This window comes from Alterinioella nitratireducens (assembly GCF_013155465.1).
Lineage (GTDB): Bacteria > Pseudomonadota > Alphaproteobacteria > Rhodobacterales > Rhodobacteraceae > Alterinioella > Alterinioella nitratireducens.
The window spans coordinates 112,655-225,163 of sequence record NZ_JABJVX010000005.1; the positions used below are offsets into that span (position 1 = coordinate 112,655).

Genomic DNA, 112,509 nt, shown 5'->3' on the forward strand with positions numbered 1-112,509 from the left:
GGCAGCCGGACCGGCCCCGCCGCGATGCGCTACGATTTCGACCTGCTCCATGCCCGCCTGCCCGATCAGCTATCGGAAGCGCGCCTGCGCCAGCTCGATTTCGTGATCTTCGACACCGAGACCACCGGCCTCAACCCGCAGGTGGACGAGATCTGCCAGATCGCCGCCGTGCGCGTCGTCAATGGCAAGCTGCAACCGGGCGAGCGTTTCGACCTGCTCGTCAATCCGGGCCGCAAGATCCCGCCCGCCTCGACCGCCGTGCATCATGTCACCAACGAGATGGTGGCCGACGCGCCGGACGTCTCGCAGGCCCTCACCCGGTTCCACCGCTTCGCGGGCGGCTGTCCGCTGGTGGCCCATAACGCGCCTTTCGACATGGCCTTCCTGCAACGCCGCGAATCCGAGATCGGCCTGCGCTTTGATCAGCCGATCCTCGATACAGTGCTTTTGTCGGCCATCCTCTTCGGCGGGTCGGCGGAACATACCCTCGATGCGCTCTGCGACCGTCTGGCCATTGGCATTCCCGAACAGGACCGCCATACAGCCATCGGGGACGCAATCGCCACGGCGACGGCCTTTGCCAAGATGATCCCGATGATGGAGGCGGCAAGCCTGCCGACATTGGGCCAGGCCATCGCGGCCTTCGACCGGCACGCCAGGTTGATCCGTCACCTGAACTGACCGCCCCTTGAGGACGAGGATACCCGATATGGCCCGTGAGCCGCTCTACAAAAAGGCCGAAGCCGAGATGCTGCGCCGGATCAGGTCCGGCACATGGCCCGAGGGGATGCGCCTCGGCAATGAATTCGAGCTGGCCGAGGAGTTTGGCGTCAGCCAGGGCACCATGCGCCGCGCGCTGATGACGCTGGAGGGCATGGGGCACCTGCACCGCAAGCCCGGTCGCGGCACCATCGTCGCGCGCCCCGCCGCCCCCGTAACCGACGCCCCGGACATCGACCGTCTGCGCGGCCCGGATGGCGCGGCCCTGGATTTGGAGGTCTTCCGCAGCCGCCATGCCACCCGCGGTCCGGACGCAGGCGAACACGCGCTTTTCGGCCCCGGTCGGCTGCATGACTATGCCCGCACGCTGAAATCCGGCGGTGCCCGCTTCGCGCTGGAGGAGTTGCACATCCCCGTTTCGATTGCGCCCGAGGCGTCGGAAGACCTGCCCGCCGATCTGGCCGACATCCTTGACGCGCTTGGGCTGACGGCCTCCCGCGTCGAGGACAGGCTGCACGCCGAGGAAACCAGCATGTCCGACGCCGTGGCCCTCTCGGTCGACCGCCACACCGCGCTTTTGTGCCTGACCCGCGTGGCCTACGACAGCTACGGCGCTGCGATCATCCGGCAGGTGCTGCGCATGGCAGGGCCTGCCGGCTACGGCGTGACGCTTGGCGGTTAGCGCGCCTGACCCATCAAGGCGTTCATGACCTCCGGCTCATCCATCAGCGCCAGGAATTCCGGCGTCACCATCTTCGATGTCGAATAGGACAGCGACCCGCATTCGGAGGATGCGGCAAAGACCACATCCGACATCATCACCTCCGGCACATTCGCGCCCAGGTCCAGCAGCGTGGTGATTTCTGTCGCGCTGATCTCCTCCAGCGCGGTGATATAGTCCTCCAGCATGTCCGGCCCGCCACCCTCTTCCAGCCGGGCCATGAAACAGCGCCGGTTGTCGCTGAAATCGGGCGCGTCCTCGGGCGGTGTCAGGATCGGCACGAAGCGGGGGTCGATCGAGGCATAGAAGGCGAGGCTCTGCGCCTCCATCGCCGCGACGGCATCGGCCAGCCGCGCCTCCTGGTCGGCGGTCTGCGCCAGCGCGGGCGCGGTCATCAGCGCGAGGGCAAGGAACGGGCGGAACATGGCGGTCTCCTGACGATGCGGACGGGTCTGCATCCTCCCTCCGCGCCGCGCGCCGATCAAGACGTCGCGCAGGTCATCCGGCGATCGAGGCGGCGCCCCGCCGACACTGGCGTAGGGTGGGCAGTTCTGCCCACCAACCGCCGCCAAAAAACGGACAAACCTGTCAGAAATACCCGACTACCCCGGTCAAATCCCGTCGATGCAGACGTATTTCGTATCGAGGTAATCCTCCAGCCCCTGGCTGCCGCCCTCCTTGCCCATCCCGCTTTCCTTGACGCCCCCGAACGGGGCCTCAACCGTGGTGATCAGGCCCGAGTTGATGCCGATCATGCCATAATCCAGCCCCTCGTTCAGACGGAAGGCGCGCCCCAGATCTTGTGAATAGGCATAGCAGGCCAAACCAAACTCGGTGTCGTTGGCCAGCTTGATGACCTCCTCCTCGCTGTCGAAGCGGAAGACCGGGGCAAGGGGGCCGAAGATCTCTTCCCTGGCGAACATCATGGCCTGCGTCGCGGCGGTGATGATCGTCGGCTTGAAGAAGCTGCCGCCCTTGTCATGCCGCGCGCCGCCGGTGACGACCTCGCCGCCCTTCTGCCTGGCGTCCGAGATGAATTCTTCAACCTTTTCAACGGCATTCATGTCGACCATCGGCCCCTGATCGACGCCCTCCTCCAGCCCGTTGCCGACCTTCAGCGCTTCGGTCTTCTCCACCAGCCTGGCCACGAAGGCATCGTGAATCCCCGCCTGGACATAGAGCCGGTTGGCACAGACACAGGTCTGCCCCGCATTGCGGAATTTCGACGCCATCGCGCCCTCGACGGCCTTGTCCAGATCGGCGTCGTCGAACACGATAAAGGGCGCGTTGCCACCAAGCTCCATCGAAACTTTCTTAACAGTATCAGCGCTTTGGCGGATCAGCTCCTTGCCCACCTCGGTCGAGCCGGTGAAGGTGATCTTGCGCACGGCGGGGCTGTCCATCATCGCGCCCGCGATCTTGCGGGCGGACCCCGTGACCACGTTCAAGACGCCCTTCGGGAAGCCGACCTCCTCGGCCAGCGCGGCCCAGGCCAGCCCCGAATAGGGCGTCGCGGTCGCGGGTTTGGCCACCACGGTGCAGCCCACGGACAGCGCCGGTCCGATCTTGCGCGCCAGCATCGAGGAGGGAAAATTCCACGGCGTGATCATGCCGACGACGCCCACGGGATGGCGCGTCACCAGGATGCGGCGGCCATTGACGCCTGCCGGAACGATCTCGCCCTTGGCGCGGCGGGCTTCCTCGGCGAACCATCTAATGTATTGCGCACCAATGGTAATTTCGCCCTTCGCCTCGGCCAGCGGCTTGCCCATCTCGACCGTCAGAAGCTCGGCCAGGTCATCGGCATTGTCCATCAGGGCATCGTGCAGCTTCCACAGCAGACCGACGCGGGACATCAGGTCCATCGCGGCGAAATCGGGAAAGGCGGCCTGCGCCGCGTCAATCGCGCGCGCGGTCTCGGCCCCGCCCGCGTTCGGAACCGTGCCGATCACGTCGCCGGTGGCCGGGTTGGTCACGTCGATGGTTTCGCCGCTATCGGCACCCACCCACTGACCATTGATGAAATTGCCCTCACGCAACCAGGTGTTGTATCCGCTCATGTCATCTCTCCCATGATCTTGGCCACATCCAGCATCCTGCAGGAAAAGCCCCATTCATTGTCATACCAGCCGAAGACGCGCAGCATGCCGCCCTTTGACCGCTTGATCTCAGGCCCCGCCACGATCAGCGATTCCGGCCTTTGCCGCAGGTCCGACGACACCAGCGGCTTGTCGGTATAGCCGATCACGCCGCCCGCGCGGGCCAGATGCGCGCGCACATCCTCTGCCTGCGGCCTGTCGCGCAGGATCACCGCCAGATCGACGCAGGACACGGAGGCCGAGGGCACCCGCACGGCGGACCCGGTGATGCGCCCGGCCAGATGCGGCAGCACGACATCGACCAGTTGCTCGGCGCTGGTGGTCGTCGGCACCATCGACAGCGCGGCGGCGCGGCTGCGGGCGGGGTTGGCCATCGGCATGTCAACGGTCGGCTGGCTGCCTGTGTAGCAATGCACCGTCGTCATCAGCGCGGTTTCCAGGCCCCAGGCATCATCCAGCACGCGGGCCAGCGGGGCCAGCGCGTTGGTGGTGCAGGAGGCGTTCGAGACGATGCGATGTGCAGGTGTCAGCTTCTCGTCATTCGCGCCAAGCACGACGGTCAGGTCGGCATCCGTTTCAGGCCCCGAGACCAGCACCCGCGCCGCGCCCGCCGCCAGCCCCTGCTCCGCAATCGCACGATCCGTGGCGCGTCCGGTGCATTCCATCAGGATATCGACGCCGGTGAGGTTCAGTTGCGCCAGGTCGGGCTGTTGCGTGAAGGGGATGCGGTGGCCCGCGGCGATCATGGCACCGGGCTCGACCTCGACGCCACCGGGGAAGGGCCCGAAAACGCTATCATATTCAAAGAGGTAGGCGCAGGTCTCCAAGGGCGCGATATCGTTCACGCCGACAATCTCGACCTCGGGCCAGGCGTCAGAGATCAGCCAGGCGCGCAGCACCGACCGGCCGATCCGCCCGAACCCGTTGATGACAACCCTGATCTTCGCCACGTGACTGCCCCCGAGGATGACCGCAGCGCAGTGATGCCTGCCGCCCGAGGAAGGTGCAACCCGCGATCGTCGCGGACCGCGCGGGAGCCTTCAGTTGCCCTGCCGCGCGCCTGCGCCCGACCAGTGAACGCCCGCGGCGGGCAGCAGGTGGCCCTGGAACTCCACCGGATCGGGGCCGTGGTTGAACAGGAACACGCGCCCGCCCGCCTGCCTGCGCCGCACGCCCTCGGGCATCTCCAGCGCGGTAAGGCCCGCATCGGTCAGCAGGCGGGTCAGGATGCAGCCGAGGAAACCCGCGTCGGGCCAGCCACCGAGGTAATAGCGGCCGTTTTCGCCCATGATGACGGCCTCTCCATCGGCGGTGGTCATCTGCACCGGGGCGGAGCCTTCCAGGATTTCGCGCCAGCCGGTGATGTGGCCCAGATGCGCCGAGGGGATGGGCATGTCGGGCCGCAGGCTTTCCACCCGCGCGACGGTCACGTCGAGGCCGGGAATGGCGGGCGGCAGCGGGACGGGGATGGACATCTCTGCCGTCTTGCAATTGGTGCGGGGGCCGAACATCGCCTGCGCGCCGCTGGCCGTGATGGCGTCGAACAGGCGCGGCGGCACGCATTCCAGCCCCGGCACCAGGACGAGGTTGTAGCCGCCCAGATCCGCGCAATCCGGCGGCACGATGTCGATGGATTGGCCCAGTTTGCGCAGTCCGCGATAGATCTCGAAGACCAGCCGGAAGTAGTCCAAGCCCTTGCCCTGCGGCTGCACCGCCCACGACCAGGCGGAGGCATAGTTGAAGACCAGCGCGACGGGGGCCTGGCCGGCCTCGACCTCAGGCAGATCGGCCAGTTCCGACGCGACCTCTGCCGCCTCGTGGAAGGCGGGGGCCGGGGCGCTGTCGGGGCGCAGCATCCCGGCGTGCATCTGCTCCTGCGCGAAGGGGGCCTGCCGCCAGCGGAACCAGGCGACGCATTCGGCACCGTGGGCAAAGGCCTCCCACGCCCAGAACCGGGCCATGCCGGGCAGTGGCGCGGGGTTGTGCGGGGCCCAGTTCACCGGGCCGGGCTGTTGTTCCATCACCCACCAACGCCCGTGTCCGACCGTCCGATAGAGATCGTGATGAAACGCCTGGAAATCCGGGTCGCCCTGGCGGGCGTAGCGGCGTTTGTGCGCCGCGTCGTCCTCCAGCCGGTCCTCAAGGAAGCCAAGCGGATAGCTGTCCCAGGTGGCGATCTCCATCTGGCGGCCAAGCGCGTAATGGTCGAATTCGGTGATCCGGCCCATGTAGTTATGGCTGATCGGCGCATCGGAATGGGCGCGGATGGCAGCGACCTGGGGGGCGTTGAACCGCGCCACCTGGTCCGAGCAGAAGCGGCGGAAGGCCAGCGCATGGGCGGGGTTGGGTTCGGTCACGGTCAGGTTGGGCAGGTCTATGTCGTCGAAACTGTCATAGTCCATCGACCAGAACACATTGCCCCAGGCCCGGTTCAGCGCGTCCGGCGACTGGTAACGTTGCGCGCACCAGTCGCGGAAGGCGCGGGTGGCGGCATCGGAATAGGAGATCACCGTGTCATGGCAGCCATATTCGTTATCGGTCTGCCACGCCGCGACATGGGGGTTGCGCCCATATCGCTCGGCCAGCAGGCGGGCGATGCGCACGGCCTCCTCGCGGTAGCCATCATGGCTGAAGCAGTAATGTCGCCGCGATCCGAACTTGCGCGGGTGGCCCATCGCGTCGATGGCCAGCATGTCGGGGTGACGCGCCAGCATCCAGCGCGGCGGCGTCGCGGTCGGCGTGCCGAGCACGACCTTCAACCCTGCCGCGCCGAGCGTGTCGATCGCCCGGTCCAGCCAGTCGAAGCGCAGATCGCCGGGGGCGGGTTCCAGCCGCGACCAGGCGAACTCGCCGATGCGCACCCAGGTCAGGCCGATCCCGGCCATGCGCGCGGCATCTTCGGCCCATTGCGCCTCGGGCCAATGTTCGGGGTAGTAGCAAGTCCCAAGCGTGCGTTTCACAAGATCACCCGGTGTTCTTTCTGCCCCTCGGCCACGTCGCGCGCGACGAAGACCTGTCCTGCCAGCGGCTCCCGCGCCATGCGGTCCGCGCCCATCCCCTGCCGCGCCGTGGTGATGTAGAGGTCACACCCGCCGAAGGCCGGACAGGAGGGTTGGCTGGTGGGCAGGGTCACGTCGCGCAGTCGGGTGCCATCGGGGCCGTAGCAACGGACGCGGGCGCTGCCCCATTCGGCGCACCAGAAATTGCCCCCCGCGTCGATCACCGCGCCGTCGGGGTTGGGGCCATCGGGGCCGTGCTCCAGGTAGATCTCAGGGTCGCCCTCGGGCCAGCCCTGTTCGCCCAAGCGCTGCCGCCAGACGGTGCCGCGCCCGGTGTCGGCGAAATGGGCGTGGGTGCCATCGGGGCTGAAACAGATCGCGTTGGTGATGGTGATCTTGTCGAAAAGCCTGCGGGTCTCGCCGCGATGATAGCGGTAAATCGCACCGGCCTCGGGTTCCGCATGTTTGCCCATGGTGCCAATCCAGAACCCGCCCCAGGGGTCGGCGCGGCCATCGTTGGAGCGCGTTACCGGGTTGTCGGCCTCCAGCGGCGCGATCTGTTCCTGCCTGCCGGTTTCAAGGTCGAAGCGGATCAGGTCGCGTTCGGTGGCGATCAGAAGCATCGTGTCATCAATCCACCCGGCGGCGGAAACGTGGCGGTCGAATTGCCATTCGCGGCCCTGCGTCAGCAGCCGTTTGCCGGTGATGTCAAACCAGTAGAGCCGGTTGAGAGACGGATGCCAGAGCGGCCCCTCGCCGAGGTCGCATGTGCGGGGGTCGAAGACGTTTACCTTCATCCGGCGGCCTCATCGAAGGCGGCGACGATCGTGTTGGCGCGCGCCGTGACCTCATCCACTGACAGGCCGGGCGTGTAGAGCGCGGTGCCGATGCCGAAGCCGCTGACGCCCGCGCGCCACCAGTCGGCGAAGTTCTCGGCCCCCGCGCCACCGACCGCGAAAACCTCGCAATCGGGCGGCAGCACCGCGCGCATCGCCTTGACGCCAGCGGGCCCGATCAGGCTGGCAGGGAAGATCTTGAGGCCGTCGGCCCCGGCCTGAAGGGCGGCGAAACACTCGGTCGGGGTCATCACACCGGGCCAGCTTTGCAGGCCCCGCCGCCTGGTCTCGGCGATTACGTCACGGTCCATGTTGGGCGAGACGATGAGCTTGCCGCCCGCCTCCGCAACGCGGGCCACATCCTCCACGCTCAACACCGTGCCAGCCCCGATCAGCGCCTCCTCCCCATGCGCGTTGGCCATTGCGGCGATGCTCTCGAACGGGTCGGGCGAGTTCAGCGGCACCTCGATCCGGGTGATGCCAGCGGCGATCAGCGCGGCGCAGGTGGGTTTGGCCTCGGCGGGTGTGATCCCGCGCAGGATGGCGATCAGGGGGCGGCTCATGCTTGTCCCTCCTTCAGGATGCGATAGGCGCGGCGCAGGCCGTTCAGCGTCAGGGCGTCGCCCTCGACCGTTTTGGCCATCGCGCCTTGCGAGGTGAGGGCGCGGGCGTAGAGCGCCGACAGCGCGGGCGCGCCGCAGATCAGGATGTCGCGGCCCAACCAATAGGGGCGCGTCGCGGCAAGCTCGGCCCCGATGAGAAGCCCGGAGAGGCGCCCGCGCGCCTGCGCCGCGTCCTGGTCGGTCAACAGGTCGCCCGCGCGGATACCAAAGAGCGCATGGGCCAGTTTCTCGGGCCGCGACAGGGTTTCCGAAAGCGCGGCGTCGAAAGCATCGGCATCGGGCGCATCGGCCTTGACCGAATGGCGCAGGACGGATTGGTCCGAGAGCAGCGCGAAAAGCTCGCCGGTCATCACGGTCTGGAAACTGACGACCTCCCCGGCGCTGATATGGGCCCATTTGGTGTGGGTGCCGGGCAGGCAGATGACACCGTCGAAATCGGGCGCCTCCGTCAGCGCGCCGAGGATCTGGGTCTCCTCGCCGCGCATCACATCGGGTGGGGCGGCTTGGGAAAGTCCCGGCAAGATCAACACATTGAGGCGGGGATCGGTGGTGGGCGCGGCTGTCAGGCCGGTCTCGGCGGGCTTGCAGGGGACCGGTTGATAGGCGGCCTCACACCAGCCCTGACGGGCACCGACCATACCGCAGGCCAGAACCGTGACGGGGCTATCGCCAAGCCAGGGCCCGATCAGCCGCAGCAGCGCGGGCTCGAACCCGTCACGATCCAGCCCGCCCATGCCGTCACCGGATTGCGCGCGGTCCAGCACCTCGCCGCCCGGCCCCATCGCCCATGCGCGCAGCTGCGAGGTGCCCCAATCCACCGCGATCCAGTCGAGAGAGTCCATGTCGTTCACCCCGTCGTGACCACGCCGCCATCTATGACAAGCATTTGACCTGTCATCATTTTCGACGTGTTCGAGGCCAGGAACAAGACGCCGCCGACGATATCCGCAGGCTCCAGCGTGTCCTTGAGGCATTGCCGCGCGACATGGGCCTCCAGCGCGTCGGGCGTGACCCAGAGGTCCTTTTGCTTCTGCGTCAGAACCCACCCCGGCGCCAGCGCGTTGACGCGGATGCGGTCGGGGCCGAATTCGCGGGCGAGGCTGCGGGTCATCGCGGTGATCGCCCCGTTCGCCGTGGTGTAGGCGGGATAGCCGGCGTTGCCCATCATGTAGGAGATCGAGGAAAAGTTGATGATCGCGCCGCCGCCCGCCGCTTTCATGCCCGGCATGACGGCCTGGCAGGCGAAGAAATATGCCTTGAGATTAATGGCTTGCATCCAATCCCAGAACTCCTCGGTGACGTCCTGCGCAGAATGGCGCTTGTCATTCGCCGCGTTGTTCACCAGCGCGGTGATGGGGCCATGGGCCTTGGCGGCCTGGTCCATGCAGGATTTCAAGAGGTCGATATTGGTGATGTCGCATTGCAGGAAGAGCGGCCGGTTGCCGGTCTTCTTCTCCATTTCCTCAACGAATTCAGAGGCATCCGAGCGCTGCACGAAGGCCACTTTCGCCCCTTGGCGCAGGAAGCCTTCGGTCAGGTCGGCCCCGATGCCGGAGCCGCCGCCGGTGATGAAGACGGAGGCCCCGTCAAGGTCTGGATAGGTCGGGTCGGTCATCTCATTCCTCCTCGAAAGTCGCCATGCACCATGCGTACACCCCCCGATGCACCCCCTGTGCAGACATGAGCCTGTTTCGCCGCGCCTTCGGCGCGTCGACCGGTTGGGGGGCCAGCCCCCCAAACCCCCCGGGATATTTTCGGAACAAAGAAGAGGGGCGGGGCGGGGCGGGGTCAATGGCTTTCGCGTGTCACGGGGCGTGTGTCCTTGCCAACGAGGAAGTCCAGATCGGCCCCCCTGTCTGCCTGCAAGACGGTATCGACATAGAGCCTGGCATAGCCCCGGTCATAGCGCGGCGGGTCGGGGGCCCATGCGGCGCGGCGGGTCGCTAGCTCCTCGTCGCTGACCAGCAGATCGAGCGTGCCGGTCTTGGCCGAGATGCGGATGCGGTCGCCGGTCTGCACCAGCGCCAGGGGTCCGCCCGCGTTGGCCTCGGGCGCGACATGCAAGATGACGGTGCCATAGGCGGTGCCGGACATGCGGGCATCCGACACGCGCACCATGTCGCGCACGCCCTGTTTCACCAGCCGCGCCGGGATCGGCATGTTGCCGACCTCGGGCATGCCGGGATAGCCCTTGGGGCCGCAGCCTTTCAGGACCAGGATCGTGTCCGGCGTCACGGGCAGGTCATCGCGGTCGATATTGGCCTTGAGATCCTCGATACTCTCGAAGACATAGGCTTCGGCCTCGTGCTCCAGCAGCGCCTCGGTGGCGGCGGAGGGCTTCACGATGGCCCCGTCGGGGGCGAGGTTGCCGCGCAGCACGCGCAACCCGGCGGCAGGTTTCAGGGGGTCGTCGAAGGGGCGGATCACGTCGCGGTTCCAGCATTCGGCACCGTCGGCATAGGCCGCGATGTCACCGCCGAGGACGGTCCGGGAGGCGCGGAGGAGGTCGCCCAGTTCCTTGAGCACCACGGGCATGCCGCCCGCGTAGCAGAAATCCTCCATCAGGTATCTGCCCGAGGGCATGCAGTTGACCAGGAGGGGAATGTCGCCGCCGATCTCGAAATCCTTGAGGGTCAGATCGACCCCGACCCGGCCCGCCAGCGCCAGAAGATGCACCACGGCATTGGTCGAGCCACCGACGGCGGCATTGGCGAGGATCGCGTTTTCAAATGCGGCGCGGGTCAGGATGTCGGAGGGTTTGAGGTCTTCATCCACCATTTCCACGATACGCTTGCCGGTCAGATGGGCCAGCGCCATGCGGCGGGCATCGACGGCGGGCAGGGCGGCGTTGGTGGGCAGGCACAGGCCCATCGCCTCGACGATTGAGGCCATGGTGGAGGCGGTGCCCATGGTCATGCAGACACCCTTGGAGCGGCTCATGCCGGATTCGGCGGCCATGAAATCCTTGAGCGTCATGTCGCCCGCGCGCACGGCCTCGGAAAACTTCCACACATCCGTGCCCGAGCCGATATCGTTGCCCTGCCACTTGCCGTTCAGCATCGGGCCGGAGCTGACCACGATGGCGGGCAGATCGACGGAGGCCGCCCCCATCAACTGACCCGGCGTGGTCTTGTCGCAGCCGCCAAGCAGCACGACGCCGTCGATGCCATAGGCGCGGATCGATTCCTCGACATCCATCGCCAGCAGGTTGCGAAACAGCATCGCGGTGGGTTTCATCTGGGTCTCGCCCAGGCTCATCACCGGGAATTCGACGGGGAAACCACCGGCCTCCCAGACGCCGCGCTTGACGCCCTCGGCAAGCTCGCGCAGGCCGGAATTGCACGGCGTCAGTTCCGACCAGGTATTGCAGATGCCGATGACGGGCCGCCCGTCGAAGGCGTGATCGGGAAAGCCCTGGTTCTTCATCCAGGAGCGGTGGATGAAGCCGTCCTTGTCGGATTTGCCGTACCAGGCCTGGCTTCTGCGGGGTTTTTTGGTCACTGTTGGAACGCCTCCGGCGGGAGTATTTTTTACCAAGAAGATGATGTCAGGCGGCCTGTCTGAGCTGCGCCCAATCGGGCAGCCAATGCCCATGGGCCGCGCGCAGATCGTCAATGAGGGCGCGGATCTGGCGCAGGTCAAGCTCGGCCGCCGTATGCGGGTCCATCATCGCGGCATGGGTTATGTGGTCGGGGTTCTGGTCGATCAGCGCGCGGACGGTCAATTCCTGTACGTTGATCTGGCTGCGCATCAGCGCGACAAGCTGCGGCGGGATGTCCGTCACGACGCTTGGCTGCACGCCACCCGCATCGACCAGGCAGGGGGTTTCGACCGCAGCGCCCAGGGGCAGTTGCGGGATCTGGCCGGTATTGGGCAGGTTGCCATAGGCGACATAGGCCGTGTCGGTGGTGATCGCGTTCATGATCTCGGCGGCAAACTCATGGCTTTTGGGCACCGCGATCTCGCTGGCCGATTGCAGGGCTTTCGCCTGTTCCTTCCACGCGGCCTGCTGCTCGACGCAGCGCTTGGGGTATTCATCAAGCGGGATGCCGAACTGGTCGATCAGGTCGTCGCGGCCTTCCTTGATGAACCACGGCACGTATTCGGCGAGATGCTCGGAGCTTTCGGTGCAGAAATAGCCCAGGTGTTCCATCACCTCGTAGCGCAGCGTGTTGGGGCAGCGCGGCATCAGGAGGGGCGGTTTGGGCAGGCGGCCCGCGCGGTAGCCGTCGGAAAGGCGCGGGTAGAGGCTGTTGCCGCGCACATCCTCAAGCTTGAGGAAGAAGGCGACATGGTTCACGCCCGCGACCATGTAGCGGAAATCGGCCTGATCCATGTCGAGGTCATGGGCCAGTTCCTGCACGGTGTTCTGCACCGAATGGCAGAGGCCGACCTGTTTGATCTGCGGGTAGCGTTCGGCCAACGCCCAGGTGTTGATCGCCATCGGGTTGACGTATTGCATGAGCAGCGCGTCGGGGCAGAGGGCGGCCATATCCTCGGCCACGCGCCACAGATGCGGCACCGTGCGCAGGCCGCGCATGATGCCCCCCACCCCGAGCGTGTCGGCGATGGTCTGGCGCAGGCCGTAGCGCTTCGGCAGGTCGAAATCGGTGATCGTGCAGGGGTCATAGCCGCCGATCTGGAAGGCGGTGACGACGAAATCGGCGCAGTCCAGTGCGCGCCGTTGGTCGGTGGTGGTCTCGACCGTCGCGCCGGTGCCCATGGTGGCGATCATCTTCTTCGCCACGGCCTCGGATTCGGCCAGCCGGGTTTCGTCGATATCCATCAGGGCGATGGTCGCGTCTTTCAGGGCATCGAAGTGGAGCATGTCGCCGACGATGTTCTTCATGAAAATCGTCGATCCTGCGCCGATGAAGGCAAGTTTGGTCATTTTACGGCCCCCAGTGTCAGACCTGCGATGAAGTGTTTCTGCATGGCGAAGAACATCGCCACGGGCGGGATGGCGGCGACGATGGAGCCGGCGCTCATCAGGTGGTATTGCGCCACGAACTGGCTGTTGAAGCTGGTGATGCCGGCGGTGACGGGCTGCGCCTCGGGGCCTTGGGTCAGGACGATGGCCCAGAAATAGTCGTTCCAGATGAAGGTGAAGATCAGCACGGCAAGCGCCGCGATGGCCGGGCGCATGAGCGGCAGGACGACAAACCAGAAGATGCGCCATTCGGCGACGCCCTCGACCCGCGCGGCCTCGATCAGCTCGACCGGCAGGGCCTTGATGAAGTTGCGCATGAAGAGGGTGCAGAACCCGGTCTGGAACGCGATGTGAAAGAGGACGAGACCCAGCTTGGTGTCGTAGAGGTTGAGGCTGACGGTCAGGTCGCGCACCGGCACCATCAGGATCTGGAAGGGCACGAAATTGCCCGCGATGAACATGAAGAAGATCAGCAGGTTGCCCTTGAACCGGTAGATGCCGAGCGCGAAGCCCGTCATGCACGAGAGCGCCACCGCGCCGACCACCGTGGGGATGGTGATCATCAGCGAGTTCAGCATGTAGCGCGGCATGTCGCTTTCAAAGAACACGCGGCCATAATTGGTGAACAGGTTGAACGAGGACGGCCAGCCCCAGAAATTGCCTTGCGTGAAATCGGTCAGGGGCCGGATGGAGAAGGACGCCACGGCGATCAGCGGCAGGAGCCACAGGATCAGTGCGATGGGCAGGAAGACCTGGTAGGTGACGCGCACCGCCTCGCTGCGTTTCTGGATCGGGGTGGGGAACATGTCTTTGGCCCTCTCAGGTGCGCGCGGGGCGTTCGTCACGCCACATGGAGTAGAGGAAATAGGCGATGAAGATCAGCATGATCAGGAACAGCACCACCGCGATGGCCGAGCCGTACCCCATGCGGAACCCGTATTCGCTGAGCGCCTGTTCGAACATGTAGAAGCTGAGCACGCGGGTCGAGCCGAAGGGGCCGCCATTGGTCATCACGGAAATCAGGTCGAAGCTGCGCAGCGCGCCGATGATGGTGACGACAAAGGCGATGAAGGTCGCCGGGCGCAGTTGCGGCAGCACCACATGCCACAGCATCCGCCAGCCCTTGGCGCCGTCCAGCCGCGCCGCCTCGACCTGTTCGGGGTCCACGGCGTTGAGGCCCGTGAGGTAAAGGATCATGCAATAGGCCGTCTGCGGCCAGAGACCGGCGGCGATGATGCCGTAGGTGGCCAGCGTCGGATCGCCCAGGATGTTCAGTGTGTCGAACCCCAGGCCGCCCAGGATCGTGTTCAGCAGGCCCCCGCGCGGCAGGTAGAACCAGGTGAAGACCAGGCCCACGACGACCTGGCTGATCACGAAGGGGAAGAAGAAGAGCGACTTGTAGAGGCGGATGCCGGTGACGGTCTGGTTGAGGAAAAGCGCGATGAAGAGGCCGCCGGGAATGGCCAGCAGGTAGAGCGCCAGCCACTTGACGTTGTTCCACAGCGAGACCTCGAAGGCGCGGTCGCTCATCAGCTCGCGGTAATTCTGCAGGCCCACGAACTCGCCCCGTTCGCTGAGATCGCCCAACCCGTTCCATTCATAGGCCGAGATCTGGAAGCTCTGGAAAATCGGAATGATGACGTAGACGGAAAAGAACAGCAGCCCCGGCAACAGGAAGAGGATCGGCGTGACGATCATCTTGTTGCGCTGCATCCATGTCTGCTGTGACGCGGCGGTGGCCATGTCGGTATCCCCTCCCCTGGGCAACGCATTCGGAAAGCCCCTGGGCAGGGCCTTGCGGATAGGTTGTGAGATACGCGCGCCCCTGGGTGGCGGGGCGCGCGCGAAATGTGATTATTCGTAGATCCGCTGCCGCGCGGCTTCCAGACGACCCAGGATGTCGTCGAGGTTGTCCGGGAAGACCATGAACTCCTGCAGACCTTCCATGCCGATCGCGGCCATCTCGGCCGGGAAGTCGCGGTCGAAGAACTGCGCGATGCCGCCTTCCGCGTTCTGGCTGAGCATGGTGAAGCCCTGTTGCAGGAACTCGTCATCGGCAACTTCCGAGTTGGCGTTGACGGGCAGCTGCCCAAGCGCGTCGGGGCCGTTGATCTCGGTCTGCACTTCGGGCGAGGCGACATAGGCCAGGAAGGCGCGCGCCGCTTCCACGTTCTGCGCGCCGGCGGCGACATGGAACGTGTCGGTGGGGGCGTCTTCGCCCATCGGCAGCCCTTCGGTGATCACCGGGAACTGGTAGAAGTCGATCTGGTCATCACCAAGCCCGGCCTCACGCAGGTGCGGCACGGCGAAGTTGCCGATCAGGTAGGCCGTCGCCTCGCCGTTCACGACGAAGGGCAGCGCCTCCTGCCAGGAGTAGTTCTGGTGATCCTCGACATAGGCGCCCATGTCGATCAGGCGGCGCCAGTTGGCGAAGGTCTCGCGCACGCGCTCATCCGTCCATTCGACCTCGCCACGGGCCAGGGCCATGTGGAAATCGAACCCGTTGGTGCGCATGTTGAGGTAGTCGAACCAGCCGCCTGCGGTCCACAGGAAGCGCGAGCCGATGGCATAGCAGGCGCGCCCGCTGTCTACGATGACCTGGCAATTGGCGATCTCTTCCTCGAAGGTCGCGGGCTCTTCCAGGCCAAGCTCGTTGAAGATGTCTTCGCGGTAGTAGATGCCCCACTGGTAGTAGGTATAGGGGATGCCCCATTGCGCATCGTTGAGCGTCATCGCGCCGCGCACAGATTCCAGCCCCTCGTAGTCACCGGCCTCCCACCAGTCGGAGATGTCCATGAACAGGCCCGCCTCGACGTAAGGAGTCATGCGGTTGGCGGCATACCAGTTGATCACATCGGGGGGATCGGCGCTGAGCGAGTTGCGGATCTGGGTTTTCCAGGCCTCGCGGTCCACCACGGTCAGCTCGATCTCGAGATCGGGGTGCATTTCCCCGAAATCGGCGACCAGACCCTCGATCACGGCGCGCGGGGCCGGGTTCGACATGTCCGACGCGATGCGCAGGGTGCCCGACAATTCCTGCGCGGCGGCGGCACCGCCAAGCATTGTCGTTGCCGCCAGCACAGCCAGCGGGGTTTTCAAAATGGATCGCATGGTTTCCTCCCTATGTGGTTCCATTATTTGAAACTTAGTTTCTATAGTTGAAATCATAACCCGGATGTGCGTAGTCTTGTCAACAGATTCTTTGACGGTCGCCGGGGAGGGCGCGATGAACAAGCAGGCCGATGGCACTGTGGGCAAGGCGCTGAGCGTGCTGGACGAGGTGGCGAATTTCGGCCGCCCCGTGCGCTTCGCCGAGCTGCTGGCGCGCAGCACCCATCCCAAGGCCTCGCTCTACCGATTCGTGCAGACGCTGACCAACCAAGGCATGCTCTCCCACGACCCCGAGACCGGCACCTACACGCTTGGCCTGCGGCTGGTAAAGCTGGCACATTCGGCGTGGAAACAGGCGTCACTGGCCACCGTCGCGCGGCCCTTCGTCGAGGCGCTGTCGCTGAAGGTGGGCGAGAACATCCACCTGGCGCAGATGGATGCGGGGCAGGTGATCTTCGTCGACAAGCTGAAGGCCGCCGACCGGTTCGAGACCATGGCGCAAACCGGTGTCGTCGCGCCCGCCTTCTGCACCGGCGTCGGCAAGGCGATCCTGGCCAACATGACGCCAGAACGCCGCGACCGGGCGCTGGAGCAGCAGGCCTTTCTTGCCTACACGCCGAACACGCATACCGAAACCGGCACCCTGCTGGAGGAGCTTGAGGCGATCCGGGCCGAGGGCGTTGCCTTCGACCGCGAGGAGCATGAGGCCGGGATTATCTCGATCGCCGCGCCGATCGTGACGCAGGGCGGGCGCACCATCGGCGCGCTCTCCATCGCGGCCTCGACCAACCGCCAAACCCTGGACAGCATCCGCGCCTTCCGCGCCGACCTGCTGGCCACCGCAAGACAGATCGGGAACGAGGCCACGAATTGGCAATTCCCCACCGTAACCTGACGATATTTCCTTGGGAGGAAACTGAATGACCGGCGTGACCCTTTCCAACGTCATCAAGAAATACGGCGAGACTCAGGTGATCCACGGCATCGACCTGGAAATCGAGGATGGCGAGTTCTGCGTTTTCGTCGGGCCGTCGGGCTGCGGCAAGTCCACGCTGCTGCGCATGGTGGCAGGGCTGGAGGAAACCACGGGCGGCACAATCGAGATCGGTCCGCGCGACGTGACCCATATGGACCCGGCGGAACGTGGCGTAGCGATGGTGTTCCAGACCTACGCGCTCTACCCCCATATGACGGTGGCCGAGAACATGGGTTTTGGCCTGAAGATGAACCGCCACCCCAAGGACGAGATCGCGGCCAAGGTGGCCGAAGCGTCCCGCGTGCTGAAGCTGGACGACTACCTGACCCGCAAGCCCAAGGCGCTGTCGGGCGGGCAGCGGCAGCGGGTGGCCATCGGGCGGGCCATCGTGCGCGGGCCGGACGTGTTCCTGTTCGACGAGCCGCTGTCCAATCTCGATGCCGAGCTGCGCGTCGAGATGCGGGTCGAGATCGCGCGGCTGCACAACGAGATCGGCGCGACGATGATCTATGTCACGCATGACCAGGTCGAGGCGATGACGCTGGCCGACAAGATCGTGGTGCTGCGCGCGGGGCGAATCGAGCAGGTGGGCCGCCCGCTCGACCTCTATAACGACCCCGACAACCAGTTCGTCGCGGGCTTCATCGGCAGCCCGGCGATGAATTTCTTTCCCGCCGTGGCGGGCGGCGGTGGCGTGCAGGTGCCGGGGCTAGGCGACATGACCCTGCCGCCGCCCCTCTCGGCCCCCGCGACCGGGCCGGTCACCGTCGGCGTGCGCCCGCAGCAATTGCGCCTGGCCGAGGGCGACACGCATAAGGTGGATATATCGGAGCAGTTGGGCGGCGTGGCCTATCACTACCTGATCGCAGGCGATGGCAGCCGGGTGACGGTCGAGGCGCATGACCAGAGCGCGCCGAAATCAGGCGCGATGGTCGGGCTGACGGTGGACCCTGAAAACGCCCTCTTCTTCGACGCGGAAACGGGCGCGCGGCTGCGATAGGCCGCGCCCCCTGCCCCCATCTTCCTGGCAAGAATACTCGCCCCCCGAGCCCCGCCTCACGCGGCTTGCTTGGGGTTCTTGCCCAGGATGATCATGCTGAGCAGGTCATCATCGGTCACGTCGGCGGTGTTGACCGTTCCCACCAATTCACCGTTCTTCATCACGCTGGCCCGGTCGCAGAGGTCCAGCACCTGGTGCACGTCATGGTCGATGAGGAAAATGCCGATCCCGTCGGCCTTCAACTGCTGGATCAGCTCGGCCACCATCTGCGTCTCATGCGGCCCGAGCGCCGCCGTCGGCTCGTCCATGATCAGGATACGCGCGTTGAAATAGACCGCGCGGGCGATGGCGACCGATTGGCGCTGCCCCCCCGAAAGCGCCGAGACCGGCGCGTTGAACTTCTGGAAGTTGGGATTGAGGCGGGCCATGATCTTGCGCGTTTCGGATTCCATCGCGGCATCGTTGACGAGGCCGAGCGGCGTCACCAGTTCGCGCCCCAGGAAGAGGTTCGAGGCCGCGTCGAGATTGTCGGCCAGCGCCAGCGTCTGGTAGATCGTCTCGATATTGTAGCGGCGCGCGTCGCGCGGATTGGTGATCGTGGCTTTCTCGCCATTGATGAAGATCTCGCCCGCATCGGGGGCATAGGCCCCCGACAGCATCTTGATCAGGGTCGATTTCCCGGCGCCATTGTGGCCCAGGAGGCCCACGACCTCACCGGGATAGAGATCGACGGTGACGTTATCGACCGCCTTGATGCCGCCGAACGAGATCGACATGTTGCGCATTTCGACAAGAGGCGTGGTCATCTCAGGTATCCCCCGTGCGTTTGCGATAGACGATGTCGATCCACACGGCCAGGACCAGCACCGAGCCCACCACGATGTTCTGATAGGGCGCATCGACGCCGACCATGGCCATGCCCGATTGCAAGGATTGCATGATCAGCGCGCCCAGGATCGCGCCGTGGATGGTGCCGATGCCACCCGCCAAGGCGGTGCCGCCGATCACCGCTGCCGCGATCACGCGCAATTCGTCCAGCGTGCCGATATCGTTGGTGTGGTTGCCCAGGCGGGCCGAGGCCACGACCGCCGAGATAGCGGTAAGCGCGCCCATCATGGCGAAGATCTTGACCGTCAGCATCCGCGTGTTGATGCCCGACAGTTCCGCCGCATCGGGGTTGCCGCCAGTGGCGAAGATGTAGCGGCCAAGCCGGGTGCGGCGCGCGATGATGGTCATGCCGATGGCGATGACGATCAGCAGCAGGACCGAGACCGGCAGGCCGTAGCCGGTGGTAAAGCCTTCGGGCATTTCCTCGCCGCGCGCCTCGAAGATGCGGCGCAACCGGCCGATGGGCACCTGGTAGGAGTTCAGCACCCAGATGAAGCCCAGAATGGCCCCGGCGGAAATCGCCGACAGCGTCACCTCGGCCCAGACCGGTTTGACGGGGAAGTCATGCGCGGCCTTGTTGCGCCGTGCGCTCCAGATCCCCCAGATGGCACCGGCGGCGGCGATGCCGCCCAGAACCCAAGACCAGGTCGGACCGAGCGTGCCGTTGATGCCGCCGAAGACCAGGAAATTGTCGTCAAGCGGGCCGATGGTCTGGCCCCGCGTCAGGAACCAGCCGACATTGCGCCAGACCAGCAGGCCGCCAAGCGTGACGATGAAGGCCGGAATGGCCAGGTAGCCAATGAGCCAGCCGTGAAACGCCCCGATCAGGGTGCCCGCCACGATGCCCACCACGATGGTGACGGGCGCGGTCAGGGGATGGTTCAGGCCAAGGCCCGACAGATCGGGCAGGATCTCGGTCTGGGTCATCGCCATGATGGCCGAGCTTGTGGCCAGCAATGCGCCGACGGACAGGTCGATATGGCGGGTGACGATCACGAAGACCATGCCGCAGGCCATGATGGCCACCGAAACCGTCTGGATCGTCAGGTTGAAGATGTTGCGCGAGGTCAGGAACCTGCCATCGGTCATGATATTGAACCCGATGGACAGAAGGATGAAGGCGCCGACCATGCCAAGCAGACGGGTATCCAGTTCCAGTTGCTGGAACAGGGATCTGCGGGCGTGTGAGGGAAGCGGCTGAGACGGGGCGTCGGTCATGTCCGGACTCCTGGCTGTCAGCATGTGGGTGATGCGCCCCCGCGAAGGGACCGGGGGCGCATCGGTGTCAGGTTACATGTCGCAGGGCGCGGGGCCGTCGGTGACGCCCTGGCAAAGCGCCTCGAGCTCGATCCAGCCGGCATCGACCACGACGGCGAGGTTGTCGCGGGTAATCGGGACCGGGGCCAGGAACATCGCGTTCATGGTGGTGCCACTGGGGCTGGTCCATTCCTGCGCGCCCTCGATGTCTTCCATCGCGGTGCCGCCTGCCAGCGCGACGGCGATCTCGGCGGCGTTGCGGCCAAGGTCACGGGCGTCTTTCCAGACCGATACGGTCTGGGTACCCAGAGCGACACGGTTCAGCGCGGCATGGTCGCCGTCCTGGCCCGAGACCGGGATGCCGTCCATGCCCTGCGCGGTCAGCGCCGCGACAACGCCACCGGCGGTGCCGTCATTGGAAGCGACAACCGCATCGACGCCATTGTCGGTCGCGGTCAGGATCTGCTCCATGTTGCGCTGCGCGTTGGCGGGCAGCCAGCCATCGGTATAGGATTCGCCCACGATCTCGATCTCGCCGGCGTCAATCGCCTCCTGCAGCACTTCCTGCTGACCACCGCGCAGGAAATCCGCGTTCGGGTCGGTGGGCGAGCCCTTGATCATGACGTAGCGACCGGTGGGCGCTGCTTCCAGCACCGCGCGGGCCTGCATCCGGCCCACTTCCACGTTGTCGAAGGTCAGGTAGAAGGCGCGGGGGTCTTCGATCAGGCGGTCATAGGCGATGACCGGAATGCCCTCATCGGCGGCGGCCTGAACGGCGGGGCCGATGGCCTGCGCGTCCTGCGCCAGGATGATCAGCGCATCGACACCCTGGGCGATCAGGCTTTCAATGTCCGACAGTTGCTTGGCGGACGAGGATTGCGCATCGGCCGAGATATAGGTGGCCCCGGCCTCTTCCAGTGCGGCGACGATGGCGGCCTCGTCGGTGGCCCAACGCTCCTCCTGGAAATTGGACCAGCTGACGCCGACCGTGATGCCCTGTGCGAACGCCGTGGTGGCGAACATGACCGCGATCAGAGTCGCGGCGAATCTTTGCAGAAATTTCATCTATTCCTCCCTGGTACAGTGCGGGAATCCCCTCCCCGGGGTTCCTCGACGTGATGTTACGCTAGCAGCAATTTTTTTGAAGATCAAATTAAATAACGCCAGCAGGCTTGCCGATTTATTTTTTTTGGTGAATTATCTTCCGAGGGAGGGCGCCATGGCCGGAGCCGCACGCGCAACGCACGGGATGGAACAACGCGAGGTCGGGCGCCAGCAGGTCTTTGACACGATCCGGGCGGCGGGCCGCATCGCACGCATCGACATCGCGCGGCAAACCAGCGTCAGCCCCGCGACGGTCACCGCGATCACCTCGGAATTGCTGGCCGCGGGCCTGATCGAGGAGATCGTGCCGGAAGACCGCGAGGGCGCGAAACGGGGCCGTCCGCGCGTGGCGCTGAAGATCAGGGGCGCGGCGCATCTGCTGGCCGGCCTCAAGATCGCCGATCGCGCGGTCACGGTGATCCTGGTGGATTTCGAGGGGCAGACGGTCGCCGAATACGATCAGCCCCTGCCGCATCCCGTGATGTCGCCCGCGGAGATGGTGGGCCTGGTCGAGGCGGCGCTGGACGGGGCCTGCAAACTTGCCGGGCGCAGCCGGACGGAAATATCGGGCGCGGGCGTGGGCCTTTCGGGCCTGATCGACGCGCGCAACAATTTCGTGCATTGGTCACCCAACCTGGACGCGCGCAACGTCCATCTGGGCCGGATGCTGTCCGAGGCCCTGCCCTGCCCCTTCTTCATCGACAATGACGCCAACCTTGTCGCCAAGGCCGAGCAGCTGTTCGGCGAGGGGCGCAACACCTCGGATTTCATCGTCATCACCATCGAGATGGGCGTCGGCATGGGCATCGTGATCGACAACCGCATCTATCGCGGCGAACGCGGCTGCGGGGCGGAGTTCGGCCACACCAAGGTGCAGCTTGACGGCGCGCTCTGCCGCTGCGGCCAGCGTGGCTGCCTGGAGGCCTATGTCGGCGATTACGCCCTGCTGCGCGAGGCCAATATCCGGTCGGGTGCCGCGCCCGAGGAAGACCTCTCGCGGCTCTATGCCCGCGCGCGGCGCGGCGATGCGATGGCGCAGAGCATCCTGGACCGGGCGGGCCGCATGTTCGCCATGGGGCTGGCCAATGTAATCAACATCTTCGACCCCAAGCTGGTGATCCTGTCGGGCGAACAGATGGCCTATGACTTCCTCTATTCCGAGGCGGTGCTGGCCCGCGTGCGCGCCTCGGTGGTGCAGGTCGATGCCCCCCTGCCCGAGATCCGCATCCATGAATGGGGCGATCTGATGTGGGCCAAGGGGGCGGCGGCCTACGCGATGGAGGGGGTCTCGGCGCTGACCATAAAGGGGCTTGCCACGAATGAAGCTTAGCATGGTCCTGATCCTTCTGCCCGGGGCGGCCCTGGCCGATCCGGTCTTCGAGCCGCGCACGCTGCCGGAACACATCTATGGCGGCGGGTGGGAGCATTTTGTCGGCGGCGGTGTCGCTGCCTTCGATTGTTCCGGCGACGGGCTGCCCGATCTGTACGCGGCGGGCGGCGAGAACCCGGCGCAACTGATGCTGAACCAGGGCGGGATGCAATTCACCGCTGAGACGCCCGAGGCGCTGGCCCTGACCGGCGTGATCGGGGCCTATCCGCTGGATATCGACAGTGATGGCGTGCTGGACCTGGCGGTGCTGCGCGTGGGCGAGAACCGCCTGATGCGCGGGCTTGGCGGCTGTGACTTCGCGCCGTTCGATCTGGGTTTCACCAGCGACGCGCGCTGGACCACCGCCTTTTCCGCGACATGGGAGGCGGGCGAGACCCTTCCGACGCTGGCCTTCGGCAATTACGTGGATCGCAGCGACCCGGAAGGGCCGTTCGAGGCCTGCGATGCGAATTATCTCTACCGGCCCGAAGGGGACCGCTACGGGCCGCCCATTCGGCTGGAGCCGGGGTTCTGCGCCCTCTCGATGCTGTTCACCGATTGGGGGCGGCAGGGCCGCGCCGATCTGCGGGTGTCGAATGACCGGCATTACTACGTGCGCGGCGGGCAGGAGCAGATGTGGGCGATGACGGCCCACCCGCGCCTCTACGGGGCCGAGGATGGCTGGAACACCCACCAGCTTTGGGGGATGGGAATAGCGAGCCGCGACCTGGATGGCGACGGGCTGGCTGAGGTCTACCTGACCTCGATGGGGGACCAGCGCTTGCAGCTGCGGGCAGGCGAGGGGCCGGCTTACGTCGATGCGCCCTATGCGCGGGGCGCGACGGCGCATCGGCCCTATACGGGCGGCGACGGGCGGCCTTCGACCGGTTGGCACGCGCAGTTCGGCGATGTGGATAATGACGGCTGGGACGATCTGTTCGTCGCCAAGGGCAATGTCGAGCAGATGCCGGGCAGCGCCATGGATGACCCCAACAACCTGCTGATGGGCAGCGCGGATGGCGTGTTCCGCGAGGTCGGCTTGCAGGCCGGGGTGGCCAGCATGGCGCGCAGCCGGGGGGCGGCGCTGGCCGATCTGGATGGCGACGGACGGCTGGACCTCGTCGTCGTCAACCGGCGCGCGGAGATGGAGCTTTATCGCAATGTCAGCAACGATACAGGCGCATGGTTGCAGATCGACCTGGCGCAGGGCACGGCCAATCGACTGGCCGTGGGCGCCTTTGTCGAGTTTCGGGCCGGGGATCGGGTCTGGACGCAGGAGGTGACAGTGGGCGGCGGCCATGCCGGCGGTGTCGCGGGGCCGCTGCATTTCGGGCTTGGCGCTGCGGAAGCCGTCGAGGTCCGGGTGATCTGGCCGGATGGCGTGGCGGGCGCGTGGCAGAGCGTTGAAACGGATCAGAGGATGACAATCACGCGCGGCGGCTGAGGGCGGGGGACGGCCAGTCGACTGGCCGTGTCCACGCGATTTCGAAATCGCGTGCACGTCGCTTCGAAGCGACGTTCATCGCGCAACCGGCAGACCGCTCGGCACCGCATCCGGCACGCCAAGGCGGTCCTCGCGCGGGTCGGTCAGGGCGTCGAGGAAGGCGATGAGGTCGGCAATCTCGGGATCGCTCAGCACCATCGGAGCCAATTCGTTCGCCGCCGCAATGGCCGCCATCTCGGCCTCATCCTCCAGCACCCGCCAGTCGGCGACATCCAGCGCTGGCAGCACCGCCTGGCTCTGGTCATACCCCATCAGCGCCGCGACCGGGTCGAGGTGGTGGCGGATCACGCCCTCCAGCGTCGCATACGCCCCGGCATGGCCATAGGGTGCGGTTTGCGTCACGTTGCGCAGGCTCGGCGTGCGGAAGGCATAGGCGTCGGCGGGATCGCCCGTCACCCGCATCCGGCCCTCGTCGCGGGCATGGCTTTCGAACCGTGCCGCCTTGCCGGGGCCGATCTGCACCATGGCGATGGCGTGGAAATCCTGATCGGTCTGGAACCGGCCCGCATGGCAGGTGCTGCACCCCGCGTCCCCGTAGAAGAGCGCCCGTCCCCGTTCGGCGGCGGCGGGCAGCGGCTCGCCTTCCAGGTAGCGGTCGAAGGGGCTGTCATCGGCGCGCCATTCATCGGCGATGAACTCGGCGATGACATTGCCGATATCGGTGAAGCGGATCTCTGCCCCCTGCCCCAGAACCGCATCGAACCGCGCGCGGTATTCCGGGATTGCCGCGACGCGGGCCGCGATCCGCTCCCAGGCGCCGCCGGGTTGCGAAAGGAACCCCATGCGGACGGCTTGAGCGATCTCGTTCTCCGAATAATGCCCGGCCATCTCGTCGCCCGAGAGCACCGGGAACATCGCCTGCGCGGCAAGGACCGAGGTGAAGCCCGACACCATATCCTCGCCCAGGGGTGTGCGGATGCCGCCGGGGCGGGTGGGATCCGCCTCCAGCCTACCGTCATGGAACATGACGCTGAATTCCGCCGCACCAAGGTTGAAAAGCGCGGGCGCGTTGCGCGGGATGCGCTGTTCGGGAAGGTTGGCGGGGTCTGCCCGACGCTCCGGCCCGAGGCCGATGCCGCCATCGCCAAGCCCGAGCGAGAGGCCATCGGACGTGCCCTGCGCGGGGTTGTGACAGGTGGCGCAGGAGACCTCCCTGTTGCCGGAGAGGATCGGGTCGTAGAAGAGAAGCTGGCCCAGTTCGACGCGGGCCGGGTCGGTCGTCATCCAGTCGACCGGCGGAAACTGCTGCGCGAACGCGAGCGCGGGCAGTGGCAGAAGGGCGAGGATCAGCCAGCGCATGACGCCTCCGCGATGTCCACCCGCAGGCATTGGCGATAGGGGCGGTCGGGGTCGATCAGGATCGAGGGGAAACCGGGCTGATTCAGCGCATCGGGTGGGGCCTGCGGTTCGATACAAAGCCCGTGGAAGGGCCAAAGGCTCTTGTCGGTCCAGCCGCCCGCGCGCGCGGTCAGGTGCTTGGCGGTGTAGAGCTGCGCGCCGGGCTGGTCGGACCACATCTTCAGGCGCAATCCGTTCGGCGCGCCGAGTTGCGCCACGGGGGCATCCGGGTCGCGCGCCTCGGGGAAGATCACATTCACATCCATCCCCTCTCGGGCCGGGTCCATTGCGCCAAGCGCGGTGGTGTCGCGGAAATCGTAGCGGCTGCCGTCGACCGGCAGGATTTCCCCGGTCGGCAGGCCGCGCCCGTCGACGGGCGTGCGGCGATCGGCGATGCAGGTCAGGTGATGCGACCAGACCTCGCCGCCGCCCATCAGGTTGTAATAATTGTGCTGCGCCAGGTTGACGGGGGTCAGACGATCCGCCGTGGCCGCCATGTCATAACGCACGCAAGTGCCGCGCAGGGTGACGGTGACGGCGAAATCGACCAGGCCGGGATAGCCTTCCTCACCATCGGGGGATCGGTAGGTGAAGCGGATCGCGTTCGCGGCGCTGTCGCCCTCGACCTGCCAGTGCCGCCTGCTGAGGCCGCGCAGCCCGCCATGCACATGGGTCTGGCCTTCGTTCTGCGACAGTTGGTGGCTGGTATCGTCGATCTGCAACCGCCCGCCCGAAGTGCGGTTGGCGACCCGTCCGACGATAGCCCCGAGGTAGCAATCATCGGTCAGGTAGGCGCGCGGCGAGGCATAGCCCAGGATCACGGGCACCGAGGCACCGCCGCAAGGCACCCACCAGCCGCGCGTCACCACCCCGAGATTGAGCAGCGACAGGCGCACATCGCCATCCTGCAACTCCGCCTCGATCAGCGGGGCATCGTCCGGGCCGCCAATGCGCCTGATCTGCATAAGCGGCCCCCCTTGCCGTCACGTGAAGCGGTTCACGACATTTTCCAGGTATTCCTGCCGACCCGAGCGGGGTTCGGGGTTGATCCCCTCGGCCTCCACCCGCGCGGCGATATGGTCAAGGTCGCGCTTGCCGTCCAGCATGGCACGCGCCTCGTCGCCTTGCCAACCTGCATAACGGTCCGACACGAAATCGGCGAGCGTGCCATCCTCGATCATCGCCTGCGCCGCCTTCAGCCCCCGCGCGCAGACATCCATGCCGCCGATATGGGCCATCAGCAAATCCTCCGGATCCAGCGATTGCCGCCGCAGCTTGGCGTCGAAATTGGTGCCGCCGGTCGAGAAGCCGCCGCCTTGCAGGATGTGGTAATAGGCCAGCGCCACCTCGGGCACGTTGTTGGGAAACTGGTCGGTGTCCCAGCCCGATTGGTAGTCGTTGCGGTTCATGTCGATGGAGCCGAAGATGCCGAGCGCCTGCGCCAGCGCAATCTCATGCTCGAAGCTGTGGCCCGCCAGGATCGCGTGGCCCTGTTCGAGGTTCATCTTGACCTCGCCCTCCAGCCCATGGCGCTTGAGGAAGCCGTAGACGGTGGCGACATCGTAATCATACTGGTGCTTGGTGGGTTCCTGCGGCTTCGGCTCGACCAGGATCGCGCCCTTGAAGCCGATCTTGTGCTTGTAATCCACGACCATGTTCAGCATCCGGCCAAGCTGCGCATCCTCCTGTTTCAGGTCGGTGTTGAGCAGCGTCTCATAGCCTTCGCGCCCACCCCACAGGACGTAGTTTTCACCCCCCAGACGTTGCGTGGCATCCATGCAGGTCTTGATCGTGGCCGCCGAGAAGGCGAACACATCGGGGTCGGGATTGGTCGCCGCGCCCGACATGAAACGGCGGTGCGAGAAGAGGTTGGCGGTGCCCCAGAGGAGCCGCACCCCGGTCGCCTCCATCTTGGCCGCGAAGTAATCGGTGATTTCCTCAAGGTTGCGCGTGTTCTCGGCAAAGCCTGCGCCTTCGGGCCGCACATCGGCGTCGTGGAAGCAGAAATAGGGCGATTTCAGCAAGGTGAACATCTCGAAGGCGACGTCTGCCTTCAGCTTCGCGGCCTCCATGCCGTCCTTGAACCAGGGGCGCTGAAACGTCTGGCCGCCAAAGGGGTCATTCCCCGGCCAGGTGAAGTTGTGCCAGTAGCAGGTGGCGAAACGCAGGTGATCCTCCATGCGCTTGCCGGCCAGCATCTCGTCGGGGTTGTAATGGCGGAAGGCCAGTGGATTGCGGCTGTCCGCGCCTTCAAAGGGGATGTCGGTGATGTCGCCGAAGAAACCTGTGGTCATGTCAGAACTGCCTTCAAACTGGGATAGAGCGCGCGGTATTTTGCGTAAGCCTCGGCATAGGCCGGGGTCAGGTCGGCGCGCGGGTCGATGGTGGTGGCCACTTGCGGGGCCCCCATGATGTCGGTGACGGAATGGCCGGTTGCCGCCATTGCCAGCCGCGCCGCGCCGAGGGCTGCGCCGAACTCGCCCTGTGCGGGCAGTTTCAGCGGCAGGTCGAGGATGGTGGCCAGGCTTTCCAGCCAGAAGCGCGAGCCGGTGCCGCCGCCGATCGCAAGCACGGCGCCGAGGTCGGTGCCGGTCGATTTCAGCGCCTCAAGATTGTCGCGCAGGGCAAAGCCGACGCCTTCCATCACCGCCTGGGTCAGGGTCCGGCGATCATGGCCGATGTCGAGGCCGAGGAACGCGCCGCGCATGGCGGCGTCGTTATGCGGCGTACGCTCGCCCGAGAGGTAGGGCAGGAACAGGACCGGGGCGGGGCCGGTGGGGGTGTCGGGCATGGTACCCGCCAGCGCCTTGGGGGTATCGCCGAGCGTGCCCGCCAGCCAGTTCAGGCAATCGGTCGCGGCCAGGATCACGCCCATCTGGTACCAGGTGCCGGGGATGGCGTGGCAAAAGCTGTGAACGGCGGTTTCCGGCGCGGGGGCAAAGCTGTCCTTCGCCGCCAGCAGCACGCCCGAGGTGCCGAGCGAGACAAAGCCGTCGCCTTCCTTCAGGCACCCGACACCGCAGGCCGCCGCCGCGTTGTCGCCGCCGCCGCCCGCGACCTCGACCGGGCCGGTGACGCCCCAATCGGAGGCAAGCTCTGCCCGCAGCCTGCCGCTGGTTTCGCTGCCCTCGACCAGCCGGGGCATCTGATCGCGGCGCATATGCGAGGCCGAGAGCAGCCTGTCGGACCAATCCCGCGCGCCCACATCCAGCCACGAGGTTCCGGCGGCATCCGACATGTCCGAGACATGCGCGCCGGTCAGCCACAGGCGCAGGTAGTCCTTGGGCAGCAGAACCTTGGCGATCTGTGCGAAGATCTCGGGCTCATGGGCCTCGACCCAGAGCAGCTTGGGCGCGGTGAAGCCGGGAAAGACGATATTGCCGGACAGCGCGCGGACATCCGGTGCGCCGTCCAGCGCCGCCGCCTCCGCCGCCGCGCGGGTGTCGTTCCACAAGATACAGGGGCGCAACACACGATCAGACTTGTCCAGCAGCGTCGCGCCGTGCATCTGACCGGAGAGGCCGATCCCCTTGAGCGCGGCCAGCGCCTCCGGCACCTCGGCGCGCAGGCGGGCCATCGCGCTTTTGCAGGCGGTGATCCACTCGGTCGGATCCTGCTCGCTCCAGCCCGGATGGGGATGCTGCACGGTGCACGGGGCCTCGACCGAGGCGACGGGCGCGCCGCCCTCATCGACCAGGAGGGCGCGCAGGCCGGACGTGCCGAGATCAAGACCCAGATACATGCGTTCCTCCCCCCGAGATGAATTATTTTACTGTCGAAAATATATTCACGACCGAGGGGAGGTGTCAATGGGATCTACATCTGGCTCGGCAGCCAGAGCACGATCATCGGGAAGGCCACCAGCAGCGCGATGGTGATGGCGTCGGCGATGAAGAACGGCATGACGCCCTTGAACACGTCCTGCACCGTGATGTCGGGGCGCACGCCCGCGACGACGAAGCAATTGAGGCCGATGGGCGGCGTGATCAGGCAGAACTCGGCCATTTTCACCACCAGAATCCCGAACCAGATCGCGCACATCGGCCCCGACATGCCGAAGGCGCTGGCCTCGGCACTGACGTTCATGCCGCCATTCAGCGCCATGATGGCGGGGAAGACCACAGGCAGGGTCAAGAGAAGCATCCCGATCGCGTCCATGAACATGCCAAGGACGGCATAGGCCAGCAGGATCATGATCAGGATCAGCAGCGGCGCCATGTCCAGCGAGGTCAGCCAGTCCGAGAACGCGCCAGGCAGGTCGGCGAAGCCCAGGAAACGGACATAGATCAGCACGCCCCAGATGATTGTGAAAATCATGACCGAGAGCTTGGCGGTCTCCATAAGCGCGTCGCGCAGTTCCGGCCAGCGCATCCCCCGGTAGAGCGCCATCAGGAACACGATGAACGCGCCGATGGCCCCGCCCTCGGTCGGTGTGCCCCAGGCGTCGCCGCCAAAGGGGTTGTAGACGAAGAAGATGATGATCACGACCACCGCCACGATGGGCAGCGCGGGCGGCAGGGAGGCGAAACGCTGTTTCCAGGTGAAGCCGGTCACGCGCGGGCCGAAATCCTTGATGGTCAACGCCATGCCGATGATCAGCGCCGTATAGACGAAGGCCGAGAACACGCCGGGAATGAACCCCGCCAGCAGCAACGCGCCGACATCCTGTTCGACGATGATCGCGTAAATCACCAGGATCGCCGAGGGCGGGATGAGGCTGGCCAGCGTGCCCGCCGCCGCCACCACGCCGGCGGCGAATTTCTTGTCATAGCCGATGGCGAGCATTTCCGGAATGGCGATGCGGGCGAAGACGGCGGAGGTGGCCACGGACGCGCCCGACACGGCGGCGAAACCGGCGGTGGCGAAGACGGTGGACACGGCCAGCCCCCCCGGCACCCAGGCCATCCACCTTTTCGCGGCCTCGAAGAGCGCCTTGGTCAGCCCCGCGTGATAGGCGAGATAGCCGATCAGGATGAAGGTGGGGATGAGGCTGAGCGCCTGGCTGGAAATCTTGGAATGCGGCACCTGTCCGGCGGTCTGCACCGCGACGCCAAGCGCCCAGGTGAAGGCCTCGGGGTCATAGCCACGGCGGCTCCAGAAGATCCAGATCAGCCCGACGAGGCCCGAGATCCCGGCGGCGAAGGCCACGCGCATCCCGAGGATGACCGAGACCAGCATGAAGCCGGTCACGATGAGGCCGATGGTGATCGAATCCATGATCAGTGCCCCTTGTCGTCGTTATCGTCGCCGGTGACCGTCGCGGCCTCGAGTGCCGCCTGTGTCGCGGCATCGGCGATCAGGGGCACGCCGACGGGCCGCTCGGTGCCCTGCACGACGGCGCGGGCGTAGACGAAGACCTGCAACATCAGCCGCAGGCAGATGACCCCGAAGGCCACCGGCACGATCAGCTTGGCGGGCCAGATCGGCAGGCCGATATCCATCGAGCTGTCGCGGCTCCAGAGCGGTTGGGACATGTCGAAACTGCGCAGGAAATGCGCGAAGGTGCCCCAGACCAGAAGCATCATGAGGATGAGGATCAGAAGCGTCGTGGCAAGCTCGGCCAACCACAGCGCGCGGCCCTTGAGGTTGCCGACCAGCAGGTCCATGCGGATATGGCCGCCCTCGCGCTGCGTGTATGAAATGCCCATGAAGGCAATCAGCGGCATCGCCTGTTCGATCCAGTCGACATAGCCGGGGATGGGCTGGTTCAGCGCGTTGCGCCCGCCGACCGAGATCACGGCCAGAATCATCAACGCGAAGACCGCCAGACCGCTGATCAGGGCAAAGAGCTTTTCGACCTCCAGCAGGCCGCGATCCAGCCGGCTGACGGTGCTGTCATCGGTCATCACAAGGGATGCTGCGGCCATGACCGTCCCCCCTCCTTCATGTCACGTAAAAAAGATGCGCCCGCCCCGGTTTCGCACCGGGGCGGGCGCGGGCGGGCTTTACATGCCGCCCTCGGCGATCATGCCGGTGACGAAATCGTAGAGCTCCTGCGCGGGCAGGCCGCGGGCGGTGTTCTCTTCGATCCAGGCCTGCGCGGCGGGCTCGGCGGCGGCTTCGCGGAAGGCTTGCAGCTCCTCCTCCGAGAAGGTCACGCGCTCGATTCCGCGCTCGTCCAGTGCCGGGCCCCATGCGGCCATCGTCTGCTCGTTGTAATAGTCGATATAGTAGTCCAGCGCGTCATCGACCGAAGACATCAGCACCTCGCGATGCTCATCGGAGAGGGCGGCCAGCGCGTCGGAATTGACCACAACGGGGCAGTTGACCGTTCCGGGGTTGAGGTTGGTCGTCCACCATTCGCCGGTTTCGATGGTGCCGAAGGACATATGCGCATGCGGGGCAAAGCTGACGCCCTGCACCAGCCCGCCATCGAGCGCCTGGCGCACTTCGGTGGCCGACATGGAGTTGGGCACCGCGCCGATGGTTTCCATCGCGGCACCGATGCCACCCGTGGCGCGCACAGCCATGCCGTCGAAATCCTCCAGCGTCTGCGGCGCATCGCCGACACCGACGATATTGTATTGCGGCAGCGGCGAAGGCATCAGCAGCACCGCGTTCCAGCGCGCAAGATCGGCCACGACCGCCGGATGTTCATAGAGCGCCTGGCTGATCTCACGCTCCTGTTGCAGGTCGCTGACGCCCAGGAAGGGCAGTTCCAGCACCGTGATCGAGGGGTTCTTGTCGGCGTGATACCCGGCACAGAATTGCGCCATCTCGAAGGCCCCGATCGAGATCCCGTCCAGGTTCTCGCGGTTGCCGGAGAGGCCGCCATAGGAAATGTTCAGCGTGAATTCGCCATCGGTGCGCTCGTCCAGCAACTCGGCCAGGCGTTCGATATGCTCGGTGAAGGCGCGGCGCGAGCCCCAGACCGAGACATTCCATTCCGTGGCCAGCGCCTCGGCGGCAAAGCTGACGCTGATGGCCGTGACGGCGGTGGCGGTAAGCAGGTTTTTCATCGGATCCTCCCAAAATCCTGATTGTTGGATGGGGCGGAGTTTTCCATACCCGGTCGCGTTTGGCCATGAAGGATATCGCAAGGGCGCGTGGCGCGGGGCCTGCGGATTTCCGCGCGCGGCAGCGCGTCAGCCGACGATCAGGCCAAGCTGGCCGAGAAGGTCGGCGGCCTGGGATCTAGAGATCATGGCCCCGCGAAACCGCGCCGCGTCCCCCATCTTGACGCCGCCAAGATCGGCCCCGCGCAGGTCGGCCCCTTCGAACCGGGCCTCCGAGACCTCGACATCGCGCAGGCTGCAATCCTGAAACACCGCATCGCGGAAATCGCATTGCGTCAGGTCGGAGCCCGCGAAATTCACGCCCTGGATCATGCGGCCGCGCAAGGACAGACCGGACAGGCGCGCGACGGCCAGATTGCTGCCCGCCAGCGTCAGATCGGTTGCCTGGGTGCCGCTCATGTTCACGCCGAGCAGCTTGCAATCGGCAAATTCCACATCCGCGGCAATCATGTCCGACAGGTTGCCATTGCTCATGTCGCAGCCAATGACGCGGCATTGCATCAGCCGCGCGCCGCGCAGGATCAGTCCGGGGGCGTGGCAGGCGGTGAAGCGCACCTCCTCAAGGATAGCGTCGCTGGCCCGCGCGTTGTCGAGATGGCAGGCGTCGAAATGCCAATCGACCAGTTCCAGGTCGCAAAGGTCGATGTCGATCATTTGGCAGCCGGCCAGCGTGACGGGGCCGCCAGAGGCCGCGAGGGTCTCGATATCGTCGCGGCTGAGGCTCTGGTCGGTGATCTCGGGCATTGGCTATGCCCCTTCCGGCAGACGCGCGCGGGCAATGGCGGTGTGAACCAGCGCCCCGTGCAAGAGCGCCGCGTCGTTGAAATCATATGTCGGGCTGTGCAGCGGGGCTGACCCTTCGCCATTGCCGATGAAGGCAAAGCAGCCGGGAACGTGATCCAGAAACCGCGCGAAATCCTCCGATCCCGTCATCGGGGTGGGGCGCGTGGTAACCTGATCCGAGACCCCGGCGGCGGCCTGCATTACCGCGTCCGCAAGCTCCGCATCATTGATCAGCGGCACGAATTCGCGGGTGTAGTCCACCTGCGCCGCGATGCCGTGCTGCGTGGCGATGCCCTCCGCGATCCGCCGCATCTCGGCCTCGACGCGGGCCGACACCTCCGCGCTGAAGCTGCGCGCATCGCCCAGGATCCGCGCATGGCCCGGCAGCGCGTTGCGGGTGCCGTCGGTCAGCAGTTCCGTTACCGACAGAACCGCGATCTGGCCTGGGTCCAGCCGCCGCGACACGATGGTTTGCAAGGCCGTCACCAACGCGCAGGCGGGCACCATGACCTCGCGCACCGCATGCGGCATCGACGCGTGGCCGCCTTGCCCGGTCAGCGTGATCTCGAAGAGATCTTCGGCCGACATGATGGCTCCGGCGCGGGTTTCCAGATGGCCCAACGGCAGGCCCGGCATGTTGTGCAGGCCATAGACTTCCTGAAACGGAAACCGCGTCATCAGCCCGTCGGCCAGCATCGCCAACGCGCCCTGGCCCCATTCCTCGGCGGGTTGGAAGATCAGCCGCACGGTGCCGTCAAAGCCGCCCTCACGCGCCAGCAACCGGGCCGCGCCAAGCAGCATCGCGGTATGGCCGTCATGGCCGCAGGCGTGCATCAGCCCGTCGCGCGTCGATGCCCACGCTGCCCCCGTCGCCTCGGTGATCCTGAGCGCGTCCATATCGGCGCGCAAGGCAATCGCGCGGTTCGACCGCCCTCGGACAAGGGTCGCGACGACGCCGGTGCCGCCTACGCCCGTCGTCACCTTCCATCCCAAGTCGCGCAAGGTCTCGGCGACGACAGAGGCGGTGCGGCTTTCCTCGAAGCCAAATTCGGGCTGGCGGTGGAAATCGCGGCGCAAGGCGCGCATCCATCCCGTCAATTCATCGCGATCCGTCATAACAGCGCGTCCTTGTCCAACCCCAGCTTGACGATCTTCTCGTTCAGCGTCCGACGCCCGATGCCAAGCGCCTCGGCCACCGCGTCCATCCGGCCCTCATGCGCGCGCAGGGCCTTGCCGATCAGCTCCCGCTCGAACACGGCGACAGCTTCGCGCAGCGTGTCGGGCACATCCTCGGGCGCGTCCCTGGCCCGGATCGCATCGGCGACCGAGCCGCCCCCGCGCCGCGCCGCCAGCACCCGGCGTTCGGCCACGTTGCGCAACTCGCGCACGTTGCCGGGCCAGTCATGCGCCAGCAGCGCGGTCATGTCGTCATGGTCCAGCTCGGGCGGGGCAACCTCGTAGACGCGGGCGGAATGGTCCAGGAAATGGGTGAAGAGCAGCACCAGGTCATCGCGGCGCTGGCGCAGGGGCGGCAGCGTCAGCACGACGGTGTTGAGGCGAAAGAGAAGGTCCTGGCGCAGGTGCCCTGCCTCGACCGCCGCCCCGGTATCCTCGTTCGAGGCGGAAACAACGCGCAGGTCGATGCGCACCGGTCCGGGCGCGCCCGAGGGTGTGACCTCCTGTTCCTCGATCACGCGCAAAAGCTTGGCCTGAACCGGGGCGGGGCAGGCGCAGACCTCGTCCAGGAACAGCGTGCCGCCACTGGCCGCGACCAGCCTGCCGGTCGCTTCGCCCGCGGTGCCGAACATCTCGGCCTCGAAACGGTCGGCGGCAATGGCGGCGCAGTTCAGCGCCAGGAACGGCGCGTCCGCGCGCGGGCTGAGATCATGCAAGGCGCGCGCGACCAGTTCCTTTCCGGTGCCGGTTTCGCCTTGCAGCAGGACCGGCGCGGCGGTCGTCGCCATGTCCAGCACGTCGCGGCGCAGCGCGGCGATCTCGGGCGTGGTGCCAAGCAGGATCCGGTCCAGCCCCGACAGTTCCGCCAGCCGCGCGCGCAACCGGTCGGTGCCGCGCGCCATGCGGTGTTGCTCGGCGGCGTGGCGCAGGATGCTGAGCAGGCGGCGCGGATCATAGGGTTTCTCGACGAAGCTGTAGGCGCCTTCCTGCATTGCCTGCACCGCCATCGGGATGTCGCCATGGGCCGAGATCAGGACCACGGGCGGCGCGGTCGCGTCCAGCTTGGCCAGCAACTCCAGCCCCGACATGTCGGGCATCCGCACGTCGGAGAGGATCACGTCGGGGGCCAGTCCGGCCAGTCGGTCGATGACCTGGCTGGCGCGCGGCAGCGCCTCGACCCGCCAGCCCGCCGCCTCCAGCAGATCGACCAGCGAGGCGCGCATGGCGCGGTCGTCATCGACGATGAGGATACTGAACGGCGCGCTCATTCCGCCGCCGCCTGTGCCGGTTCCGCCAACGGGATTTCAACCCGGAAGACGGCCCCGCCGCCCGACCGGTTCCAGGCCCGCATCACCCCGTGATGTTCCTTGACGATCCCTGCCGAGATGGCCAGGCCAAGCCCCATCCCCTGCCCCGAGGCGCGGCTGGTCACGAAAGGTTCAGTGAGGTCCGAAAGGCTGGCCTCGCCCAATCCGTGCCCGCGATCGGCGGTCTCGACCCAGGCCGTGCCGCCGTCCGAGCCGAGCGTGACGGAAAGCGCGGGGTCACGGGCGCCCTCCATCGCGTCCAGCGCGTTGCGCAGGATATTGGTCAGCACCTGTTCGATGCGCAGCTTGTTGCCCTGCACCATGACGGGCCTGTCCGGCATATCGGTATCCAGCGCGACACCGTCCATGTTGGGCGCGACCAGGTTCAGCGCCTCCTGCACCGCGTCGCGCAGATCGACGGGGCCAAGCCGGTCCTGACCGGGGCTGGAGAAGAACTTGAGCTGCCGGGTGATCCCCTCCATCCGCTCGACAAGCCCGGTGAGGTTGGGCAGCACCCCTGCGCCACCGCCCAGTTCCGCCGCCGCCAGATGGTTGCGCATCGCGGTGATCGGCTGGCCAAGCTCATGCGTGACCGAGGCCGCGATCTCGCCCAGGGCCGCCAACCGGCTGGCGCGGGCCAGTTCGTCACGGGTGCGTTCCAGCCGACGTTCGGCGGTGCGGCGGTCCTCGATCTCGACGGCGAGGCGGTCATTGGCGAGGCGCAGCGCGGCCTCCTCGGCCTCGGAGCGGTTGAGCGCGGCGCGGATCAACCGGTTGCGGCGCAAGAGCACCAGCACGCCGATGCCGCCCGCGATGACCAGCGCCAGCACCGTGGCCAGCCAGCTTCGCGTCGTGACCGGCCCCAGCGAGGCGAAATAGTGCAATTCCCAGCCATGCGGCAGGTCGTGGCCGGTCAGGTGGATCACCTCGTCGCCGCCGATCCGCGCCCGCCCCGTGCCGTCGCTCTGCCAGTCCAGCAGGTCCAGCGTCTGCCCGCTGAACTGCCGCGCGTCCCGGATCGCGGCGCGTTGACCGGCCTGCAACGGGGCCAGCGTGCGGTAGCGCCATTCGGGGTCCGAGGCCAGCAGTACCACGCCGTCGGCATTGGCCAGCAGCACCTGTTCGCCGCCCTCGCGCCAGGATTGTTCCAGGTCCGACAGGTCCAGCTTGATCGCGATGACACCCTGCACCGTGCCATCCGCGCCGATCACCGGGTCGGCGATGAAATACCCCGGCAGGCCGGTGGTGGCCCCGATGCCGTAGAACCGCCCCTGCCCGCCCGCCAGCGCCTCGCGGAAATAGGGGCGGAAGCCGTAATTCTGGCCGACGAAGGAGCCTTCGGCCCCGGCGTTCGAGGCCGAGATCGTCAGCCCCTCTGGCGTCATCAGATAGATCGCGTCCAGCCCCGCCTCGGCGGCAAATTCAGCCAGCCGCGCGTCGAGCGTGTCGGTATCGGCCCCCTGCGCCGTGGCGAGCACGATCGGATCCTGCGACAGAACGAAGGTCAGGTGCGAGAACCGGTTCAGCTCCGCCACCACGGTGGAGCGGTAGAGCGACAGGCGGCCCTCGGCGCGGGTCACCTCCTCGGAGCGGAAATAGCGGCTCGACAGCAGGTAGGCCCCGGTGGCGATGGCCAGCAGCAGCAGGATCGACAGGAGGGTCCGGGTCGGTTTCAACGAGCGGCTCCGCGCAAGGGTGGCCAAGGTGATATCGGGTTTCGACCGCGATGCAAGGGTGGCGCCGGTCGCCTCATGCCGCCGCAAAGCGGATCACGAAGCGCGCGCCGGCGGCCTGGGACAGGGCCTCGATCCGCGCGCCATGGGCGGCCAGAAGGCTGGAGACGATGGCCAACCCCATGCCGGTGCCGCCCGCATCGCGGCGGGTGGTGTAGAACGGCTCGAATATATGCGGCAGGTTGCCGGACGAGATGCCGGGGCCGTTATCGGTGACGGTCAGGGTGCCATCGCGCGCCGCAAGGGTCACCGCATCCGCGCCCATTTCACGGGCATTGGCCAGCAGGTGCTGAAGCACGATCCCCAACCCCTTGCAAGCCAGCGGCAGAGGGGTCGTTTCGCCCGCGATGGTCAGCGTCAGGCGGCGGTGATCGCGCCGCAGGTCATCCGCCAGATCGGCCAGCGTGCAGGTTCCCCGGTAGCTTGCCTCGCGCGCCCGCATGACGTGGCGCAGCGCCTCCAACTGGCCCTCGATCTGCGCGCCGGCGCTGCGGATCTGGGTCACGAGGCGGCGGTCCTCGGCGCTCAGATCCTCGCTGTCCTCCAGCAGCTCGGTCGCCGCCGTGATCGCCGTTACGGGTGTCTTCAACTCATGCGTGACATGGTCGTTATAGCTGCGGATCGTCGCCTCGCGGTCTTGCAGGGTCGCGGCCATGTCGATGACGCTGACCCCCATCCGCGACAGCTCGCGCGTGCCGAAATGGGCGGGCGGCGCGGCAGGCTCATCCGGCGTGGCGCGTACCGATGCGGCATAGCCCGCCAGCGCCGTGATCGGGCGCAGCAACAGGCGCAGCAGCAGCCACCACAGCACCGCCGTCAGCCCCGCGATGATCAGCGCCAGCAAGGTGGCCGCGTTGCGAAACCCGATCTCAGGCCCGAGGAAGCGCAGCGCCACCAACCCAAGGAAGGACAGCGCCAATGTGCCCGCCAGCGCGCCGCCCAGAACCAGCCAGAGCGACGGGCGCCATTTGCCTACCTGCCCCGGCATGGCCCCATCCGCATCCCCACGCCATGCGCGGTCTCGATCCCGTCGGCGCAGCCCGCATCCGCCAGTTTCCGGCGCAGGTTGCGCAGGTGGCTGTCCAGCGTCCGGCCCGAAATGTCGCTGCCCGCGCCCCAGATCGCATCGACCGCCTGCGCGCGCGACAGGACGCGGGCCGGGTCGCGCAGGAGCAGCGCCAGAAGACTGCACTCGGTCGCGGTCAGGACCACGTCGCGCCCGTCGAAATCGCAGCTATGCGCCGCGACATCGAGGCTGAGGGCCCCGTGCCGCAGCACCCGCGCCGCGCCACCCGTGGCCCGTTTCAGGATCGCGTTCACGCGGGCCACCAGTTCGCGCGGGGAAAACGGCTTGGTCACGTAATCGTCAGCCCCCAGTTCCAGCCCCAGGACGCGGTCGATCTCGTCGTCGCGGGCAGTCAGGAACAGGATCGGCACGTCCGAGGTGGCGCGGATGCGGCGGCAGACCTCGAACCCGTCGCGTTCCGGCAGGCCGACATCCAGCACAATGAGGTCAGGCGCCTCGCGCGCGGCATGGGTGAGGGCGCGCTGTCCGTCGCCCGCCGTCACCACGGCGAAGCCTGCACGCTCCAGCGCGATGCTCACGAGCTCGCGCAGGCGGGCATCGTCATCGACCACGAGTATCTTCATACGCTCCCTCCCCCGCCGCCAGTAAACGCGCCACGCGCCAACTGCGAAAGCCCCAATCGCGCCAGCCGTCGATATGGGGCGCACGCGCGCAGGTCTGCCCCTGCAACGCCACGGCGGCCATCGGCGCGAGGGTACAGGCATAGGACAGGTCGACGCCGCGATCCTGCGACGGATGGGTCAGGTTATAGGCCGCGATGATCTGCGCGAAATTGATGAAGGCGCAGATGTAGAGCGTGACCAGCGCCAGCCCGCCACCGCGCAGCACCAGCCAGGCAGCGGGACGGCGCGCGTGGATGAACCAGCCGATCAGCACCAGCCCCACGGCCACCAGCCCCATCCAGATCGCCGCGTGAAGGCGCAGGTAGGTCAGGCCATAGACCTCGACATAGACCCAGAGCCGGTAGGCCGCCGAGGCCGTCAGCAGGACATTCTGCGCCAGCCAGATCATCATCAGCGCCGACAGGCTCTTCCGACCCCCCAGATGGGGCCGCGCGGCCAGCGCAAAGCCCCCCGCCAGCAGCGCCGTGACCAGCAGCGGATAGGCGCCGCGGCGGGCATAGGTGGCATGGCTCATCCCCTCGGGCAGCGGGCCGCCGCCCCAGAGCAGCGCGATATCCATCAAGGTTTGCAGCCCGAGCAGCAGGTTGAACACAATGAGCGCATTGGCGACCGAGGCGGTGTTGAAACCGAGCGTTGCGCGGGCGCGGGGGCGGTGGGGGCCGATGAACGGGGCGGGCGGCGTGAAGCTGAGGAACGGCCAGACGATCAGCGCCAGACCGGTCCAGAACATCAGGCGCAGCAGGGTTTCCTCGACATCCCAATCCTCGAACAGCGACAGGTCCAGCCAGCCCTCAAGCACCGGGTTGGCCTGCACCAGCAGCGACAGGAGCACCATCCCCCCGCCAAGCGGCACCGCCCAATTGAGCGCCAAGATGCGCCATTGGCCGGGGGCCGCGCGCGGGGATTTCCGATCCATCGCCCAGGCAATCCCGTCCAGCACCCCCGCAACCGGCAGCGCCGCCCAAAGCCGCAGCGCGCTGCACGCAAGACCACTGCGCCCGGCCCGCAGCCAGGCGATCGAGGTGATCAGCCCGCCCGCCAGCAGGAAAACGGAAAGGGCTTGCAGATGCTCGATGACGGGCAACCCGGCGACAAACATCAGCGCCGCGGGCCCGACCACGCCGCCCCGGTTTGGCAGCACGGCAACGCCGGCGGCAAAGATCGCGTAGGCGTAGAGGGCAAGGGACAGCCCGACATCATGCCCGTAGAACAGCAGGTCGCCAAGCGCCAGCAGCACGGCCAGCGCAATCGCGGCGCGGGTCAAGGGCGGGCGGCGGTCGGCGGCAACCGGGGCCGGTGGCGCGGGCGGTTTGACGGCGTCGGCCACTTCCTCGCTCAACCACCACGCATCGCGCAAAAGCCCGCGCGGCACGCCGCGCACTGTCATTGTCCCGATCATCCGTGCATCTCCTTGACGGTTTCTTTGCCCGTCAAGATGGCAGGCCGCCCGTGCAGAGCAGGCGCAGGAGATGTGCAGGTTTCGTGCAGAGGCTAAGGGGTCAGCGAAGGGGCGATGAGGAGGCGCCTAATAATCATGGACATGTTCCAGCCGCAGCCCCTGGTCGGCCAGCCCGCGCAGGGTCTCGTCAAGCTCCGTCACCGGCACCAACAGCAGGTGGCGGTAGTCGCCATAGCCCTGCCGCGCGAAACTGTGGATCGCATCCGGGTGGGTCGGCGCATCGGACAGTGCCGTCAGCATGATGTCGTCATTGCCCGCGATCTCGACAAAGCCCGCGCCCGCTTCGGCCATCTGCGCCAGCAACCCGGTGAGTTCGCGATAGCGCGGTGTCTCGATCTCCCATCCCTGCGCGCGCTCGGCGATGACGGTGACGCCCGGAAGTGCCTGCAGATCGGCGCGACCCATCCCCGTCACGATCATGCGCAGGGTCAGTTCGTCAAAGCCCACGCCCGCCACGGCGTCGGCGATCACCCCCGCATAGGCGGCTTTCACATTGTTCTCGATCCCCAGGGCAAAGGCCCGTTCCCGGTCGCGCAGCTGATCCGTCGCCGCCGCCTGCAACGCGTCGGCATCGCCCGCGAAGTCCCACCGATACCACGGCACCTGTTGCAGGAACGTGGCATAGCCCCGCGCCTGAGCCGCTGCCATCTCATCCAGCGGCGCGCGGGTCTAGCCCCTGATCCAGGTGAAGACGCGGCCCACGGTTTCCTCATAGGCGGCCTTCAGCGCGAGTTCGGCGGTGAAGCTGACGCCGATGACATAGACCATCTGGCGGGTTTCCCAATCGGTCCCGCCGTGATCCGCCGAGGCGCGCGTCAGCGAGCAGAGCGAGGACCAATAGCCGGTGATCGAGCGGAAGAACCCGTAGTCATGCGGATCGCCCTCCGAGATCACCTCGGCGTAATCGTCATAGGCATGGACGATGTGCCATTCCGGGTAGGTCATGAGGGTGCGCGATTCCAGCCGACGATGCTCGGGCGGCAGCAGCGCGGCATAGTCGGTCTCGGCAGTCTCGCCCTGGCAGGCCAGTTCAACATAGCCGACAGGGGTCAGCAAAGCGGCGAGGAGCACAGCGAGGAGCAGCACCAGCCGCTTGAGCCATCTCCAGAGAAAGCGCATCACGCCCGGTCCAGCTTCAGGCCCGCGAAGAGGGCGAAGCCGCCAAGCGCCAGATGCGGCAGGTTGGCCAGCACACGCACCAGCGTAAAGGACATCCCCGCCGAGGGGTTGGTGAAGATGCCGAGGTCGAGATAGCCGTAGCCCGTGAATAAGCCGAAGACGCCATCGCCGAGGTAGAGCGCGCCGAAGAGCAGCAGGAAGATGCGTGACGCGCGATGCGAGATCAGCCCCGCCGCCAGCGCCCAAAGCGCCGAGGCGACATGCAGCGCGTCGTCGAATATATCCAGCGCGAAGATGCCGAAGGCGAGGCCGTCCTCATCGGTCAGGCCGGGGATGTAGTTCAGCGACGCGGCGATCATGAGCGCCACGAAATAGCCGAACGCGATAATGCGGAGCGTGGTCATAGCGCCTCCAGGTAGCTGTCCCACAGGGTGTTGCGGAAGATCAATTGCGGGTCCAGCTCCCGCTTGGCCGCCGCGAACGCTTCCGCGCGGGGATAGCTTCGGGTCAGTTGGTCGATCGTGGCATGGGGCCGGTAGGGCAGGTAATAGCTGCCGCCGATCTCGACGATCCGGTCAATCAGGTTGCGCGTCATCCGGGCCATGTCGGCCTCGCCGCGCTGCGTCATCTCCTGGGAAAACGACATCACGGCGGCGATGCGGGGGGTGCGGGCATAGCTCAACACGGCTTCATCATCCTGCGCGACATGGCGCAGGGTGACGTTCAGAAACTCCTGGTAGCTGGCCGGGATCACCTCGCGGCAGGCGGTCAGGAAATCGCCGAAGCGCTCAGGCGCCACGAAATATTCATGCAGAATGTCGGTGCGGTTGTCGTCGCGGTCATCCAGCGTCACCACCGGTTCGTTGATCAGGCTGTTGCGCGTCGCGGGGCCGTCGCCCAGAGCGGGCCCGAGCGTGGTTTCCGTCCACCAGCGCAGGCGCTTCATCGGCTCATTGCCCAATTGCCAGCGGTAGATGCGGCTGGCCAGCCGCGCCATCAGGCCCGAGCCCTCGGCGGGCGGCAGGTCGGCCTGATCCTCGGTGGCGCGATAGGTGATCATCAGCGCGTCTTCGAAAAACCGGGCGCGACCGACGTTGAGGCGGCCATAGGCCATGCTCACGGCGGGCGTGGCGACGGCGTTGGTGAAGGCGGTCGAGAAGGCTTCGGCAGGCATCGTCTCGAAGGACGGCTGCAGGCGCCGGTTCGGGATCATGTCGACCTCCATGTCGATGATCGCGCCGGTCAACCCGTAGCCGCCCATCGTCAGGTTGAAGATCTCGGCGTTCTCTCTCCGCGAGCAGGTCACCAGATCCCCCGTCGGCAACACCATGCGGAAGCTGCGCACCGTCGCCCCCATCGGGCCGAAGGGAACCGGCCAGCCATGCGCGTTGACGCAGAAGGTGGCGGCAACGCCGAAATCGTTGTTCGACTGCATGACGGCGGGCGAAAACCCGATCGGGTCCAGCGCGGCGATGACCTGGGACCAGCGTGCGCCGGCATGGGCGCGATAGGTCTGCGCGGCGGTGTCGGGTTCCACCATGCCGTTATCAAACGTGATCGCATGGCCCGCGCGCGGGATCGCCTGACCGCCCATGGAATGGCGCGCGGCACCGATATTGACCGGGCGGCGATTGCTGGCAGCCTCGGTAATTTCCGCGCGTATCGCGGCGATGAGTGCCTCGCCGGGGTCCTCAGACAGGGTGATGTGGCGGTGGATCGGCGTGCGCGACAAGCCGCTGGCATCGTTGAGGAACCCGGCCTCTGCCGGCATATCCAGCCGGGCCGTGCCCTCATAGACAGGCAGGTGATGTCCGAACTGCCGCGCGCCGATCCAGCCCGCCGCACCACCCGCCCCCACCAGCAACCCGCGTCGTGTCACTTTGCCCATATGGCCCTCGCTTTGCCGGGATAAGACAGCAAGGGTGCCGTCCATACAATCCATGATTGCACGATAGGCACAGGTCCAAGGGGCCCGCGATGGCAGAATACTGGAGCCTGCCGTCGCGTCACGAGTTGACCAACGACCCCTCTATCCGCGCAGGCGGGTGCCGTCCGGGTCGAATGGCGCACCGTTCAGAATGCGCGCGCCGTGTGGCTGGCCAAGGACGGCGACATGCAGCTCCGTCCCCGGCGCGGCGTGCGCGGCCTTGACGTACCCAAGCGCCAGCGACTTGCCGACATGGTAGCCATAAGCGCCCGAACTGACCTGCCCCACCGGCGTGCCGTCGGGCAGAAAGACAGGCTCTCCGCCGCTGGCATCGGCGGTTTCGGCATCGACCTCCATCAGCACCATGATTTCACGCGGCGGGTTGTCAGCCACAGCCTCAAATGCGGCTTTGTTCAGAAACTCCTTGTCCATCTTGATGAGCCGCGCCAGCCCCGATTCCTGCGGCCAGTATTCCGGCGAATATTCCCGCCCCCACGATCCATAGCCCTTCTCGATGCGCAGCGACATCAGGGCGCGGCTGCCCACCGGACCCGCGCCGAACTCACGCCCTGCCTCGATCAGGGCCGAATAGAGCGCCACCTGATCGGCCTCGGCGCAATGCAATTCCCACCCCAGATCGCCGGTAAAGCTGACACGAATGGCAAGAACGTCGATCCCCGCCACCGCGATCCGGGCCGAGCGCATGAAGGGGAAATCCAGGTTCGCCAGCGGCGCATTGGTCAGCCGTTGCAAGAGCGCGCGAGATTGCGGCCCGGCGACGTTGAAGCCGCAAACACCTTCCGTCCGGCTTTCGAATGTCGCGCCCTCGGGCAGTGGCACCGCCTTGAAGAAGCGCTGGTGAAACCGCTCGGCCATGCCCGAGCCGATGATCCAGAATTCCTCCTCCGCCAGCTTCGTCACGGTGAAATCGCCTGCCACGCCACCGCGCTTGCCGATGAGAGGCGTCAGGCAAGAGCGGCCCACAAGGCGCGGCATCCGATTGGCGAAGACCGCGTTCAGCCAGCCTTCCGCCCCCGCCCCCCGCGCCACGTATTTGGCGAAATTGGAGATGTCGATGATCCCCGCCCCGTCGCGCAGCATCCGCGCCTCGCGGCCCACGGGCTCCCACCAGTTCTGGCGGTCGAAGCCATAGGTCTCGTGATCCGGCTCGCCCTCGGCTGCGAACCATAGCGGATGCTCCCACCCGTAATTCAGGCCGAATTGCGCGCCCATGTCCTTTTGCATCGCGTAGCCGGGCCGTGTCCGCACCGGTCGCCCCGCCGCGCGTTCCTCGTTCGGGAAATGGATCTTGAAGCGGTGCGCATATTGATCGCCCACCCGCGCCTTGGTGAAATCCTTGCCCGCCCAGGTCCCGAACCGCGCCATGTCCCAGGCGAACATGTCCAGGCTCGGCTCGCCCTCGACCATCCATTCGGCGGCCAGCTTACCCATGCCGCCGTTCTGGCTGAACCCCGGAATGATCCCGTTGCAGCAGAAATAGCCCGTCAGTTCCGGCGCGGGACCAAAGAGGACATTGCTGTCGGGCGACCAGATCATCGGGCCGTTGATCACCCGCTTGATCCCGGCCTCGCCCACGGCGGGCACCCGGTCGATGGCACGCATCATGTTCTCCTCGATCCGCTCCAGATCGTCGGCGAAAAGCTCATGCCCGAAGCCCTGCGGCGTGCCATCCTCGGCCCAGAAGCGCACATCTTTCTCGTAGGCCCCGACCAGCAGGCCCTTGCCCTCCTGCCGCAGGTAGTATTCCCCATCGCGGTCGGCGACCGAGGGCAAACGCCGGTCCATCGCGGCGATCTGCGGGATGGTTTCGGTTACGAAATATTGGTGTTCCGTGGGCAGAAGCGGCAGTTCCAGCCCCGCCATCCGCGCCACCTCGCGGCCCCAGAGACCGGCGGCATTCACCACCCAGGGCGTGCGGATGTCGCCCTTTTCCGTGCGCACGATCCAGCTGCCATCGGGCTGCTGCTCCGTGCCTGTGACCGGCGTGAAGCGGTGGATCTCGGCCCCCCGCTGCCGTGCGCCGACGGCATAGGCATTGGTCACGCCCGAGGGGTCGACATTGCCGCCATCGGGCTCATACATGATGCAGCGGATGCCATCGTAATCGACCAGCGGATGCAGCCGCTCGGCCTCATCCCGGCTGACCTCGTGAAAGTTCATGCCGTACCGGCGCGCCTTGGCCTCCTGCAACCGCAGCTGATGCTCACGCGCCTCAGTCTGCGCCAGGTAGAGCGATCCGGGCTGGAACACCCCGCAGCTTTGGCCGGTCTCCTCCTCAAGCTCCTTGTAGAGGGTCATCGTGTAATGCTGCAGACGACTGATATTGGTGCTGTCATGCAGCCCGTGGATATTCGCCGCCGCGTGCCAGGTGGAGCCTGAAGTCAGCTCATCGCGTTCCAGCAGGATCACGTCGGACCAGCCCAGTTTGGCAAGGTGATAGAGGATCGAGCAGCCGATGACGCCGCCGCCGATCACGACGGCCTGGGCATGGGTTTTGATCTCGGGCACGGGGGACGTCTCCGGGGTTTCATACATGTCAGGGTCATCATGCGTGGGTGACCGGCCCGGACTTGCCGGAAACCGACGCGGGCATGCCGGTTTTGTCACGCATCAGGGGCCGACAGCACCAGATCCATCAGCCGCGCGAACCCGACCGCATCGAGCCTGTCGAACCGGCCGCACAGATCCTCGACCTCGGCGGCGCGGGGTGCGAGGATATCGCCCGCCAGAAGGTGAAACTTGGCGCTGATCTCACCGTCGCTGAGCGGATCGTCCACGTCGCCACGCGGGGTGCGGGGCGGGGCCTCCAGCCTCTGGCCATCGGTCAGGACCAATGCCACCGCGGCCCATCTCTGCGCCACGGATCGCGCCGTCAGGTCCGGGTCGTCGATGAGCCGGGTCGCGCGGCTGAGGCGCAGGATCTCGGGGTCGCGCAGCGCCTCGGGCGTCAGTTCCTGCGGGCCGAGGCGTCCACGCGCGATGATTGCGGCAACCGGCCAGGCGATGGAATAGGCCAGGTCGTCCATGGTCTGCGGCTCATGCCCCGCCAGCCGGGTCGCATAGTGAAACGTCCGGATCTCGACCGAAGCAACCCGGTCCGCGGTCAACCCGTGCGCCGCCATCAGATCCTGCGCCGCATCCATCGCCGGATGCGCCCACCGGCAACAGGGATAGCGCTTGTAATGGGTGTGGGCGATGGTCAGCCAGTCCTCGCCCAACCCTTGCCAGAACGGCGCGGCCTCGCCCCCCTCGCAGGTCAGGGCCGGGGCGCCGGTGAACCCCTCACGCGCCAGGTAGGCCGCCGTGACGCCCGAGGGCGCGCCCCAGCCGACCCCGTCGCGCAGCATGGAGGGATGGTCAATGCAGCGCATCATCTGGCTGCGCGGCCCGTGATATTCCCCGATCCCCGCCGCGTGCCGGATCTGTCCCGCGTCACAGCCCAACATCCGCGCCACCGCAACCGCCACGCCCACGGCGGTCCAGGAGCCGGAGGTGTGGTAATCGGGGCAGGTCGCGTGCTGCACCTGGCCCGCGCGGTAGGACACCTCGTAGGCCAGGGCCAGCCAGACCGCGAAATCCGCGCCCGTGACGGGCGTGTCCATCGCATCGGCCACGGCCAGCACAGCGGGAAACACCGCCGATCCGGCATGGCCCTTGTTCGGCGTGGTGCCGTCATGCGCGTCGATACTGTCGATGGTGAAGGCCCCGGCCATTGCCGCGCCCGCAACGCCGAGGGCGCTGCCCTCCATCAAGACCCGTGCCGCGCCGCCGCTGCCCGGCCCGAACACCGCCCGCGCGCCCGCCCGCGCCGCCGCCGCCATCTGCGTGCGCGACCCGATCGCGGCCACCCCCATCGTATCCAGGAAACTGCGCCTCAGCGTCACGACAAGCGCATCGGGCAAGTCGCCATGGAGAAGGCCAGTGGCAAACTCGGGCATGGTCGATGACATCTGCAATCCCCTCTGGTTGGCGTAACCCAAGAGAAGCCCGCATCGCTGACCTGCCGCAATCCCGGAACCGACATTTCCCGGTCCATGCGTGAAGGTCGGACAAGAAGGGGGATGGTGGCGGTGCAGGGACTTGAACCCCGGACACGCGGATTATGATTCCGCTGCTCTAACCAACTGAGCTACACCGCCGAACGACGCGCTAGGTAGGACAGCGGGCACCGCGCGTCAAGGGACAAATCGCGGGCTCTTCGCGGCTCACAGGTCGAAGAACCCCTCGCCCGCCTGCGCGCGCATCTTGCGGGCCATCTCGGCCCCCGCCTCGGCCCCGTCGGCAACCGGCACGCTGACATCGTCGGTAATCACCTCGGAGCCGTCGGACCGCAGGATCTCGCCCCGCAGCCGCAGGTCTCCGCCCGCCAGCTCGGCCAGCCCCGCAATCGGCGTCTGGCACGACCCGTCCAACCCGGCCAGAAACGCCCGTTCGGCGGCCAGCCGCTGGCCGGTCTCGGCGTCGTGAATGGCCTCCAGCATCGCCGCCACGCGCGTGTCGCCTGCCCGCCGCTCGATCCCGATCGCGCCTTGCGCCACGGCAGGCAGCATGTCCTCGGGTTCCAGTGCGGCCCGCGCCACATGCACCATGTCCAGCCGCCTGAGCCCTGCCATCGCAAGGAAGGTCGCATCGGCCACGCCTTCCCCCAGCTTCCGCATCCGTGTCTGCACATTGCCGCGAAACTCGACCAGCTCCAGGTCGGGCCGCCGCGCCATCATCTGCGCCCGCCGACGCAGCGAGGAGGAGCCGACGCGCGCCCCCGCAGGCAGGGCGTCCAGCCCGCCATGGGCCAGCGAGACGAAGCCGTCGCGCACATCCTCGCGTGGCAGATAGGTGTCCAGCGCAAGCCCCCCCGGTTGCGCCACCGGCATGTCCTTCATCGAATGCACCGCGATGTCGATGCCCCCCGCCAGCAGCGCCTCCTCGATCTCCCTGGTGAAGAGGCCCTTGCCGCCGATCGTCTTCAGCGGCTGGTCGGCGTCGATCATGGCGCGGTTGTCGCCGGTGGTCTTGATCACGACGATCTCGAACGCCTCGGCGGCCAGGTCGAACGCATCGGCCAATCGACGCCGCGTCTCATGCGCCTGCGCCAGGGCCAGCGGCGATCCGCGGGTGCCGATCCTGAGCGGCGCGGAGGGGGAGGGCAAATCCTGTGTCATACCCTTCCCCTAATCCACCCATCCGCCAATCTGAAGCCCCCTCCCATCTTCTTGGCCCAAATACTCGAACCCGCGGCGGCGTCAGCCGCCGCCCCCGGTCGGCGCGCGCGCCCCGCGCGTCGAAACCGCCCATCCCCGCGCACCTCGCCTTGACTCCGGACCCCGCCCGCGAAACATCTGCCACCAGCCCACCGGAGAAGGACGATCCCGATGACCAAGACCCTTTTGCGCGCCCTTGCCGGTGAGACCCTGCCGACACCCCCCGTCTGGATGATGCGGCAAGCGGGACGTTACCTTCCCGAATACCGCGCCACGCGGGCCAAGGCGGGCGATTTCCTGTCGCTATGCTACACCCCGGACCTCGCCGCCGAGGTCACGCTGCAGCCCATTCGCCGCTACGGCTTCGACGCCTCGATCCTCTTCGCCGATATCCTGCTGATCCCGCAGGCGCTTGGCGCCGATCTGTGGTTCGTCACTGGCGAAGGCCCGCGCCTTTCTACGATCACCAGCGCAGGCGACATGGCCCATTTCAAGGGCAAGGACGACATCCACGAAACCCTCGCGCCCATTTACGAGACGATCCGCATCCTGACCCGCGAACTCCCCGCGGAAACCACGCTGATCGGCTTCGCCGGGGCCCCCTGGACGGTCGCCACCTACATGATCGCCGGGCGCGGCACGTCGGATCAGGCCCCGGCCCATGCGCTGCGCGAGGGCGACCCCGAGACCTTCGACGCCCTCATCGACCTCATCACCGGGGCCACCATAGAATACCTCTCACAGCAGGTGCAGGCCGGGGCCGAGGTGATCAAGCTCTTCGATTCCTGGGCAGGCAGCCTCAAGGGCGACGCCTTCGAGCGCTATTCCCTTCAACCGATCAAGCGCATCGTCACGGCGCTGAAATCGCGTCACCCCGGCCTGCCGGTCATCGTCTTCCCGCGCGAGGCGGGGGACAGTTACCCCGGTTTCGCCAAGGCCGTCGGGGCCGATTGCCTGGCGCTCGACACAAGCGTCGATGCCACCTGGGCCGCCGAAACGCTGCAACCCGAGACCTGCGTGCAGGGCAACCTTGACCCCAAGCTCCTGGTCACCGGGGGCCAGCCCCTGATCGACGAGGCGCAGCGCATCACCCGCGCCTTCCGGGGCGGCCCGCATGTCTTCAACCTCGGCCACGGCATCACGCCCGATGCCGACCCCGAGAATGTCCATGTCATGCTGGACGCCATCCGCAGCGCCTGACGCCGTCATCTTCTTCGTGCAAGTACCTTCGGGGGAGCGCGAGGGGGCAGACAGCCCCCTCGCATCGGTCGACGCGCGGCACGCGCGGCGATGTTCCTGTCAGACCCATTTCGCCAATGGCGGCAGGCTCATCAGCACCGCATTCGCGTCATGCCCGGTGGCCAGCCCGAACTTGGTGCCGCGATCATAGACCAGGTTGTATTCGGCATAGAGGCCGCGATGGATCAGCTGCGTGTCGCGCTCCGAGTCTCCCCAGTCCATTCCCCGCCGCGTCTCGATGATCGGCAGATAGGCCGGCAGGAAGGCACGGCCGATATCCTGGGTCAGGGCAAAATCGGCCTCCCAGTCGCCGCTGTTGCGGTCATCCATGAAGACCCCGCCGACGCCGCGCGCGCGCCCGCGATGGGGAATGAAGAAATACTCGTCTGCCCAGGCCTTCAACTCGGGATAAAGCGCCTCGCCATGCGGGGCCAGGTAGCGCGCCTGCACGGCGTGGAAATGCTCGGTATCCTCGGCATATTCGATGCAGGGGTTCAGGTCGGAGCCGCCGCCGAACCACCAGGCATGCGGGGTCCAGAACATCCGCGTATTCATGTGGACGGCGGGGCAATGCGGGTTCTGCATATGCGCCACCAGGCTGATCCCCGAGGCCCAGAAGCGCGGATCGTCTTCCATCCCCGGCACGCCGCGCGCGGCCATCGCCTTTTGCGCCGCCGCGCCCAGGTTACCATAGACGGTGGAGATATTGACGCCGACCTTCTCGAACACCCGGCCCCCGCGCATCACGCTCATCACGCCGCCACCCGCGTCCGATCCGTCCTCGGTGGCGCGGCGTGTCTCCGTCACCTCGAATCGCCCGGCGGGGGCTTCGTCCGGCTGGCTTTCCTCAAGGGCTTCAAAGGCGGTGACGATCTCGTCGCGCAATTCGGCGAACCAGGCGGCGGCGCGCGCCTTTCGGGCGTCAAACGGGTTACTCATGAGCCGGACCTCCTTCATACCAGGGCACAGAGTGCCGCAGCGCCCCGGCCCCGTCCAGTGCCGCAAGGCACAGATGTAGCGGCCACGCCGCGCGCCGGGGCCAAAATCTGCGCCTTTTCGAAATTGCCTTGAAATCGCCACATTTGGACGCCGCTTTATGATGGATTTGGCTGCGGAAATCGCCTAGGGTTTTCTCAATCGCCGCAACAGACGGCATCCCGAGGTAGACAGAGCAATTTCGTGATCCGAAGACCGCTCCTTTTCACCCTTGTTGGGGTATGTGTGCTGTTCAGCGCGCTGGTACTCGCACCGCGTGCGTCCCATGCCGCGCCCTATGCGGCGATGGTGATCGACGCGCGCACCGGCGAGGTGCTGCACAGCCGCAACGCCGACGCCCGCCTGCACCCCGCATCGCTGACCAAGATGATGACGCTCTATATCGCTTTCGAGGCGATCCGCCTGGGCGAAATCACGCTGGATACCGAGGTGACAATTTCGCGCAATGCCGCCTCCGAACCGCCCTCGCGGCTTGGCCTTCAGGCGGGCACGCGCATTCGCCTGCGCTACCTGATCCGGGCCGCCGCCGTGCGCTCGGGCAATGACGCCGCCACCGCCATCGGCGAGGCGATCTCGGGCTCCGAGGCCGCCTTTGCCCGCCGCATGAACCGCACCGCCATCGCGCTTGGCATGAACCGCACGACCTTCCGCAATGCCCATGGCCTGACCGAGAACGGGCACCTCAGCACGGCGCGCGACATGACCACGATGGGGCGGCGCCTCTTCTACGACTATCCGCAATACTATAACCTCTTTTCGCGCCGCTCGGCGGATGCGGGCATTGCCACCGTGCGCAACACCAACCGCCGCTTCCTGGATGCCTATCGTGGGGCCGACGGGATCAAGACCGGCTACACCCGCGCGGCGGGCTACAACCTTGTCGCCTCGGCCGAGCGCGGCCAGGAACGGATCATCGCCACCGTCTTCGGCGGGCGGTCGACTGCGACCCGCAATGAACGGATCATGGAACTCCTGGACATGGGCTTTGCCCGCGCGCCCTCGACGGCCACGGTGCGCCGCCCGGAACTGCCGGTCTATGATGATGATGACCGCGTCGGCAGCAGCATCCGCGCGACCGGGGCCGTCACCAGCAGCCTGCGCCCCCTGCCCCGCCCCGGCACCCAGGACGAACTGCCCGAGGTCGCGCCGGAATTGCTGGCCGCCGTCGAACATGCCGTCGAAGACGCGCTGACCGACCCGCCGACCGAGGAGGTCGCCGAGGAGATCGCCGAAAACCTGCCGACGCCCCGGCCCGACGACTTGCCCGAGGAGCCTGACATCGTGCTGGCCCGCGCCGAGGAGGCCGAGGCCCCCATCCCGACCGCGGAGGGCGCGACAGCGCCGGCCGCGCCCGAAGAACTGCTGGAGGTCGCGGAAACCCGGACCGCAGCAGAAACGCCATCGGTCATCCCGGTCCCGCGTCCCGAGATCCCTTCGGTGGACTCCGCCGAGATCGAACTGGCCGTCATCGACCCCGATCCCGAACCGCCACAACAGGAAATCGTGACCCGCGCCTCATCCACCGGCACCCGGCTCTACGGCGTCTCGCTTGGCCGCCACCCTTCCCGCAACGCCGCCGAACGCCTGCTCCTGCAGACCGCGCTGACCGAGCTGTCGACCTTTGGCGAGGCACTGCGCAACGTGGTCAACCGGCCCGGCGGCTTCGAGGCGCAGTTTGCCGGCATGAGCGAGGAGGCCGCCGAACGCGCCTGTGCCCGGCTGATGTCGCGCAACGTGACCTGCACGACCTACGGCCCGTAATCGCCATTCGCGATTGCCAAACCCAGCGCCGCGTGTAGCCTGCGCCGCAGAATGGCCGATGCCGACCCGCGCATTGGCCAGACCCGTGGGGAACGCCTGCCATGACACGCCAGCAAGACACCGCGCGCCTGAACGCCGCCATTTTCGCGGGCTGCATGGTCGCCTTCCTGGGTTTCGGCTTCGCCGCCACCTTCGGCGTCTTCCTCGCGCCGATGTCCGCCGAGCTTGGATGGGGGCGCGAGGTGTTCTCGCTCTCGGTCGCTGTGCAGGCGCTGGCCTGGGGCTTTGCGCAACCCGTCGCGGGCGCGGTGGCCGACCGCTACGGCACGGCGCGGGTGCTGGCCTTCGGGGCCGTTTGCGCAGGCGCGGGCTTTGCCCTGCGCGGGATGATCACCGATCCGACCGGTTTCGTGCTGACCGGCGTGCTGGTCGGCGCAGGCACCGGCGCGGCCTCCTTTCCCATCGTCATCGGCGCGCTTGGCAAGATCGTGACGCCCGACAGGCGCAGCTTCATCCTGGGGCTCGGCACGGCGGCGGCATCGCTTGGCATGTTCGTCTCGGCCCCCACTGCCACCTTCATGATCGGCGGCGTCGGCTGGCAACCCGCCCTCTTGCTGATCGGGGCGAGCTTTGCCCTGATCCTGCCCTTCCTCGTCTTCATCGCGCGGGTCTCTGCCCCCACGGCCTCCGGGTCTGGCGCGGGCGCCTTCGGCACCGCCATTGCCACGGCGTTCAGCGACCGCAGTTACCTGTGCCTCTTCTTCGGCTTCTTCGTCTGCGGCTTTCACGTCGCCTTCATCCAGACCCACCTGCCCGCCTATGTGATCGACGCCAATCTCGCCGCCTGGGTCGGCGGCCTGTCGCTGGCCCTGATCGGGCTGTTCAACATCGCGGGCTCGTTCCTGTCGGGCTGGTCGGGGCAGGTCTATTCCAAGAAAAAGGTGTTGAGCGGCATCTACCTGGCCCGCGCCTTGGTCATCACCGCCTTCATCCTGCTGCCACTGACCGAGGCCGGCGTCCTGATCTTCTCGGCCATCATGGGGCTTCTGTGGCTCTCGACCGTGCCGCTGACGATGGGGCTGGTCGCGCAGACGCAAGGGCTGCGGTTCCTGTCGACGCTGGCCGGGCTGGTCTTTCTCAGCCACCAGTCGGGCAGTTTCATCGGCGCATGGATGGGCGGGCGCATCTATGACCTGACGCAGGATTACACGCCGATGTGGTGGGCCGCCGTGGCGCTTGGCCTGCTGGCCGCGCTCATCCACCTGCCCATCCGCGAGGAACCGGGGCCGCTGGCCTTGGCCGAGCAGATCTGAGCCTCACTGTTTCGGATGATCGTCGTAATCGTCGCGCAGGATGCGGTTGGCATCGCCGTCAGGGTCGTCGAACTGGCCCTTTCTGAGCAGCCAGAAGAACCCCACCAGCCCAAGCGCCCCCAGGAACAGCGAGACCGGGATCAGGATGACCAGAATATCCATGACAGCCCCTATTTCAGCCGCAGCGCGTTCAGCGACACGGTAATCGAACTGGCCGACATCGCCAAGGCGGCGGCGAGCGGCGTGGCGAAGCCCGCCACCGCGAAGGGCACCGCGACGATGTTGTAGACCGTGGCAATCGAGAAGTTTTCCCGGATCCGCTTGCGCGCTTTCACGGCGGTATCAAACGCATCGGCAATCGGTGACAGGTCTTTCCCCAACAGCACCATGTCCGAGGCCACCCGCGCCGCATCCAGCGCCGAGGCGGGCGAGATCGAGACATGCGCCGCCGCCAGCGCCGCCGTATCGTTGAGCCCGTCACCGACCATCAGAACCTTCGCGCCGTCCTCGGACAGCGCCGCGATGCGCGCGGCCTTCTCGGCGGGCAGCGCCTCGGCCAAGACCTCCTCGATCCCGATCTCGTCGGCAAAGCGCCGCACGGCCCCGCGCGTATCGCCCGAGATCAGCATCACCCGCAGCCCTGCCCGTTTGAGCCCGTCCAGTGCCTCCCGTGCGCCGGGGCGGAGGCTGTCGGTGAAGGTGAGCGCGACAGGCTCCGCATCGCCGATCTGCAGGAAGGTCGCGGTGACATCGGGCGCCTCTGCCCCAACCCACGCCGCGCGCCCGAGACGAACGGGCGTCGCGTTCCACATCGCCTCGACCCCGTAGCCCGGAACCTCGCGCAACCCGTCCAGCGCCTCGGCCTCCCGCCCTGCAAGACCGGCGGCCAGGGCCTGCGCCAGCGGATGCGACGAGCCTTGCGCCAGCGCCAGTGCCACCCGTGCCTGCGCGTCCGAAAGCCCCTCCAACCCCACCGGCTGCGGAATACCGAGCGTCAGGGTGCCGGTCTTGTCGAACACCACCGTATCGACCTCGGCCAGCCGCTCCATCGCGGTGCCGTCCTTGATCAGCATGCCCTTGCGGAACAGCCTGCCCGATGCCGCCGTCGTCACCGCGGGCACGGCAAGGCCAAGCGCGCAGGGGCAGGTGATGATCAGCACGGCGGCGGCGATATTCAGCGAAATGCGCAGGTCGAACGTGTAGAGATACCAGCCGACAGCCGCCAGCGCGGCCATGATATGCACCCCCGGCGCGTAAAGCTTGGCGGCCTGATCGGCCAGCGAGGTGTAGCGGCTGCGCCCGCTTTCGGCGATGGCAACCAGGTCGGCGATGCGGTGCAGAGAGCTGTCCTTGCCCGCCGCCGTGACCTCGACCCGCAAGGGGCCGGTCAGGTTGACCTCACCCGCCGAAACGGCGCTGCCGGGGCCTGCATAGGCGGGCAGGCTTTCGCCCGTCATCAGCGCGCGGTCGATCTCGGATTTGCCCTGGGTCACGGTGCCATCGACGGGGATACGCCCGCCGGGACGCACCAGCACGACATCCCCGGGGGCCAGATCGGCGATGCCCACGGTTTCCTCGACCCCGTCCCGCAGCCGGATCGCGCGCGGCACCTCCAACGCGGCCAGTTCCTGCGCGGCAGAGCGTGCCGTGGCCCGCGTGCGGTAATCCAGGTAGCGGCCCGCCAGCAGGAAGAAGGTCAACGCTATCGCCGCGTCGAAATAGGCGTGTTCGCCCGACATGATCGTTTCATAGAGCGACGTGGCCACGGCCAGCAGGATCGCCAGCGTGATCGGCACATCCATGTTCAGCCGCCCCGCCCGAAGCGCCGACCACGCATTGACGTAGAAGGGCTGCCCGGTGAAGACGATGGCGGGCAGCACGATGGCCGCCGACACCCAATGCATCAGGTCGCGCGTCACGCCCTCGGCCCCGGACCAGACCGCGACCGACAGCAGCATCACGTTCATCATCGCAAAGCCCGCCACGGCGAGCCGCATCAGCAGGTCGCGTGCGCCCTTGTCGGCCTCGGTCGCCGCCAGAACGCCGGGGTCCAGCTCATGCGCCTCGTAGCCCGCGCGCTCCAGCACCGCGACAAGGTCACCGGCGGTGATCTCCGGCCCCGCCTCCACCGCCGCCCGTTTCAGGGTCAGGTTCACCCGCGCCGCGCGCACCCCCGCCACGCCCTCCAGCGCGCGTTCGACGCCCGAGATGCAGCCGGCACAATGGATGCCCGGCAGCGACAGCATCAGCCGCGCATCGACCGGCTTGGCGGCCAGCGCTTCCGCCGCCGGGGCGGCATTGCAGGCCGGACAGGCGGCAGGGCGGGGATGTGTGAGGCTGGCGGTCAAATCGGCCTACTCGCGGATCGTGAAGGTGATGTTGTGGCGGTAATCGGTGCCGTCGCGCGCGGTGCCCGTCAACCGCAACCGCCAGCGCCCCGGCGCGATATCGACCGGCGCGGTAAGGGCGCCGCGTTCACGGGTCAATTCCAGTTCCTGATCATCGACCCGGCTCGTGGGCCGGGTCAGGAGCGCGACAAGCTCCGCCGGGAGCGCCGGGCTGCCATCGGCCTCCAGCAGATGCAGGGTCAGGATGCCCTCCTCCACATCGACCTCGACCTCGGCGGTCCAGCCAAGCGCCTCCTGCGCCTCGCGGCGAATGTCGAAATCCTGGCTGTCGGCATAGGAGGACGAGACCTCGAGCCCCGGAAAGGTGCGCACGGCCTGGAACGCCATGAACAGGTTGACGCCGATGATCAGGCCGAAGCCCAGGACAAAGATCAGCAGCACCTTGCGGCCGGTCAGTTCGCGGGGGCGTTTTTCCTCGTCGCTCATGCCGTCACTCCCCTGTGCCGTCGAAGACTGTATCCTGGTAGGCCCTGATATCACTGATCGCATCTTCCACCCAGAACCGGAAATCCGTCCGGTCGGCCTCGGCCGCGGGATCGCCCGGCTCGGCTGTCACATAGGCGCGCAATTGCTGCGTGCTGTCGGCGGGCACGGTGACGCGATCCCCCTCGGCCCCCTCAAGGTCCAGTGCCAGGTCGGCCTCGGAGGTCAGGGTGATCTCGAACACGCGATCCTCATTGGCCATGTTGCGCAGGCGCAGGTCATAGGCGTTGCGGATCGAGCCATCGCTGAGGGTCACAAAGGTCGGGCTGCGCACCGGCTCGACCGTGATGTCGATCTCGGAGCGGATGAAGAGCAGCACCACCAGCGCGATGCCGATCGCCGACCAGAGCACGGTGTAGATGATGGTGCGGGGCCGGAAGATGTGCCGCCAGACCGATTTCGGCGGGTTGCCCGCGCGCTCATTGGTCTCGTCGGTCAGCGCCATGTAGTCGATCAGGCCCCGCGGCTTGCCGATCTTGGCCATGATGTCGTCGCAGGCGTCGATGCAGAGCGCGCAGGTGATGCACTCCATCTGCTGCCCGTCGCGGATGTCGATCCCCGCCGGGCAGACATTGACGCAGGCCATGCAGTCGATGCAGTCGCCAAGCTGGTCGGCATCCGCGCCCTTGCGATGCTTGCCGCGCGGCTCGCCCCGCCAGTCGCGATAGGCAACCGTGATCGTGTCCTCGTCCATCATCGCGGCCTGGATGCGCGGCCAGGGGCACATGTAATTGCAGATCTGCTCGCGCATGAAGCCGCCGAAAACGAATGTGGTGGCGGTCAGGATGGCGATGGTGGTGTAGGCCACCGGATGCGCGTTGAGGGTGAAGAGGTCCACCAGCAGCGTCGGCGCGTCGGTGAAATAGAACACCCAGGCCCCGCCGGTCGCCACCGCGATCAGCAGCCAGATGGTCCATTTCGTGATGCGCAGCCGCGCCTTGCGGGCGGTCCAGGGCGCTTTCAGCAGGCGAAGCTGCGCGTTGCGGTCGCCCTCGACCCACCGTTCGACATGTACGAACAGATCGGTCCAGACCGTCTGCGGGCAGGCATAGCCGCACCAGACCCGACCAAGCGCCGAGGTGAACAGGAACAGGCCGAGCCCCGCCATGATCAGCAAGCCCGCGACGAAATAGAACTCATGCGGCCAGATCTCGATCCAGAAGAAGAAAAAGCGCCGGTTGGCCAGGTCGATCAGCACCGCCTGGTCGGGCAATGACGGGCCGCGATCCCAGCGGATCCAGGGCGTCAGGTAATAGATGCCCAGGGTCACCACCATGATGATCCATTTCAGGTTACGGAACGGGCCCTTGACGCGCTTGGGAAAGATCGGCTCGCGGGCCGCATAGAGGCTTTGGGGCTGGTCACTGGAACTCATGCGCGGGGGACGCTCCTTGGGAGACGGGATCGGGGCTATTGTCGCTTCTAGGCAGCACCACGTCACGCAGCCTTGACCCAGATCAAACCCGCACCCGCATGGCGCAACTGTCAGACAGGCCGAAACTAGACCTCCTCTGCACCGAATTCCAGCCGCGCGAAGGTTTTGTCGCAGGGGGGCGTTCTGTGCCAAGGTGGGGCACGCGACGAACAGGATGAAGCGATATGGACGACACCCAGGGCAGGCCCGAGAAACGCAACCCCGACAGCGCGCAGGAATTCACCGCCGCCGAGATCGGCGCCATCGCGCATCTCTATCGCGGCGAGATCTATCGCAGCACGATCTGGCGCACGCGGCTGGACACGACGACGAACTGGGCCGTGGTGACGCTTGGCGTGGCGCTCTCGATCTCCTTCGCAACGCCCGAGGCGTCGCCCCTGCCGCTCTTGCTGGTCGGTATCCTGATGCTGCTGTTCCTGGCGCTGGAGGCGCGGCGCTATCGCTATTTCAACGTCTGGCGGGCGCGCTCGCGCTGGCTGGAGACGCATTTCTACGCGCCGATGCTGCGCGATGGCGGCGATCTGCACACGGAAGAGAACTGGCAGGCGATCCTGGCCGAGGATTACCTGCGGCCGCAATACCACATCGGGTTCATCACTTCGATGGCGCGGCGCGTACGGCGCAACTATGTCTGGATCCTGCTGATCCAGGCCGTTGCCTATGTCGGCAAGCTGATGATCCACCCGATGCAGGCGCAGAGCTTTCAGCAATTCGTCGACCGGGCCGATATCGGGCCGGTACCCGGCATCATCGTGCTGCTGATCGGCGTGATCTATTGCGGCACATTGGCGGCGCTGGCGATCTGGGTGTCCCTGACCGACCGCAAGAAGGTGCGCCTGCGCGGCGAAAAGGGCGGGCAGATGGGATAGGCGCTGCGCCGCCCTTTCCCGGTCAGGACGGGGCCGCGACCAGGCCGCGCGCGATGGCCTCGTCCCGCGCGATGAAGAACTCGTCGTGATAGGTGTCATAGGGATGACCCGATCCCGCCGGGTAGGAGGCGTATTGCTCCATGTTGTTCATATGCGCCAGCAATTGCGCGTCGTCGAACCCGGCCATCCAAGAGGAATAGCTGTCATAGATGCCGGGATTGCTGGCGTCCCATTGCTGGCGTGCCCAGGCAACGCCGAAGCTGGTTTCGATTTCATAATCGGTCATGACGCCGGATGTGTCGCCCGAGACATCCTCGACCCCGGCGGACACCACCGCCGTTGTCGCCACGCCAAGCCCGACAAGTCCAGCGGTCAACACGACCCAGTCCACCGTGACGGCGCCTGCATCGTCGGCCAGAAAGCGGGCCAGCTTGGTATCAAGAGTATTCATTGCGCGTTTCCTAGATTGATCCGACGGCGACACTGGCCAACGAAAACGTCGGGGACAGGTCTGAATCTAGACGATTTTAGTTTTTTTGAGGTAAGGTGATGCCGGTTCTGTAGGAAACGCGCGAACAGGACCAGAACCGGCATCTACCGGTGGCCCGCGCGAACGGGCCACCGGGTCTCTTGTCGGGGACTACTCCCCGCCGCCCCGCGAGTGGACGTATATCGACACCGAGCGAAGCTCGGCTTCCGACAGGCGGCCCGCGGACGAGGCTTCCGCCGACCAGGGCGGCATGACCCCGAAGCGGGAATTGCGCACGGTATATTCCAGCGCCTCTTCATCGCCGCCATAAAGCCAGATCGCATCGGTCAGGTTGGGCGCGCCCAGGGCCCTTTCTCCGGTGCCGTTTTCCATGTGGCACGCGGAGCAGTTGTTCAGGTAGACCTCTTCGCCGGCAGCGGCCAGCTCCGCCTCATATTCCTGCCCCGAGATGTTACGGACATATTGCACCACCTGGGTGACTTCCTCGTCACTCAGGACGTCGCCGAACGCGGGCATTTCCGACCAGCGCGCATCGGGATCGTCCTCGTTGCGGATACCGTGGCTGATCGTGTAGTAGATCTCGTCCAGCGAGCCGCCCCAGAGCCAGTTGTCATCCAGAAGGTTGGGATACCCCACCGCGCCCGCCGCGTTCGAGCCATGGCACTGCGCGCACCAGGTGCGGAAGATCGCGCCGCCGCCCTGCACCGCGAAGTTGTAGAGGTCGGGATTCTCGTCCGGCGTGATCGCGGCCAGCTCGACCTCCTCGATGCGCGCCCGGATCGGGTCGTTCATCGCGTCGAACTCGGCGATTTCCTCGGCCACCTCGGCGCGGCTCGAATACCCCAGCAGACCGGTCGTAGCGCCGTTGATCAGCGGCCAGGCCGGATAGGCGATGGTATAGGCGACGCCCCAGAAGATGGTCAGGTAGAACGTCCAGAGCCACCAGCGCGGCATCGGGTTGTCGAACTCCTTGATCCCGTCCCAGACATGGCCCGTGGTGCGGGGATCGCCCTCCTGCAATTGTTGTTCTTCAGGGTCGGGGATGTGCTTGTCGGTCATTACCGCGCCTCCGTCTTTTGGCTGGCCGCGGGCGACCTTGCAGGCTTGTCGTCATGGCGGAAGGGGATGTTGGCCGTGTCCTTGTAGAGCCGCCCGCTGCCGGGACGCAGCACAAACAGGATCACGATTATGAACACCGTAAACATGAACAGCAGACCCCAGCTTCCTGCAAAGACCCGCATGATGGTGTAGGTATCTTCCATCTGAATCGCTCCTCTATCGGCTCTCGTCTGGCGTGAAAGTCGAAAAATCGACCAGCGTGCCCAACATCTGAAGATACGCGATCAGCGCGTCCATTTCGGTGACCTCGGGGTTGCCGTCGAAATCGCGCTGCTGCGCGTTTGGATAGCGTTCGACCACCGCGTCATCGCCGAAATCGGTGGCCTGCTGAACAAAGTCATAGGCTGCCTGATCAATCATTTCGTCGGTATATGGCACCCCGACGATGCGGTGAGTCTCCATCAGATCGGCAATATAGGTGGGGTCAATCTCGGTCTCGGCAAGATAGCCATAGGACGGCATCACCGATTCCGGCACCACCGATTGCGGATCGGTCATGTGATCGACATGCCACTCATCGGAATATCGCCCGCCGACCCGGGCCAGGTCCGGCCCGGTGCGTTTCGATCCCCATTGGAACGGGTGATCATACATCGATTCCGCCGCAAGGCTGTAGGGGCCATAGCGTTCAACCTCGTCCCGCAGCGGGCGGATCATCTGGCTGTGGCAGACATAGCAGCCCTCGCGGATGTAGATCTCGCGCCCCTGCAGCTCCAGCGGGGAATAGGGGCGCATGCCTTCCACGTCCTCGATCGTGTTCTCAAGGTAGAAGAGCGGTGCGATCTCCACGGCCCCGCCAATGGTCACAACCGCAAAGCTGAGCGCCAGGAGAAGGGTCGCGTTGCGCTCGATCTTGCCATGCTTGTTCAGGAACCAGCTTTGATGCGGCAACTCGTTCGGGATCTCCTCGGGGATGTCCGAGACGGTCGAGACATTGGGGTCGCGCTCGGGGTCGAGGATCTTGTCGTTGTCGTCAGTGGCCATATCTCGACCCTCCTTATTCTGCCGGGGCCGCGGCGCGGGCGGGTGCAGCAGCAACGCCTTTGCGTACGGTCATCCAAAGGTTGTAGGCCATGATCAGACCGCCAGCCAGGAACATCAGGCCACCCAGGCCACGCACCACATACATCGGGAACTTGGCCGCCACGGTGTCGGCGAAGGAGTTCACGAGGAAGCCCTGCGCATCCACTTCGCGCCACATCAGCCCCTCCATGATGCCGGTCACCCACATGGAGGCCGCGTAGAGAACGATGCCGATCGTCGCCAGCCAGTAATGCCACGAGACCAGGCGCAGGCTGTAGAGACGCTCACGGCTCCACAGTTTCGGGAACAGGTAGTAGAGCATCCCGAAAGTGATCATGCCGTTCCAGCCCAGGGCCCCCGAATGCACGTGGCCAATGGTCCAGTCGGTATAATGCGACAGGCTGTTGACCGAGCGGATCGACATCATCGGACCCTCGAAGGTGGACATGCCGTAGAACGCGACCGAGGTGACCATCATCCGCAAGACCGGGTCGGTGCGCAGCTTGTCCCAGGCCCCCGACAGCGTCATCAACCCGTTGATCATGCCACCCCAGGAGGGCATCCACAGCACGACAGAGAACACCATACCCAGCGTCTGCGCCCAATCGGGCAGCGCGGTATAGTGCAGATGGTGCGGACCCGCCCAGATATAGAGGAAGATCAGCGCCCAGAAATGGATGATGCTGAGCTTGTAGCTGTAGACCGGACGCTCGGCCTGTTTAGGAATGAAATAGTACATCATGCCCAGGAAGCCCGCGGTCAACAAGAAGCCGACGGCGTTATGGCCATACCACCACTGGGTCATGGCACTCTGCACACCGGCCATGACCTGCACCGACCGCGACCCGAAGATCGACACCGGTACCGACATGTTGTTGATGACATGCAGCATCGCCACGGTGACGATGAAGGACAGAAGGAACCAGTTGGCGACGTAGATATGCGGCTCTTTCCGCTTGATCAGCGTGCCCATGAAGACAGCCAGGAATGCGACCCAGACGATGGTCAGCCAAATATCGACGTACCACTCCGGTTCCGCGTATTCCAGGCCCTGTGTGATCCCCATGAGATACCCGGTGGCGGCCAGCACAATGAAGAACTGGTAGCCCCACAAGACGAACCAGACCAGGCCGCCGCCCCAGAGCCGCGCCGCCGTCGTGCGCTGAACAATATAGAATGAGGCCGTGATCAGCGCGTTGCCGGCAAAGGCGAAGATCACCGCCGAGGTGTGCAGGGGCCGCAGCCGTCCGAAATTCAGATAGCCTTGCGCCCATTCGAAATTGAGCTGCGGATAGGCCAGCTGAAACGCGATGAACGTGCCGACCAGAAAGCCGACAACGCCCCAGAACGCGGTCAGGATGGCGCCCCATCTCACGGGCCCATCCATGTATTCGGTTTGCAGCACCGCCGCGGGTACCGGCTCATCCGTGCGGCGCAACTGCCACAGAAACAGGCCCGCCGCGGTGATCATCACGATGATGGCATGCACCATATAGCCCACGTCGCGCGCGTAATTGGCCGCGATCGCGGCGCTGATCACAACCAGGCCGAGGATCAAAAGCTTCACATAATCCAGCATGGATCGTCCCTTCATCTACCCCCGGTTGCGACTCGAAAGCCTTCCGGAGTGTTCCGTATGATCTCAAATCGCGTTTTAGGTCGATGGAGACCTTGATCCATGTCAAATTGCCGGAAAGGATAGGGTTGATGCAAGTCAAAGCAGCACGGGCGGTAGGGCTCTAGTCTGCCGCCGACACCCAGGAAACAAAGGAGCGCCGCCATGGGTTACAAGAGCATTCTGACGATCCTGACCGACATCGACGATGTGGCCCCGGTGCTTGAGGCAACGCTGCCCTTCGCGCGCAGCCAGGGCGCGCATCTGGACGTGCTGTGCCTGGGCATCGACCGGACGCAGACGGGCTATTACTTCGCCGGGGCGACCGCCATCATCCACGAGGAAACGCAGAGCCAATCGCGCGATCACGCCAAGGCGCTGGAGGACGCGGTGCGCGACCGCCTCGGCCGGACCGAGATCACCTGGGCGGTCGAGGCGCTGGTGGCGCAAAGCGCGATGGTCTCGGGCCTGGTGGCCCACCGGGCGCAGTTTTCCGACCTCGTGATGCTGCCCAAACCCTATGGCGAGGGGCGCGCCTCGGATGCGCCGGTGATCGTCGAGGCGGCGATGTTCCAGGGCTCGGCCCCGGTGATGGTGCTGCCCGGCAATGACAGGCTGCCCTCGGACAAACCCACCCGCGCCGTGGTGGCCTGGAACGAAAGCGCCGAGGCGCTCGTGGCGGCGCGCCGCGCCCTGCCGCTTCTGATCGCCGCGGATTGCGTCGAGATCCTGATCATCGACCCGCCGCGCCACGATACCGGGGCCGCCGATCCCGGCGCGGAACTGTCGAAGATGCTGTCGCGCCACGGTGCCCGGGTCGAGGTCTCGGTCATCGCCTGCACGATGCCGCGCATTTCCGACATGATCGAACGCCACGTCCGCGACAAGGATGCGGATCTGCTGGTGATGGGGGCCTATGGTCATTCCCGCCTGCGGGAGGCCATATTGGGCGGGGCGACGCGCAACCTACTGGAACAGGCCAGCGTGCCGGTCCTGATGGCGCGTTAAGCCCTTTGGTAGAGTAACGAGTGCCGCAGGCGCGTAGGGGATCCCCTCGCGCCTGTTTTCGTATCCGGCACGGGACTGCCGCCGTCTCTTCTCCGAATCACCCTGCACCCGCCCCGATTTCCGCATGATTTCATGGGATCTTTCTGGCATGGGGCCACGGCTCCACGACATTGTTCCGGATACACTCTTGCATAAGTGTATTTTTTACACTAAAGTGAGTCGCAGAGATCAGAAACGCATTGCCCCAAAGGACCAAGCCCATGTTCTGCACCGCCCATCACACCCCCCGCCCGATCCCGGCCCAGGCCGAGCTGCAACGCCCCGCCGACCGCCGCATCAACGCCGCACCGACAACGCGCAAGGCCCCCCGCCAGGTCTTTACCGACTGGGCCAGCATTTAAGGGTTTTCAGACAGTTCCGACCTTGTTTCAGGTCACCAGCCCGCCATCGGTGTCATCGCCGGTCTCCGCCATCAAACGATGGAAATCGGGCACCACGACATGGCGCTTGCCCTGCAATTCGATCACGCCATCGCGCTTCAGTGCCGACATCTGCCGGCTCACCGTTTCCAGCGTCAGACCCAGGTAATCGGCCATCGCCTCACGCGTCAGTGGCAGGTCGAATGCAACCTCCGCCTTAAGGGGAACGACATTCGCCGTGGTCCCGCGCCGCGCTATGATGGTCAGGAAACTCGCGATCTTCTCCCGCGCCGTCTTGCGCCCCAGAAGCAGCATCCATTCCCGCGCCGCGTCCAGCTCGTCCAGCGTCATTTCAAGCAGGCGCTGGCTGACATGCGGCGTGTCCTCCATCAGCTTGAGGAACGGCTTGCGCCGGAAACAGCACAGCACCACGTCGGTCGAGGCCGTCACGTCATAGGTCACGCTGTCGCGCGACGGGCGGCCCAGGAAATCGCTCGGCAACAGAAGGCCCACCATCTGGCGGCGGCCATCCTCCATGGTCTGGGTCAGGGCCGCGACCCCGCTGACCACCGACCCCACGAAATCCATCTGATCGCCGGACCAGACGATGGTCTGCCCGGCCTCGAACGTGCGGTAATACTTGATCGCGTCCAGCTGCTCCAGCTCATCGGCTTCGCAGCGGGCACAGACCGCCCGATGCCGAATCGGGCAATTGGAACAATCTTGCAGCAGGGGTGCGGCAAGCGCGGCTTTGGGCATGGGAAAACTCCCCGGTTTTATGCGACCGAAGTGATGGTCTTGATCTCGATCAATTACAGGAACATAGGCACAGCCTAAGGCTATCTGAATGGATAACCTTGCGCAACTTCGCGCGCTTGGTCTCTTTGAGGCCAAAGTGCCACGCTATACAAGCTACCCGCCGGCCAACAAGTTCTCGAACGACGTGCAGGCCCAAGGGTTTAGCGACTGGATTGCCGCGATTCGGCCAGGCTCGCCCGTCTCGCTCTATCTGCATGTGCCGTTCTGCCGCAGACTCTGCTGGTTCTGCGCCTGCCGCACGCAAGGCGTCAATTCCGACGACCCCGTTCTGGCCTATGTCGCCACCCTGAAACAGGAGATCGCCCAGGTCGGCGCGCTCCTGCCCGAGGGCGTCGAGGTTGCGCGCCTGCATTGGGGCGGCGGCACGCCCACCCTCCTCGGCCCCGAGGCCACCACCGACCTCGCCAATGCCGTCCGCCAGCATTTCACCATGAGCGATGACGCCGAGTTCTCGGTCGAGATCGACCCGAACGAGATCGACGAGGCGCGGCTCGACGCGCTCGCCGCCGCCGGCATGACCCGTGCCTCGATCGGGGTGCAGGATTTCGACCCCGAGATCCAGAAGACCATCGGCCGGATCCAGAGCTACGAGATCACCCGCGACGCGGTGGAAGGGCTTCGCGCGCGCGGCGTCCACTCGCTCAACGCCGACATCCTCTTCGGCCTGCCGCATCAGACCCGCGAGAAGATCGCCGACAGCGTGCAGAAACTGCTCTCGCTCAACCCCGATCGGGTGGCGCTCTACGGCTACGCGCATGTGCCCTGGATGGCCAAGCGCCAGCAGTTGATCCCGACCGACGCCCTGCCGACGCCGCAGGAACGGCTGGACTTGTTCGAGACCGCCGCGCGGCTCTTCTCCTGGGACGGCTATACCCAGATCGGCATCGACCATTTCGCCCGTGCGGGCGACAGCCTGGCACAGGCCGCCCGCACCGGTCATCTGCGGCGCAATTTCCAGGGCTATACGGATGATACCTGCGAGGTGCTGATCGGCCTCGGCGCCTCCTCGATCTCGCGCTTTCCACAGGGCTTCGCGCAGAACGCCCCCGCGACCATGACCTACCAGAAGGCGGTGCGCGCGGGCCAGCTCGCTACCGGGCGCGGCCATGTCTTCAAGGGCGAGGACCGGCTGCGCGCCCGCCTGATCGAGGCGCTGATGTGCGATTTCCGCATCGACAGCCACGAGATCCTCGGCGCGGACCTGACCACGCCCGAGCATCTCGAAACCCTCTACGCCAGCGCCGCCGCCGCCTTCCCCGAGATGGTCCATCATGACGCCTCGGGCTTCGAGATCCTGCCCCCCGGCCGCCCCCTCGCCCGCCTCATCGCGCGCGCCTTCGACGCCTACGAGATGCAGGCCAGCAGCCACAGCTCGGCCATCTAACCCCGCCCCTTCATCTTCTTGGTCCAAATACTCGAATAGCACCGGTCCCGCCCCGCGCCACACCGGCAGACCACACACTGCCTTTCCCGCTTGGCCATGGCAATCCGGCGGCGCGAGGGCTCCCGCAAGGGGGCCAGAGCGTCGCCGGCCCGCGCGGGCGATGCGCCGAAGGCGCAGCGCAATCGCTTACCCGGCGGCGTGTAGATCGAAGGCCGCCGCCATCAGCGCGCGGGTATAGCCGGTCTTGGGATTGTCGAAGATCTCGGCGTTGCTGCCGGTCTCGACCACGTCGCCCTCCTTCATCACCACCACCTTGTGGCTCAGGGCGCGCACCACTTTCAGGTCATGGCTGATGAACAGGTAGGCCAGCTTGTGCCGCTTCTGCAAGTCGCGCAAGAGCTCGACGATCTGCACCTGCACGGTCATGTCCAGCGCCGAGGTCGGCTCGTCCAGCACCACCAGCCGCGGTTGCAGGATCATCGCCCGCGCAATGGCGATCCTTTGCCGCTGGCCGCCGGAAAACTCATGCGGATAGCGGTGCATCATGTCGGGGTCCAGCCCGACCTCGCGCAGGATATTCGCCACCATCGCGCGCCGGTCATGCCCGCCCGAGACCTCATGCACGCTCAGCCCCTCGGCCACGATCTGCTCGACCGTCATGCGCGGGCTGAGGCTGCCATAGGGGTCCTGAAAGACGATCTGCATATCCTTGCGCAGGGGCCGGATGCGCTTGGGGTGCCAACCCTGGATGTCATTGCGCAGGAAACTGATCCGCCCCTCCGAGGACAGAAGCCGCATCACCGCCAGCGCCAGCGTCGTCTTGCCCGACCCGCTTTCGCCGACGATGCCAAGCGTCTCGCCCTCGCGGACCGAGATCGTGGCATCGTTCACCGCTTTCACATGCCCCACCGTGCGCCGCAGCAGCCCCGCCTGGATCGGGAACCACACCTTCAGGTGCTCGGTCTCGACGATGGTCTCGGCAAAGTCGCGCACCGGGTCCGGACCGCCGGTGGCCTCCGCCTCCAGCAGCTTGCGGGTATAGGGGTGGCGGGGGTTGGCGAAAATCTCTTCCGTCGGGCCGGTCTCGACGATCTCGCCATCCTTCATCACGCAAACCCGGTCGGCGATGCGGCGCACGATGCCCAGGTCATGGGTGATGAACAGAAGGCTCAACCCCTCCTCGCGCTTCAGATCCGCCAGCAGTTCCAGGATCTGCGCCTGGATGGTCACGTCCAGCGCCGTCGTCGGTTCATCGGCGACCAGCAGGTCGGGCCCATTGGCCAGCGCCATGGCGATCATCACGCGCTGGCGCTGCCCGCCCGACAATTGATGCGGATAGGCCCCCAGGCGCGATTCCGGGTCGCGGATGCCGACCTTGGTCATCAGCTCCAGGATGCGCGTCCGCGCCGCCGCGCCGCGTAAGCCTTGATGCAGGGCCAGGCTCTCCTCAAGCTGCGTCTCCAGCGTGTGCAGCGGGTTCAGCGAAGTCATCGGCTCCTGGAAGATGAAGCTGATATCGTTGCCGCGCACCCGGCGCAATTCGCGCTCCTTCGCGCCGATCATCTCGGCGCCGCCATAGCGCACCGATCCCGTCACCTCGGCGCTGCCAGGCAGAAGCGACACGGTCGACAGAGCGGTGACCGACTTGCCCGACCCGCTTTCGCCGACGATTGCGACGGTCTCGCCCTTCTCGACCGAGAAGCTCACATTCTTCACCGCATGGTTGGTGGCCCCGTCCTGGGTGAAGCTGACCGACAGGTTGCGCACGTCCAGAAGGCTCATTGGAACGTCTTTCTGGGATCGAACGCATCGCGCACGCCCTCGAAGATGAAGACCAAGAGCGACAGCATGATGGCGAAGGTGAAGAAGGCGGTGAAGCCGAGCCAGGGCGCCTGCAGGTTGCGCTTGGCCTGCAAGGTCAGCTCGCCCAGGGAGGGGGCCGAGGACGGCAGCCCGAAGCCCAGGAAATCCAGCGTCGCCAGCGCCGCGATGGTGCCGGTGACGATGAAGGGCAGCATGGTCAGCGTCGCCACCATCGCATTGGGCAGCACATGGCGGAACATGATCACCAGGTCGCTGACGCCAAGCGCGCGGGCGGCGCGGACATATTCGAAATTGCGCGCGCGCAGGAACTCGGCCCGCACCACACCGACCAGGGCCATCCAGCCGAAGGCCGTCATCAGCAGCACCAATAGCCAGAAATTCATTCGGAAGATCGCCGCGATGATGATGATGATGTAGAGCTGCGGAATACCGCCCCATATCTCCAGGAAGCGCTGGAACAACAGGTCGGTCAGCCCGCCGAAATAGCCCTGCACCGCGCCCGCCACGATACCCACGATCGAGGTCAGGACCGTCACGATCAGGGCAAAGACGATGCTCAGGCGAAAGCCGTAGATCACGCGGGCCAGCACGTCGCGGGCGGTGTCGTCGGTGCCGAGCCAGTGGTCGCGATCCGGGGCGGACGGGGCCGACCCCGCGATTTCGGTGACCGTGTTGTAGGCATAGGGCACCGGCGGCCAAAGGATCCAGCCACGGTCGATCTCGGTGCCATCGACAACGCCATCCTCGGCATCCGCCAGCAGGCCGCGCGCGATCTCGCCGGAATCGTCATCGGCACATTCCTCGATCCCGGTGACGATCAGGCATTCCACCTGAACCGAAAGGTAATTGGCCTCGGTCGGGAAGAACCCGCCGAAATCCCGTTCCGTGTAGAGGTTGAAGATGGGCGTGTAATACTCGCCCTGGTAGCGCACCAGCAGCGGCCGGTCATTGGCCAGGAATTCCGCAAAGAGCGACAGGAAAAACAGCGTCCCGAAGATCCAGAGCGACCAGACCGCGCGCCGGTTCGAGCGGAAGTTGCGCAGCCGCCGCCGGTTGAGCGGCGAAAGGGTAAAGAACGCCATGCCTCAGACCCTCCGCGATTCAAAGTCGATGCGCGGGTCGATCAGCACATAGACGAGATCGGACAGAAGGTTGATCACCAGCCCGATCAGCCCGAAAACAAAGAGCGTGCCGAACATCACCGGGTAATCGCGCGCCACCGTCGCCTCATAGCCCATGCGCCCCAGCCCATCGAGCGAGAAGATCGTTTCGATGATCAGGCTGCCGCCGAAGAAGACCGCGATGAAGAGGCCGGGAAACCCCGCCACCACGATCAGCATCGCGTTGCGGAAGACATGGCCGTAAAGCACCGCCCGTTCCGACAGGCCCTTGGCCTTGGCGGTCATCACGTATTGCTTCTTGATCTCGTCCAGAAAGCTGTTCTTGGTCAGCAGCGTCAGCGTCGCGAAGGCCGAAATCGTCGAGGCCAGCACCGGCAGCGTGATGTGCCAGAAATAATCGCCGATCTGTTGCAGGGTCGTCATGTCCTCGAACCCGTCCGAGGTCAGCCCGCGCAGGGGGAAGACCTGCCAATATCGCCCGCCCGCGAAGAGGACCAGCAAGAGGATCGCGAAGAGGAAACCGGGGATCGCATATCCCACGATGATCAGCCCGCTGGTCCAGGTGTCAAATTTCGACCCGTCGCGCACCGCCTTGCGAATGCCGAGCGGAATCGAGATCAGGTAGGCCGCCAGCGTCGACCACAGGCCAAGCGTGATCGAGACCGGCATTTTCTCGATCACCAGGTCCACGACCGAGATGGAGCGGAAATAGCTCTCGCCGAAATCGAAGCGCATGTAATCCCACATCATCAGGAAGAACCGCTGCCAGGTCGGGATCGGCTCGGCGCGGCATTCCTCGGCGCGCAGGCGCGGCTCGCCCTCGAACCCCTCCTCGCAGACGATGCGCGAGAAGTGGAACTCGATCTCCAGCTGCTCGATGAACCCGGCGGGCAGGCCGCGCGCGCCAAGATAGCTGTCGCCGCCGCCCAGTTCCTCGGCCCCGGTTTCCGAACCAGAGCCCGAAATACCCGCGAAAACGTCGCCCTCACCCTCCAGCTGCGCCATGATCTGGTCGATGGGTCCGCCCGGCACGAATTGCACCAGGGCGAAATTGATCACCAGGATCCCGATCAGCGTGGGGATGATCAGCATGAGCCGTCTGAGAATATAGGCGCCCATCGCGGATCAGAGCGCCCCTTCGGCGCGCAACGCGGCTTCGGCCTCGGCGTCGATCCACCACAGATCGAGGAAGCCCGACGAATAGGGCGGCAGCTCCTCGGGGTGGCGATACATGTTGTAATAGGCGAACCAGTAGCTGTTATTGGTCCATTGCGGCACCCGGAAGCGTTCCCACCGCAAGACGCGATCCAGCGCCCGCACGGCGACGTTCAGCTCCTCCTGGGTCTCGGCATCGACCACCGCCTCGACCAACACGTCGATGGCAGGGTCCGAAACACCGGCAAGGTTGAACAGCGAATCCTCGCCCTGAACCGAATGGAAATACTGGCGCAGGCCAGAGCTCGGTTCCAGGTCCATGGGGAAATGATCGGTGATGATGTCGAAATCGAAACTGCGCTCGCGTTCCGTCATCTGGGCGCTGTCCACCCGCGTCAGGCGGGCATCGACGCCGATATTTCGCAGGTTCTCCACATAGGGGTTGATGATCCGGTCAAAGAGCGGATTGGAGTTGAGGAACTCGACCTCCAGCCGGTCGCCATCCTCGTTGCGCAGCAACCCGTCATCGCCGGGGGTCCAGCCGGCCTCCTCCAGCAGGGCGGCGGCCTGCCGGGCCTGACGGCGATCAAAGGTCCGCTCGGGGCTCGAGGACGGGAAGGCAAAGGGCTCCTCGGTGAAAACCTCGGGCGGCAAGAGGTCGCGCAGCGGGTCCAGCAGCGCCAGCTCCGCCCCTTCGGGCACCCCCGTCGCCTCCAGGTGATCGACATTCTCCCAGAAGGACGTGATCGGGTTGTAGAGCCCGTAGAACAGCGTCGCGTTGGTCCAGTCGAAGTTGAACATCAACCCGATGGCCTCGCGCACGCGGACATCCTGGAATTGCGGGCGGCGCAGGTTGAAGATAAAGCTCTGACCGGGCGAGATATTGCCGTGGTCGATGGTTTCCAGAACGATGGTGCCATCCGTCACCTTGTCGAATTCATAGGCCGTGGCCCATTGCAGCGAACTGCTTTCCTGCCGGAACGTGTAATTGCCGGCGGCCAGCCCTTCAAAGGCGGCGTTGGAATCGCCGTAATACTCGATGCGGATGGTCTCGAAATTGTAGCGTCCCCGGTTGATCGGCAGATCGTTGCCCCACCAGTCGGGATTGCGGCGATAAACGACGCGCTCATTCGGGCTGACGGACTCCAGCACATAGGCGGACGACCCGATCAGCGGCTCCAGCCGGGAGTCTTCGAAATCGAGGCCCGATGCCTCGTGGCTGGCGCGCGAAAAGACCGGCAGGCCGCCCGCGCTTTCGATCCGCCCGCGCAGCGGCGCTTCGGGGTTGAAGTCATAGCGGATGCGCCGCTCGTCCAGCACTTCGGCGCTGGCGATGGTCAGGCCGATCGAGGCGCGGAACGACGGCAGCCCCTCATCGCGCAGGATCTCGTAGCTGAAAAGGGCATCGTCGGCCGTGACCGGCGTGCCGTCCGAAAACGTCGCATCCTCGTGAATGGTGAAGATCACGTAGGAGCGATCCTCGGGGAAGGCCATGCTTTCGCACAGCAGGCAGTAGGAGGAGCCGATCTCGTCATAGGTGCCCTCCAGCATCGCCTCGTAGAAGATGTTCGAGGCCACCGCCGAGCGTCCGTTGCGGCTGTAGGGATGCAGCGAATCGAACCCGCCCGAGGACCAGGCGAAAGACAGCTCGCCCCCCTGCGGCGCATCCGGGTTCACGTAATCCAGGTATTCGAAATCGGGGCCATAGCGCAGATCGCCGAAGGTCGAGACCCCATGCGTCACCGTCAGCTCACCCTCGTCCTGGGCGAGGGCCGGGGCGGACAAGGCCAGCACCAGCGACAGGCCAAGGGGCAGGAACGAATGGCGGGGTTGGGTCATGAGTGTCTCCGGGGCTAGGGTCACGGGGCGTCATCTCCCTGTTATGGGCTTTCACACCGTAAGGACCAGTGCCGCCTGCGTTCAAGTTGAGATTTCGTGAACACAGCGGAGCGCGACAAAAAGGGCCGCCCGAAGCGGAGCGGCCCTTGAAAATCTGCGGCGATCCCCCGCCTCAATCGTCGAGCGAATCGAGATAGGCCACCATCGCGGCGCGGTCTTCGACGTCCCGCAGGCCGTTGAAGGACATGATCGTGCCCGGCGCGTAGCCGCGCGGGTTTTCCAGGAACCCGTTCAGGCGCTCGGGCGTCCAGTCGCCCTCCATCTCGGCCAGCGTGTCGGAATAGGAGAAGCCATCGACCGACCCGATATCGCGCCCGACCACGCCGTACAGGTAGGGGCCGGTGCCGTTCTCGCCCTGTTCGGTGACATGACAGCTGCGGCACTGACGCCAAAGGGCCTCACCATCGGCGGGGTCGGCGGCTGCCAGGTACTCGGAGAACGGAACCTCCTCGACCTCTTCGCCGCCAGCCTCGTCTTCCTCGACCTCGATCACGTAGCCCGCGACTTCATCATCGCCGCCGACGCTGTAGAGGCCGCTTGCAGCCCAGCCGCCCAGCAACAGCACCAGCCAGCCGGCGCAGATGGCACCAACGGCCTTGGTAAGGGTCATCGTGTCAAACATGGGGGCCTTCCCGTCCAAATATCGTATCTCGAGGTATCTACCGGCTTTCGCCTCTGCCTTGCAAGGTGTAGTCAGCGCGACAGAACGCCCGATATCCAAGAAAGTCCGTCTCGATGACCGCAATGATCGCCTTCCAGGGGGAACCCGGCGCCTATTCGCATCAGGCCTGCCATGACGCACGGCCCGAAATGGAGGCGCTGCCCTGCGCCACATTCGAGGATGTGATCGCCGCGGTGAAAGGCGGCGAGGCCGACCTGGCCATGCTGCCGGTGGAAAATTCGACCTATGGCCGCGTCGCCGACATCCACCGCCTGCTGCCCGAATCCGGCCTGCATATCCATGACGAGGCCTTCGTGCGGGTCCATATCAACCTGCTGGCGATTCCCGGCACGCGGCTGGCCGATGTGCGCGAGGCCTACAGCCACCTGGTCCTGTTGCCGCAATGCGCGGGCTTCCTGCGCGAAAACGCCATCACGGGCCGCGTCAGCCCCGACAATGCCCGCGCCGCGCGCGACGTGGCGGCGTGGGGCGATGCGTCCAAGGCCGCGCTCGCCTCGGAACTGGCGGGCGAGATCTACGGGCTGGAGGTGCTGGCACGCCATATCGAGGACAGCGACCACAACACGACGCGCTTCCTGATCATGGGGCGCGACCCCGACATGACCCGCCGCGCCGAGCACATGATGACCACCTTCGTCTTCAACGTCCGCAACATCCCCGCCGCGCTATACAAGGCGATGGGGGGCTTCGCCACCAATGGCGTGAACATGACCAAGCTGGAAAGCTACATGGTCGATGGCAGCTTCACCGCGACGCAATTCTACGCCGATATCGAGGGCCACCCCGACGATCCGATGGTGCAACTGGCGCTGGAGGAGTTGCGCTATTTCACCTCCGAGCTGCACATCCTGGGCACCTATCCGGCGGATGCGGCGCGGGGGTAGGTCATCCCCGCCGGGGCCTCATGCGCCTTCCACCGGCCGCCCCTCCAGATCGAAGATCCTGAACCCCGCCGCCGTCGCCCTCAGCCGGTCGGCGCAGGCCCGCACCGCCTGCCGGAACCACAGCATTTCCGGCTCCTCCTCGCGGCCCTTGCGGCACATCACCCATAGTTGCGATTGCGGCACGATCCCGACCGGGAACGGGGCCACCAGGCGCCCCGCCGCAATATCCTCGGCGACGACGAAATAGCCCCCCATGGCGATATGGCCGGTCTCCCGCGCGACCTCCACCGCCGTCATGGTGTAACCGCAGGTCATCTCGAAGCGGTTCGGCGCGCGCAGGCCCTGAAGCTCGAACCACGGTGTCCAGAGGTCGATATGCCGCTCGGCCGCCAGGTCGAAGCCCAGCTTGATCAACCCGTGCTGCAACAGGTCCGCCGGGGCCTTGATCCTGCGCGCGACATCGGCGCGCATCAGCGGCGTGTAGAACTGCCGCAGCAGGGGCTCGGAGAACAGGCTCGGATCGGGATCGCTGGTATAGCGGATGGCGGCGTCGATACCCGACCCCTCCAGGTCCTGGAACGCCTGCGACACATCCCAGCCGATCCGGAAAGCCCCGAACCGGTTGGTCTGCATTGTCGGCTCGTGCAGCAGCCATTTCTGCACCACGGCAATCGGCGCGGTTACCTTGAAGATCCGTTCCGGTTCCGGGGCATGGGCCTCGGTCCAGGCTGCCTCGATGATCTCGAACCCCTTGCCCAGCCGCCGCATCAACGCCATCCCGTCCGGGGTCAGCCGCACCGCGCGGTGGCTGCGGGTGAACAGCGCGCGGCCAAGATCCTCCTCCAGCCGCTTGACCTGGTAGCCGATGGCGGCGGGGCTGACGCGCAACTCCTCGGCGGCCAGGGTAAAGCTCTGGTGCCGGGCCGCCGCCTCGAAGCTGCGCAGCGCGTTGATGGAGGGCAATCGCTTGGTCATCCTGGACAAGCCTACCTTGTCCAGCGCCGCAACAGAACTGATTTGCGCGCATGTGGGGAACCTTGCCAGATTTCAGACCTGTAACAGGAGGTTTCCATGAAACATCACACGACACTTCTGGCCTGTGGCCTCGCCCTTGCCGCCGCCCCGGCCCTTGCCGACACCCTGCCAATGTCCTGGACCCCGCCCAGCGGCATGACCCCCGGTCCGATCGAAGCGACCAGCGCCCACCTCTGGACCGGTCCCGACGGCGCCTCGGCGATGATCGAGACCGGCGGCCTGACCCCCGGCAATGCCGTCACGATGTGGTTCGTCGCCATCCAGAACCCGGAGAACTGCGCCGCCAATCCCTGCACGCCTGTCGAGGCGATGGGCATGGCCGACCAGATGAATACCGTGGCCACGAATGGCGGCGGGGCCGTGGTGGGGGCCGATGGCCGGGTCCGTATCTCGGCCTTCCTGCCAACGGGCAATGTCGCGGGCAATTTCTACGACACGGCGTTTACCGATCCCGAAACCTCGGAATATCACCTCGTGGTCCATGATCACGGGCCTTTGCTGCCCGACCTGGCCGCCGATCAGCTTTCGTCCTTCCGCGGCGGCTGCACCGCGGACAGCGTCCCGCCCTTCTATCCCGAAAGCTCCCGCACGGATGGCGAGGGCGGGCCGAACACCTGCGTGTCGAGACAGGTCGCGCTGTTCGTCCCGTCGCATCTGCGGACGAACTAGGGCAGCCTTAGGGCCGCATCAGGAACAAGGGACCGGTATCTGCCCCCAAAACGTTGCAATTCTCTGATAGTATCGGTGCAAGAAAGAGGGAGGGGGCCGATGCCAAGCATGGAATACGATGAAGCTGCCGCCGAGCAGCTCGAGGCAATCTACTTGGGGCCTGACGTAACCGCGCAGAGGCAGGACACCCTTCAGCGGCTTGCAATTCGCGAGGGCGAGCGTGTTCTGGATATTGGCAGCGGCCCGGGGTTCCTGGCCGCTGCCATCGCCGAACTGACCGGGCCCGCGGGCGAAGTGGTCGGCGTGGATATCTCGCGGCAAATGGTGGACCGCGCCTGCCAAAGGGCCGACCGGTCCTGGCTGACATATCGTTGCGCTGACGCGACCGCCTTGCCGTTTGACGACAACGTATTTGACGTCATCGTCAGCACGCAGGTTGCCGAATATGTTCCCGACATCGAGATGTTCGCATCCGAAGTCGCTCGAGTGCTCAAGCCGGGCGGACGGGGTCTGATCCTTGCGACGGATTGGGACGCTCTTTGCTGGCATAGTGAAGACCCTGATCGCATGGAAAGGATCCTCGTGGCGTTCAAGTCTCACTGCGCGGACTGCAACCTGCCCCGAACCCTGGCGGCGCGCCTGCGAATGGCCGGATTGCTCGTGGCAGACGTAAGCTATTTCCCGATTGTGAATCTGGATCGGTATGAGGGCTGCTACAGCGAGATGATCGTTCCCTTCATCATGGCCTATGTAGGCGCACAAGAGACCGTATCGGAGGTGGACCTGAAAGCGTGGGCCGACGAACAGATCGCTCTCGATGCGCGGGGCGCGCACTTCTTCTCAACCGGGCGCTTCAACTTCCGGATCTTGAAACCCGACCAAGCGTAGGTGGACAGCAGTTTGTCCAATCGATCCGGCTCAACTCGGCAGGATCGACCGGGCCTCAGCCCTGCTCGCGCCGCCAGGCATCCTCGTATTCATTGGCCAGCGCCACGATGCGCGAGTTGATCTTGGCCTGTACCCGCTTGCGGGTCAGCTTGATGGACTGGATGATCAGCCGCGCGGCCAGCGTCCTTGCCTGCAATTCGGCGACGGCGCGCAGGCGGATCCTGTCGGGGCCCAGCGCCTCGAACCGCATTTCGAAGACCACGTTCATGCCGCCGACCACGGTGTCGATCCGGGCCGCCTCCGGGGGCGCGTAGCGGGTCACCACCGCCTCCACGCCCCGGGTCTTGCCGCGCACCTGCATGGTGCCGCGCCATGTGGCCCCTTCGGCGACCTCGGTGAAACCGCCGACGCGGCGGATATCGGCGCCGTATTTGCGCGCCAACCCCTCATAGCGGGTGAAATCGGTAAAGCGCGCGAAAGTATAGTCCTGAGGGGCGGCAACCTCCTCGATTGTTTCGAATTTCATGGCAGGTCCGTTTTTTCTGTCCCAGCTTTATTGGCGCGGAGTCTCGGGTCAATCCAGCCGGTCCGCAAGCCAATTCTCCATCAAGAATCGCGCGATGGCGCCGGGGCGCGCGGGCAGGAGGGTCGGATGATGACCGGCCAGCGCCGCCACCAGGTCCTCGCGGCTGATCCAGAACGCATCCTCCAGCTCCACCGGGTCCAGCGTGATCTCACGGCTCAGCGCCTCGCCGATACAGCCGAACATGAGCGAGGACGGATAGGGCCAGGGCTGGCTGGAGAGGTAATTGACCCGCCCGACCCGGATCGCGGTTTCCTCGGCCACCTCGCGGCGCACGGCGGCCTCCAGCGTCTCGCCGGGTTCCACGAAACCCGCCAGCAGCGAATACATGCCTTGCGGCCAACCCGGCGAGCGCCCGATCAGCAGGTCATTGCCATGCGTGATCAGCATGATGACGACGGGGTCGGTGCGCGGAAAATGCAGCGCGTTGCAGGACGGGCAGCGGCGGTGCCACCCGGCCAGATCGAACCGGCTTTCCGCCCCGCACTTGGCGCAGAACCGATGCGACCGGTGCCAGCCCAGCATCGCCTTGGCGGTGGCCGCGATCTCGGCCTCGCGGGCGCTCAGCGCGACCATCGCCAGACGCAATTCGCGGAAACTGGCCTCGGGCAGCGCCGGATGGGTCTGCCGACTGTCATCCGCGAAGCTGTCCAGCGCGGCCTTGTCCACCGCCTCGGGTTCCCAGGCCGAGATGTCCGCCGCAAAGCGCAGGCCCTCGCCATCGCGCCCCAGGAACAGGCGGCCCGGTGGGGCGTCGGCCAATATGGCATGATCGCCCGCCACGAATTGCAACGCATCGCCCGCCATCAGAGGCTTGCCGCGCCAGATCGGCAGCACCACCGGATCGCCGCTGTCCAGCGCCGCAGTCAACGCCGCTTGATCGCCGCGCAGTTCCGCCGCGCGCTCCAGCCCGCCGCCGCCGAAGGTCACCGTTTCCGCCAGTCTCATCGCCATCCCTTCCCCTGTCGCCCGGGGCCCATCCCCTTGCGGATCCTCTGGCGGTCATGTCGCAGATGTGGCACACCGGCGCAAACCGCTATGGTATCCTGTCCCAGGGCTCTGGCCATTTATCCACAGGGTTGTTCTAACCAACGCATGTCCGACAGGCTTCATAAAAGTTAATGGAAAAGCAAGGCGATACACTTGCGACGCGGCACGCGGACCCGGAGCTGCGTCTGACCCTGCTGGCCACCAGCGACCTGCACGGCCATATCCAGCCACATGATTATTACCGCGACGAACCGGCGGGCGGTCTGGGGCTGGCGCGGCTGGCCCCGCTGGTCGAGGCGCAGCGCAGGGCCGCGCCCAACAGCCTGCTCTTCGACAATGGCGACACGCTCCAGGGAACCCCGCTTGGCGACTATGCCGCGCGTGAGCGTGCCCGCGACGGCCGCCCGCACCCGGTGATCGCGGCGATGAACGCGCTTGGCTATGACGCGGCCACTGTCGGCAATCACGATTTCAACTATGGCCCGGATTTCCTGACCAGGACGCTGGCGGATGCCGAATTTCCGGTCGTGCTGGCCAATCTCACCTACCAGGATGGCAGCCCCTTCCTGCCGCCCACCGTCATGCTGGATCGCCGGATGCAGGACAGCGCCGGGGATTGGCACGCGATCAGGGTCGGCGTCATCGGCCTTGCGCCGCCGCAGATCACGATCTGGGACAAGCCGGTGTTGCAGGGCCGGTTGCAGAGCCACCCGATCGTCGCCACCGCGGCCCGCGCGGCAACCGGTCTGCGCGCAGAGGGGGCCGACCTGATCGTCGCGCTCTGCCATTCCGGCATCGGCCCCGAGGATGACCGGCCCGAGCTGGAAAACGCGATCCTGCCGCTGGCGCGCCTGGCCGGCTGCGATGCCATCGTCGCGGGCCACAGCCACGTCGTGTTCCCGGTCCCCGACAGCTGCGGCACCGGCATCCTGCATGGCACGCCGGTGGTCCAGCCCGGGGCGTTCGGCTCGCATCTCGGGCGGATCGCCCTGACCCTTCGGCGGCGCGATGACGGCTGGCGGATCACCTCGGCCCAGGCCGATACCCTGCCCGCCCGCGACACGCCCGACGAGACCGGCCCGACCCAGGCCCGCATCCTCGCCGTGACCGCAACCGACCATAAGGCGACGCTCGCCTATATCCGGCGCCGCATCGGCGCTACCACACGCCCGCTGACCAGCTATTTCGCGCTGATCTCGAACACCTCTGCCCTGTCTCTCAAGGCCACGGCCAAGCGTGCCGCCGCCGCCCGCGCGCTGGAAGGCCACCCGCTGGCGCATCTGCCGCTGCTGGCGGTGGCCGCCCCCCTGAAGGCGGGCGGGCGCGGCGGGCCGCAGAACTACATCGACATTCCGGTCGGGCCGCTCTCGATCCGCAATGTCGCCGACCTCTACAGCTATCCCAACAAGCTGCGGATCTTGCGCCTGACAGGGGCCGACATCCGTGACTGGCTGGAGCGCGCGGCCTCGATCTTTCGCCAGATCACCCCCGGCGGGCGCGACCAGCTTCTGATCGACCCGGCTTTCGCCAGCTACAATTTCGACATCCTGAACGGGCTGACCTACGCCATCGACCCCAGCCAGCCCGCCGCCTATTCGGCCGATGGCCTGACCCGGTTCGAGACGCCGGGGCGCATTGCCGACCTTTGTTACCAGGGTCAGCCGGTCATGCCGGGCGATGCGTTCCTCGTCGCCACCAACAGCTACCGCGCCTCGGGCGGCGGTCATTTCGGGGCCGCGACGCGGGGTGATCTGGTGCTGGACCCGAACCTGACGGCGCAGGACATCCTGATCCGCCATATCACCGATCACGCGCCGGTCACGCCCGAGCCGCTGAACACCTGGCGCTTCGCCCCGATGCCCGGCACGTCCGTGATCTACGAGACCGGCCCCGGTGCCGCCAACCACCCCCAGGACATCGCGGCGCTGAACCTCACCCGGCTGCAGGACAGCCCGACCGGCTTTGCCCGCTTCCGCATGGAGCTTTAGCTTGCGCCGCCTCTACATCTCCGTGCTGGCCCTCGTCGCCCTCGCCTTCCTCGCCGCGACGGGCCTGCTGCTGGCCCCGATGCTGTCCGGGCCTGCGCAGATGACGGTCGCCGATCCCACCGCCCCGCCGGGTATCCTGACCGAAACGGAACGCCCGGACCTGCGCCCCGCCCTGCCCGCATCGCTGGACTATGCGCCCGATGTCACGGGGGCCACGCGCCACCCGGTGCTGGACGGTATCATGCCCCGGACATGGTGGGGCTACGCGCCGGAGGGCCTCGACACGCCGGCCCCGGTGATCGCGCTTTTTCATGGCGCGGGCCGCGACGGGCTTTCGATGATCGACATGTGGCAGCCGGTGGCCGATGCAAACGGCCTGATCCTTGTGGCGATCAACGACGCGAATGGCGCACCGGGAGAGATCCCCGACGGCGCCTTCCTGCACAGCGTCATCAACGCGGCGGCGGAGATCTACCCCGTCGACCGCACCCGGATGTTCCTCTTCGGTCATTCGGCGGGCGCGATCACCGCGCAGCTTGCCGCCAACCGCGTCATCGGCCCCTGGCGCGGCGTGGCGGCACATGCGGGCTATGTGAACCCGACGCTTCTGCACCCGATCCGCGACGCGCCGCCGATCCGGCTCTACCTTGGCACATCGGACCAGATCTTCGACGTGACCAGCGCCCGCATCGCCGCCGATTACCTGTCGCGCGCGGGCCATGATTATCAGTTGGTCCTGATCCCCGGCCACACGCATTGGTTCTACGAGGGCGGCCCCGACTTCGCGGCGGATGCCTGGGACTGGTTCGCGTCCCTCTAGACATGCGCCGCCCCTTGCACGGGCCGCCCCGATCCCCTAAATGACGGATCGAGGGGTTGGCGCGGGCAAGCGCCTCGCCAACCTGGTCAGATCCGGAAGGAAGCAGCCACAACGAGCCCCGCTTGGGTCGTCGTCCAACCTCTCACCCCCGTCGGGTTCTGCAAAGCAGGTTCCGACGCCCGGCAGGCGGCGAATGCCGCCGAGAGGGGACGAGGGTTCTGCGAAGCAGGTTCCGACGCGACCGCGCTTTTGCGCCAGCAAAACGCGACGCCCCGGCAGGCGCTGAACAGCGCCGAGAGGGTCCGTCGATCTCTTCGCACCGCCCCTCTCGCCCCTCCCCCAAAAACTTGACAAACCTGTTAGAAAAAGCGGACAAACCTGTCAGGTTTTGCACCCCGCAAACCCGGCCCGCCCGCAGGAGGCTTCATGGAGATTGCAGCACCCTTCCGGGCCGACGCGGCATAATTTCCGCCGTCTCGACCCGAGCAACAGACCCGCGCGGCCCCAGGGCCAGCGCCCTCTCATGACTTGCTTCGGGACACCTGAAAATTGACTGACTACACCCTGAAAGACCTCGGCTGGTCGCCTTTCTTCGCGGCGCAAACCGATCCTGAAACCCTTGATTTCGCGGCACGAATCAGCACCGTCGCCCGCGACCGCGTCACCGTGCTGTCACCGCATGGCACGCTGATCCTGCGCACGCCCGAGACGACCGGGGATTATGCCGTCGGCGATTGGGTTCTGACCACGCCCGACCGCGGCGCCGTGGCTGAACGGCTGGAGCGCCAGACCAGCCTCAAACGCCGCGCGGCGGGGCATGACGTGTCGGCGCAACTGATCGCCGCCAATGTCGAAACCTTCGGAATCGTCACCTCCTGCAACGAGGATTTCAACATCGCGCGGCTGGAGCGCTACCTTGCACTGGCCGCCAGCGCCGGATGTATACCCCTGATTATCCTCACGAAATCTGACCTGTGCGACGATCCGCACAGCTATGCGAAGCAGGCCGAGCGGCTGTCACCCCTGGTCGCCGCCGTCACCCTGAACGCCACCGATCCGGACGAGCTGGACACTCTCGCACCCTGGTGCCGGAACGGTCAGACGCTGGTTCTGGCCGGCTCCTCCGGGGTGGGAAAATCCACGCTGTCCAACCTGTTGACCGGCGGCGATGCCGCAACGCAAGGCATCCGCGAGGATGACGCCAAGGGCCGCCACACCACGACATCGCGCGATCTGGCCCGCACCCGGTTCGGCGGCTGGCTCATTGACACGCCGGGGATGCGGTCTCTGCCGCTGGCCGATGTGGCGGATGGGATCGAGGCCGTTTTCGAGGATATCGAGACGCTGGCAGCCGCCTGCAAGTTCAACGATTGCGCCCATGAGACCGAGCCGGGATGCGCCATACAGGCCGCCGTGGAGGCCGGCGATATTGACCCCAACCGTCTGAAACGATGGCAGAAACTGAAGCGCGAGGATGCCCAGAACTCCGAGGCGCTGCACGAGGCGCGGGCGCGGCACAGGTCGTTGCACAAGACCTATCGTGGCGCGCAATCGGCCAAGCGGGACCGCGACGGGCGCTGAGGTTACCGGGGCGCGGTGGCCCAGGCCAGTTGTGCCTCGGTCTCGACCGCGCAAGGGCGCACGGCGCGCAGGCGGATCAGCGCCGCCTGCGCGTCCTCGCCCGCCTCGACCATCAGCCGCAGCACCGCCATGCCCGAGCGCCCGCAGCCGCCATAGCAATGCGCCAGCACCCCGCCGCCGCTGGAGAGGATGCCTGCTGCCAGCGCCGAGATCTCGGGCCAAACCGCCTCCACCCCCTGCCCCGGCGCGCCGAAATCGACGATGGGCAAATGCCGCCAGCCGATGCCGTTCCGGGCCAGGTCTTCGCCCAGATGCGCGGCCCCGGTCCCCGCCATTTCGGGAAGGGTCGTCATCGACAGAACCAGGTCGGGCTGCCAGTCCAGAATCCTCGATAAATCAACATCGTAAGACGCATCCCGCCCCGGCAGGCGACACAGGCCAAGCCGACCACCGCCAACCGCAAGGTCGTGGATCGTGAAGCCCGCGCTCATCCGTCCATGACGATCGCGTAGAGGATGATCCCGCCCACCAGCAGCACCAGCGCCAGTGCCAGCAGGATCGGCACCAGCGTCAACCGGCGCAGCCAGCGCGCCTCGGCCCAACTACGCACCGACAGCACGATCAGCGCAATGACCAGCGCCGCCGCCTGATAGCCGAGAAATCCCTCGATCCGGTTCAGCCCGCGGGCGAAGCCATCGCCGGTCGGCGGCTGAAACATGGCGTTCACCGACAGCGCCACAGCGACCGCCCAAAGCGCCAGCAAGACCCAGATCACACCCAATCGCATCGCCCTGTTCCCCCTTGTCCGAGGCCAGCCTAGCGCAGACCGGCGCCTTTCCCAAAGGCTCAGATCACCTGACCGGGATAGGATGCGGCCCAGTCTGCCAGGAACGCGGCCACGGCGTCATCCGCCGCGAACCCGATCGCGCGCCTTGGCAGGGCCACGCCATGCTCCAGCGCCAGCCGCAGACAGGCGACATGGTCGCGTTCCGCCCGCGCCGGACAGTTCTCGGAGCCGTGGATGATCGTCGACAGCAACGTGCCGCCGTAGGCGTTGACATGGGCGAGGTCCGGTTTCAGCGACAGCAGATAGGCCATCTCTTCCGGCAACCCCTCCCATCCCGCGATCTGCACGGGCGTGAGTCCGCTCGTGTCGGGCCGGTCATATTCGACGCCAAGCGCCACCAGCGCCTTGATATGAGGCAGTTTTCCGGGCAGGCCCACGATCTCGCGGAGGATGTCGCGATAGGCGTCTGGCAGTTTCGCGGGGTCGATCCAGGTTTCCTTTGGCACCACGCCCTCGGCGGCCATGGCCAGCAGGCCCTCGTCCCGTGTCAGGTCGGTGGCCTTGCCGCGCGCCTCGATGGCGCGGGCCAGATCGGTATTGCCGAAGACACGGGCATAGGCATAGGCCGACGCGCCCTGATGCACGTGCGCGGGGTCCGCGCCTGCATCCAGCAGCAACCCGACCATTTCGGCATCGCACAGCCGCCGCGCGGCCTGATGCAGGGCGGGTATGGTCCAGGGGGCCTCGCCGCCCACCTCGCTCTCGTCGAAATCATCGGCCCGCGCGCCGTGCTCCAGCAGCATCCGCACCGCCGCGTGGTCGTGGAAATCCATCGCCCGCAGCAGGGCGTTGGTGCGCTTTGGGTCGGCCCCGGCGGCCAGCAACAGGCGAAGCCCCTCGTGATGGCCAAGTTCGGTCGAATGATAAAGAGATTCACCGTCATTCGGATCGGCCCCGTGATCCAGCAGCCACTCGGCCAGCACCATGTTATCGGCATGGCCGATGGCGAAATAGAGCGGCGACAGCATGTGGTCGGAGCCTTGCGCAGCCGGCGCGCCCCGGTTCACATCGGCGCCGTGATCGAGCAACATCCGCGCAATCGCCAGCATGTCGCCCTCTCGCTCGGGCCAGAGCCGGAACATCCGCGACTGCGCCAGATGCACCAGCGGCGGGGCCATGCCACGAAGCTCGGTCGCGGCGGAGGGATTTTCGGCCAGTGTCGCGGCGACCGCATCGCGTTTGTAGAGCGCCACCTCCAGCCCGAAACTGCCATCGGCAAGGTCGGGCGTCTCCGCAAGCAACCGCTCCACCACCTCCACCTGCCCGTGATGCAGCGCGATCTTGAGGCGTTGCAGCTTGGCGGCACGGTCCATCCCCATGATCTCGACCGCCTCTTTCAGGGCGGGCCAGCTGGCAAAGCTGTTCTCGCGCGCGATCACATGCAGGTAATCGGCGTGCTTCAGGGCCTGGCCCTCGGGGCGCGGCTGATAGGTGGCAATGCGGGCGCACGCATCTGGGGTTCCGGCCTCATGGGCCTGCCTCAGCGCCTTGGCATCGCGGCGCAACCTGTCTAGGGTTTTCGTCATCGGCTTACCTTTCATACCGCCCGCGATCCGCTTGATCGGGCAAAGGTCAAACCGAAGGGTATGTCCGTTCGATATAAGGGGGGTGCCGGTGACGGCTTTCCGCGGATCTGGATGCCTCACCCCGAAGGCTGTTGCACAATAGCCTGAAACGCCGGGCTTCACAATTCCCGCATTGCCGGATGGCCAAACTGTGGTAATTTCAAGGCCATGGCAGAGTGGGCGTTCAGATCCGCCTGCCGGGCGGAGCAGACATGCCGAAGATCAACGTTACGGAGAATGGTGAGGTCACCGTTGGTGACAACGATTCCGTGCGCGTGGACATCCCCGGCGGCGGGGCGGTGACGATCTCGGCCGATCCCAATGACGACGTGGACAAGATCAGGATCGAGTTCCGTGACGACAGCCATTCCGACTACGTCACGATCAACCTGTCCAGCTTCGACCAGGACGACCTCCGGATCGACATCCACCATTACGATCCCTCCGATTCGATCTCGCTCCTGGGGGCGCTATCGACCTGGGTCGATCCGAACAATCCCGATGAATACCAGTTCACCTATCTGGGCGCCGACGGAGAGGTGCATACCGGATTCATTCGCGCCAAGGACGGCGGCGAGAAGGATTTTACCGATCCCTTCCAGCCCATTCAGTTCATGTGTTTCGGCGATGGCACCCTGATTGCCACGCCCGAGGGCGAGGTGCCTATCGAGATGCTTCAGGTCGGCGATCTTGTCCTGACCCGCGACAGCGGCGCGATGCCCATCCGCTGGATCGGACGGCGGCACATGGACGGGCTGGCCCTGGCCCGCGCGCAGTATCTGCGCCCCATCGCGGTGCGCGCCGGGGCGCTTGGCGACGGGCTGCCGGTGCAGGATCTGATCCTGTCACCCAATCACCGCGTCCTTCTGACCGACTGGCGGGCCGAGTATCTCTTTGGCGAGGCCGAGGTTCTCGTGGCCATCAAGGCGCTGGTCAACGACCACAGCATCCTGTGGCAGAGCGGGGCCTGCGGCGTGACCTATAATCACATCCTGCTGGACAGCCACGAGGTTCTGCTGTCGAACGGGCTGCCCGCCGAAAGCCTGATGCCCGGTCCGATGGCCATGCAGTCGCTGGACAGCCAGTCCATCCGCGAGATCCATGAGATCTTCCCCGAGTTGTGCGGCCTGGACACCGATCCCGGGGATCCCGCGCGGGCGATCCTCAAGACCTATGAAGGCGCGATCATGGGGCGCGTCGCGGCGTAAGGCACGGTGCCGGTGCTTGTCTGCCACCGCGCCGCGCGCCTATGCTGCAGAAATGAGCAAGAGGGAAGACCACGCCCAACAGCGTACCGAGCAGGCCGAGGACCGCACCGATTGGGCGCAGGACCGCACCATCCTGGCCAATGAGCGCACGTTCAATTCCTGGATGGGCACCGGGCTTGGCTGTATCGGCGTGGCCATCGCGCTGAGGGCCGTGTTCGGCGCGTTCGAGCCGACCTGGGCGGCCAAGCTGGTGGCCTCGACCTTCCTCCTGATCGCGGTGCTGATCTTCTGGTCGGCGCGCAACCGGGCGCATGAGACGCATGAGCGGCTGAACAGCACCGATGCAAAGCCGATCCAGCGCAAGAATTTCACCCGGCTGGCGATTGTCATGACCACGGCCACCCTTCTTGTCGGCGCAATCCTGTGGATGCTGTAGCGGGCGGGTTGTTGCAGGCGCGGCGCGGCGCTACACCTTTGGCCTGAACCGCAGGGGGATCGCGAGCCATGACAGACACCCAGACCGGCACCGGCTACCAGGTGCTCGCACGCAAATACCGCCCCGCCAGCTTTGCCGACCTGAAGGGGCAGGAGGCGATGGTGCGCACCCTCAAGAACGCCTTCGCCGCCGACCGGATCGCGCAGGCCTTCATCCTCACCGGCATTCGCGGCACCGGCAAGACCACCACCGCGCGGATTATCGCCAAGGGGCTGAACTGCACCGGGCCGGACGGCACCGGCGGCCCCACGACGGAACCCTGCGGGCAATGCCGCAACTGCGTGGGCATCATGGCGGGGCAGCATGTCGACGTGATCGAGATGGATGGCGCCAGCCAGACCAAGATCGACGACATCCGCTCGAACGTGCTGGACTCGGTGCATTACGCCCCCGCCACCGCGCGTTTCAAGGTCTATATCATCGACGAGGTTCACATGCTGTCGACCAGCGCCTTCAACGCGCTGCTGAAAACGCTGGAGGAGCCGCCCGCCCATGTGAAATTCATCTTCGCCACGACCGAGATCCGCAAGGTTCCGGTCACGGTCCTGAGCCGCTGCCAGCGTTTCGATCTGCGCCGGATCGAGCCCGAGGTGATGATCGCCCACCTGAAATCCATCGCCACCGCGGAAAATGCCGAGATCGCCGAGGAGGCGCTGGCGCTTATCACCCGCGCCGCCGAAGGCTCGGTCCGCGACGCGATGAGCCTGATGGACCAGGCCATTTCCCACGGCGCGGGCGAGACCACCGCCGACCAGGTCCGCGCCATGCTGGGGCTGGCCGATCGGGGCCGGGTCATGGACCTCTTCGATCACATCATGTCGGGCGATGCGGCGGGCGCGCTGGACGAGTTGGGCGCGCAATATGCCGATGGCGCCGACCCGATGGCGGTCTTGCGGGATCTGGCCGAGATCACCCATTGGCTGAGCGTCATCCGCATCACGCCCGACGCCGCCGAAGACCCCACCATCGGCCCGGATGAACGCACGCGCGGGCAGGCGATGGCCGCCAAGCTGTCGATGCGGGTGCTGACCCGGACCTGGCAGATGCTTCTGAAGGCGCTGGAGGAGGTGGCGATTGCCCCCAACGCGATGATGGCCGCCGAAATGGCGGTGATCCGGTTGACCCATGTCGCCGACCTGCCGCCACCCGAAGACCTGCTGCGCAAGCTGAGTGACATGCCGGTGCCGCCCGCCCCCGCCGCGCCATCGCCAGCCCCCCAGGGCGGTCCCGGCCCCCGCGCCCACGCCCCGCGCGGCCCCTCGGGCGGCGCGGCCCCGGCGCTGGAGGCGCAATCCGACACCGCGCTGGCCCATTACGCGACGTTCGAGAGGGTGGTCGCGCTGATCGAATCCAACCGCGACATCAAGCTGCTGGTCGAGGTGAAATCCTGCCTGCGCCTGGTCTCCTACGCGCCGGGACGGATCACGTTCCAGCCGACCGACCGCGCGCCGCAGGACCTTGCGCCGCGGCTGGCGCAGAGCCTGAAGAACTGGACCGGCGTACGCTGGACGGTGAGCCTGGCCAACGAGGGCGGCGGCCCGACGCTGGAGGAACAGGCCAATGCCGAACGCGACGCGCTCAGGGAAAAGGCGCTGGAGCATCCCCTGATGCAGGCCGTCCTGCACGCCTTCCCGCAGGCGAAGATCACCGAGATCCGCAGCCGCGAGGACATGGCCGATGAGGCCGCCGTCACCGCCCTGCCCGAGGTCGAGGATGAATGGGACCCTTTCGAGGAGGACTGACGCCGCCTTGTGCGACGCGCCTCGCGCCCGTATCTACAGACCAACGCGATTGATCAGAGGAACGTGACGATGCTGAAAGGTTTGGGCCAGCTTGGCGACATGGCCAAGGTGATGAAACAGGCGCAGGAAATGCAGGGCAAGATGGCCGAGATGCAGGAAACCCTCGCCACGATCACGGTCGAGGGCTCCTCGGGCGCGGGCCTCGTGCGCGCCACGGCCACCGCCAAGGGTGAATTGACGGGGCTGGATATCGACCCCTCGATCTTCGATCCCAATGAAAAGGAAGTGGTCGAGGACCTGATCCTGGCCGCGATCAAGGATGCGCAGGTCAAGGCGCAGGAGCGCAGCCAAAAGGAAATGGCGCGCCTGACCGAAGGGCTGAACCTGCCCGAAGGCATGAAGCTGCCGTTCTGATCTTGGCCGACGCCCCGCGCGATATCGAGGCCCTGATCGAGGTCATGGCCAAGCTGCCCGGTCTCGGCCCCCGCTCGGCCCGGCGCGCGGTCTTGCACCTGATCAAGAAGCGCGCGCTTCTGATGACGCCGCTGGCCGACCTGATGATGTCGGTCGCGGCCTCGGCGCGCGAATGCCTGACCTGCGGCAATATCGGAACATCCGAAACCTGCGCCATCTGCCTCAGCGAAAAACGCGCCAACGGCCAGATTTGCGTGGTCGAGGATGTCGCCGACCTCTGGGCGATGGAACGCGGCCAGGTGTTTTCCGGCCGCTACCATGTGCTTGGCGGTACGCTGTCGGCGCTGGATGCGGTGGGGCCGGAGGATCTGCGCATCCCCAAGCTCATGGACCGGCTGGAGCGCGAGGGCGTGACCGAAGTGATCCTGGCCCTGAACGCGACGGTGGATGGCCAGACCACCGCCCATTACATCGCGGGCGAATTGGAGCCGCGCAATATCGAGGTCACCTCGCTGGCCCAGGGCGTGCCCATCGGCGGTGAACTGGATTACCTCGACGATGGCACGATCTCCGCCGCTTTGCGCGCCCGCAAGGCGTTCTGACGTCAGGATCAAAGATGCCGCTGACATGCGCCAGGGCGGATCCTCGACCGGCGCATAGCACCCGCGCCGCAAGCCTCAACATCCGCATCCCCGGCCCCTTCCGCATGACTCCCTGGCAAAGGATCGCCGGACAGGATGAGATCAATTTGACTAAAATTTTCCTTCTTTGTTCCGTAAATATCCCGGGGAGCGCGAGGGGCTGGCCCCTCGCTCCCGCCCTCTCCCCTCAGCGCATCGGCGCGAAAATCGCCTCCTGCAAGGAACAGTCCCGCGCCACGTCCCGCCCGCATTCGCGGGGGTCAAGGTCGCGGGTCAGGCAGATGCGGATCTCCTGCACGCGACCATCGCGGCAGGTCACGGTCGTGGTCTCGTCGCGCAGATCCGGGTTCTCCTCCAGGAAGGCTTCCTCGATCACCTCGGCGGGCAGGCGCACCTCGCGGCCCAGGTTGCGCAGGAGGTCGGGGCGCGTCACCCGCTCATAGGCAAGCCGGGACAGGGCGAAATAGTCACGGGCCGACAGGCCGGAACAGACCCCGTGCTTGTTCCACTGGTGCCAGGCCAGCCCGCTCGATCCCATGATATCGGCCATATCCGCCGTCATCCCGCGCGAGGGATTGCGCTCACTTGTCGGGCAATAGCTTGGCCAGCCCGCCTCGTATTGCGGCCAGAGCCCGTGCAGGGTGAAGCCGAACCCCTGCCGCGGATCGCATTGCGGCGAGCCGCGCCCGTCGCCTTCGATCGCGCACCATGTCGGGGTCCAGCTCAAGGCCAGCACGTAATAGTCGAACGCGCCTGCGCGCTCGCCCTCGGCCCGTGCCGCGCCCGCGATCAGCATCAGTGCCATGATCAGTCGTATCATTTGCCCTTCCCTCCCGGCTTTATCCTGCTTATATACGCCACGACCTCCCTTACAACGACGTCACGCCAGGCCAGACCCGGCGAGCCGTTTCCCGGCACGGGAGAGATTTGCGAAACCCAAGGAGCCGCTCAAGATGAACAAACCGATCATGGCCAAAGCCACCGCTGTCTGGCTGGTCGACAACACCACGCTCAGCTTCCGTCAGATCGGCGATTTCTGCGGGTTGCACGAGCTTGAGGTGCAGGGCATCGCCGATGGTGACGTGGCCGCCGGTGTCAAGGGGTTCGATCCGATTGCCAACAATCAGCTGACCCAGGAAGAGATCGACACCGCCGAGAAGGATCCCTCCCACAAGCTGAAGCTCAAGTTCAACCCGTCTGCCGTGGGCGAGGAAAAGCGCCGCGGGCCGCGCTACACGCCGCTCAGCAAGCGCCAGGATCGTCCGGCCTCGATCCTGTGGCTGGTCAAGTTCCACCCCGAGCTGACCGATGGCCAGATCTCCAAGCTGGTCGGCACCACCAAGCCGACGATCCAGGCGATTCGCGAGCGCACGCATTGGAACATCGCCAATATCCAGCCGATCGACCCGGTGGCGCTTGGCCTGTGCAAGCAATCCGAGCTTGACGCCGTGGTGCAGAAGGCGGCGGCCAAGATCGCGGCCGAGGGCGGAGGCATGACCGATGACGAACGCCGCAAGCTGGTCTCGACCGAGCAATCGCTCGGCATGGAACCCGAGGCGCGGATTCCTTCCGCGATTTCGGGGCTGGAAACCTTCTCGCTCAGCGACAGTTCGGATCGCGATGAAGAGGAGGACGACGACAAGGACGAAAAGGATGTCCGCGACGCCGACAGTTTCTTCAACCTGCCCGACAGCGAGGACGACGACGAGGATGATGAGGACGACCGCCGCTGAGGCCCTCACCTCCGTGACAGCGAACACCCCCTGCCGGTCCCGCCGCAGGGGGTTTTTCGTGGCCGTTCGACTGCCGTGATCAGGGAACGCGTCGGCTTGTCCCGGCCTGCCTCGGGCCCGGGCTGCGGACAGCGGGGTTGATCTTGGTCAATGCGACGTTCGCCGCGTGCCCGAGAATGGAGGCTCATTCACCGACAAAAGCCGGGAGGCCCCGCCATGCGTAAGTTCCTTGCCGCCTTCACCTGTTTCACGACGCTTCTTGCCACGCCCCTTGCAGCGCAGCAAGATGACCCGCTGTGTGAGGATCTGTGGTTCGCCCGCAACCTGATCCATGATCGCGCCGGGTATTGCTTTTCGTCGCCCCTTGGCCAAGCCCAGTTCGACAACTCGGATTGCACGACCCGCAATGCGACGCTGGCCCCGGCACAGGCGGCACAGGTCGCCCGCATCCGCCAGTCCGAGTCCCAGTATTCCTGCAACCTCGACACCAACCGCACCTGGCTGACCTACCCCGATGAGCTGGAGCCCTATCGGCGCATGGCCGATGTTCCGGTGCGCGATTTCGGGGCCACGGGTTGCATCGGCTATCGCGGCCCGGTGCTGACGCTGCGCAATGGCGCGAGCCACGCCGCCGCCGCGATTGGCCAGCTCCGGCCCGGAGCCTCGATCACCTTTGCCCATTGGCCGCTGAACGGGTGGAGCTATGTCTCGATCTATCCGCAAGGATACGCGCCCGACGGACCTGCCGATTGGGGATGGGTGGCTATCGGCGAGGGCATGCCGCCTTGCGACAGCTACGCCGGGTAAGGTGGTTCAATGCGCCGCCGAGGTCACGTTATCCAGAAGCGTGCGGCCACCATCGACGGTGATCAGCTCTCCGGTGACGAACGCCGCCCCGTCCGAGCACAGGAACTGCACCGCACTGGCCACCTCGCGCGCCGATCCGATGCGGCCAAGCGGGGTGCATTCCTTGATCTCGGCGCGCAACTCGCGGTTGCCCTTCAGCGTCTCCTTCAGGCTGTGCGACATCAATGATCCGAACGCCACCCCGTTCACCCGGATGCGTTTGGGTGCCAGCGCCACGGCCAGGCTGCGCGTCACCTGGTCCAGCGCCGCCGCGCTGACCGAATAGGCCAGAAGGTCGGGATGGGTGCGCCGCGCCGCGATGGACGAAAGATTGACGATCGCCCCGACCGTGCCATCCTCGTTCCCGTCTTCCTCGGCCTGTTCGATCATCCGCTTGGCGACCGACTGGCTGAGCCTGAGCGCGGTATACATGTTCTGCTCCATCAGCACCTTGACGGTGTCGTCCGAAGCATCCAGCGGATCGCTTTCCTTGACCTGCCGGGCGGCGTTGATCAGGATATCGACCCGGTCGAAAGCGTCGATGGTGGCCGAGACCAGGTTGGCCACGGTCAGTTTCTCGCGCAAGTCGCCCGCGAAGAACCGGGCCTGGCCGCGCTCATCCTCGACATTGCCGACCTCATCGGCCAGCCGCGCCTCGTCGCGGTCGGCCAGCATCACATTGGCCCCGCGTTCGATGAAATGGCGCGCGATGGCAAGGCCGACGCCATTGGCGGCACCGGTGATGATCGCGGTCTTGCCTTCGATGGATAGGGACATCTGGGGTCTCTCCCGTTGGTCAGGTCCGGCGCGCCGTTTTCGGCTTGCCTGCCTGATAGAGTTTGTAGCCGCCGATCTCGGCCAGCATCTTGCCGGTCCCGAAATGCGCCTTGAGCGTCGCCTCATAAGGCAGGTGGCGGTTGGCCACCATGAAGAACTGGCCCGAGGGTTTCAGCATCCGCGCGGCAGCGGCGATGAAGGCCTGGCCGAGGCCCGGATCGGCGGCGCGGTCGGTGTGGAAGGGCGGGTTGGACAGGATCGCGTCATAGCGCCGGTCGGGGGTATGGGCGGTCGCGTCGTCCCAGATGAGCCTCGCGCGCGGATCGGTGACGTTCCGGCGCGCGGCCTCCAGCGCCGACCACTCGGCCTCGATCAGGTCGAGCCTGTCGATGCCCTCCTGTTCCTCCAATACCGAGGCGGCCAGGTAACCCCAGCCGGCCCCCAGATCGGCGACATCGCCTTTCAGTTGCGGCACGAGGGCGGCCAGCAATTCGGAGCCCGCATCCGAGCCACCTGGGGAAAACATCCCCGGCGCGGTGATCCAGCGATCCTCGACCAGCATGGGCGCGGCGGCCCAATCGGCGATCTCCTGCGGCACGGTGTCGGGACGGGTCAGCCAGAAGAGCTTGCCATGCGATTTCGACAGCACGCCATCGACCGGCAGCAGTTTGCGCACGGCTTTCAGCACCGATTCGATGCCCTCGGTCTTCTGCCCGTCCACCGCGACGACTCCGCCGGGGGTGACACGGGCCATCGCCTCGGCCACCAGCGACAGGGTCTCGGGTTTCGATTTCACGATCTGGACCAGCGCCGCGCCGTATTGGCCCTCCGCCGCCACGACCGCATCAATGCCGCGTGCCGTCAGCCGCGCATGATCGGGGTAGAAGCCCTGCACCGCCTGCACCGCGCCCAAGCCGCTGAAATCGGCCTCGCCGCGTGCGCGCAAGACAAGGCTGCGCGCCCCATCAGGCCACGCCAGGTCACCGCTATCCAGCGCAAGGGTCCAACGATTTGGGGTCATGAGCGGCCCGAGGAAAAGCGTGCTATTCCTCTTTCTCCATGGTGCATTGCAGGGGATGCTGGTTGCGGCGGGCGAAATCCATCACCTGCGCCACCTTGGTTTCGGCAATCTCGTAGGAAAACACACCGACAACGGCCACGCCCTTCTTGTGGACGGTCAACATGATCTCGACCGCCTGCGAATGGGTGATGCCGAAAAAGCGTTCCAGAACATGCACGACGAACTCCATCGGGGTGTAGTCGTCATTCAGCAGCAGCACCTTGTAAAGCGGCGGACGCTGCGTCTTCGGCTTGGTCTGGGTCAGCACATCGGCACTGTCCCCGGTCTTGGGGGCCTTGGTCATCGCTGTCAGCGGGTGCAGAATCATTACGCCTTCCGGGTGGGATCGCATTGGGGTCGTATTGATCCCAGTATATAGGCTGCATGCGCTATGGGAAAAGGGGGCGATTTCAGGCCCTGCCCCGGCGGAAAGGATCAAATGCACAGGAAAATCGAAACAATCGGCTTCGATGCGGACGATACGCTGTGGCAGAACGAAACCTTCTTTCATCTGACCCATGATCGCTTCGCGGAGCTTCTGGCCGATTACACCGAACGCGATCACCTGTTGGAGCGCCTGCTGGAGGCCGAGCGCCGCAACCTTGGCCATTACGGGTTCGGCATCAAGGGCTTCATGCTGTCGATGATCGAAACCGCCATCGAGGTGACGGAACAGAAGGTGCCCGCGCGGGTGATTTCGGATATTCTCGACGCAGGGCAAGAGATGCTGCGCCACCCCGTCCACCTGCTGCCCCATGCGCAGGAAACGGTCGAGGCGCTGGCGGGCACGCATCGGATCGTGCTCATCACCAAGGGCGACCTCCTGGATCAGGAGCGCAAGCTGGCCGCGTCCGGCCTGGGCGAGTTTTTCGACGGGGTCGAGATCGTCAGCCACAAGACGCCCGAGATCTACGCCCGCGCCTTTGCGGATAGCGGCGCGGCGCGCGCCATGATGATCGGCAATTCGATGAAATCCGACGTGGTTCCCGCGCTGGAGGCCGGGGCCTGGGGTATCTACGTGCCGCATGGCCTGACCTGGGCGCTGGAACATGCCGAGACGCCCGAGGATCACCCGAGGTTCCGCGAGATCGCTGATCTGGGCGCGCTGCCCGCGTTGCTGGACGAGATCGAGGGCTGATCGGGGTTGCCGCGACCGCCCCTCAGCTCCTAGGGTTGCGTCAGGGGGGACAACTCATGGCGTTTTCGTTCGACACGCTGGTATCCGACATCCGCCAAGCGGCCAAAGCGCCCGATGCGGAGGCGGCAATCCGCGAGGTGCTGACCGCGGCCGTTGCCGATCCCGCCCCCCTGATTGCCGCGACGCCCGAGGATGGCGAGGACGAGATCCTCTATTTCGAGGATGAAACCCTGTCGATCTGGCGCTGCCGCTTTCACCCGCACGAGGCGATTCCGGCGCATGAGCACAAGCTGAAAGTGCTGATAGCGGGCTATGCGGGCGGCGAGACCTCCGCGCTCTACCGGCGCGGGCCGGGCGGGTTGGAGCATATCGAGACCGTCACCGCGCGGGCCGGTGACGTCATCACGCTCGACAGGGACGCGATCCACACCGTCACCACCGAGGGCGGCGCGCCGTCGCTGGCGATCCATGTCTATCTCGGGCCCCTGACCGCGTTGCAGCGCGACCTCTTCGACCCCGAGACAGGCGCAGCGGTGGCCTTCTCGATGGAGAGTTTCGAGGCGATGAAGCGGCCCGTCTGAAGGCCCCGATGTCCGTTCCGGTCTCTGACCGGTCGCCTTGCGGGTTGACGTCACGAACCATCGGCGCACCCTGCCCGCAAACTGGCAAGGGAAGGTTGCTGAGATGGACGACGACACCCCCGGATCGGACCCCTGTTTCGCGCATCACCTCGTGGACGGCCATGTGATCGACCCGGAAACCGCGCGCGACGTGGCCACCTTCCGCAAGGCCGAGCGGACCCGGCTCTATGCCCTGCGCAAGGCGATGCCGGTCGAGGATCAGCGCGCGATGGCAGGACAGATCGCGGCACGGCTCGATGCCCTGCTGCCCGATCCGGCGGGCACAACCATCGCCGCCTATTGGCCTATCCGGGGCGAGATCGACCTGCGCGACTGGCTCGCCTCGGCCCATCGGCGCGGCGCGCGGCTGTCGCTGCCGGTGATCGTGCAGAAACATGCGCCGGTCGCGTTCCACCGCTGGCAACCGGGCGCGGCCATGACGCGCGGCGTCTGGAACATCCCCGTCCCGGCCGAGGCGCAACCCGTCACCCCCGATACCGTCATCGTGCCGCTTCTGGGCGTGGACGAGGCCGGCTATCGGCTCGGCAATGGCGGCGGCTATTACGACCGGACCCTGGCGCGCGCACCCGCAGGCACGGTGATCATCGGCGTCGGGCAGCCCTTCGCGGCGATGCGCACGATCTATCCGATGCCCTGGGACATCCCGATGCAGCGGGTGATCCTGGGTGACGGCACGGTGCGCGCATACCCGTAAGACCCCTTCTTTGTTCTTCAAATATCCAGATCGCCCGCGTCAGCGGGCGCGGATTGGCGCAGCCCACAGGCTGCGGCGACACGTCCTCAATTGACTCTGCCATTAATTAACGCATATGTTATATATATGTCTTCGCGCCCCGACCCCTCGCTTGCGACTCAATTCGCCGCCCTTGGCGACCCGACGCGGCTGGCCATCGTCGACCGCCTGATCGCGGATGGCCCGCTGCCCGCGGGCGCGTTGCAGGACGTGGCCGACATCTCCGCCCCTGCCATTTCCCGCCACCTCAAGGTGCTGCGCCAGGCGGGGCTGGTGCAGCAGCGCGTCGATGCGCAACGCCGCATCTACGCGGTGGACCCGGAGGCGATCCGCGCCATCGGCACCTGGACCATCACCCGCCAGGAGTTCTGGCAGGGCAGCCTCGACAGGCTCGCCGTCCTGCTGGACCCGGATAAGGATTGACCGCCATGCCCGATCTCGACCTGACCCGACATTTCGCCGCCCCGCCCGAGGATGTGTTCCGCGCCGTGACCGACCCCGATATGCTGGCGCAATGGTGGGGGCCGGAAGGCGTGCGCGTCGAAAGCGGTGATCTGGATTTCACCCGCACCGGCGCCTGGGGCTCGGTCATGATCAATGGTGAAGGCGGGCGCTACAAGGTGACGGGCCAGGTCACCCATGTCGATCCGCCCCGGTCGGTCGGCTTCACCTGGGCCTGGCATGACGACGAGGACAGGCGCGGCGCGGAAAGCCATGTGACCTTCACGGTCGAGGCGGATGGCGCGGGAGGCACGACCTTCCGGCTGCAGCATATGGATCTGCCCGACGCGGAGGCCGCCGAGAACCACAACCGGGGATGGACCTCATCCCTCAACAAGCTGGACGCGACCCTCGCGCCCTGACCAACCAGGAGGACTACCCCCATGTCGCATTATCTCTTTGTCTATCACGGCGGCTCCATGCCCGAGACCGAGGAAGAAGGCGCGAGGGTCATGGCCGCCTGGGGGGCCTGGATGGAGGGCCTGGGTACGGCGATCGTCGATGGCGGCGCGCCTGTCGGCATGTCGAAAACCGTCAGCGCAAGCGGCGTGACGGATGACGGCGGATCGAACCCGTGTTCGGGCTATACCATTGTCGAGGCCCCAGATCAGGACGCCGCCTGCAAGATGGCCGCAGGCTGCCCGATCAATGACGCGGGCGGGTCCGTCGAGGTGGCGGAAATCCTGCCTATGTAGCAACCTGGGCACGCCTGTGACGTGAACGTGTCTTGCGGGTGTGGGCATAGCCCCGCAGGGTCGGGCGAACCAATCGCCACCCGGACCTGCCCATGCTCGACGCCCGCCTGCTGCCGCTGCAACGCCGCCTGACCCACCCACCGGCGGAATTGCTGCATGGTTTGGGCGTGCGCCCGGACCACATCACGCTGGCAGGTTTCGCTATCGGGATACTGGCCCTGCCCGCGATCTGGGCCGGGTTCTACGGGATCGGCCTTGTGCTGATCCTGATCAACCGCGTGGCGGATGGGCTGGACGGGGCCGTCGCGCGGATGGGCACCCCCACCGATCGCGGGGCCTTCCTCGACATCGCGCTGGATTTCGTCTTCTACGCGGCGGTTCCGCTTGGCTTTGCGCTGGCCGACCCCTCGCGCAACGCGCTGCCCGCCGCCGTTCTGATCTTCAGCTTCGTGGGCACCGGGTCGTCCTTCCTTGCCTTTTCGGTCCTGGCCGAGAAACGGCGGCTGACGGCCGAGGACTTCCCCACCAAGGGGCTCTACTATCTCGGCGGGTTGACGGAAGGGTTCGAGACCATCCTCTTTTTCGTCGCCTTCTGCCTGTGGCCGGGGGCGTTCATCTGGCTGGCCTATCTCTTCGCCGCCATGGCGCTGATCACCACCGTCGCGCGCTGGATGATGGGCTGGCAGGTTTTCGCGCCTGAGCCTTAGGCAAGTCCGCGCGAATCTGGCACAGTCGGCGGATGCAAGCGAAACATGTGGAACTGGTGACGGCGATTGCCGAGGCGGGCAGCCTCGGCGCGGCGGCGCTGCGTCTGAACAAATCACAACCGGCGCTGTCCAAGGCGCTGCAGGCCGCCGAGCGCGACCTCGGCTGCCAGATCTTCCATCGCGGCCCCCATGGCGTCGTGCCCACCGTCGAGGGGGAGCGCGTCGTTGACCGCTGCCGCCTGATCTCGCGCGATCTGGCGCTGCTGGACGAGGACATCGCGCAGATGCAGGGCGGGGTTCACGGCACCCTCAATGTCGTTGTCTCGCCCTTCGCCGCCGTCAAGATCCTGCCGCCCGTGCTGACCCGTTTCGCGCGGCGGTTTCCCTCCGTGCAGGTGCAGGTCGTCGGCGGCCATTCCAGCCGCGCCTACCAGATGCTGCGCGCAAGACGGGCCGATTTCGTCATCGGACCGGCCCCCGAGCCCGAGACCACCGTCGGCCTGCGCGCGCGCCACCTGGTCAGCACGTCCATCACCATCGTCACCGGCGATGGCTCGCGCTACCTGACCCAGACCTCGCCGGAGGCGCTGCAACAGGCGCAATGGCTGCTGATCGGCCCGCGTGAGAGGCGCGCGACCTTCGCCGCCTATTTCGAGGCACGCGGAATGCAGGCGCCGACACCGATCCTGTGTTCCGATTCCATCCTGACCATCCTGTCGATGCTGGAGGGGACGGACCTGCTCTGCTCCTTCCCGACCCTGCTGGTGCGCGATGTCGCCCGCAGATGGCAGATCGCCACGCTGGACCTCGACTTCGACTTTCCCGAGATCTCGATCTCGCTGACCTCGGAACTGGCCCGCGTGCCGACCATGGCCGGACTCGCCTTCGAGGATCTGGTGATCGAGGAGGCGGCGCGGCTGGTCAACCCATAACCAGAACTCATGTCAGTGAGGATGAACGATTTGTCTGTTATGGTTTCCCTGCGTAAACTGCGCGAAGCGAATTGGGACCGGAAAATCTGTGGGGAGGACGCGCGTTGAACATCCTGTTCATCATGTATGACCAATTGCGGTTCGATTACCTGAGCTGCGCCGGGCATCCGCATCTGCACACGCCCAATTTCGACCGCGTCGCGGCGAAGGGCGTCCGCTTCACCAATGCCTATACCCAATCGCCGGTCTGCGGCCCAAGCCGGATGAGCTTTTACACCGGGCGCTATGCCTCCAGCCACGGCGCGCAGTGGAACGGCTACCCCCTGCGGGTGGGCGAAATGACGCTCGGCGACCACCTGCGCGCGGCGGGGGTGGAAACGTGGCTGCTCGGCAAGACCCATATGAAGCCCGACACCGCCGGGATGGCGCGCCTGGGGATTGACCCCGACAGCACTATCGGCAGGCGGCAGGCCGAATGCGGCTTTGACGTCTGGGTGCGCGATGACGGGCTCTGGGGCGAGGGGCCGGACGGGTTCTATGACCCCAAGCCCTCGCCCTATAACGCCTATCTCAAGTCGAAAGGTTATGACGGCAGCAATCCCTGGGCCGATTATGCCAATGCCGGGATTGAAGGCGGGCAGAAGGCCTCGGGCTGGATGTTCATGAATGCCGACAAGCCCGCCAATATCCGCGAGGAGGATAGCGAGACGCCCTGGCTGACCTCGGAAACGCTGGATTTCATGGACAGGACCGACGGCCCCTGGTGCGCGCATGTCAGCTATATCAAGCCGCATTGGCCCTATATCGTGCCCGCGCCCTATCACGACATGTATGGCGCGAACCACGTGCCCGCCGCGACCCGTGACGCGCGCGAAAGGGATGACCCGCACCCCGTCTACGCCGCCTTCATGTCCAACAAGATCGCCAAGGCGTTCCAGCAAGACGAGGTCCGGCAGAAGGTCATCCCCGCCTATATGGGCCTGATCAAGCAATGCGACGACCAGCTTGGCCGCATCCTCGACCGGCTGGAGGAGACCGGGCAGATGGGCGACACCATGATCGTGCTGACCTCGGATCACGGCGATTACCTGGGCGATCACTGGTTGGGCGAAAAGGACATGTTCCACGATGCCTCGGCCAAGATCCCGATGATCATCTACGACCCGCGGGCCGAGGCCGACACCACCCGCGGCACCACCTGCGACGCGCTGGTCGAGGCGATAGACCTTGTGCCCACCTTCGTCGACGCGGCGGGCGGTGAAGTGGCGGGGCATATCCTGGAGGGGCGCAGCCTGGTCCCGTGGCTGCACGGGCAAGCGCCCGGGAATTGGCGCGAAGTGGTGATCAGCGAATATGACTACTGCCTGACCCAGATGCGTGACGCGGTTGGCGTCTCGAACGCGGATGCGCGCCTCTTCATGGTCCATGACGGGCGCTTCAAGCTGATCCATGCCGAAGGTGGCTTTCGCCCGATGCTGTTCGATCTTGAAACCGACCCGGAGGAGTTCCACGATCTCGGCACCTCGCCCGATCACGCCGGAGAGGTTGCCCGCCTCTATCGCCACCTGACCCAATGGGGCCTGCGCTTGTCGCAGCGGGTGACCCGCTCGGACGCCGATCTTGACGCCATGCGCGGGGCCTCGGCGCGGCGCGGCGTCCTGCCCTTCCTCAAGGACGGGACCGAAGTGCCCGAGGAACTGACCCGGAAATATCGCGGTCCGGTTGAACAGAATCACCTGAAGGAACCAACCCAATGAGTTTCGGTGCCACCGCCCCGAACGCGCCCGAACGGCGCATCGCGGATATCCTCGCCGTGCTCTTTGCGCTGGTCATCCTGCTCTATGCCGCCGGCGGGCCAATCAGCGATTTCGTGCGCTGGTTCATCGAGGCCACGACCGCCGATTTCGAGGAGCTTTCGCGCCGCGACCAGCGCGTCCTCCTGCGCGAGCACTGGCTCGGCGCCGCCTGGCGCGCGGTCGAGCGCGGGTTCCTGCAACCTACCGGCCTGATCCTGGGCCTGCCGATCCTCTTCGGCCTCGTGATCTCCTCGCTCACCCTGCATGACCGGCCAGGGCTGCGCTGGCTGAACTGGCTGCTCGCCATCGTCTCCATCGTCACGCTGACGCAATGGATCGTTGGCGTTTTCGCCACCGATGCGGGGCTGCTGCCCTCGGCCGATCCGATTGATTTCGTGATCTTCCCGCTGGCCTCCGCTGTCACGCTTTACCTGACCTGGCGCATGTTCGGCGGCTTCATCGCGGCCTTTTGCCTGTTCTGGGTGATCTACCTGTTCCTGCGCGGCGACCTGCCCGCGTGGATGGGCATCTTGCAAGGCTCGGACGCGCCCTTTGACCAGAACCTGCGCGCGATGGTGCAGAATTTCTGGTCGCAGACGGGGGGCATGTTCGGCCAGCCGATCCAGGTCGTGTCCGGCAACGTGCTGATCTTCATCGTCTTCGGCGCGGTGCTGATGGCATCGGGCGCGGGCGACCTGTTGATGAAGATCGCCAACCGGCTGACGGGCGGGTTCATCGGCGGGGCGGCCCATGCCTCGGTCGCTTCCTCGGCCCTCTTCGGCACCCTGTCCGGCGCGGCGATTTCCAACGTCGTCTCGACCGGCGTCATGACCATCCCGGTGATCAAGCGCGCGGGCTTCCGCCCCGCCTTCGCCGGCGCGGTCGAGGCTGCGGCTTCGACCGGGGGCCAGATCATGCCCCCCGTGATGGGCGTTGTCGCCTTTTTCGTCGCGGGACAGATCGGGCTGGAGTACCGCTATATCGTGGTCGCGGCGATCCTGCCCGCCTTCATGTATTACCTCGGCACCTTCATGGCGGTCTATTTCGAGGCCCGCCGCGCAGGCGTCGGCGCCCTGCCCGCCGATCAGCGTCCGGGCCTGACGGGGCGCGAGTATCGCCAATGCCTGGTCTTCATCATCCCGCTTGGCGTCCTCTCCACCTTCCTCTTCATCCAGCCTTCGGTGCCCAAGGCGGGCTTCTACGGCTTCGTCGCGGCGCTGGCCACGTCGCTGGCGCTTTTCCCCGAGTTCCGCAACCGCTCCAGGCTCTGGCATGCCTTTGCCGATGCGGGGCGGATGTCGGCCTCCATCGTGGTGATCGTGGCGGCGATCGGCCTGATCGTGGGGCTGATCCAGTTGTCGGGCTTTGCCGGGCGGCTGTCGCTTCTGCTGGCGCAACTGGCCGATGGGCCGCTCTTCATCGTGCTGATCGTGGTGGCGCTCGGCTCCATCGTGCTCGGCATGGGGCTGCCACCCGGGGCGACCTATTTCATCATCGTCATCGCCCTCTCCTCCGGCATCGAGGCCGTGGGCATACCAGAACTGACCCTGCACCTCTTCGTCGTCTTCTTTGCAGTGATGTCGACGGTGACGCCGCCCGTGGCGCTAGCCGCTTTCGCCGCCGCGCCCATCGCGGGGGCCGATCCGATCAAGACCGGCTTTGCCGCCGCCAAGATCGGGCTGGCCGGGTTCCTGATCCCCTTCGTCTTCGCCTATCACCCGGCGGTCCTCTACAAGTTGCAGGTGCTCTTCGCCTGGTTCGGCTCCGAGGTCTCAAGCTCGGCCACCATGATGGATCCCTATGCGATCTCGTGGTTCGCCTTCTTCTGGATCGTCGCGGCCTTCATCCTGGCGATGTGGCTGCTGTCCTCGGCGCTGGCGGGTCATGAGCGGGGGCCGCTGACCCCGCTGGAGCGCGCGCTGCGCGTCGCCGCCGGGCTGGTGATGCTGGCGCCGCAAATGGTCTATGCCCTGCCCGCGGCGGGCCTGGGCATCGCGCTGATCCTTTTCCACCGCATCAAGGGGGCCGGGGACGGTTCCCCCCAACCGCGCGGCAGCACCGCCGCCTGACATTCAAAACAGGGAGAGACTGACATGAAACATCTGATCACCGGCACCGCGCTTGCCGCGATGCTTGCCACCGGGGCGGCACAGGCGCAGGAAACGCTGCGCATGGCCACGATCGCGCCGAGCCTGGGCCAGGCCATCACCATGGCCACCTTCGCCAATATCGTGAATGACAACCTGGAGGGCGTCACCATCGAGGTCGCAGGCGGTGGCGCGGCGACCCTGCACCAGCTGGAGATCGGGCGCGGCAACCTTGAGATGTCGATGACCTCGCCCAACATCTACGACCTGATGGCCGCCGGGGCCGCGATGTATCAGAACGAGGCCGATGCGGCGGAGGCGGCGGAAAACGTCCAGCTTCTGATGTGGTTCCCCTATGGCCAGTATCATTATGCCGTGCGCGGCGACAGCGACATCCAGCTGCTCGATGACATCGAGGGCGCGACGGTCTTCATCGGCCCGCAGGGCGGCGGCGCCTACCATTCCGCGCGGCGCTGGATCGAGGCCTCGACCGGCCTTGTCGTCGGCGAGGATTACGAGGCGATCAGCGCCAACTGGCAAACCGGGTTCCAGGCATTCCTTGATGGCAGCGTCGAGATGTATGTGAATGGCTGCCTCGATCCGTGCCAGCAATTCCTGCAATTCTCGGAGACCGAAAGCCTGCGCTTCATCCAGCCCGAGATGACCGAAGGCCCCGAGGTCGAGGCCTTCCTGGGCGAATACAGCTTTCTGGAGGAGATCCCGGCAGGCATCTACGAGAACCAGACCAATGACGGCCCGGTGATCTCTCACAACACCTCGGTCGGAATCGCGATCAGCGCCGATCTGGACGAAGAGCTTGTCTACCAGATCACCCGCGCCTTCTGGGAAAACCTCGACCAGGTGACCTCGCAGGCCCCCTGGGCGGCAGCGCTGGATGTAAACTTTGCCGCCGAACAGCGCGGGCTGATGCAACTGCATCCCGGTGCGCGGCGCTACTATGAGGAAGTCGGCGCGTTATAAACTGACAGGCGGCGGGGCACGTCCCCGCCGCTACGCCTGCAACCCCCGGTCGATGGCGCGCGACAGCTTGCCGACAAGTTCGTCGATCTGGGCATCCTCGATGATGAAGGGCGGGGCCAGCAGGATGTGATCGCCCGACTTGCCGTCGACGGTGCCGCCCGCCGGATAGCAGATCAGCCCTTCCTCCATCGCCGCCGATTTCACCTTGAGATGCAGCTTTCGGGCCGGATCGAAGGGCTGCTTGCTGGCCCGATCCTCGACCAGCTCGACACCGCGAAAGAGGCCACGCCCCCGCAGGTCACCGATATGGGGATGCTGACCGAACGCTGCGTCCAGGGCTGCGGCAAGCGTTTCGCCCTGCACCTGCACCCGCTCGATCAAGCCCCGGTCCAGGATGGCCGAGACGACCGCATGGGCCGCCGCCGCCGACAGCGGATGCGCGTGATAGGTGTGACCGTGCTGGAAACTGCCCGACCCCTGCGCGATGGCCTCGTAGATCTTCCCCGAACACAACATCGCGCCAATCGGCGCATAGCCCGCGCCAAGCCCCTTGGCGATGGTCACGATATCGGGACTGACGCCGTCCTGTTCGCAGGCAAAGAGGCTACCGGTGCGCCCCATGCCGCACATGACCTCATCAAGGATCAGGAGGATCCCGTGCCGGTCGCAAATCTCGCGGATGCGGGGGAAATAGCCGGGAACCGAGGGCACCGCGCCCGCCGTCGCGCCGACCACGGGTTCGGCGATGAAGGCCATGACGGTTTCGGGGCCAAGCCGTTCGATCTCGGCCTCCAACTCATTCGCCGCGCGCTGGCCGTAATCCTCCAGGCTCTCGCCCTCACCGCGTTCGCGGTATTCGAAACAGGGCGCGATATGGCTGGTCTCGACCAGCAGCGGCGCGTATTTCTCGCGCCGCCAGGCATTGCCGCCCGCCGCCAATGCGCCGAGCGTGTTGCCGTGGTAGCTCTGCCGCCGCGCGATGACGCGGTGGCGCTTGCCCTCGCCGATCTCCAGGAAATACTGCCGCGCCAGTTTCAGCGCCGCCTCGACCGCCTCGGAACCGCCCGCCAGCAGGTAGACCTTGTCGATCCCCTCGGGCGCGTTGGCAATGAGCAGATCGGCCAGCGCCTCGGCAGGCTCGGAGGTGAAGAACCCGGTATGGGCAAAGGCCAGCTGGTCCAGTTGCGCGTGCATCGCGGCGCGCACATCCGGATCGGAATGGCCCAGGCAGGACACCGCAGCGCCGCCCGATCCGTCCAGATAGGCGCGGCCCTGATCGTCATAGAGGTAACAGCCCTCGCCGCGCACGGCCTTGCGCAGGGGGGCCTTGCCGCGACCGAAAACATGGGTCATCGGACCTAATCCCCCCGAACCACGAAGACGGATTGCCTGGCGTGGCGCACCACCCGCGCGGCGTTGGGGCCAAGCAGGTAGTCGCTGAGCTCCGGCGCGTGCGAGCCCATGACGATGGCGTCCGCGTTCAGCCGGTTCGCCGCCTCGATGATCTGGTCATAGACCCGGCCATGCAGGACATGGGGATGCACCTCGACGCCGTCCGGGACATTGTCCTTGACCCAGGCCGTCAGGGCCTCGCCGACATCGTGCAGGGCGTTTTCCTCGAAGCTCGCATCGAAATAGCTGCCGACCACGGACAGGCCGAAATCGGGCACCACTGTGGTGACATGCAGCACACCGCCCCCCGCCTCGCACAGCATCAGCGCGGCGGGCAGCGCGCGCGACCAGCTTTGATCACTCGACAGGTCGATGGGCAGAAGAACGGTCTTGAACATGGGGCATCCTCCTCAGAAGGCCGGTTTGGTCTGGCGGCGGCGTTGCAGCAGGATCACGATCAAGAGCAGCAGCAGCGCCGGCAGGTAGAAGACCTGCTCCGGCAGCCGGTCGCGCGCCATCTGCACGGCGGAGAGTTGCACCGGATCGTCGGCGTAGAAGTCGAAATCGACCAGCGCCTCGGCGGCTTCGGTGCCGAACATCGGCTCATCCAGCCGCATCGCATCGCCATCGGGGATCAGCAGAAGGCCGGTATTCGACATCCGCGTCGCGGTATCGCCGCCCTCGGCGAAGATCACCAGCGTGGTTTCCGCCGTCTCGCCGGTGTTGAAATCCGGCCCCGCGATCTGCAGGCGGATACGCTCGCCCTCGGGCGCCGCGCCAAGCGCCTCCTCGAACTGGGCGGGCGGCACCTCGATGAACGGATCCTGCACCATGTTCAGCCAGACATTCGGCACGAAGAGGGTGAAGGCCACCAGAAGCAGCGCGGCGCTTTCATAGATCCGCGATCGGGCCAGGAAATAGCCCTGCGTGGCGGCGGCGAAGAGAAGCATCGCAAATGTCGCGACAACGAAGACGAACACCGCCTGCCCCATCCCGGCCCATGTCCCCAGGTCGACGCCATAGAGGATCAGCGTCGGGTTGTAGATGAACAGGAACGGCAGCGCGACGGTGCGCAGGCTATAGAAGAAGGCGGTGAAACCGGTCTTGATCGGATCGCCCCCCGACACGGCGGCGGCGGCGAAACTGGCCAGCCCCACGGGGGGCGTCACATCCGCCATGATGCCGAAATAGAACACGAAGAGGTGCGCGGCGATCAGCGGCACGATCAACCCCTCCTGCGCGCCCAGCGACACCACGACCGAGGCCATCAGCGACGAGACCACGATATAATTCGCCGTGGTCGGCAGGCCCATGCCCAGGATCAGCGAGAAGAGCCCCACCAGCACCAGCATCAGGAAGAGGATGCCAAAGGACAGCTGTTCGACCAGCCCGGCAAGCTCTGTCCCGATGGGCGTGCGGGTGACGGTGGCCACGATGATACCGGCGGCCGCCGTGGCGACGCCGATGCCGATCATGTTGCGCGCACCCGCGATCAGACCGTCGATGAGATCGTTGAAGCCGTTCTTGAACTCGGCCGCGATCTGGCCGCCCTCGCCCCGAAAGAGCGCCTTGAGCGGGCGCTGCGTCAAGATGATCCCGATCATCAGCGCGGTGGCGAAGAAGGCCGAGCGCGCGGGGCTTTGCCGTTCCACCATCAGGAACCAGATCAGCACCACGATAGGCAGGATATAATGCAGGCCGGTGGAATACATGTCCTTGACCTGCGGCAGCTTGATCTCCTTGGAATTGGGGTCGTCCATCTCGAGGTCGGGCTTGCGCGAGGCGATGGCGACCAGCCAGAGATAGACCGCTAGCAGCACCACCATCATGATCGGCCCGGTCAGGTCCGGCAGCGTGTCGCGCAGCGCGCCGACGCCATAGATCAGCGCGGTGAAGCCGACGCCCGCGACGGCAAATCCGATGAACGCCTTGATGATCATGCCGAGGAAGCTCTTGGCCTCGCCCAGGGCGGGCATGTCCTTTTTCAGGGCCTCCAGATGCACGATATAGACCAGCGCGATATAGCTGATCACGGCGGGGATGAAGGCGTGCTTGATCACCTCGATGTAGGAGATGCCGATGAACTCCACCATCAGGAATGCCGCGGCCCCCATGACGGGCGGCATGATCTGACCATTGACCGAGGAGGCGACCTCGACCGAGCCCGCCTGCTCGGCGGTGAAGCCCACCCGCTTCATCAGCGGAATGGTGAAGGTGCCGGTGGTGACGACATTGGCGATGGAAGAGCCCGAGATCAGCCCGGTCATCGCGCTGCCCACGACGGCGGCCTTGGCCGGCCCGCCGCGCAGGTGGCCGAGGCCCGCGAAGGCCAGCTGGATGAAGTAATTGCCCGCCCCCGCCTTGTCCAGCAGCGAGCCGAAAAGGACGAAGAGGAACACGAAAGCGGTGGAGACCCCAAGCGGGATGCCGAAGACGCCGCCCGTATCCAGCCATTGCGCATTGATCAGCGCGGTGAAGGACAGGCCCTCATGCTCGATCAGGTCGGGCACCAGCCAGCCCTGCCCGAAATAGGCATAGGCCAGGAAGATCGCCCCGACGATGGTCAGCGCGGGGCCAAGCGCGCGGCGGCTGGCCTCCAGGAGGACGACAATACCGACCGCGCCGATGATCACCTGCGTCTGCGTCGGCAGGCCCGAGCGGGCCGTCAGCGCCAGAACGTCGGAGAACCAGAAGACGTAGAACGTGCAAAAGCCACCGATGGCGATCAGGATCCAGTCGGTGATGGGAATGTAGTGGCGCGGAGAGCGCTTGAGCGCCGGATAGGCCAGGAACGCGAGGACGATGGCGAAAAAGAGATGCAGGGGCCGCGTCTGCGTCGAGTTCATCGCCGGCAGGTATTGCGCGAACCAGAGCTGCGGCTGCGCGATCCAGAGCTGGAACAGCGACCAGACCAGCGCCAGACCCGAGATCAGCAGCGCGATATTGCGATTGGATGGATCGCGCGCGCCGCTATCGGTGCTGGCGACCAGATCCTGCAATTCCTCGTCGGTGAATTGGCGCCCCTCGCGCCCGTCTTGATCCGTCATCGCGCTGTTCCCCCGAGTGGTGCCAAGAAAGGCTGCCAGTTATTTTTGGCGGTCGGGCACCGTGGGTGGTGCCCGACCGGATCTTGTGCCGGCAGGAAGGCGCCGGGGCGTGAGCGTCACTCGATCAGGCCAGCCTCGCGGTAGTAGCGCTCGGCCCCGGGGTGGAGCGGTGCCGACAGGCCGTCATTGGCCATTTCCGCCGGGTCCAGGTTGGCGAATGCGGGATGCAGGCCGCGGAACTGGTCGATATTCTCGAACACTGCGCTGACCACTTCATAGACGACCTCTTCGGGCACATCGGCCGAAGTCACGAAGGTCGCGCCGACGCCGAAGGTCGTCACGTCCTCGTCATTGCCGCGATACATGCCGCCGGGAATGGTGGCGACACGGTAGAAGGGATTTTCCTCGACCAGCGTATTCACCGCGTCGCCGGTCACGTTCACCAGCACGGAATCGCAGGCGGTGGTGGCCTCCTGGATCGAGCCGGACGGGTGGCCGACGGTGTAGATCATCGCGTCGATATTGTTGTCGCACAGCGCCTGGCTCTGCTCGGCGGCCTGCAACTCGGCGGCGACCGCGAAGTCATCCATGGTCCAGCCCATCTCGGCCATCAGCACTTCCATCGTGCCGCGCTGACCCGAGCCGGGGTTGCCCACATTGACGCGCATCCCCCGCAGATCCTCGAAATTCTCGATGCCGGAATCGGCGCGCGCGACAACGGTGAAGGGCTCGGGATGGACCGAGAAGACGGCCCGCAGGTCTTCGAACGCGCCCTGCTCCTCGAACCGCGAGGTGCCGTTATAGGCGTGATACTGCCAGTCGGACTGCGCCACGCCGAACTCAAGCTCGCCGCCGCGAATGGCGTTGATGTTGAAGACCGAACCGCCGGTCGATTCCACACCGCAGCGGATGCCATGCTCGGCCCGGTTGCGGTTGACCATCCGGCAGATCGCGCCGCCGGTCGGGTAATAGACGCCGGTCACACCGCCCGTGCCGATGGCGATGAAAGTGTCCTGCGCGGCGACAGCGCCAGCGCCGAAAACCGTCGTGGCCGCGACAAGCGCGCCAACAAAATGCTTGTTCATGATAGTCTCCCTGAGTTTTTCATCCTTGAGCATGGATGCCTCAAGGATGGGGCGAGGACCGGAAGATAGTCAAGTGTTGCGGGAGGAACGGTTCCCGCCGGACTGCGCCGGAAGGGATTTTCCAGCCATGGCTCAGGCGACGGGTTTCGATTTGAAACTCATGCGCCAGCCCGTCACCGCCGCCGAAATCGTCTGACAGGATCACACCTGTTCGTCAGGTCTCGACACCCCACCAGCGCAGGGTGTTTGCCAGATGCGCGCGAATTGCGGCAGTCGTCGCCTCAAGGTCGCGCGCCTCGAGGGCCGCGATGATCACCAGATGCTCCTCCATGGCCGAAGTGATCCGATCCGGCAGAAACGGGCGACTGTTCTGGATCACGGCAATCCGGTCACGGTTTTCGTCATAGAGCCGTTCGGCAAGGTTGGAGCCAATCCCCGCCGACAGCATATCGTGCAGCGAAAGGTCGGTCTCAATGGCGCGCGCCGACAGGCCGGTGACCGACCGATCCCGTGCAAGGTCGCGCAACGCTTCATGGATCTGGCGCATTTCGTGCAGCGGCATGTCAAAGCCACCCTCGATCAGGTTGCGCGCGCCCTCGCAATCGAAGATCGCGCGCAGTTCCAGGCATTCGCGCGTGATCTGCGGCCCGGCATCCATCACCATCACACCGCGCTTGGGGATCACATCGACCAACCCGGCCGCCTCGGCGCGCTTCACCGCTTCGCGGACTGCCGCAATCGGCATTTCCAGGCGCTCAACCAGCATCGGCATGGACAGGAAATTGCCGCTCGCCAACCGCCCGTCACGCAGTTGCGCAATCAGGGCCTTGTAGGCCTGGTCCATCATCAGATCCTTGGGCGGGCTTTTCGCGGTCATGTCGGTCTCACTGCTCATACTGTCCAGTATCGGAGAAGAATCAGGGCCTGATCTTCAAATATTTTATGAAAGATTTGTCTAAAAACCTTATGTATCATTTTTTCTAATATAAATGCTAAAATGTTAGATACAATGACAGGCCGCGATTTTCGTTGCGTCATCCACCGCAACACCCCCGCGAGCACCATTCCTAGGGAGGGAGACACAATGACCACCACGCACATGGACCACGCTCCGGGCGACGGCGACACGCTGAACCCGGTCACGGCAGAAGAGAAGTCCTGGGGCTGGTTCGCCATCTTCAACGTCTGGGCCAATGACATCCAGTCGTTGTTTGGCTACTCGCTGGTGGCCTCGCTCTTCATCTCCTTCGGCGTCAGCGGCTGGACGGCTTTCACCGCCCTGATCACCGCCAGTCTTTTCGTGATGTTCATGGTCAACCTCTCGGGGGCCGCTGGCGAAAAATACGGGATCCCCTACCCGGTCTTTGCACGCGCCAGCATGGGCACCGCCGGGGCCAAACTGCCTTCGGTCCTCAGGGCCACGGTCGCAGTGTTCTGGTATGGGGTGCAGGTCTATTTCGCCTCCACCGCCGTTGCCCTCCTGATCCACTCGCTCACGGGCACCACCGGCGGGGCCGAATACCTGGGCCTCAGCGCCGTCGATTGGATCTCCTTCGTGATCGTCTGGGCCTTCCACATCTTGATCTTCTGGCGCGGTATGGACTGGGTCGAAACCTTCCTCAACATCGCCGGCCCCTTCGTCTATGCCGTCATGATCGGCCTCGTGATCGTGCTTTGGTTCAAATCCGACGGTCAACTGCTCAGCCAGGCGCGCACCATCTTTGTCAGCGCCGACGCCACCTGGACCACCGAGATCAACGGCTTCATCGCCATTGTCGGCACGATGGTCGCCTATTTCGCTGCCGTGATGATCAACTTCTCGGACTTCTCACGCTATGCCCGTGACAAGGGCACGATGGTCAAGGGCAATTTCGCCGGCCTGCCGCTGAACATGATCCTCTTCTCGGCGCTGGCACTGCTGACCACCGCGGGGGCCGCCGTCGTCTATGGCGAGGCGATCATCAACCCGACCGAGATCGTCGATCGCACCGACAGCGTCCTTCTCGGCGTTATTGCGGCCA

At 65.9% G+C, this 112,509-nt stretch carries 107 protein-coding genes, 1 tRNA gene and 1 other RNA gene (2 of these 109 only partly in view); 40 read left to right on the forward strand and 69 right to left on the reverse strand.

Features of this window, described 5'->3' with window-relative positions:
- Together HNS34_RS10265 and HNS34_RS10270 are read left to right on the forward strand one after the other, a co-directional pair.
- Window positions 1-681, forward strand: partial view of a 3'-5' exonuclease gene (locus HNS34_RS10265; protein ID WP_172319976.1) — the end only. It extends 1,326 nt beyond the left edge of the window; only the last 681 of its 2,007 coding nucleotides appear in the window; the start codon falls outside the window, past its left edge; it ends in the stop codon at window positions 679-681.
- 28 nt (window positions 682-709) lie between these two features.
- Window positions 710-1,402 carry a GntR family transcriptional regulator gene (locus tag HNS34_RS10270; RefSeq protein WP_172319977.1) on the forward strand — a complete coding sequence of 231 codons (693 nt, stop codon included), beginning with the start codon at window positions 710-712 and terminating at the stop codon, window positions 1,400-1,402.
- Here HNS34_RS10270 and HNS34_RS10275 read toward each other — a convergent pair.
- From HNS34_RS10275 to HNS34_RS10335, 13 genes are all read right to left on the reverse strand, one after another.
- A complete protein-coding gene (locus HNS34_RS10275; RefSeq protein ID WP_172319978.1) occupies window positions 1,399-1,866 on the reverse strand; it encodes a hypothetical protein in 468 nt (155 codons plus the stop codon). The two genes, HNS34_RS10270 and HNS34_RS10275, sit on opposite strands and share 4 nt — an antisense overlap.
- Window positions 1,867-2,052: 186 nt before the next feature.
- A complete protein-coding gene (locus tag HNS34_RS10280; protein ID WP_172319979.1) occupies window positions 2,053-3,501 on the reverse strand; it encodes an NAD-dependent succinate-semialdehyde dehydrogenase in 1,449 nt (482 codons plus the stop codon).
- Window positions 3,498-4,490: a type I glyceraldehyde-3-phosphate dehydrogenase gene (locus HNS34_RS10285; protein ID WP_172319980.1), complete on the reverse strand. Its 993-nt coding sequence runs from the start codon at window positions 4,488-4,490 to the stop codon at window positions 3,498-3,500. Before HNS34_RS10285 ends, HNS34_RS10280 begins: the two co-directional genes overlap by 4 nt.
- 90 nt (window positions 4,491-4,580) lie before the next feature.
- A complete protein-coding gene (locus tag HNS34_RS10290; RefSeq protein WP_172319981.1) occupies window positions 4,581-6,500 on the reverse strand; it encodes a beta-galactosidase in 1,920 nt (639 codons plus the stop codon).
- Complete coding sequence (locus HNS34_RS10295) at window positions 6,497-7,336, reverse strand: SMP-30/gluconolactonase/LRE family protein (RefSeq protein WP_172319982.1); 840 nt, start codon at window positions 7,334-7,336, stop codon at window positions 6,497-6,499. The genes HNS34_RS10290 and HNS34_RS10295 overlap by 4 nt, the downstream gene beginning before the upstream one ends.
- Complete coding sequence (locus HNS34_RS10300; protein WP_172319983.1) at window positions 7,333-7,938, reverse strand: 2-dehydro-3-deoxy-6-phosphogalactonate aldolase; 606 nt, start codon at window positions 7,936-7,938, stop codon at window positions 7,333-7,335. The genes HNS34_RS10295 and HNS34_RS10300 overlap by 4 nt, the downstream gene beginning before the upstream one ends.
- On the reverse strand, window positions 7,935-8,840 hold the full coding sequence (locus tag HNS34_RS10305) for a 2-dehydro-3-deoxygalactonokinase (protein WP_172319984.1): 906 nt from the start codon (window positions 8,838-8,840) through the stop codon (window positions 7,935-7,937). The genes HNS34_RS10300 and HNS34_RS10305 overlap by 4 nt, the downstream gene beginning before the upstream one ends.
- 5 nt (window positions 8,841-8,845) lie before the next feature.
- Window positions 8,846-9,613 carry an SDR family NAD(P)-dependent oxidoreductase gene (locus HNS34_RS10310; RefSeq protein ID WP_172319985.1) on the reverse strand — a complete coding sequence of 256 codons (768 nt, stop codon included), beginning with the start codon at window positions 9,611-9,613 and terminating at the stop codon, window positions 8,846-8,848.
- A gap of 173 nt (window positions 9,614-9,786) precedes the next feature.
- On the reverse strand, window positions 9,787-11,499 hold the full coding sequence (locus tag HNS34_RS10315) for an IlvD/Edd family dehydratase (RefSeq protein WP_328700508.1): 1,713 nt from the start codon (window positions 11,497-11,499) through the stop codon (window positions 9,787-9,789).
- A gap of 46 nt (window positions 11,500-11,545) precedes the next feature.
- Entirely contained in the window at window positions 11,546-12,889 is a 1,344-nt protein-coding gene (gene melA, locus HNS34_RS10320) for an alpha-glucosidase/alpha-galactosidase (RefSeq protein WP_172319987.1), read from the reverse strand.
- Window positions 12,886-13,734, reverse strand: coding sequence for a carbohydrate ABC transporter permease (locus HNS34_RS10325; protein WP_172319988.1), 849 nt, complete (start codon window positions 13,732-13,734; stop codon window positions 12,886-12,888). Before HNS34_RS10325 ends, melA begins: the two co-directional genes overlap by 4 nt.
- Before the next feature lie 13 nt (window positions 13,735-13,747).
- Window positions 13,748-14,671 carry a carbohydrate ABC transporter permease gene (locus tag HNS34_RS10330; protein ID WP_172319989.1) on the reverse strand — a complete coding sequence of 308 codons (924 nt, stop codon included), beginning with the start codon at window positions 14,669-14,671 and terminating at the stop codon, window positions 13,748-13,750.
- Between the two features lie 111 nt (window positions 14,672-14,782).
- Window positions 14,783-16,039 (reverse strand): ABC transporter substrate-binding protein, encoded by a 1,257-nt coding sequence (locus tag HNS34_RS10335; protein WP_172319990.1) that lies wholly within the window; start codon window positions 16,037-16,039, stop codon window positions 14,783-14,785.
- Between the two features lie 115 nt (window positions 16,040-16,154).
- Between HNS34_RS10335 and HNS34_RS10340 the strand changes: the two genes are divergently transcribed.
- Both HNS34_RS10340 and HNS34_RS10345 read left to right on the forward strand, forming a co-directional pair.
- Window positions 16,155-16,934, forward strand: coding sequence for an IclR family transcriptional regulator (locus HNS34_RS10340; RefSeq protein ID WP_172319991.1), 780 nt, complete (start codon window positions 16,155-16,157; stop codon window positions 16,932-16,934).
- A gap of 25 nt (window positions 16,935-16,959) precedes the next feature.
- Complete coding sequence (locus tag HNS34_RS10345) at window positions 16,960-18,015, forward strand: ABC transporter ATP-binding protein (RefSeq protein ID WP_172319992.1); 1,056 nt, start codon at window positions 16,960-16,962, stop codon at window positions 18,013-18,015.
- A gap of 56 nt (window positions 18,016-18,071) precedes the next feature.
- On the opposite strand, the gene HNS34_RS10350 is transcribed toward HNS34_RS10345, so the two are convergent.
- The 3 genes from HNS34_RS10350 to xylF form a co-directional block, all read right to left on the reverse strand.
- Entirely contained in the window at window positions 18,072-18,821 is a 750-nt protein-coding gene (locus HNS34_RS10350) for an ATP-binding cassette domain-containing protein (RefSeq protein WP_172319993.1), read from the reverse strand.
- Between the two features lies 1 nt (window position 18,822).
- On the reverse strand, window positions 18,823-20,121 hold the full coding sequence (locus tag HNS34_RS10355; RefSeq protein WP_172319994.1) for a sugar ABC transporter permease: 1,299 nt from the start codon (window positions 20,119-20,121) through the stop codon (window positions 18,823-18,825).
- Between the two features lie 72 nt (window positions 20,122-20,193).
- On the reverse strand, window positions 20,194-21,225 hold the full coding sequence (gene xylF, locus HNS34_RS10360) for a D-xylose ABC transporter substrate-binding protein (RefSeq protein WP_172319995.1): 1,032 nt from the start codon (window positions 21,223-21,225) through the stop codon (window positions 20,194-20,196).
- Window positions 21,226-21,379: 154 nt separating this feature from the next.
- Between xylF and HNS34_RS10365 the strand changes: the two genes are divergently transcribed.
- Together HNS34_RS10365 and HNS34_RS10370 are read left to right on the forward strand one after the other, a co-directional pair.
- Window positions 21,380-22,594, forward strand: a complete 1,215-nt coding sequence (locus tag HNS34_RS10365; RefSeq protein WP_172319996.1) for an ROK family transcriptional regulator — start codon at window positions 21,380-21,382, stop codon at window positions 22,592-22,594.
- Window positions 22,584-24,077, forward strand: coding sequence for a CRTAC1 family protein (locus tag HNS34_RS10370; RefSeq protein ID WP_235952688.1), 1,494 nt, complete (start codon window positions 22,584-22,586; stop codon window positions 24,075-24,077). Before HNS34_RS10365 ends, HNS34_RS10370 begins: the two co-directional genes overlap by 11 nt.
- 75 nt (window positions 24,078-24,152) lie before the next feature.
- Here HNS34_RS10370 and HNS34_RS10375 read toward each other — a convergent pair whose 3' ends face one another.
- The 22 genes from HNS34_RS10375 to hemC all read right to left on the reverse strand — a co-directional run bounded on the left by HNS34_RS10375 (window position 24,153) and on the right by hemC (window position 48,885).
- Complete coding sequence (locus tag HNS34_RS10375; RefSeq protein WP_172319997.1) at window positions 24,153-25,436, reverse strand: cytochrome-c peroxidase; 1,284 nt, start codon at window positions 25,434-25,436, stop codon at window positions 24,153-24,155.
- Entirely contained in the window at window positions 25,424-26,440 is a 1,017-nt protein-coding gene (locus tag HNS34_RS10380; RefSeq protein WP_172319998.1) for an aldose epimerase family protein, read from the reverse strand. The genes HNS34_RS10375 and HNS34_RS10380 overlap by 13 nt, the downstream gene beginning before the upstream one ends.
- A gap of 18 nt (window positions 26,441-26,458) precedes the next feature.
- The gene (gene xylA, locus HNS34_RS10385) at window positions 26,459-27,769 is read right to left on the reverse strand and encodes a xylose isomerase (RefSeq protein ID WP_172319999.1); all 1,311 of its coding nucleotides are present in this window, start codon (window positions 27,767-27,769) and stop codon (window positions 26,459-26,461) included.
- Window positions 27,766-29,217, reverse strand: coding sequence for a xylulokinase (gene xylB / locus HNS34_RS10390; protein ID WP_172320000.1), 1,452 nt, complete (start codon window positions 29,215-29,217; stop codon window positions 27,766-27,768). Before xylB ends, xylA begins: the two co-directional genes overlap by 4 nt.
- A 74-nt stretch (window positions 29,218-29,291) precedes the next feature.
- Window positions 29,292-30,692 carry a TRAP transporter large permease gene (locus HNS34_RS10395; protein ID WP_172320001.1) on the reverse strand — a complete coding sequence of 467 codons (1,401 nt, stop codon included), beginning with the start codon at window positions 30,690-30,692 and terminating at the stop codon, window positions 29,292-29,294.
- 2 nt (window positions 30,693-30,694) lie between these two features.
- Complete coding sequence (locus HNS34_RS10400; protein WP_172320002.1) at window positions 30,695-31,342, reverse strand: TRAP transporter small permease subunit; 648 nt, start codon at window positions 31,340-31,342, stop codon at window positions 30,695-30,697.
- A gap of 78 nt (window positions 31,343-31,420) precedes the next feature.
- Window positions 31,421-32,434, reverse strand: coding sequence for a C4-dicarboxylate TRAP transporter substrate-binding protein (locus tag HNS34_RS10405; protein WP_172320003.1), 1,014 nt, complete (start codon window positions 32,432-32,434; stop codon window positions 31,421-31,423).
- Window positions 32,435-32,560: 126 nt separating this feature from the next.
- Window positions 32,561-33,235 carry a pentapeptide repeat-containing protein gene (locus HNS34_RS10410; protein WP_172320004.1) on the reverse strand — a complete coding sequence of 225 codons (675 nt, stop codon included), beginning with the start codon at window positions 33,233-33,235 and terminating at the stop codon, window positions 32,561-32,563.
- Window positions 33,236-33,238: 3 nt separating this feature from the next.
- Window positions 33,239-34,390, reverse strand: a complete 1,152-nt coding sequence (locus HNS34_RS10415) for an amidohydrolase (protein WP_172320005.1) — start codon at window positions 34,388-34,390, stop codon at window positions 33,239-33,241.
- On the reverse strand, window positions 34,387-35,718 hold the full coding sequence (locus HNS34_RS10420; RefSeq protein ID WP_172320006.1) for a sigma-54-dependent transcriptional regulator: 1,332 nt from the start codon (window positions 35,716-35,718) through the stop codon (window positions 34,387-34,389). The genes HNS34_RS10415 and HNS34_RS10420 overlap by 4 nt, the downstream gene beginning before the upstream one ends.
- Window positions 35,715-37,433 carry a sensor histidine kinase gene (locus tag HNS34_RS10425; protein WP_172320007.1) on the reverse strand — a complete coding sequence of 573 codons (1,719 nt, stop codon included), beginning with the start codon at window positions 37,431-37,433 and terminating at the stop codon, window positions 35,715-35,717. Before HNS34_RS10425 ends, HNS34_RS10420 begins: the two co-directional genes overlap by 4 nt.
- 73 nt (window positions 37,434-37,506) lie before the next feature.
- Window positions 37,507-38,478, reverse strand: coding sequence for a sensor histidine kinase (locus HNS34_RS10430; RefSeq protein WP_172320008.1), 972 nt, complete (start codon window positions 38,476-38,478; stop codon window positions 37,507-37,509).
- The gene (locus tag HNS34_RS10435) at window positions 38,463-39,140 is read right to left on the reverse strand and encodes a response regulator transcription factor (RefSeq protein ID WP_172320009.1); all 678 of its coding nucleotides are present in this window, start codon (window positions 39,138-39,140) and stop codon (window positions 38,463-38,465) included. The genes HNS34_RS10430 and HNS34_RS10435 overlap by 16 nt, the downstream gene beginning before the upstream one ends.
- Window positions 39,118-40,599 carry a DUF4153 domain-containing protein gene (locus tag HNS34_RS10440; RefSeq protein ID WP_172320010.1) on the reverse strand — a complete coding sequence of 494 codons (1,482 nt, stop codon included), beginning with the start codon at window positions 40,597-40,599 and terminating at the stop codon, window positions 39,118-39,120. The genes HNS34_RS10435 and HNS34_RS10440 overlap by 23 nt, the downstream gene beginning before the upstream one ends.
- Before the next feature lie 126 nt (window positions 40,600-40,725).
- Complete coding sequence (locus HNS34_RS21000) at window positions 40,726-41,307, reverse strand: hypothetical protein (RefSeq protein WP_328700509.1); 582 nt, start codon at window positions 41,305-41,307, stop codon at window positions 40,726-40,728.
- Between the two features lie 21 nt (window positions 41,308-41,328).
- Complete coding sequence (locus tag HNS34_RS21005; RefSeq protein WP_328700510.1) at window positions 41,329-41,778, reverse strand: hypothetical protein; 450 nt, start codon at window positions 41,776-41,778, stop codon at window positions 41,329-41,331.
- A complete protein-coding gene (locus HNS34_RS10450; protein ID WP_172320011.1) occupies window positions 41,778-42,182 on the reverse strand; it encodes a hypothetical protein in 405 nt (134 codons plus the stop codon). The genes HNS34_RS21005 and HNS34_RS10450 overlap by 1 nt, the downstream gene beginning before the upstream one ends.
- Window positions 42,179-43,666: an FAD-binding oxidoreductase gene (locus HNS34_RS10455; RefSeq protein WP_172320012.1), complete on the reverse strand. Its 1,488-nt coding sequence runs from the start codon at window positions 43,664-43,666 to the stop codon at window positions 42,179-42,181. The genes HNS34_RS10450 and HNS34_RS10455 overlap by 4 nt, the downstream gene beginning before the upstream one ends.
- 141 nt (window positions 43,667-43,807) lie before the next feature.
- Window positions 43,808-46,225, reverse strand: coding sequence for a GcvT family protein (locus tag HNS34_RS10460; protein ID WP_172320117.1), 2,418 nt, complete (start codon window positions 46,223-46,225; stop codon window positions 43,808-43,810).
- Between the two features lie 104 nt (window positions 46,226-46,329).
- Entirely contained in the window at window positions 46,330-47,676 is a 1,347-nt protein-coding gene (locus HNS34_RS10465; RefSeq protein ID WP_235952689.1) for an MmgE/PrpD family protein, read from the reverse strand.
- A 112-nt stretch (window positions 47,677-47,788) separates the two neighbouring features.
- A tRNA-Met gene (locus HNS34_RS10470) sits at window positions 47,789-47,865 on the reverse strand.
- A gap of 66 nt (window positions 47,866-47,931) precedes the next feature.
- Window positions 47,932-48,885, reverse strand: a complete 954-nt coding sequence (hemC, locus tag HNS34_RS10475; protein WP_172320013.1) for a hydroxymethylbilane synthase — start codon at window positions 48,883-48,885, stop codon at window positions 47,932-47,934.
- Between the two features lie 210 nt (window positions 48,886-49,095).
- On the opposite strand from hemC, the gene hemE reads away from it, so the two are divergent.
- A complete protein-coding gene (hemE, locus tag HNS34_RS10480; RefSeq protein WP_172320014.1) occupies window positions 49,096-50,124 on the forward strand; it encodes a uroporphyrinogen decarboxylase in 1,029 nt (342 codons plus the stop codon).
- Between the two features lie 99 nt (window positions 50,125-50,223).
- Here the strand turns inward: hemE and hemF are convergent, their stop codons facing one another.
- Complete coding sequence (gene hemF / locus HNS34_RS10485; RefSeq protein WP_172320015.1) at window positions 50,224-51,102, reverse strand: oxygen-dependent coproporphyrinogen oxidase; 879 nt, start codon at window positions 51,100-51,102, stop codon at window positions 50,224-50,226.
- Window positions 51,103-51,384: 282 nt separating this feature from the next.
- Here hemF and HNS34_RS10490 point away from each other — a divergent pair, with 282 nt between their 5' ends.
- A complete protein-coding gene (locus tag HNS34_RS10490) occupies window positions 51,385-52,920 on the forward strand; it encodes a D-alanyl-D-alanine carboxypeptidase family protein (RefSeq protein WP_328700511.1) in 1,536 nt (511 codons plus the stop codon).
- Window positions 52,921-53,021: 101 nt separating this feature from the next.
- The gene (locus tag HNS34_RS10495) at window positions 53,022-54,233 is read left to right on the forward strand and encodes an MFS transporter (RefSeq protein ID WP_172320016.1); all 1,212 of its coding nucleotides are present in this window, start codon (window positions 53,022-53,024) and stop codon (window positions 54,231-54,233) included.
- A 3-nt stretch (window positions 54,234-54,236) separates the two neighbouring features.
- On the opposite strand, the gene ccoS is transcribed toward HNS34_RS10495, so the two are convergent.
- Genes ccoS through ccoG form a run of 4 tightly spaced genes read right to left on the reverse strand, consistent with a single transcriptional unit; the run spans window position 54,237 to window position 58,499 of the window.
- Window positions 54,237-54,395 carry a cbb3-type cytochrome oxidase assembly protein CcoS gene (gene ccoS, locus HNS34_RS10500; RefSeq protein ID WP_172320017.1) on the reverse strand — a complete coding sequence of 53 codons (159 nt, stop codon included), beginning with the start codon at window positions 54,393-54,395 and terminating at the stop codon, window positions 54,237-54,239.
- Between the two features lie 8 nt (window positions 54,396-54,403).
- The gene (locus HNS34_RS10505; RefSeq protein WP_172320018.1) at window positions 54,404-56,581 is read right to left on the reverse strand and encodes a heavy metal translocating P-type ATPase; all 2,178 of its coding nucleotides are present in this window, start codon (window positions 56,579-56,581) and stop codon (window positions 54,404-54,406) included.
- Between the two features lie 6 nt (window positions 56,582-56,587).
- Window positions 56,588-57,067, reverse strand: coding sequence for a FixH family protein (locus tag HNS34_RS10510; RefSeq protein ID WP_172320019.1), 480 nt, complete (start codon window positions 57,065-57,067; stop codon window positions 56,588-56,590).
- Between the two features lie 4 nt (window positions 57,068-57,071).
- The gene (gene ccoG / locus HNS34_RS10515; RefSeq protein WP_172320020.1) at window positions 57,072-58,499 is read right to left on the reverse strand and encodes a cytochrome c oxidase accessory protein CcoG; all 1,428 of its coding nucleotides are present in this window, start codon (window positions 58,497-58,499) and stop codon (window positions 57,072-57,074) included.
- A 224-nt stretch (window positions 58,500-58,723) separates the two neighbouring features.
- Here ccoG and HNS34_RS10520 point away from each other — a divergent pair, with 224 nt between their 5' ends.
- Window positions 58,724-59,428 (forward strand): DUF2270 domain-containing protein, encoded by a 705-nt coding sequence (locus tag HNS34_RS10520; RefSeq protein ID WP_172320021.1) that lies wholly within the window; start codon window positions 58,724-58,726, stop codon window positions 59,426-59,428.
- A gap of 22 nt (window positions 59,429-59,450) precedes the next feature.
- Here the strand turns inward: HNS34_RS10520 and HNS34_RS10525 are convergent, their stop codons facing one another.
- From HNS34_RS10525 to ccoN, 5 genes are all read right to left on the reverse strand, one after another.
- Window positions 59,451-59,879 (reverse strand): hypothetical protein, encoded by a 429-nt coding sequence (locus tag HNS34_RS10525; protein ID WP_172319873.1) that lies wholly within the window; start codon window positions 59,877-59,879, stop codon window positions 59,451-59,453.
- A 189-nt stretch (window positions 59,880-60,068) separates the two neighbouring features.
- On the reverse strand, window positions 60,069-60,977 hold the full coding sequence (ccoP, locus tag HNS34_RS10530) for a cytochrome-c oxidase, cbb3-type subunit III (RefSeq protein ID WP_172320022.1): 909 nt from the start codon (window positions 60,975-60,977) through the stop codon (window positions 60,069-60,071).
- Window positions 60,977-61,180 (reverse strand): cbb3-type cytochrome c oxidase subunit 3, encoded by a 204-nt coding sequence (locus HNS34_RS10535; RefSeq protein ID WP_172320023.1) that lies wholly within the window; start codon window positions 61,178-61,180, stop codon window positions 60,977-60,979. The genes ccoP and HNS34_RS10535 overlap by 1 nt, the downstream gene beginning before the upstream one ends.
- Window positions 61,181-61,193: 13 nt before the next feature.
- Complete coding sequence (gene ccoO, locus HNS34_RS10540) at window positions 61,194-62,021, reverse strand: cytochrome-c oxidase, cbb3-type subunit II (protein WP_172320024.1); 828 nt, start codon at window positions 62,019-62,021, stop codon at window positions 61,194-61,196.
- Window positions 62,022-62,034: 13 nt separating this feature from the next.
- The gene (ccoN, locus tag HNS34_RS10545) at window positions 62,035-63,639 is read right to left on the reverse strand and encodes a cytochrome-c oxidase, cbb3-type subunit I (protein WP_172320120.1); all 1,605 of its coding nucleotides are present in this window, start codon (window positions 63,637-63,639) and stop codon (window positions 62,035-62,037) included.
- A 201-nt stretch (window positions 63,640-63,840) separates the two neighbouring features.
- Here ccoN and HNS34_RS10550 point away from each other — a divergent pair, with 201 nt between their 5' ends.
- Complete coding sequence (locus HNS34_RS10550) at window positions 63,841-64,683, forward strand: universal stress protein (RefSeq protein WP_172320025.1); 843 nt, start codon at window positions 63,841-63,843, stop codon at window positions 64,681-64,683.
- Window positions 64,684-64,943: 260 nt separating this feature from the next.
- The gene (locus HNS34_RS10555; protein WP_172320026.1) at window positions 64,944-65,084 is read left to right on the forward strand and encodes a hypothetical protein; all 141 of its coding nucleotides are present in this window, start codon (window positions 64,944-64,946) and stop codon (window positions 65,082-65,084) included.
- Between the two features lie 27 nt (window positions 65,085-65,111).
- Here HNS34_RS10555 and fnrL read toward each other — a convergent pair whose 3' ends face one another.
- Window positions 65,112-65,861: a transcriptional regulator FnrL gene (gene fnrL / locus HNS34_RS10560; RefSeq protein ID WP_172320027.1), complete on the reverse strand. Its 750-nt coding sequence runs from the start codon at window positions 65,859-65,861 to the stop codon at window positions 65,112-65,114.
- An 88-nt stretch (window positions 65,862-65,949) separates the two neighbouring features.
- Here fnrL and hemN point away from each other — a divergent pair, with 88 nt between their 5' ends.
- Entirely contained in the window at window positions 65,950-67,305 is a 1,356-nt protein-coding gene (hemN, locus tag HNS34_RS10565) for an oxygen-independent coproporphyrinogen III oxidase (RefSeq protein WP_172320028.1), read from the forward strand.
- Window positions 67,306-67,491: 186 nt separating this feature from the next.
- Here the strand turns inward: hemN and HNS34_RS10570 are convergent, their stop codons facing one another.
- The 5 genes from HNS34_RS10570 to HNS34_RS10590 all read right to left on the reverse strand — a co-directional run bounded on the left by HNS34_RS10570 (window position 67,492) and on the right by HNS34_RS10590 (window position 73,926).
- Window positions 67,492-69,087, reverse strand: coding sequence for an ABC transporter ATP-binding protein (locus tag HNS34_RS10570; protein ID WP_172320029.1), 1,596 nt, complete (start codon window positions 69,085-69,087; stop codon window positions 67,492-67,494).
- Window positions 69,084-70,211, reverse strand: a complete 1,128-nt coding sequence (locus tag HNS34_RS10575; RefSeq protein ID WP_172320030.1) for an ABC transporter permease — start codon at window positions 70,209-70,211, stop codon at window positions 69,084-69,086. Before HNS34_RS10575 ends, HNS34_RS10570 begins: the two co-directional genes overlap by 4 nt.
- A 3-nt stretch (window positions 70,212-70,214) precedes the next feature.
- Window positions 70,215-71,369 carry a microcin C ABC transporter permease YejB gene (locus HNS34_RS10580; RefSeq protein ID WP_172320031.1) on the reverse strand — a complete coding sequence of 385 codons (1,155 nt, stop codon included), beginning with the start codon at window positions 71,367-71,369 and terminating at the stop codon, window positions 70,215-70,217.
- A gap of 6 nt (window positions 71,370-71,375) precedes the next feature.
- Complete coding sequence (locus HNS34_RS10585) at window positions 71,376-73,244, reverse strand: extracellular solute-binding protein (protein WP_172320032.1); 1,869 nt, start codon at window positions 73,242-73,244, stop codon at window positions 71,376-71,378.
- 172 nt (window positions 73,245-73,416) lie between these two features.
- A complete protein-coding gene (locus HNS34_RS10590; RefSeq protein ID WP_172320033.1) occupies window positions 73,417-73,926 on the reverse strand; it encodes a c-type cytochrome in 510 nt (169 codons plus the stop codon).
- Between the two features lie 113 nt (window positions 73,927-74,039).
- Here HNS34_RS10590 and HNS34_RS10595 point away from each other — a divergent pair, with 113 nt between their 5' ends.
- Entirely contained in the window at window positions 74,040-74,870 is an 831-nt protein-coding gene (locus HNS34_RS10595) for a prephenate dehydratase (RefSeq protein ID WP_172320034.1), read from the forward strand.
- An 18-nt stretch (window positions 74,871-74,888) separates the two neighbouring features.
- On the opposite strand, the gene HNS34_RS10600 is transcribed toward HNS34_RS10595, so the two are convergent.
- Window positions 74,889-75,845, reverse strand: a complete 957-nt coding sequence (locus HNS34_RS10600; RefSeq protein WP_172320035.1) for a LysR family transcriptional regulator — start codon at window positions 75,843-75,845, stop codon at window positions 74,889-74,891.
- A gap of 96 nt (window positions 75,846-75,941) precedes the next feature.
- Between HNS34_RS10600 and HNS34_RS10605 the strand changes: the two genes are divergently transcribed.
- Together HNS34_RS10605 and HNS34_RS10610 are read left to right on the forward strand one after the other, a co-directional pair.
- Window positions 75,942-76,574 carry a hypothetical protein gene (locus tag HNS34_RS10605; RefSeq protein WP_172320036.1) on the forward strand — a complete coding sequence of 211 codons (633 nt, stop codon included), beginning with the start codon at window positions 75,942-75,944 and terminating at the stop codon, window positions 76,572-76,574.
- 108 nt (window positions 76,575-76,682) lie between these two features.
- Window positions 76,683-77,462, forward strand: coding sequence for a methyltransferase domain-containing protein (locus HNS34_RS10610; RefSeq protein WP_172320037.1), 780 nt, complete (start codon window positions 76,683-76,685; stop codon window positions 77,460-77,462).
- Between the two features lie 55 nt (window positions 77,463-77,517).
- Here HNS34_RS10610 and HNS34_RS10615 read toward each other — a convergent pair whose 3' ends face one another.
- Complete coding sequence (locus HNS34_RS10615) at window positions 77,518-77,988, reverse strand: SRPBCC family protein (RefSeq protein WP_172320038.1); 471 nt, start codon at window positions 77,986-77,988, stop codon at window positions 77,518-77,520.
- A gap of 48 nt (window positions 77,989-78,036) precedes the next feature.
- Window positions 78,037-78,993, reverse strand: coding sequence for an NAD(+) diphosphatase (gene nudC, locus HNS34_RS10620; RefSeq protein ID WP_172320121.1), 957 nt, complete (start codon window positions 78,991-78,993; stop codon window positions 78,037-78,039).
- A 173-nt stretch (window positions 78,994-79,166) separates the two neighbouring features.
- Between nudC and HNS34_RS10625 the strand changes: the two genes are divergently transcribed.
- The 4 genes from HNS34_RS10625 to rsgA all read left to right on the forward strand — a co-directional run bounded on the left by HNS34_RS10625 (window position 79,167) and on the right by rsgA (window position 83,424).
- Entirely contained in the window at window positions 79,167-81,023 is a 1,857-nt protein-coding gene (locus HNS34_RS10625; protein ID WP_172320039.1) for a bifunctional 2',3'-cyclic-nucleotide 2'-phosphodiesterase/3'-nucleotidase, read from the forward strand.
- Window position 81,024: 1 nt separating this feature from the next.
- Window positions 81,025-81,843 carry an alpha/beta hydrolase gene (locus HNS34_RS10630; protein WP_172320040.1) on the forward strand — a complete coding sequence of 273 codons (819 nt, stop codon included), beginning with the start codon at window positions 81,025-81,027 and terminating at the stop codon, window positions 81,841-81,843.
- A 49-nt stretch (window positions 81,844-81,892) separates the two neighbouring features.
- Window positions 81,893-81,991, forward strand: an RNA gene (ffs, locus tag HNS34_RS10635) — signal recognition particle sRNA small type.
- A 401-nt stretch (window positions 81,992-82,392) separates the two neighbouring features.
- Window positions 82,393-83,424, forward strand: a complete 1,032-nt coding sequence (rsgA, locus tag HNS34_RS10640; RefSeq protein ID WP_172320041.1) for a ribosome small subunit-dependent GTPase A — start codon at window positions 82,393-82,395, stop codon at window positions 83,422-83,424.
- Window positions 83,425-83,426: 2 nt separating this feature from the next.
- On the opposite strand, the gene HNS34_RS10645 is transcribed toward rsgA, so the two are convergent.
- The 3 genes from HNS34_RS10645 to HNS34_RS10655 are packed head-to-tail and all read right to left on the reverse strand — an operon-like array spanning window position 83,427 to window position 85,797.
- On the reverse strand, window positions 83,427-83,915 hold the full coding sequence (locus tag HNS34_RS10645) for a protein-tyrosine phosphatase family protein (protein WP_172320042.1): 489 nt from the start codon (window positions 83,913-83,915) through the stop codon (window positions 83,427-83,429).
- The gene (locus tag HNS34_RS10650; RefSeq protein ID WP_172320043.1) at window positions 83,912-84,211 is read right to left on the reverse strand and encodes a hypothetical protein; all 300 of its coding nucleotides are present in this window, start codon (window positions 84,209-84,211) and stop codon (window positions 83,912-83,914) included. Before HNS34_RS10650 ends, HNS34_RS10645 begins: the two co-directional genes overlap by 4 nt.
- A gap of 59 nt (window positions 84,212-84,270) precedes the next feature.
- A complete protein-coding gene (locus tag HNS34_RS10655; RefSeq protein ID WP_172320044.1) occupies window positions 84,271-85,797 on the reverse strand; it encodes an ankyrin repeat domain-containing protein in 1,527 nt (508 codons plus the stop codon).
- A gap of 215 nt (window positions 85,798-86,012) precedes the next feature.
- Between HNS34_RS10655 and HNS34_RS21010 the strand changes: the two genes are divergently transcribed.
- The 5 genes from HNS34_RS21010 (at window position 86,013) to recR (ending at window position 90,298) form a co-directional block, all read left to right on the forward strand.
- Complete coding sequence (locus HNS34_RS21010) at window positions 86,013-87,044, forward strand: Hint domain-containing protein (protein WP_172320045.1); 1,032 nt, start codon at window positions 86,013-86,015, stop codon at window positions 87,042-87,044.
- Window positions 87,045-87,096: 52 nt separating this feature from the next.
- A complete protein-coding gene (locus tag HNS34_RS10665; RefSeq protein WP_172320046.1) occupies window positions 87,097-87,480 on the forward strand; it encodes a YidH family protein in 384 nt (127 codons plus the stop codon).
- A gap of 68 nt (window positions 87,481-87,548) precedes the next feature.
- Complete coding sequence (locus tag HNS34_RS10670; RefSeq protein WP_172320047.1) at window positions 87,549-89,282, forward strand: DNA polymerase III subunit gamma/tau; 1,734 nt, start codon at window positions 87,549-87,551, stop codon at window positions 89,280-89,282.
- A gap of 69 nt (window positions 89,283-89,351) precedes the next feature.
- On the forward strand, window positions 89,352-89,696 hold the full coding sequence (locus HNS34_RS10675; protein ID WP_172320048.1) for a YbaB/EbfC family nucleoid-associated protein: 345 nt from the start codon (window positions 89,352-89,354) through the stop codon (window positions 89,694-89,696).
- A 2-nt stretch (window positions 89,697-89,698) separates the two neighbouring features.
- Window positions 89,699-90,298: a recombination mediator RecR gene (gene recR / locus HNS34_RS10680; RefSeq protein WP_172320049.1), complete on the forward strand. Its 600-nt coding sequence runs from the start codon at window positions 89,699-89,701 to the stop codon at window positions 90,296-90,298.
- A gap of 226 nt (window positions 90,299-90,524) precedes the next feature.
- Here recR and HNS34_RS10685 read toward each other — a convergent pair whose 3' ends face one another.
- Window positions 90,525-91,157: a ribonuclease T2 family protein gene (locus HNS34_RS10685; RefSeq protein ID WP_172320050.1), complete on the reverse strand. Its 633-nt coding sequence runs from the start codon at window positions 91,155-91,157 to the stop codon at window positions 90,525-90,527.
- A gap of 133 nt (window positions 91,158-91,290) precedes the next feature.
- Here HNS34_RS10685 and HNS34_RS10690 point away from each other — a divergent pair, with 133 nt between their 5' ends.
- Together HNS34_RS10690 and HNS34_RS10695 are read left to right on the forward strand one after the other, a co-directional pair.
- The gene (locus tag HNS34_RS10690) at window positions 91,291-92,070 is read left to right on the forward strand and encodes a DUF1013 domain-containing protein (RefSeq protein WP_172320051.1); all 780 of its coding nucleotides are present in this window, start codon (window positions 91,291-91,293) and stop codon (window positions 92,068-92,070) included.
- A 216-nt stretch (window positions 92,071-92,286) separates the two neighbouring features.
- A complete protein-coding gene (locus HNS34_RS10695; protein ID WP_172320052.1) occupies window positions 92,287-92,877 on the forward strand; it encodes a DUF4453 domain-containing protein in 591 nt (196 codons plus the stop codon).
- Between the two features lie 6 nt (window positions 92,878-92,883).
- Here HNS34_RS10695 and HNS34_RS10700 read toward each other — a convergent pair whose 3' ends face one another.
- From HNS34_RS10700 to clpS, 3 genes are read right to left on the reverse strand one after another with little or no spacing between them, the layout of a single operon-like run.
- Complete coding sequence (locus HNS34_RS10700; RefSeq protein WP_172320053.1) at window positions 92,884-93,693, reverse strand: SDR family NAD(P)-dependent oxidoreductase; 810 nt, start codon at window positions 93,691-93,693, stop codon at window positions 92,884-92,886.
- A 19-nt stretch (window positions 93,694-93,712) separates the two neighbouring features.
- Complete coding sequence (locus HNS34_RS10705; protein WP_172320054.1) at window positions 93,713-94,714, reverse strand: class I SAM-dependent methyltransferase; 1,002 nt, start codon at window positions 94,712-94,714, stop codon at window positions 93,713-93,715.
- A gap of 22 nt (window positions 94,715-94,736) precedes the next feature.
- Window positions 94,737-95,057, reverse strand: a complete 321-nt coding sequence (gene clpS / locus HNS34_RS10710) for an ATP-dependent Clp protease adapter ClpS (protein ID WP_172320055.1) — start codon at window positions 95,055-95,057, stop codon at window positions 94,737-94,739.
- A 135-nt stretch (window positions 95,058-95,192) separates the two neighbouring features.
- Here clpS and HNS34_RS10715 point away from each other — a divergent pair, with 135 nt between their 5' ends.
- The 11 genes from HNS34_RS10715 to HNS34_RS10765 all read left to right on the forward strand — a co-directional run bounded on the left by HNS34_RS10715 (window position 95,193) and on the right by HNS34_RS10765 (window position 104,964).
- Window positions 95,193-95,891, forward strand: a complete 699-nt coding sequence (locus HNS34_RS10715; RefSeq protein WP_172320056.1) for an HAD family hydrolase — start codon at window positions 95,193-95,195, stop codon at window positions 95,889-95,891.
- Between the two features lie 56 nt (window positions 95,892-95,947).
- Window positions 95,948-96,472, forward strand: a complete 525-nt coding sequence (locus HNS34_RS10720; RefSeq protein ID WP_172320057.1) for a hypothetical protein — start codon at window positions 95,948-95,950, stop codon at window positions 96,470-96,472.
- Between the two features lie 103 nt (window positions 96,473-96,575).
- The gene (locus HNS34_RS10725) at window positions 96,576-97,226 is read left to right on the forward strand and encodes a 5-formyltetrahydrofolate cyclo-ligase (protein WP_172320058.1); all 651 of its coding nucleotides are present in this window, start codon (window positions 96,576-96,578) and stop codon (window positions 97,224-97,226) included.
- Between the two features lie 126 nt (window positions 97,227-97,352).
- On the forward strand, window positions 97,353-97,688 hold the full coding sequence (locus HNS34_RS10730) for an ArsR/SmtB family transcription factor (protein WP_172320059.1): 336 nt from the start codon (window positions 97,353-97,355) through the stop codon (window positions 97,686-97,688).
- A gap of 5 nt (window positions 97,689-97,693) precedes the next feature.
- Window positions 97,694-98,128, forward strand: a complete 435-nt coding sequence (locus HNS34_RS10735; RefSeq protein ID WP_172320060.1) for an SRPBCC family protein — start codon at window positions 97,694-97,696, stop codon at window positions 98,126-98,128.
- 21 nt (window positions 98,129-98,149) lie between these two features.
- Window positions 98,150-98,461: a YciI family protein gene (locus HNS34_RS10740; RefSeq protein WP_172320061.1), complete on the forward strand. Its 312-nt coding sequence runs from the start codon at window positions 98,150-98,152 to the stop codon at window positions 98,459-98,461.
- Window positions 98,462-98,553: 92 nt separating this feature from the next.
- Window positions 98,554-99,168: a CDP-alcohol phosphatidyltransferase family protein gene (locus HNS34_RS10745; protein ID WP_172320062.1), complete on the forward strand. Its 615-nt coding sequence runs from the start codon at window positions 98,554-98,556 to the stop codon at window positions 99,166-99,168.
- 32 nt (window positions 99,169-99,200) lie between these two features.
- Window positions 99,201-100,100: a LysR family transcriptional regulator gene (locus HNS34_RS10750; RefSeq protein WP_172320063.1), complete on the forward strand. Its 900-nt coding sequence runs from the start codon at window positions 99,201-99,203 to the stop codon at window positions 100,098-100,100.
- A gap of 104 nt (window positions 100,101-100,204) precedes the next feature.
- Window positions 100,205-101,857, forward strand: a complete 1,653-nt coding sequence (locus HNS34_RS10755; protein ID WP_172320064.1) for a sulfatase-like hydrolase/transferase — start codon at window positions 100,205-100,207, stop codon at window positions 101,855-101,857.
- Window positions 101,854-103,965, forward strand: coding sequence for a TRAP transporter permease (locus tag HNS34_RS10760; RefSeq protein WP_172320065.1), 2,112 nt, complete (start codon window positions 101,854-101,856; stop codon window positions 103,963-103,965). The genes HNS34_RS10755 and HNS34_RS10760 overlap by 4 nt, the downstream gene beginning before the upstream one ends.
- A 24-nt stretch (window positions 103,966-103,989) precedes the next feature.
- Complete coding sequence (locus HNS34_RS10765; protein ID WP_172320066.1) at window positions 103,990-104,964, forward strand: TAXI family TRAP transporter solute-binding subunit; 975 nt, start codon at window positions 103,990-103,992, stop codon at window positions 104,962-104,964.
- A 30-nt stretch (window positions 104,965-104,994) separates the two neighbouring features.
- Here the strand turns inward: HNS34_RS10765 and HNS34_RS10770 are convergent, their stop codons facing one another.
- The 4 genes from HNS34_RS10770 to HNS34_RS10785 form a co-directional block, all read right to left on the reverse strand.
- Window positions 104,995-106,317: an aspartate aminotransferase family protein gene (locus HNS34_RS10770; protein ID WP_172320067.1), complete on the reverse strand. Its 1,323-nt coding sequence runs from the start codon at window positions 106,315-106,317 to the stop codon at window positions 104,995-104,997.
- A gap of 5 nt (window positions 106,318-106,322) precedes the next feature.
- Window positions 106,323-106,754 (reverse strand): universal stress protein, encoded by a 432-nt coding sequence (locus tag HNS34_RS10775; protein ID WP_172320068.1) that lies wholly within the window; start codon window positions 106,752-106,754, stop codon window positions 106,323-106,325.
- A gap of 12 nt (window positions 106,755-106,766) precedes the next feature.
- Window positions 106,767-109,403 (reverse strand): TRAP transporter permease, encoded by a 2,637-nt coding sequence (locus tag HNS34_RS10780; protein ID WP_172320069.1) that lies wholly within the window; start codon window positions 109,401-109,403, stop codon window positions 106,767-106,769.
- A 116-nt stretch (window positions 109,404-109,519) separates the two neighbouring features.
- On the reverse strand, window positions 109,520-110,488 hold the full coding sequence (locus HNS34_RS10785; protein ID WP_172320070.1) for a TAXI family TRAP transporter solute-binding subunit: 969 nt from the start codon (window positions 110,486-110,488) through the stop codon (window positions 109,520-109,522).
- On the opposite strand from HNS34_RS10785, the gene HNS34_RS10790 reads away from it, so the two are divergent.
- A complete protein-coding gene (locus HNS34_RS10790) occupies window positions 110,487-110,684 on the forward strand; it encodes a hypothetical protein (protein WP_172320071.1) in 198 nt (65 codons plus the stop codon). The genes HNS34_RS10785 and HNS34_RS10790 overlap by 2 nt on opposite strands.
- Window positions 110,685-110,702: 18 nt before the next feature.
- On the opposite strand, the gene HNS34_RS10795 is transcribed toward HNS34_RS10790, so the two are convergent.
- A complete protein-coding gene (locus HNS34_RS10795; protein ID WP_235952690.1) occupies window positions 110,703-111,383 on the reverse strand; it encodes a GntR family transcriptional regulator in 681 nt (226 codons plus the stop codon).
- 189 nt (window positions 111,384-111,572) lie between these two features.
- On the opposite strand from HNS34_RS10795, the gene HNS34_RS10800 reads away from it, so the two are divergent.
- A protein-coding gene (locus HNS34_RS10800) for an NCS1 family nucleobase:cation symporter-1 (protein WP_172320072.1) crosses the window boundary here: on the forward strand, window positions 111,573-112,509 show its 5' portion. Its footprint extends 479 nt past the window's final position; only the first 937 of its 1,416 coding nucleotides appear in the window; the start codon lies at window positions 111,573-111,575; the stop codon falls past the right edge of the window.

Excerpts from the sequence above, each read along its gene's own strand:
- xylB (WP_172320000.1), bottom strand. The coding sequence starts at position 29,217 with ATGTATCTGGGTCTTGATCTCGGCACGTCCGGCCTGCGCGCCCTCCTG.
- HNS34_RS10625 (WP_172320039.1), top strand. The coding sequence starts at position 79,167 with ATGGAAAAGCAAGGCGATACACTTGCGACGCGGCACGCGGACCCGGAG.
- HNS34_RS10615 (WP_172320038.1), bottom strand. The coding sequence starts at position 77,988 with ATGAAATTCGAAACAATCGAGGAGGTTGCCGCCCCTCAGGACTATACT.
- ccoG (WP_172320020.1), bottom strand. The coding sequence starts at position 58,499 with ATGAGTTCCAGTGACCAGCCCCAAAGCCTCTATGCGGCCCGCGAGCCG.
- fnrL (WP_172320027.1), bottom strand. The coding sequence starts at position 65,861 with ATGCCCAAAGCCGCGCTTGCCGCACCCCTGCTGCAAGATTGTTCCAAT.
- HNS34_RS10355 (WP_172319994.1), bottom strand. The coding sequence starts at position 20,121 with ATGACCGACGCCCCGTCTCAGCCGCTTCCCTCACACGCCCGCAGATCC.
- hemF (WP_172320015.1), bottom strand. The coding sequence starts at position 51,102 with ATGAGTAACCCGTTTGACGCCCGAAAGGCGCGCGCCGCCGCCTGGTTC.
- HNS34_RS10310 (WP_172319985.1), bottom strand. The coding sequence starts at position 9,613 with ATGACCGACCCGACCTATCCAGACCTTGACGGGGCCTCCGTCTTCATC.
- HNS34_RS10415 (WP_172320005.1), bottom strand. The coding sequence starts at position 34,390 with ATGACGGATCGCGATGAATTGACGGGATGGATGCGCGCCTTGCGCCGC.
- HNS34_RS10535 (WP_172320023.1), bottom strand. The coding sequence starts at position 61,180 with ATGGAAGATACCTACACCATCATGCGGGTCTTTGCAGGAAGCTGGGGT.
- HNS34_RS10280 (WP_172319979.1), bottom strand. The coding sequence starts at position 3,501 with ATGAGCGGATACAACACCTGGTTGCGTGAGGGCAATTTCATCAATGGT.
- HNS34_RS10440 (WP_172320010.1), bottom strand. The coding sequence starts at position 40,599 with ATGATCGGGACAATGACAGTGCGCGGCGTGCCGCGCGGGCTTTTGCGC.
- HNS34_RS10375 (WP_172319997.1), bottom strand. The coding sequence starts at position 25,436 with ATGCGCTGGCTGATCCTCGCCCTTCTGCCACTGCCCGCGCTCGCGTTC.
- HNS34_RS10370 (WP_235952688.1), top strand. The coding sequence starts at position 22,584 with ATGAAGCTTAGCATGGTCCTGATCCTTCTGCCCGGGGCGGCCCTGGCC.
- HNS34_RS10570 (WP_172320029.1), bottom strand. The coding sequence starts at position 69,087 with ATGAGCCTTCTGGACGTGCGCAACCTGTCGGTCAGCTTCACCCAGGAC.
- HNS34_RS10775 (WP_172320068.1), bottom strand. The coding sequence starts at position 106,754 with ATGTTCAAGACCGTTCTTCTGCCCATCGACCTGTCGAGTGATCAAAGC.
- HNS34_RS10410 (WP_172320004.1), bottom strand. The coding sequence starts at position 33,235 with ATGCCCGAGATCACCGACCAGAGCCTCAGCCGCGACGATATCGAGACC.
- HNS34_RS10665 (WP_172320046.1), top strand. The coding sequence starts at position 87,097 with ATGAGCAAGAGGGAAGACCACGCCCAACAGCGTACCGAGCAGGCCGAG.
- ccoP (WP_172320022.1), bottom strand. The coding sequence starts at position 60,977 with ATGACCGACAAGCACATCCCCGACCCTGAAGAACAACAATTGCAGGAG.
- HNS34_RS10420 (WP_172320006.1), bottom strand. The coding sequence starts at position 35,718 with ATGAGCGCGCCGTTCAGTATCCTCATCGTCGATGACGACCGCGCCATG.
- xylF (WP_172319995.1), bottom strand. The coding sequence starts at position 21,225 with ATGAAATTTCTGCAAAGATTCGCCGCGACTCTGATCGCGGTCATGTTC.
- HNS34_RS10295 (WP_172319982.1), bottom strand. The coding sequence starts at position 7,336 with ATGAAGGTAAACGTCTTCGACCCCCGCACATGCGACCTCGGCGAGGGG.
- HNS34_RS10585 (WP_172320032.1), bottom strand. The coding sequence starts at position 73,244 with ATGACCCAACCCCGCCATTCGTTCCTGCCCCTTGGCCTGTCGCTGGTG.
- HNS34_RS10595 (WP_172320034.1), top strand. The coding sequence starts at position 74,040 with ATGACCGCAATGATCGCCTTCCAGGGGGAACCCGGCGCCTATTCGCAT.
- clpS (WP_172320055.1), bottom strand. The coding sequence starts at position 95,057 with ATGACCAAGGCCCCCAAGACCGGGGACAGTGCCGATGTGCTGACCCAG.
- HNS34_RS10695 (WP_172320052.1), top strand. The coding sequence starts at position 92,287 with ATGCGTAAGTTCCTTGCCGCCTTCACCTGTTTCACGACGCTTCTTGCC.
- xylA (WP_172319999.1), bottom strand. The coding sequence starts at position 27,769 with ATGACCACAGGTTTCTTCGGCGACATCACCGACATCCCCTTTGAAGGC.
- HNS34_RS10305 (WP_172319984.1), bottom strand. The coding sequence starts at position 8,840 with ATGGACTCTCTCGACTGGATCGCGGTGGATTGGGGCACCTCGCAGCTG.
- hemN (WP_172320028.1), top strand. The coding sequence starts at position 65,950 with ATGGATAACCTTGCGCAACTTCGCGCGCTTGGTCTCTTTGAGGCCAAA.
- HNS34_RS10325 (WP_172319988.1), bottom strand. The coding sequence starts at position 13,734 with ATGTTCCCCACCCCGATCCAGAAACGCAGCGAGGCGGTGCGCGTCACC.
- HNS34_RS10550 (WP_172320025.1), top strand. The coding sequence starts at position 63,841 with ATGGGTTACAAGAGCATTCTGACGATCCTGACCGACATCGACGATGTG.
- HNS34_RS10350 (WP_172319993.1), bottom strand. The coding sequence starts at position 18,821 with ATGACCACGCCTCTTGTCGAAATGCGCAACATGTCGATCTCGTTCGGC.
- hemC (WP_172320013.1), bottom strand. The coding sequence starts at position 48,885 with ATGACACAGGATTTGCCCTCCCCCTCCGCGCCGCTCAGGATCGGCACC.
- HNS34_RS10670 (WP_172320047.1), top strand. The coding sequence starts at position 87,549 with ATGACAGACACCCAGACCGGCACCGGCTACCAGGTGCTCGCACGCAAA.
- HNS34_RS10685 (WP_172320050.1), bottom strand. The coding sequence starts at position 91,157 with ATGATACGACTGATCATGGCACTGATGCTGATCGCGGGCGCGGCACGG.
- HNS34_RS10335 (WP_172319990.1), bottom strand. The coding sequence starts at position 16,039 with ATGCGATCCATTTTGAAAACCCCGCTGGCTGTGCTGGCGGCAACGACA.
- HNS34_RS10780 (WP_172320069.1), bottom strand. The coding sequence starts at position 109,403 with ATGACGGATCAAGACGGGCGCGAGGGGCGCCAATTCACCGACGAGGAA.
- HNS34_RS10705 (WP_172320054.1), bottom strand. The coding sequence starts at position 94,714 with ATGACCCCAAATCGTTGGACCCTTGCGCTGGATAGCGGTGACCTGGCG.
- HNS34_RS10690 (WP_172320051.1), top strand. The coding sequence starts at position 91,291 with ATGAACAAACCGATCATGGCCAAAGCCACCGCTGTCTGGCTGGTCGAC.
- HNS34_RS10675 (WP_172320048.1), top strand. The coding sequence starts at position 89,352 with ATGCTGAAAGGTTTGGGCCAGCTTGGCGACATGGCCAAGGTGATGAAA.
- HNS34_RS10465 (WP_235952689.1), bottom strand. The coding sequence starts at position 47,676 with ATGTCATCGACCATGCCCGAGTTTGCCACTGGCCTTCTCCATGGCGAC.
- nudC (WP_172320121.1), bottom strand. The coding sequence starts at position 78,993 with ATGAGACTGGCGGAAACGGTGACCTTCGGCGGCGGCGGGCTGGAGCGC.
- hemE (WP_172320014.1), top strand. The coding sequence starts at position 49,096 with ATGACCAAGACCCTTTTGCGCGCCCTTGCCGGTGAGACCCTGCCGACA.
- HNS34_RS10610 (WP_172320037.1), top strand. The coding sequence starts at position 76,683 with ATGGAATACGATGAAGCTGCCGCCGAGCAGCTCGAGGCAATCTACTTG.
- HNS34_RS10520 (WP_172320021.1), top strand. The coding sequence starts at position 58,724 with ATGGACGACACCCAGGGCAGGCCCGAGAAACGCAACCCCGACAGCGCG.
- HNS34_RS10430 (WP_172320008.1), bottom strand. The coding sequence starts at position 38,478 with ATGCCGGGGCAGGTAGGCAAATGGCGCCCGTCGCTCTGGCTGGTTCTG.
- HNS34_RS10790 (WP_172320071.1), top strand. The coding sequence starts at position 110,487 with ATGATAGTCTCCCTGAGTTTTTCATCCTTGAGCATGGATGCCTCAAGG.
- HNS34_RS10450 (WP_172320011.1), bottom strand. The coding sequence starts at position 42,182 with ATGACCACGCTCCGCATTATCGCGTTCGGCTATTTCGTGGCGCTCATG.
- HNS34_RS21005 (WP_328700510.1), bottom strand. The coding sequence starts at position 41,778 with ATGCGCTTTCTCTGGAGATGGCTCAAGCGGCTGGTGCTGCTCCTCGCT.
- HNS34_RS10720 (WP_172320057.1), top strand. The coding sequence starts at position 95,948 with ATGGCGTTTTCGTTCGACACGCTGGTATCCGACATCCGCCAAGCGGCC.
- HNS34_RS10650 (WP_172320043.1), bottom strand. The coding sequence starts at position 84,211 with ATGCGATTGGGTGTGATCTGGGTCTTGCTGGCGCTTTGGGCGGTCGCT.
- HNS34_RS10455 (WP_172320012.1), bottom strand. The coding sequence starts at position 43,666 with ATGGGCAAAGTGACACGACGCGGGTTGCTGGTGGGGGCGGGTGGTGCG.
- ccoN (WP_172320120.1), bottom strand. The coding sequence starts at position 63,639 with ATGCTGGATTATGTGAAGCTTTTGATCCTCGGCCTGGTTGTGATCAGC.
- HNS34_RS10605 (WP_172320036.1), top strand. The coding sequence starts at position 75,942 with ATGAAACATCACACGACACTTCTGGCCTGTGGCCTCGCCCTTGCCGCC.
- HNS34_RS10435 (WP_172320009.1), bottom strand. The coding sequence starts at position 39,140 with ATGAAGATACTCGTGGTCGATGACGATGCCCGCCTGCGCGAGCTCGTG.
- HNS34_RS10765 (WP_172320066.1), top strand. The coding sequence starts at position 103,990 with ATGAAACATCTGATCACCGGCACCGCGCTTGCCGCGATGCTTGCCACC.
- HNS34_RS10785 (WP_172320070.1), bottom strand. The coding sequence starts at position 110,488 with ATGAACAAGCATTTTGTTGGCGCGCTTGTCGCGGCCACGACGGTTTTC.
- HNS34_RS10300 (WP_172319983.1), bottom strand. The coding sequence starts at position 7,938 with ATGAGCCGCCCCCTGATCGCCATCCTGCGCGGGATCACACCCGCCGAG.
- HNS34_RS10750 (WP_172320063.1), top strand. The coding sequence starts at position 99,201 with ATGCAAGCGAAACATGTGGAACTGGTGACGGCGATTGCCGAGGCGGGC.
- HNS34_RS10715 (WP_172320056.1), top strand. The coding sequence starts at position 95,193 with ATGCACAGGAAAATCGAAACAATCGGCTTCGATGCGGACGATACGCTG.
- HNS34_RS10395 (WP_172320001.1), bottom strand. The coding sequence starts at position 30,692 with ATGGATTCGATCACCATCGGCCTCATCGTGACCGGCTTCATGCTGGTC.
- HNS34_RS10575 (WP_172320030.1), bottom strand. The coding sequence starts at position 70,211 with ATGGCGTTCTTTACCCTTTCGCCGCTCAACCGGCGGCGGCTGCGCAAC.
- HNS34_RS10405 (WP_172320003.1), bottom strand. The coding sequence starts at position 32,434 with ATGAAAAACCTGCTTACCGCCACCGCCGTCACGGCCATCAGCGTCAGC.
- HNS34_RS10400 (WP_172320002.1), bottom strand. The coding sequence starts at position 31,342 with ATGGCCGCAGCATCCCTTGTGATGACCGATGACAGCACCGTCAGCCGG.
- HNS34_RS10330 (WP_172319989.1), bottom strand. The coding sequence starts at position 14,671 with ATGGCCACCGCCGCGTCACAGCAGACATGGATGCAGCGCAACAAGATG.
- HNS34_RS10590 (WP_172320033.1), bottom strand. The coding sequence starts at position 73,926 with ATGTTTGACACGATGACCCTTACCAAGGCCGTTGGTGCCATCTGCGCC.
- HNS34_RS10380 (WP_172319998.1), bottom strand. The coding sequence starts at position 26,440 with ATGCAGATCAGGCGCATTGGCGGCCCGGACGATGCCCCGCTGATCGAG.
- HNS34_RS10510 (WP_172320019.1), bottom strand. The coding sequence starts at position 57,067 with ATGAGCGACGAGGAAAAACGCCCCCGCGAACTGACCGGCCGCAAGGTG.
- HNS34_RS10365 (WP_172319996.1), top strand. The coding sequence starts at position 21,380 with ATGGCCGGAGCCGCACGCGCAACGCACGGGATGGAACAACGCGAGGTC.
- HNS34_RS10275 (WP_172319978.1), bottom strand. The coding sequence starts at position 1,866 with ATGTTCCGCCCGTTCCTTGCCCTCGCGCTGATGACCGCGCCCGCGCTG.
- HNS34_RS10770 (WP_172320067.1), bottom strand. The coding sequence starts at position 106,317 with ATGACCCATGTTTTCGGTCGCGGCAAGGCCCCCCTGCGCAAGGCCGTG.
- HNS34_RS10525 (WP_172319873.1), bottom strand. The coding sequence starts at position 59,879 with ATGAATACTCTTGATACCAAGCTGGCCCGCTTTCTGGCCGACGATGCA.
- HNS34_RS10580 (WP_172320031.1), bottom strand. The coding sequence starts at position 71,369 with ATGGGCGCCTATATTCTCAGACGGCTCATGCTGATCATCCCCACGCTG.
- HNS34_RS10270 (WP_172319977.1), top strand. The coding sequence starts at position 710 with ATGGCCCGTGAGCCGCTCTACAAAAAGGCCGAAGCCGAGATGCTGCGC.
- HNS34_RS10795 (WP_235952690.1), bottom strand. The coding sequence starts at position 111,383 with ATGAGCAGTGAGACCGACATGACCGCGAAAAGCCCGCCCAAGGATCTG.
- HNS34_RS10555 (WP_172320026.1), top strand. The coding sequence starts at position 64,944 with ATGTTCTGCACCGCCCATCACACCCCCCGCCCGATCCCGGCCCAGGCC.
- HNS34_RS21000 (WP_328700509.1), bottom strand. The coding sequence starts at position 41,307 with ATGGCAGCGGCTCAGGCGCGGGGCTATGCCACGTTCCTGCAACAGGTG.
- ccoS (WP_172320017.1), bottom strand. The coding sequence starts at position 54,395 with ATGGATATTCTGGTCATCCTGATCCCGGTCTCGCTGTTCCTGGGGGCG.
- ccoO (WP_172320024.1), bottom strand. The coding sequence starts at position 62,021 with ATGGCCACTGACGACAACGACAAGATCCTCGACCCCGAGCGCGACCCC.
- HNS34_RS10655 (WP_172320044.1), bottom strand. The coding sequence starts at position 85,797 with ATGACGAAAACCCTAGACAGGTTGCGCCGCGATGCCAAGGCGCTGAGG.
- HNS34_RS10760 (WP_172320065.1), top strand. The coding sequence starts at position 101,854 with ATGAGTTTCGGTGCCACCGCCCCGAACGCGCCCGAACGGCGCATCGCG.
- HNS34_RS10700 (WP_172320053.1), bottom strand. The coding sequence starts at position 93,693 with ATGTCCCTATCCATCGAAGGCAAGACCGCGATCATCACCGGTGCCGCC.
- HNS34_RS10495 (WP_172320016.1), top strand. The coding sequence starts at position 53,022 with ATGACACGCCAGCAAGACACCGCGCGCCTGAACGCCGCCATTTTCGCG.
- HNS34_RS10345 (WP_172319992.1), top strand. The coding sequence starts at position 16,960 with ATGACCGGCGTGACCCTTTCCAACGTCATCAAGAAATACGGCGAGACT.
- HNS34_RS10600 (WP_172320035.1), bottom strand. The coding sequence starts at position 75,845 with ATGACCAAGCGATTGCCCTCCATCAACGCGCTGCGCAGCTTCGAGGCG.
- HNS34_RS10740 (WP_172320061.1), top strand. The coding sequence starts at position 98,150 with ATGTCGCATTATCTCTTTGTCTATCACGGCGGCTCCATGCCCGAGACC.
- HNS34_RS10340 (WP_172319991.1), top strand. The coding sequence starts at position 16,155 with ATGAACAAGCAGGCCGATGGCACTGTGGGCAAGGCGCTGAGCGTGCTG.
- HNS34_RS10730 (WP_172320059.1), top strand. The coding sequence starts at position 97,353 with ATGTCTTCGCGCCCCGACCCCTCGCTTGCGACTCAATTCGCCGCCCTT.
- melA (WP_172319987.1), bottom strand. The coding sequence starts at position 12,889 with ATGACCAAACTTGCCTTCATCGGCGCAGGATCGACGATTTTCATGAAG.
- HNS34_RS10725 (WP_172320058.1), top strand. The coding sequence starts at position 96,576 with ATGGACGACGACACCCCCGGATCGGACCCCTGTTTCGCGCATCACCTC.
- HNS34_RS10645 (WP_172320042.1), bottom strand. The coding sequence starts at position 83,915 with ATGAGCGCGGGCTTCACGATCCACGACCTTGCGGTTGGCGGTGGTCGG.
- HNS34_RS10745 (WP_172320062.1), top strand. The coding sequence starts at position 98,554 with ATGCTCGACGCCCGCCTGCTGCCGCTGCAACGCCGCCTGACCCACCCA.
- HNS34_RS10735 (WP_172320060.1), top strand. The coding sequence starts at position 97,694 with ATGCCCGATCTCGACCTGACCCGACATTTCGCCGCCCCGCCCGAGGAT.